Genomic DNA, 86759 nt, shown 5'->3' on the forward strand with positions numbered 1-86759 from the left:
AGACATTACCCTTTTGGAAACCGAAATGGACAGCATGAATGATGCCTTGTCAGAGATGACACATTTCATTTTGCCTGGTGGAAATACTACCGTGTCATATTGTCACATTGCCCGTACTGTCTGTCGCCGTGCAGAACGTCGCGCAACGTTATTAAATGAAAATGAACCAATTAACGAGCGGGTACTGATGTACTTAAACCGACTATCTGACTACCTGTTTGTGCTGGCACGAAAGTTGTCCAAAGACCTCAACGCGGAAGAGACGCAATGGATCCCAAAAAAACTGTAAAATCTCTTTTTAAAACAATAATAAAAAGCTCCTAATAATCAGGCGTTTACATAAGTTCTTTAAAATATAGCAGAAATAATTTGGATTTTACTTGACTTTTTGATCTAAAAAATTACTTTTGCAGAAAATTAAAACCTAAAGTGCTATGTACTGGACATTAGAATTAGCATCCTATTTAAGCGATGCACCCTGGCCCGCAACTAAAGATGAATTGATTGATTACGCGATCAGGACCGGTGCTCCACTAGAAGTAGTGGAAAACCTTCAGGCAATCGAAGATGAGGGAGACTCCTATGACTCTATTGAAGAGATCTGGGCAGACTACCCAACAGACGACGATTATCTCTGGAATGAGGATGAATATTAATCCCATTATTTTGGGAAACATTTAAAATAATATAAAAAGTCTCTTTTACGAGGCTTTTTTTTATTTAAAAAGTATTGAAAATAAAGTATTGTTCCCCTGTCTGGTCGAGCGCAGTTGAGACCCCATTGGCGAACGTAAAACAAAATTGACAAAACTGTGCTGCCCGGCAACACTTCAAAATAAGTAAAGACGCATAATTATGCGCCACAACAAAATAAATAATCATGGGAATATTAGATAATGTACTAAAAGTTTTTGTAGGCGATAAATCAAAAAAAGATATAGGCGAAATACAGCCACTAGTAAACGAAGTAAAAAAACACGAAGCAACAATTGAAAAACTCTCCAATGATGAGCTTCGAGCGAAGTCAGATTTCTTCCGAAAAGAAATAAAAGATGCCCAAAAGGATGTTCAGGATCAAATCGATGCCCTTGAAAAACAATCAGAGGAAGAGCAGGACATCAACAAAAAAGAAGATCACTACAACCAGATAGACAAACTGAAGGACGAGCGCTACGAAATTGAAAAAGCGACCCTTACCAAAATACTTCCCGAAGCTTTTGCCGTGATGAAAGAAACGGCAAAACGCTTTAAAAACAACGAAACACTTACGGTTACCGCAAGCCCGTTTGACCGTGAAATTTCCGCTAATAAAGACTACGTAACCCTAGAAGACGACAAAGCCATTTGGAAAAATTCATGGGATGCCGCTGGAAAACCCATTACTTGGGATATGGTGCACTACGACGTTCAGCTTATTGGTGGGGTTGCACTTCACGAAGGAAAAGTGGCCGAAATGCATACGGGGGAAGGAAAAACCTTGGTTGCAACGCTACCAATGTACCTCAACGCCCTAGCTGGAAACGGCGTTCACCTTGTAACTGTGAACGATTATCTTGCAAAACGTGATAGCGCATGGATGGCACCATTGTTCGAGTTCCACGGTATGACAGTGGACTGTATAGACAATCACCGCCCCAATTCTGCAGAGAGAAGAAAAGCTTATTTATCTGATATTACTTACGGAACCAACAACGAATTCGGTTTTGATTACTTGCGCGATAACATGGCCCACGCCCCAGACGATCTTGTGCAGCGTCCGCACCACTACGCTATTGTGGATGAAGTGGATTCGGTTTTAATTGATGATGCCCGTACACCGCTTATTATTTCTGGTCCCGTGCCCGAAGGCGATCGCCACGAATTCAACGAACTAAAACCAAAAATCAATAATATCGTTGAGGTTCAGAAAAAATATTTGACTGGCGTTTTAGCGGAAGCAAAAAAACTAATTAAAGAAGGCGATGCCAAAGAAGGTGGCTTCCAATTGCTACGTGTATACCGTGGGTTGCCAAAAAATAAAGCATTGATAAAATATCTCTCCGAAGAAGGAGTAAAACAAATTCTCCAAAAAACGGAAAACCATTACATGAGCGATAACAACCGCGAAATGCCAAAGGTTGATGCCGAGCTTTATTTTGTAATTGAAGAAAAGAACAACCAGATAGAACTTACTGATAAGGGTGTAGATTTCTTGTCTGGTGAAGGCGACCCTGATTTCTTCGTAATGCCAGAAATTGGAACCGAAATAGCAGATATTGAAAAAAAGGGGCTTCCAAAAGAAGAAGAAGTAGCGCAGAAAGAAGAACTTTTCCGTGAATTCTCTGTGAAAAGTGAACGTATTCATACCATGAACCAGCTTTTGAAAGCTTACACGCTTTTTGAAAAAGACGATCAGTATGTGGTGATGGAAAACAAAGTAATGATTGTTGATGAACAAACCGGCCGTATTATGGACGGGCGCCGTTACAGCGACGGACTTCACCAAGCAATTGAAGCAAAAGAGGACGTGAAAATCGAAGCCATGACCCAGACTTTTGCTACAATTACACTTCAGAATTACTTCCGTATGTACCGCAAACTTTCGGGAATGACGGGTACTGCGGTTACAGAGGCCGGCGAACTTTGGGAAATCTACAAATTGGATGTGGTTGAAATTCCAACTAACCGCCCCATTGCACGTTTTGACCGCGAAGATAAAATTTATAAGACAAAAAGAGAAAAATACAACGCTGTTGGCGAAGAGGTAGTTGCACTTTCACAAGCAGGACGACCTGTTTTGATTGGTACCACTTCCGTGGAAATTTCAGAATTATTAAGCAGGATGTTGAGCATCCGTAACATTCCCCACAACGTATTGAACGCGAAACTTCACAAACGTGAGGCAGATATTGTTGCCGAAGCAGGAAAGAGCGGAATCGTAACTATAGCAACCAACATGGCGGGTCGTGGTACGGATATTAAATTGAGTGAGGAGGTGAAAAAAGCTGGTGGTCTTGCAATTGTAGGTACCGAGCGTCACGATTCACGTCGCGTGGACAGACAGTTGCGCGGACGTAGTGGTCGTCAAGGAGATCCGGGAAGCTCACAGTTTTATGTTTCTTTGGAAGACAACTTGATGCGTCTTTTCGGAAGTGAGCGAATTGCAAAAATGATGGACCGTATGGGCTTGAAGGAAGGCGAAGTGATACAACACAGTATGATTTCAAAATCCATTGAGCGCGCGCAGAAAAAAGTGGAAGAAAACAACTTCGGAATCCGAAAAAGATTGTTGGAATATGATGACGTAATGAATGCCCAACGTGAGGTAGTTTACAAACGTAGATATCACGCTCTATTTGGCGACCGTCTTCGCGTGGATATAGCAAATATGATTTTTGACACTGCCGAAGTAATTGCCGAAAGCAACAAAATGGCGCAGGATTATAAGAACTTTGAATTTGAGCTCATCCGTTTCTTTTCCATGAGTTCTCCTATTTCTGAAAAGGAGTTTGAGAAAATGGACAGCAAGGAGATTTCTGGAAAAGTTTATAAAGCCGCTTTTCTTCACTATCAGGATAAAATGGTGAGCAATGCCGAAATGGCCTTTCCCGTAATCAAAAATGTTTACGAAACACAAAAAGATAAGTACAAGCGAATCCTAGTTCCTTTTACCGATGGTGTAAAAACATTAAACGTAGCTACTGATCTTGAAAAAGCTTACGAAACTGAAGGAAAACAACTGGTAAACGATTTTGAGAAAAACATCACTTTGGCCATTATTGACGATGCCTGGAAAACGCATTTAAGAAAAATGGACGAGTTAAAACAATCTGTACAGCTTGCAGTTCACGAGCAGAAAGATCCATTATTGATCTATAAGTTTGAAGCTTTTGAACTTTTTAAAGCAATGATTGAAAAAGTGAACAAAGAGGTAATCTCCTTCCTTTTCAAAGGGGAGCTTCCACAGGAAAATCAACAGCAAATCCAAGAAGCACGAGAGGTTAAACGAAAAGAAAACCTAAGCGAGCAAAAAGACGAAATACCCAATATGGATGAACGCGCCGCACAGTCGCGTGCCGCTGGTAATACGCAACCGCAAAACCAACAAGTAACGGAAACCATAGTTCGCGACCGTCCAAAAATTAACCGCAACGATAAAGTGACTATTAAACACGTGATGAGCGGAGAGAACAAAACGATGAAATTCAAACAAGCCATCCCGATGCTTGACAAAGGCGATTGGGTGCTTGTGGATGAATAAAAAAATCACAAACTATAATACTGAAACCCCTTCCTGTACTTGCAAGAGGGGGTTTTTATTTCTATAAACCCCTAATAATGAGGCGTATGTTTATTGCTTTGCTGTTTTTTTTATAAATTAGCTTTCTTAACTATCTTAAAATCAACAATCATGAAAAAATTAATTATTTTATTTTCAGCAGCTTCGCTTTGTTTTGTTTCCTGTAAAAATGAAAATAAAAAAACAACGGAAACTGAAGCGACAATTGTAGCGGATACTACTGTTACTGAAGAGGCAAAAATGATAGAGGAACCCATGGATTCCATTGCTATGCAAAAGACTTGGGAGGCATATATGACTCCAACTGAACCACACAAAATGATGGCGACCGAGGAAGGCAAATGGAAGGACGAAATGACTTTTTGGATGGGACCTGATGCTCCACCGGAAAAAGCAACTGCTACAGAAAACATCAAAATGATTATGGGTGGGCGCTATCAAGTGAGTAATATTACAGGAGAAATGATGGGGATGCCTTTTGAAGGCCAATCCACACTCGCTTACGACAATGCTACAAAAGAATATATCTCTCTTGGATAGACAATATGGGCACAGGATTAAGTGTAATGCGAGGCAAATATGATGAGGCCAGCAAATCTACAACCCTTACAGGCTCCATGGTAGATCCGATGACAGGTAAAGAAAAGCAAATGCGTCAAGTTTATACCATAATAGACGATAACACCCGAAAGATGGAAATGTTTGACACCCCTGCTGGAGGGAAAGAAACTAAGAATATGGAAATAATAATGAAGCGAATTTAAGTTCTCCAGTATCCATAAAAAATTTAAATCCCGAGGCAAAAATCTTCGGGATTTCTTTTATTCAAAAGAGCTATCTTTAATGAAAATTGCAAAAGAAAAAGATAAAATTTATTTTATGAAAAAAAAATTTATAGAATTTAAATGGGCCGTGATTTTTACCATCGCTATTCTTTCGTGGATGCTTCTTGAAAAAACCCTTGGCTGGCATGGAGAACAGATTGCAGACCATTGGTGGCTAACCTTGTTCTTTGTCCCCTTCGCTATTTTGATGTATTTATTGGAAATGCGCGAAAAAAGAAGAAGGGTCTATGGTAGGGAAATGTCTTGGTTGCAAGGTTTTCGTTCAGGAGTAATTCTCAGTGTTTTTATAGCCCTACTTTCACCTTTGGCGCAATACATAACGCACAATTACATTACACCAGAATACTTCAACAACGTGATAGAATACTCCGTTACCAACGACTTAATGGCGCGCACCAAAGCCAATGACTATTTCAACATAAATAATTATATATGGCAATCTGCTTTTGGGGCGCTGGGTTTTGGAATTGTAATGGCGGCAGTTGTAGCTATATTTGTTCGGAAAAAATAGAAATAAATTTATGTGATGAATTATAGGGGTAATTCAGCAATACCCCATCAAAAACCCTTATTTCAGCATGAAAATTAGCTTTGTTTTTTATTTAAAAATAGATTCCTAAATTCTGTCAAAAATTTAACTTTATGTATCTTGTGGCATTGATACTTTGTTAAAACATGCGCTCTATTTTTTATATATGTTCAATGGCTCTAGTGAGCTTGGTTGCTTCTGCTCAAGACGATGGCGATTATAAGGATATGTTAGCGAATGCCGAAACGGTTCTATATACCCAGCCCGATGAATCCATCAAAATAGCGAACCACGTTCTGCAAAATTCAAACAACGCAGATCAACTTATCCAAGCAAACCTGCTTAATACTAATGCTTATTATATAAAAGGCGAATTTGAAAACGCCGTAAATGCAGGAGTTGAAGCAAAAGTACTCGCAGAGTCAACTGAAAATATACCGATGCAATTAAAGGCAACCCTGGCTTCCATCCCCCTATTAAATCATTTGGGGTTGAATGCAGTTGCGGAGCGATATTATATAAACACCAATGCTCCTGTTCCCATTCAGAAAGCAGTGGAATCCTCTAATTTTTCCATAGGTGGAAAAGTACTTTTAAATGGCTATAAGGAAATGGAGCAAGACAACTGGCAACAAGCTTTGGAATATTTTGGCAAGGCAAATTCCATTTTCGAAAAAATTCCAGATAAAGCCTTGGTAAACGAGACCACCGCAATTATGGCAACCCTTTACGCAAAGGTTTACAGCATAGATACCGCCCAAAACCATCTTGAAGCCCTCCTTGAAAACACAGCTGGCGAACACCCCAATAACTATCTTAAAATGGTAGTGCTGAACCAAATGGGAGCGTTGTTTTTCCTGAAACAGGACTACTCCAAATCTATTGAATCGTACCTAACTGCTTTGCAAATTGCAGAACTGTTCCAAAACAAAAATTACCAATCCCATATTTCAGAAAACCTGTCTTCCGTTTATTTGGCCCTAAAAGACTCCCCGCAATTTTATTCCTATAAAAAAACAGCGCAACAACTAGACGATGAGGCGGAAACAGCGGAAGACCAAGCAATAAACGCCATTTACAATTATGTGAACAACAACCACACAGCAAAAAGGGACACCCTGAAAAAAACATACACCCGTAATTTATGGATATTTTCAGCTGTATTATTGGTTATTTTTCTAACCTGGTTGCTCCTTCGCTTTCGCTACCGAAACAGGGCCAGACAATACAACCGTTTTTTAACCTACATTGAAAACAGGCAAAGACCCATAGAAAACCTTCCTATAAAAGAAATTTCAAAAGGCCTAAACATTCCACAGGAAACGGAAAATGCAATAGTGAGCAAATTGGAACAGTTTGAAAAATCAAAACAGTTTACCAAGCAGGATATGTCCTTAGCGCTATTGGCAGCAAATTTTGAGACCAATACAAAATACCTTTCGGAAATTATAAACACTCATAAAGGGAAAAATTTCAACAGTTACATTAACGAGCTCCGCATCAATTACATTATAGACAAACTAAAGAGCAATAGAACCTATCTGCAATATAAAATAAGCTATTTGGCCGAAGAGAGCGGCTTTTCTTCCCATAGTAGTTTTGCCACTGTTTTCAAGGCGGTTACGGGAATTCCCCCAACCGTTTTTATCGACTTATTGAAAAGCACAAAGAAAACCTCCAAACATATCTATGAAAAAGTGGAATAAACATAGCGCCCTATTTTTCATGGCAGGATTCTTCTTCTTTGTGCAAATGGTCCATTCGCAAAAGGAGGTGGACAGCATCTTGAAATTAGCCAATAAACAGATTTATGAAAATCCGGATGAGGCCATTGTGCTTGCCCAAGAAGCATTGAACAACCCAAAGGTTACCATTCGGAACAAAATAAATGCCCTACTTGCCATTTCTACGGCATATTCTTCCAAAAGAGATTATGAAAAGGCTTCGGAATATATCGTTAAAATAAACGAACTCATTCCGAAAATAAACGATGATTTGCAAAAGATGAATATCCTAAACCGGATTGCAGCGCATTATCAAGAACTGCAGATTTACGATAAAGCTTTAGAATATCTTGATGAATCACTGGTTTTAATAGAGAAATACCCAAAACAAGATTCCGTGCAAACCTATCTGGGCTATAACTCCATATTGCGCGGATTCATCTACCGCGAACAAACCAACTGCGACATTGCCCTTAAATATTTTGACGGTGCCATCAAAGCTTATAACAAGACCATCGCTCGGCAACCCATTATGAATGCCAATCTGAGTATATGTTATTACAACAAAGGAAACTGTCTACTATCGCTCAATAAACCTGCACAGGCAAAGGAAAGCTTTCTACAATCCATCGAGCACGCCAAAACTATAGGTGCTAAAAGTTTAATAGCCTTTGGAAAAAAAGGGCTCGCTGAAACTGAAACTCTAAATGGAAACTATAAAGAAGCCTTATCGCTGCTAACCGATGCCCTTGCAATATCAAGCAATGTGGGCGACCTCATTCTAAACCGTGGAATTTATGAAGGTCTTGCCAATAATTACCTCGTCCTCGGCGATTGGGAAAATTACGCACTTTATCAAAAAAAATATATAGCGATAAAAAAGGCAAACAAAATTTCCGAAAGAAAAACCATCAACCAATCTTTGATAAATTTAACCGAAACCAAGGCGGAAGAAATTGAGCAACTCCGCAGTTATTTCAGACCCCTTCAAATCATCTTTATAATTGTTATTGGAATTGCACTTTTCTTACTCATCCGCATCGTAATAATTTGGGAAAAGAACTTAAAAAAGTTAGAAAACAAGCTGAAAAGTTAGTTTTCACACTATTTCTTCGGATGGAGAACAAAATCCTCAAAAACTACATAAATATCTGTTATACAGTTGATTAAACTGAATTTAGCCTTTTAAAATTCACGAAATTCAAAAGGTATCTCCTTTTATTATAGCGTTTACCCACCTACTTTAGCCTTCAGTTAAACCTATACAAATCAATAAAAATTTATTACGATGAAAAAAATTATTCTTCTATTAATGGTGTGCGCTTTTGGATTGTGCATCGAAAGTGCTTCCGCACAATTTGTGGTAAAGCCTACTTTTTTTGAAACCCAGGATGTTTCAAATGACGGTGTCGTTTCAGGATACGAAGCTCAAGCCGGACCATATTCATTATGGACTCCAGAGACCAATACTTTTGAAGAAATTGGCGGTACCGCACCTGGTTTAGGTGGAGGTGGGTCAGCAGAATTTTCTGATGACGGAAACCTACTTTCGGGAACAGATAATGTTACCACTACCGTTCCAGTAGAATGGGAAAAGTTGAATGTTGGTTTCGATTATATCATCAGAGATATTACATTTCCCGGTGGTAGTGATATTATTGCCTATGCCGCAGGCGAATCATTGACCTATAATGGCGATGGAATTGTATTGAGAACTGATGATGGTGGCGATTCCTGGACCGAACTTTGGACAGGAGAAGACCAAGGCATTGAAGCCATGAGCTTTCCTTCACAATGGACTGGCTACGTTGGTGGATGGAACCAATATTTTGCAAAAACAACTGATAGCGGTAATACTTGGACTATACAAACTCCGATTCCTGATGCGTATATTTATACAGGCATAGAATTTAAGGATGAATCGAATGGCGTTGTTACGGCCCAGACAGATACCGGAATGGCAGTTTATACTACTAATGATGGTGGTGCTACTTGGGTAGCAGGTTCAGGACTGGAAGCAATTCCTTATAAATTAACGTATGTTGAAGGTGACACCTACTTCTTAGTTACTAATGCAGGTCAGATTCAAAAATCTACCGACAATGGTGCAACTTGGACCACCGTATTCACTACTCCTGCAAATGATTTATTGGTTGGAATAGCTTTCAACGATTTAATGAACGGAATAGCTACAGCTGATAGTGATGTTTATAGAACTACTGATGGTGGTGTAACTTGGACAGGACAAGAAGTTATTGAAGGAGTAATCTGGCGCGATGCAGCTTGGTCTGACGCAGATAATGTAGTTCTTGTAGGAACTCCCGAAATTATCGCTGAATCTCAAGACGGCGGTGCAACATGGCCAATAAACAACCTAGGAACTACCACTTTTAGCGAAGCACTGTATGACGTTGTTTATACACCAAACGGTACAGGCTATATTGTTGGCGCACATGGGGTAATGTTTCGTAAAGCGAGAGCAACAAATACATATACAGAACAATCAATGTATAACCTAACTAATGATGAATGGACCTCAATGGGAAGTTTTGGAATTAATGTGGACAGTAGCAGAAGCTCAGGCTATGATATTTCAGGAGATGGCTCTACCATTGTAGGACTTGCTTATGTAGAAAAAATACCAGGAATATCTGGAACTCCTGCTCATGCCACTGCTTGGACAGCTGCAACTGGCCTGATAGATTTAGGAAGTCTTTATACAAGCATCAACCGAAGCACACGTGCAAATGCTGTTAACGGTGATGGAAGTGTTATTGTAGGCTGGCAAGATTTTAACGGCCCCTGGAAATCGGCTGTATGGAGAAAAGACGCCAATGGTGATTACCTACCAAACGAATATCTACTTTTAGATCCTAATGGCGATCCAAATGATGAATTTAACCAATTGGGTGAGTGCCAAGCAGTTTCTGCTGATGGTAACTGGATAGCTGGTAATGGAGACTTCGCCAACAACAACGATCCTTGGAGATGGAGCGAAGCTACAGGATATGAATCATTAGGTACTTTATATCCTGGAGCTTCAGGAATTGTAACTGGAATGAGTGCTGACGGAAGTAGAATAATTGGATTATTTATCATAGATCCTTGGACTCCAAATATTCCTTTCATCTGGACTGAATCAACTGGTATGGTTGAATTTAATTCTTTTGTTACAGATACATTAGGATATACAATGAGCGCTAGTCCAATATGGTCTGCAAATGGATTGTCCGCTAACGGAGAATATATTACAGGTTGGGGTTACGACCCTACTATTGGCCCTTGGGGAGATATATTTACCTATCGTGTTCAGCTTCCTAGCGTCCCTACAAATGACGACTGTGTTGAGTCAATCCCATTGGCTTGCGGTGATCTTGTTACTAACTCAACCGTATTTGCAACAGATTCAGGCGGAAACGCTTCTCCAGATGTTTTCTATTCCTATACTGGTGCAGGTGATCCAGAAACTATTACTTTGAATGCTTGTGGTCCTGCTACAAATTTTGCAACTACCGTTAGAGTTTATAGTGATTGTAACTTGACTAACCAAATCGCTTTCAACGACAGCTCATGTGTTAATCAACCAGAGTTGACATTTGAATCTGACGGAACAAGTACTTATATTATAATGGTAGAAGGTTATGATGATACCAAAGCTGGTAACTTCCAATTGGAACTAAGCTGTGAGACTATTCTTGGCACGCAAGATAACCAGTTACAGCAACTAGCGTTATACCCAAATCCCGTAACTGATGTTTTGCAAATAACTGCAAAAACGGAAATCACTTCCGTAGTCATTTTTAATATCAACGGACAGCAATTGTTGCACAAAGATCTCAACAGTATGAACGGTGAAATAGATATGGCTGCACTTTCAACAGGTATTTATTTTGCAAGGGTAACCGCAAACAATGCAACAGAGACTTTCAAAATCGTAAAAAACTAATAGTTAATAGTAATTTTTTTCATAGTTGATTTTTGGATTTTGAATAAACCGCCCTTTAACTAATAGGAGGGCGGTTTTCAAAACAAAATGGTTTTTTTAAGAACAATTTATAGTTAGACTCCCTTTTTCTATGCAATGTGCGAACCCCTTTTCATTTTTTGGAAAGGGGTTTTCTTTTGAAGTTTTTTTAAGGAATTATTAAAGTAGTTTTCAATTCATACAGAAAATATTATTGAAGTGAAACATTGCTGTAGTTAGAGCTAATAGTAATGGTTTTATTGGAACTGTTGCTTTGGTTAAACCCCTTCACCAAAACCCTGTCAGTGCTTTTAGATTCTTTTAGTTGAAGTGATTTTGGATATTTTAAAGTAGATTTCTTTCCGTTAAAATAAAAAGAAAACGCTCCCGCCGGTACTTTTACTAGAGCATCGGTATTTTCCAAACTGATATCTATAGTTTCGAAGCCATCGGAAACATTATCAATTCTTAAATCGCCAAAAGATCCTGAAAGGAAGGCTTGGTTAGTAATATTGCCAATACGCACGTCGCTGGAGTTGGCTTGCAAGTTTATGTTATGAGAAGTTTCAATAGTACAGTTGTCAACATACTTTAAGTTCAATGAACCTTGTTTCCATGTTTTAATATTCACAGGCGCATATGAAGCACTGATGAGGGTCTGTCCCCCATCAATGCTGTTTGCCTTAAAAGACGTATAGTTTAAATTGGCCTTCAAGTTGTTGGCATCTGCCATTTTTAGATCTCCATGGCGGATGTTTACACTAGTTTTGGCGTTTTTAGGTAGCCGAATGATAATGGTTTTTTTAGAGTTCCCACTACTTGCGTTACTACCCTGAATAATTACAGAAGTGCCGTGAGGGCTTTTGGTTACAGTCTTTGTGTAATTACCACCTTCTTTTTCATATGTTTTTTCCATCTGATCTGCCCAAGCTTCCATTCGTTTTCCATAGGCCTCGCCCCAATCTTCCATACGTTTTCCAAAAGCTTCCATTCTCTTGCCATAAGCTTCGCCAATGCTGTCTGCTCTTTTATCGTCCCAAGAATTTTCAAAGCTTTCACCCCAAGCTTCCATCTTTTTTTGAAACTCCTTTCCGAATTTCTTGTCCATCTGTGCTTCAAACTTTTTCATATACCCCTCTTCATCTTTTTGGTAAGCCTCATAGTCAAATTGAATGTTACCAAGATTCTCTAATAAATCCTCGGGAAGTGGTGGCACTTTTATATTTTGGATCATCGGCATAACCATATTTTCCATCAAGGGACCAATAAAATCCATTTCGGGCATATCGTTCATTGCAAAAACCTGACTTCCCGCATTGGAAGTTATACTGACTTTTTTACTGTTTCCGGTAACCTTCAAATCCCAGTTTTTCATCAGGTCCTGCTTCTCTTTTTCGGTGAGTTTTTCGCCTTCAATATAGGCTTCCACCTCCACTTTGTTTTTGTTCCAGGTTTCAAAAACGATGTTAGTATAGGAAGTATTCACTGAGACTTCCACATCATCGGCCACATTGAAGCTTTCCACATAATTTTTTTGTGAATAGCTTACTGTGCCAATTAACAGCAGCAAAAAAACTGCTATTTTAAGTTTGTATAGCTTTAAATTCTTCATTGTTTTGAGTTTTAAGTTCTTTTAATTTGTTTTTTAGTTTGAACAGCAAATCCAAACGCATTTTCAAATTATCAATCAAGGCGGTTACAGTAGTTTCAGAAGGCCCAACTTTGTTGAGCTCAATATTTAATGAGGTGTATTCTTTGTCTAACTCAGCCAGTCTTTGCATATAACCGTTTACCAAATCTCTGTTTTCCTCGTTTATTTTTAAGGATGCCAACTGAACATTGATCCCTGTCATATAATATTCCTCCACTTTTTTAAGGTCTGGAGAAATATCGGCCAAGGTGAGCTTAGGCTTGTTGACGTTTTCCACATTCTCGGTATTGTTTTCAACTACGGAATTGTTTGGATCGCTATTAATTTTCGAATCCACTTTTGAAAGTTGTTGGTATCCAAAAAAGCTCACCGTAACCAGTACCAGAGCCACCGCTGCTATTTTCAGCCAAGGCATTGAAGTGTTTTTTTCTTCAGAAATAGATTCTGAAAAAGCCTTGTCCAATTTCGATGCAAACCGCGATTCGTGGCCCTTTGAAAGTTGTACCGGTTCTGGCGTATAATTCTCAAACATTTTTTTAATATCCTGTGCCATAACGCAAGTGTTTTAGTTTCTCCTTCAATTTTGTCTTTCCTCGGTGCAGGTAGGTTCTAGAGGCATTTTCAGAAATCTGCAGTATTTCTGAAATTTCCTGATGGTCATACCCTTCAATCAAAAATAATTTTACCGTTGTTCTATAATTGTCTGGCAGTTCTTCAATGGCAGCCATAACTTCTGAAACTGCAGTTTCATCGGGAATAGACCAATCATCTTCTGCTTCAACAATTTTAAAAACCTCTTCATTTATTGATTCCGTTTCAAGTTTTCTTGCCTTAATTGTATCTAGGCAAGTGTTGACCACAATCCTTTTCAACCAAGCCCCAAAAGTGACGTCTCCTTTAAACTGGCCCAGTTTTTTAAAAGCCTTAATAAAGGCTTCCTGCATAGCATCTTCCGCAGCTGCGGTGTCCTTTAAATACCTAAGGGCTATGACAAACATGCCGTCACAATATTTTCCATAGAGCACCATTTGTGCTTTTTGGTTACACTGTTTGCATTGCTCGATAAGTAGTGAATCGGACAAACTTGAAAGTTTTTTGGTTGCTGTTCATCTAAAGGACGACAAAAGAAATAAGTTGTTGCAAATTTTTACATTTTTTATTAGAGATTTTATAAAAACCTGCCCATTGAAGTTGTTCTGCTTAAAAAATTGCTTTTATCTTTTTATGTTTTTTTTAAAACCTTGAGTTTCAAATTTTCGTATATTAGTTGGATAAACTTTAAAGTCGGCTATATGAAAGTGTTCGGCTGTTTATCTCCCCCTATTGGTTTTGGCATAAAAAATGCATAACTTATTACAGTTAGTTTTAACCCTTGTTAATTTTATTAAAAAATGAAATTAAAAAATGAAATAAAAAAATTAAACAAGTTTATTTTTAACTAATTTTGGTGAAATCAAACAATTATGAAAAAGAACTACGCAGATTTTGACAAATTAAACCGCTTACTTGTGGCTTGCTTTGAAGCAGAGAAGTTGTACTACAACGCTGCACAGGATGCCCAGACCACAGATTTGAAAAGGTTTTTGAACTACATGGCCGTTGAGCGCAACCGGATGAGTCACGATATTTCCAACGAACTTCATTCGCGGGATATTGAACCTTTAAAGGAAGATGCGGAAAAGGGAAACACCTTCCGTTCTTGGCAAGAAATAAAGGAAGCTTTAGAGTATTTTGATGCTGAAGCCATCGTGAACTCATGTATAAGCCGCGACCGGAACAACATTAAAAGGTATGATGAGCTATTGGAACGCAAGGAATTGCCTGACAGTATCCTTGAAATTCTTGAAAAACAAAAATACCAACTAGAATGGTATATAAAACAAGCTGCCTTACAGCCTAAGAAAAGTGCTTTTGTAGAAGAAAAGAAAGAAGAAAAGAAAGAAGAACCAAGCAAACAGGACGAACGAGGCAAAGTGATAAACTTGAAAGCAATGTAAAATAAAAAAGCCCCGAGTTCGGGGCTTTTTTTATACGTCCAATTGTTTTACTTTATTCATCCAAAAGTAAATTCAGCTCAACCGTAATATTATCGCGAGTAGCTCTGGAATATGGGCAAACCTCGTGGGCTTTGTTCACCAATTCTTCTCCAGTTTCTATATCAACTCCTGGCAAATAGCAGTCCAAGGTAGCGCGCAACTGCAAATCGCCATCTTTGGTTTTTCCTATTTCAATGTTAGCGGTAACACTCATATCATCACCAAGCTTTATTTTTTTCTTCTCGGCAACCAACTGTATCGCACTCCCAAAACAAGCCGCATAAGCACTTCCAAAAAGTTGTTCTGGATTTGTACCATTACCACCTTCGCCACCCAAACCTTTAGGAACTGAGAGTTCCAGTTCCAGTTTGCCATCGTTTGTAGAAACGTGACCTTTCCTTCCGCCAGATGCGGTAGATGAAGCTTCATATAAAGTTTTCATTTTTTTCTAAATTTTTAAATTATTAAATTTCAATATACTGCGTAAAACCCATTTTAAAAAGAACATATTCATAAAATTGTCCTAAATTCACACTGTGGCAGCAAAGAAAAAAAATACAAGTGCTTTAAATGAAAAACTGGGGGTTTCGCAACCAGAAACCTTAAACAAGGCGGTTGTGAATCAGTTAAAAACCGTTAAAAAGCAAGCCCCTACAATAGAAGGGTTAGTTTCTGGAATTTTAAATCAAAACCAAGCTGCACTTAGCCAAGCCATTACAATTATTGAGAGTACAGCTCAAAAACACCAATCACAAGCAAAGACAATCATTGAAAACTGTTTGCCACACGCCAATCGCTCCATCCGTATTGGAATTACGGGTGTACCGGGAGTGGGAAAAAGCACTTTTATTGAAAGCTTTGGAAGGCTGTTGATTTCTGAAGGAAAAAAAGTAGCAGTTTTAACTGTAGATCCAAGCAGTAGCATTAGCAAAGGGAGCATTTTGGGCGACAAAACCCGAATGGAAGAATTGGTTAAAGAAGAAAACGCTTTTATACGTCCTTCCGCTAGTGGCGATACTTTGGGAGGTGTGGCCCGAAAAACCCGTGAAACCATTATCCTTTGCGAAGCCGCAGGTTTTGATGTTATTTTGATTGAAACTGTGGGTGTGGGCCAAAGTGAAACTTCAGTGCACTCCATGACCGATTTCTTTCTATTACTGAAACTTGCTGGAGCCGGTGACGAACTTCAAGGAATAAAACGCGGCATTATGGAAATGGCTGATTCAATTGTGATAAACAAAGCCGACGGTGACAACCTGAAGGCCGCTAAGATGGCTAAAAATGAATTCAATCGTGCATTGCATCTATATCCGCCCAAGGAAAGCGAATGGGCGCCAAAAACGCTTCTCTGCAGCGCCCTTAAAAACGAAGGTATTCCTGAAATTTGGGAAGTAGTTTCAAATTATTTTGAAACCGTAAAAAACAACGGCTATTTTCAGCATAAAAGAAAAGAGCAGAACAAATTTTGGTTAATGCAGACCGTCGAAAGTAGATTGAAAAGTGAATTTTATGCAAATCCTTCCATCAAAAAAGAACTTGAAAAACAGTTGAAAGCTATAGATGAAAATAGGACGACGCCTTTTGAAGCCGCTGAGAGATTGCTTTCAATGAAAAACGAATAGGATACTATTCCTTTTTCAACTGTTTCATAATATCTTCCATCATTTCTACTTGCACTTGTTGGATATTAAGTAATTCTTGTTGCTGATGAATAATTAAATGATCTAATTTTTCGTGCAGCATTCGTATTTCCAACTCAGATTTCAGGTTTATCATATAGTCTTGCTTTGAGCGCTCCCGATCTTTTTCTTCTTGTCTGTTTTGGCTCATCATAATCACTGGAGCCTGCAGCGCCGCCAAACATGAAAGAATTAAATTTAGAAGAATAAAAGGATACGGATCAAAAGCTTTGCTTGCCAAAAAAATGATATTAATGCACATCCAAACAAATATGAATGCTCCAAAAATCATTATAAACTTCCAGCTTCCACCAAAACTTGCAATTTTATCAGCCAAACGCTGCCCATAAGTGAATTTAACAGAAGCTTCATCTATAATTATTTTAGAAGAAAGTGCTTCTTGGTTTTGGATGGTTTCCAAGACATCCTTTTCAAGTTCTCCCAATTCACCAACCTCATCTAGCAAATATTCTGAAATGTATTTCTGTCGGTATTGATTTAATTCTGAAACAGAAATATAGCTGTTATGATTAAAAGAAGGATGCTCCTTTTTTATCAAATCGAAAATAGATTTGCGAATGGTCTTGGCGTGCATTTTTTCAGTATCGGGAAATTCCTTGCCGGATATACTGCTTACAAATGGCTTCATAACTAAAAGATTTACTGTAAAAATAGACTATTATAAAACACAGACATTCAAGTTCTTTGGATGGATAAGAATTTCGATTTCAGGATTCTTCGGAAAAAATAACTCTCCATCTTTTTGCGCCTTTAAAATTGAACCATCCAAACTTTTAATTTCTAATGCAGTTACTTGTTTAAACCTAACTTCTTTTAACCAATGATGTTTTTTGAAAAAAAATAGTATCGCAAAAAGAAAGAGTTTGAAATTTGAAAGCTTTGGAACAACAACTACATCCAACAATCCGTCTTGCAAAGATGCCCTTGGGGTCAAACTCATTTTATAGCCCATTTCATTGGAATTTGAAATGAAAAGCAAAAAAGGTGAAATCAATTCTGTGGTTTCGTTGTATTTCAGTTCAACCAGATTTTTATAGTGATAATTCTTAAGTGTTCGCAGTGTGGATTTTACATAACTGAATAGTTGCCGTGTAGTACTTTCCTCAAAATCTGCGATAACATGCGCATCAAACCCAACACCTGTATTGCTGAAAAATGGTTTATCGTTTATGGTTCCCGTATCAATTGCAATCACTTTTTGGGTTTTGATGATGGCGAGTGCCTTTTTTACATTTTTGGGAATCTTCAGATTGGAGGCCAATCCGTTGCCTGAGCCCATTGGCAAAATGCCTAGTATTACAGCTGTATTTACCAAGCAGGAAGCTACTTCGTTTATGGTGCCATCGCCACCGCAGGCAACAATAATTTGTGCGCCTTCTTCTATGGAAGTTTTTGTGAGGGCTGAAGCGTGCTGCACAAATTTGGTTTTCTTTATTGAAACTGAAAACTCCGTTTTCGGAAAATAGGTTTCCAATAACGCTTCAGAAAGCTCATTTTTCCCTTTGCCCGCAATGGGGTTTACAATAAAATGAATGTTAGTCCTCAAGTCCCAAACTGTTTAGTTTCAATCCACCGTTTGAAAATAAATAGTCCGCGGTCTGATAGTTTGAAATGATTTCTTTTAAGAAAGTTTCATCTTCTTTTAACGGCAACAACTCGTTGGTTTCCCGATTCCACTGATAACTATTTGAAACCTCTTGGTCGCCCAACACCATAACTTTATCATCCCCTTTTAGCAAGCCAAGTTTTCGATACGTACCCACAAAAGCTCGTTCTTCTTCGGGTTTCATTTTTAATACATCGGTACCGTACAAATTGGAGTTGTAGTTCCAATTGAGCAATGAAAAAAGCGTTGGAAAAATATCGATCTGCGAAGCCATTTTATCAACTTTTTGCGGAGGCGTATTTGGCAAGTTAAGCATCAACCCAGGAATGTGATAGTTTTTCACGTCCAGTTCCTGCCTTCCTGCGCTGGAAGCGCAATGGTCTGCCATAATAATGATTATGGTGTTTTTGTACCACGCTTTCTTCTGGGCTTTTCTTAGAAATTCACCAATAGCGTAATCAGTATATTTTACTGCACCGCTCCTACCGCTTCCAGAGGGAATATCAATCTTTCCTTCGGGATAGGTGTATGGGCGGTGATTGGAAGTAGTCATTACAAAATCGAAAAACGGTTTACCTGCACTGTGGGCTTCATCGGCAACCTTGATTACTTTGTTGTATATATCTCCATCGGCAATGCCCCAAGCATTTTCAAAAGTTACTTCATCATCTTCTATATTGGTTCGGGTCGTGGTAATACTGGCATCCATTAAAAAGCCACGGCCGCGATCAACAATGTTGAAGCCGTTTCCACCAAAAAAACTGTTCATATTGTCAAAATAGCCATCGCCGCCATAAAAGAAATTACGCCCGTATCCTTTCTGCTTAAAAACTTCACCAATAGTGAAAAGATGCTGGTTGTTTTCACGCTTCACTATGCTTCGGCCCGGCGTGGGCGGAATGGACAGGGTAATAGCTTCCATACCACGAACGGTTCGCGTTCCATTGGCGAAAAGATTGGTGAAAAATAAACTGTGATTTGCCAAGGAATCTAATGTTGGAGTAATGTTTTCTGTACTTCCAAAGCTTTCCAAAAATTTTGCACTTAAACTTTCAACACAAATAAAAATCACATTCGGTTTTAGTTCGGGCAATGAATCTGTATTGCCTATATTTCTGTAAATCAAATTCTTTTCAGGAAAAAGCAAACTGTCGCCGCGTTTTCTGAACTCATTGTTTACTTCGGCAAAAACTTCGTTTACAGGAAGTGTTTTGTAGAAATCGGTAAACGAAAGTTCGTTGTTCTGAAATGCTGCAAAAAAGGAATAGATTCCAGTTTTTGCAATTTCGTTGTTATAACGGTTTTCAAATTGTTCAGCGTCTTTGTTTTTTACGAATAGCGCAAAGATTGCTGCAATGGTTATAAAAAATGCTGATGGCAGCAATTTCTGTCTAAAAGAGGTTTCGTTATTGAATGTTTTATGAAAAATGCCTTTCCTTTTCGTCATAAAAAGAAGAAACGCTGTTAAAAGTAGTATACCGCTTACCAATAAAGGGATTGGATAGGATTCGTTTATATTCTTTACAACTTCATAAGTGTAAATTAAATAATCAACCGCAATGAAGTTAAACCGATTTTTAAATTCTTCCCAGAAAGTAATTTCCGCGAAAAAAGAAAAAAGAAAAATAACGAGTCCAAGCGTATAGGCAAACCAGGTTACAATCCTATCGAACAGCGAACCGTACCATTTTTTTGGAAAGACTAACAAATACAAGGCGTACGGAATAGCAAAGAAGGAAACGGTACCTACATCAAACAGAAAACCTATTAGTAATGTATTACCTATTTTGAAAAAAGAAGTATCAACTTCGCCAAGCATCCAAAAAATAAAAACGAGACGAATTATTGTTGAAAGAACAATATAAGTCCCTACAAAATACCATAAAAGCCGAAATCTTTTTGGAAAAAAACTTGAGAATAGTGCCATAATTAAAGTTGGTTAGCTGAGTTAAAAACGAATATTTAATTCGCTGATTATAAACTTTTTAAAAATTATTTTTAAACCATTCTGTTTGAGCAATCAACCCCTCTTTCAAGGTAGTTTGTGGGTTGTAATTAAGCAGTTTTCTGGCTTTGTCAATATTTGCTTTGGTTCGTGACTGGTCGCCAGCGCGGGGTGGTTTGTTTTCTGTTACTATTTTTTTCTGAAGAATTTCTTCAACAGTTTTTATACCTTGGGTTGTAGTGCTTTCGGTTTCCGTTCCTAAGTTGAAAATCTCGCCGTCGCAAACAGTTTCATTTCCGATAGCGCTCACAATTCCGTCCACAATATCCTGCACATAGGTAAAGCTACGCAAATGTTTTTCACTTCCTTCAAACAATGGGAATGGTTTATTGTTCAAGCCACAATCTATCAGTCTGGTGTAGAGTTTATCTGGTCTTTCGCGCGGGCCGTAAACGGAGAACAGGCGAAATGAGGCTCCCTTCAATTTATTTTCACGGCTTTTTGCAAGCACCAATTGTTCTGCAGCGAGTTTGGTAACGCCATACCAAGAAGCAGGTTTTGGAGGAACACTCTCTGGGAAAGTAGCCTCCAATCCATAAATTGAAGAAGTAGCAATATTTACAAAAAACGGTTTCTTCGGCAGGTTTTCCGCAAACTCCACCAATCGCTGTGTTGCCAATATATTATTGCTGAAATAATCCTCAAACGTAGACATATTTGAAATTCCTGGATGTGCCGCGAAGTGGAAAATATAATCCAAATCGTTTGGAAGCTTTTCAGTTAAATCATCGCTTCTTAAATCAACTTTTAGTATTTTAATATTCTTTTCAGAAAGAGCTTTGGCATTTAAATTTTTAAGAGCAATATCATAATAGGGCGAAAAGTTATCGACCCCAATAACCTCGTGGCCTATTTCCTTTAGCCTTTCCGAAGTATGTGAACCAATGAATCCGGCTGCGCCCGTAACTAGTATTTTCATGCTTTTTATTTTGAAACAAGAATGAAGGGAATCAGAAATCAAGACAACACAGGAAAGAATATTCAAAATTCGTCCTGTTTCCCTTAAGTCCTGTTTCTTGTTTCCTTTTCAACTGCAAAATAACATCTTTTTTAACGTTCTGCTGTATTCTACAAAAAAGAAATACTTTTGCAGAAACCTTTTCAAAAATTTAGATGTACGAGTTTACCATAATTGTACCTGTTTACAACGAAGAAGAAAACCTGCAACGCGTAGAAAAGGAACTACTTGCATATACCAAAATTGCAACAAAAACAACGGCAATCCTTTTTGTAAACGATGGCTCCAAGGACAATAGCCAAGCGCTGATTGAGGAAATCTGCAACCGTAGCGAAGCTTTTCATTTTATTTCATTTAAAGAAAATCGTGGCCTCAGCGCTGCCATAAAAGCTGGTTTTGACTATGTTGAAAGCCCTTTGGTTGGTTATATAGACAGCGATTTGCAAACAGATCCAAAAGATTTCAATCTGCTGTTAGAACATATAGGTGAATACGATTTGGTGACGGGAGTTCGAGCCGATAGAAAAGACAAATTCGTAAAGAATATGTCTTCCAAAATCGCAAATGGCATCCGCCGCGCCTTTACCCACGATGGCATGGACGACACAGGCTGCCCGCTGAAAGTGATAAAAACCGACTACGCTAAAAGAATCCCGATGTTCAATGGACTTCATAGATTTTTGCCCGCAATGATTTTATTGCAAAACGGAAAAATAATACAGGTGCCTGTAAAACATTTTCCAAGAATGGCCGGAACCGCAAAATTTGGGCTTTGGAATAGGTTAATTGGCCCATTGATGGACTGTTTCGCCTACCTTTGGATGAAGAAAAAATACATCAACTACGAAATTAAAAACAAAGGATGAGCAATTGGATTGTGTATGGCATTGGCTTTTTGGCACAAATCCTTTTCAGCGGAAGGCTTATTGTACAATGGATTCTCTCTGAAAAAAGCAAACGCATCATTACTCCTTCGGCTTTTTGGAAATTTAGCCTTTTCGCCTCTTTTCTACTATTTGTGTATGGTTATTTGCGTGATGATTTTGCAATTATGCTAGGCCAAGCGTTGACGTATTATATCTACATTCGAAATTTACAATTGCAGGGCGAATGGAAGAAATTACCAAAATGGTTGCATATTTTTCTATTTATCTTTCCAATATTAGTGGTTATTTACGCCTATAACAATGGTAAATACGATATCCATAAATTGTTTCATAATGAAGACATCCCGCTGTGGTTGTTACTTTTGGGAATAGTTTCCCAGATAATCTTTACCCTGCGGTTTGTATATCAATGGATTGTTTCTGAAAAAACAAAGACCTCCCAACTGCCCGTTGGCTTTTGGCGAATGAGCGTTTTGGGTGCCTCCCTTATTTTAACCTACGGAATATTACGGCAAGATCCGGTGCTTTTAGTTGGCCACGGGGCGGGACTAATTATTTACGTCAGAAATATTTTTATTTGGAAAAAACAGCTGCGCTATGAAAATTGATAAAAACTATTTATTGCTTCTCTTGCTTAGCTGCGCTGCCATTTTCTTCGTGAATTTGGACTCCCTTCCTGTAAACATCATGGAAGCGAGAAATTTCATCACCGCTCGCGAAATGCTACACGATGGTAACTGGCTGTTAACGACCATCAACGGCGAACCACGCTACCAAAAACCACCACTTCCCACTTGGCTCACGGCTTTCTCGGCAGCTATTTTCGGAATAAAAACTGTTTGGGCGCTTCGGCTTCCAGCGGCAATAATGACGTTGGTTTTGGTTTTGTTCTCCTATAAATTTGCTAAAAAACTTACTTCTGAAAAATTATATGCCTTTATCAGTTCGCTGGTAATGGCAACCTCCTTTTATATTGTTGCCTCCGCCCGGGATGGGCAATGGGATATTTACACCCATGGCTTTATGGTGGTCTGCATCTACTTGCTTTATCTATTATTTACTGAAGAAAGCCATAAATATAGAAATGCACTTTTGGCCGGGCTTTTCTTTGGCTTTTCGTTTTTGAGCAAAGGACCCGTTTCGTTTTATGGCCTACTCCTACCCTTTTTAATAGCTTTCGGAATCGTTTACAAATACAGAAGCTTTAAGGCACGCTGGTTGCCATTGTTAGCTTTCTTGATAGTTGCCACAATAGTTTCTACTTGGTGGCATTGGTACACGCTTAAATTTGACCCAGCCGCCGCTGAAATCACTAAAAACGAAACAACCAACTGGATAAGCTACGAAACTAAACCGTTTTACTATTACTGGAGTTTCTTTACACAAAGCGGCGTTTGGACCATTCCCGCATTTATCGCTTTGTTGTATCCTTATTTAAAAAACAGGGTTTTTAATAAAAAAGCCTATTTCTTCACTTTCCTGTGGACCATGCTTTCCGTGATTTTACTTTCGTTAATTCCCGAGAAAAAATCCCGCTATTTGTTACCAGTGCTTATTCCTATGGCTCTGAACACTGGGTTTTATATTGAATATCTCTTCCGAAGATTTAAAGAGTTAAAAGATAAGAAAGAAACAATTCCAGTCTATTTCAATTTCGGATTGATTGCTTTTATAGGAATTGTTTTCCCTATTGGTGGTTATTTCTTTCTAAAGGACGGCCTTTCCGGAAACTGGGTTTGGTTTGTACTGCTTTCGGTTGCGCTGTTGAGCATTGGTATTTTTATGTTTCGAAATCTCTTTCGAAGAAAAATCTCAACTGTTTTTTATTTAACGATTGCCTTTATCGTGATGGTTATTTGGTTCGGACTTCCGCTGAGTGCTGCAATTACGAATAACCCCGAGTACAAACCTTTTTCAGAGCTACATGCTTTCGCGAAAGAGAAGCATCTGAAAATCTATGAATTTTCAGATATGACGCCCGAACTTATTTGGGATTACGGCGAAAAGATGGAAATTTTAAAAGCAGTCGAAAAGGTTACTATTCCTGAAGAAGAAAAATTTGGCGTGATGGTTTCTGAGAATAACCACGAAAATTTTGCCGAAGCCTTTTCAAATTTTAAAAGAGAACGAATGGCGCGCTACGATATGAATCCAAAAGGACCTGACAGTAGAACACATAAAGACAGATTGTATAGAGACTTGTATATTGTGTCGATTTCAAACCTAACAGGTCTTTAAGACCTGTTAGGTTTTCGAGAACTGTTAAGCTTTTTGCGTTTTAAATCGCTTCTGCCCCCACTTCTGAAGCAAATAAAATAACCAACCCGTCAACCCCCCAAAAGCCATTCCGCTAACCACATCCAGCGGATAGTGGACACCTAAATAGATACGGCTATACCCTGTAATTGCTGCCCAAACCAACAAAAGGAAAGGTAAATATTTATACCATCTTTGAAGACTTAATCCCAAAAATACCGCTGCAGCCATCGAGCTTGCTGCGTGTGCAGAAAAATATCCAAACCTTCCGCAACCATCAGCAACAAAACGCATGTGCTCTTTCAGTTCTTCCACTTGGCAAGGCCGCGGACGGCGAACGCCATATTTAAACAAACTGGCAATTTGATCGGTAGCAGTAATCATCAAAGCAACGCAAACAATAACTACAAGCGTTCCTTTCAGCCCATAATTTTTATAAATCAAATAGAGCAAAATGGCGTAGATGGGAATTGACGACCATTTTTCGGTTACAAATAGCCAAAATCCATCCCAAGAGGTGTTTCCTAAATTATTTAGGAACAGAAAAAATTCAGTATCGTATTTTAAAAGTTCGTCCAGCATTATTTTTAATTCTCAAGCAAAACAAATTCACCTATTCACTTATTCACTTATTCACTTATTCACCTATTCCAAAAAATCAATCCTCATCATACAAAGCAATCTCCCGATCATAAAATTCTGTGGCGCCTTGAATCAAATTTTCAGCTTCAGCTTCCAATTCTTTTTGGTCTTCTGCATCAAAATCTTCCAACCATTCCACCTCATCGTTTTCAAGGTTGATAATGAAACGGGGAAACTCTGTGTGTATTACGAAAATCGCCGTTGGATAATCGCTATTGTCGCCTAATAAATATTTTGGAAAGTCCATAATTAAATTTTTTTTTTAAAATCTATTCCCCCTTTAAAGGGGGCCAGGGGGATGTTTTTTAATCCCAACTCAATACTAAATACTAACTACTCAATACTAACAACTTCCTGCCTAATTAATTTCTTCGAAAGATAATTAAATCTGATGAATAACATGATTCCGCTTGCCGAAAGTCCTGCCAGTAAGCCGTACCAAATACCCTGGCTTGCCAGACTGGTGTGCATACTTAAGTAATATGAAATTGGAAAACCTATCAACCAATAAGCGATAAAGCAAATTAAAGTTGGAATTTTCACATCCTGCATACCACGTAATGCGCCCAATGCCACAACTTGCAGAGCGTCGGTAAATTGAAAGATGGCTGCAATAATCAATAATTGCGCAGCAAGGGCTACCACTTCGTGGTTGTCCGCAAAATCGGTAACACTGTTGTAATCGAGGAATATTTTTGGAAGTTCGCCATTGAATAATATAAACCCAATTGCAAAAATCAAGGATAAAATAGTAGTCAGTAAAACAATGGAAATAGCCACCCGTCGCAAATCCCTAAAATTCTTCAGTCCTTTTTGATTGCCCACCCGTATCATAGCTGCCACACTAAAACCCATCGCTACCATGAATGTCATGGAAGCAAGATTCAGCGCAATTTGATTCGCAGCTTGTGGATTTTTACCAAGAATTCCCGAAAGCCATATTGCGGCAGTGAAAATAGCCACTTCAAAAAACATCTGCATGGCCGAGGGGAAACCGAGATTCAACAGCTTTTTTAGCATGGCTTTGCTGAGGGTGAAAATTTTAATACTAGTAACAAAATACCGCGACTTCTCTTTTCGACTTAATAAATACCACAAATAGGCAACCATCACCACCCGCGACACCAAGGTTCCGATTGCCGCGCCAACTACGCCTAGCTCTGGCGCGCCAAATTTTCCGAAAATAAACATATAGTTCAATATCACATTCACCACATTCGCTACTATAGTAGCATACATTGGGAAACGCGTCATGGACATACCATCGCTAAACTGCTTAAACCCCTGAAAAATAATCAAAGGTACTAGCGAAGCCGCCACCAAGGTTAAATAAGGCATCGCCAGATCAACAACTTCAGGGGGTTGTTTCATCACGTACATTAAGGGTTTGGCAAACATAACTACAGCAAAAAGCGCTAAGCCAAGCACGATACACAAAAACAAGCCGTGCTTAAAGGAAGATTTCCCCTTTTCGCGATTGTTCTCACCATCAGCCTCGGCAACCAAAGGTGTTATAGCAGTAGAAAAACCAATTCCCAAAGACATTGCAATAAACATAAAGCTGTTCCCAAGCGACACAGCGGCAAGCTCAGCAGTTCCCAATTGCCCCACCATAATATTATCGACCAGCGCCACCACCTGATGCCCCAGCATGCCCAAAATTACGGGGGTTGCCAGTTTGGTGTTATATTTGAATTCGCGAGTGTAATCGGAAAGTGCCAACTATTAAAATTTTTGCGCAAAGATAGCTGTTGCATTTTTTTAAAGGGCTATTTCTAAAAAAACTGTTACTTTAATCTGACAAAAAAAAAGCGATGAAGAATAACCAACAATTGGCAAACCGATTTCGGGAAGTACTTCTCAACGGCACCTGGGTAGCCAATACCAATTACAAAGACCAATTAGAAAACCTGCCCCTACAAATAGCGCAAACAAAAATGGGGGATTTAAACACCATTGCCATTTTGGCGCAGCACATTCATTATTATATAAAAGGGGTCTCAGTTGTTTTTAAAGGCGGTGCATTAGAAATTAAGGACGCATATAGCTTCAATTTTCAGCCGATGACTTCCGAAACCGAATGGAAAGCCTTCTTAACCACCCTCTTTAAAGATGCCGAAGAATTTGCAACCCTCGTAGAGCAACTTCCAGAAAACAACTTAAACGATCCATTTACCGATAAAAAATACGGAACTTTCCAACGGAATATTGAAGGAATGATTGAACACTGTTACTACCACCTTGGCCAGATTGTTGTAATTAAAAAGCTGATACAACAACTCTAATCCATAAAATAAAACCAACGACTCACACAAAAGAGAAAAGAGAAAAGACAAAAGACTCACTACTCATTACTCATTACTAATTACTCATTACTAATTACTCATTACTAATTACTCACTACTCAACAAAATAAATGGCTCGTCCCCAACTAAAATCCATCTCCGAAAAAGAAAAGAAAACCAGCGTCAAGGATTCTTTTAAAGCCCTAAAAACCATCCCACGTTTTTTTAGGGAAATATATCGCAGCAGTCCAAAACTGTTTTTGCTGAATACCTTTGCCAGGCTTATAAACGCCTTCACCCCCGTAGTAATCCTTTGGGTGGGAAAAATGATTATTGACGAAATAATCCTGCAGGTTTCTTTACCGGACAAAGATTTCACCCAACTGTGGAACTATGTCATCATTGAATTCTCCGTTGCCGTACTTTCAGATTTATTGGGAAGATTGATAAACCTAACCGATGGTCTATTGGGCGATTTATATTCCAATATGTCTTCGGAAAAAATAATCCGCAAAACCGCCGAGCTCACCATTGCCCAACTGGAAGACCCAGAGTTTTACGACAAACTGGAACGCGCCCGAACCCAAACCAACAGTCGGGTAGATTTAATGACCAATGCGCTGGGACAGGCTGAAAGTCTGATTTCAATGGTTTCGCTGATTGCGGGGTTGGTTTATTTTGAACCTATTTTGATATTGATACTTATTCTCAGTATTATTCCATCGTTTATAAACGAAGCCAAGTTTAGCAGCACCCGCTATTCGTTGGCGCGAAGTTGGACCGCCGAACGCCGCGAACTGGATTACCTCCGTTTCATAGGCGCCAACAACCAAACCGCCAAGGAAATAAAACTCTTCGGCCTGACAGATTTTATCGCGGAGCGCTTTAAAGGCCTTTCAAATGACTATTACCTCATCAACAAAAAACTCTCGCTCAAGCAAAGTTTTTACGGTTCGCTCTTCAACATTTTGGGTGTACTAAGTTATTACGGCGCCTATGTGTATATTATTCTACGGGTGCTTACGGGCGTGATTACCATTGGGGAACTCACCTTCCTTTCCGGTTCCTTCAACCGTTTGCGCAACAACCTGCAAGGTTTCTTTTCGCGCTTTACCCGTATTTCCGAAAGTGCGCTGTATCTGCAGGATTATTTTGACTTTATCGATTTAACTGTGGAGCAAAATGCCGAAGCAAAAACGCCCATGCCCAAAACTATTAAAGAAGGTTTTCAAGTAAACAACCTTCACTTCGCCTACGCCGGCAGCGAAACCGAAGTGCTGAAAGGCGTAACCTTCACGCTAAAGGCAGGTGAAAAAATGGCTTTCGTGGGCCAAAATGGTGCAGGAAAGACCACATTAATAAAACTCTTCCTCCGCTTTTACGAACCCACCCAGGGCGAAATCCTTTTGGACGGCATCAACATCAATAAATTTGATGTGGACGCCTACCGAAAACGTTTTGGAGTAATCTTTCAGGACTTTTTTAAATATGAATTCACCCTGCGCGAAAACATAGCCGTGGGCAACATAGACCAAGTACAAAACGATGAAGTAATAAACTACGCCGCCAGTAAAAGCCTTGCGGAACAAGTGGTGACCGAAATGGCAGATGGCCTGGAACAACGCCTAGGCAGACGTTTTTATAAAGGCACCGAATTAAGCGGCGGACAGTGGCAAAAAGTGGCGCTCGCCCGCGCCTATATGAAGGACGCCGATGTTATGGTGCTGGACGAACCCACCAGCGCACTGGATGCCCAAGCAGAGTTTGATGTTTTTGAACGCTTTATAGCCCTCACTAAAGGCAAGACCAGCATTATTATTAGCCACCGCTTTAGCACCGTGCGGATGGCAGACCGTATTTTGGTATTGCAACACGGCCAAGTGCTGGAGCTGGGCACCCACGAAGAGTTAATGGCACACCCAAAATTGTACTCGGAGTTGTTTAAGTTGCAGGCGGCGGGGTATCAGTAATTAGTATGACTAAAAACTACTATTTAAAATGAACTATTGTTTTGTTATATTTGATAGTACTAACCAAAAAAGAAGAATAGAATCTAATGATTAGAACCAACAATGTATCGCCCTATCTTAAAAATAAGAATCGTCTTTCTGATGTCCTTGCTGCCATTCAGGTAATGGCTATCTATAGATTTTATAAATTAGATTTTAAAAGTTGGTCAATGAGAATCTCTGGCAATGAGGCAAACTACGATTATTGGAAAAAAATATTTGAAGATCATCCCGAATTTTTCAGATTTAATAATTTAGAAGGAAAAGTTTCATTAGTATGGAGAAGAAGCAAGCAAAGAAGATTTCATGTCGATTTAAATAAAGAAATAACTTTAGAAGAAATTAATAAGCTATCAGAAAAAGAAGCTAAGGAAAGAATTTCAAGATCTCCTCTCAATAGTTCAGAAATACAATCTCTAATAAGTATTGCCATTGATTTGCACGGTAGGGCTTTTGAAAGTAAGAAAGATAGAAGATGGTGGATTGTACCTTTGGTAGGTTCCGTTAGCACTTTAATTGGTGTTTTATTGGGTATTCTTATAAAATAAATCATTACCAAAACAGGTGTAAATTAATATGGGTGACATTGTTTTCAAAGTCATTTCGCTCCTTCACGACTTAAACTGAAACTTTACTCAAGTCAATAAAGATATGTTGAAAGAATTAAAATTTGATCAAATAGTTGAAAATATCATTGGAGAAATCAATGAAGCAAAGAGAAAAGCTAAGTCTATTCACTCTGCGGGTAACATAAAATCTTCAGGAGAAGAAGTTGAAGATCTTGTTAGGGAAAAAATAAGTATTTTTTTACCCGAAAGATATTTGGTAAAACAAGGACATATTATAAACTCAAAAGGTAAAGTAAGTAATCAATTTGATATCATAATATTTGACCGTTTAAGCACTCCTAAATTTTTTGAATCAAAGGATAACACCGTTTTTTATCCCATAGAATCAGTTTTAGCTGTGGGAGAAATAAAAAAGACACTTAGAAAAAATGATTTGATTGATTTTGGCAAAAAAATCAAGTTTTTGAAAAAAGATATGGAAAGAACCCTTGTTCCAAATACCGCGTTTGATGGAACAGTTACAGGGGATACACTTATTTCAGATATGATTAATATACCTAAACATCGGAAATACAATAACTCATTGTTTTCCTTCATTTTTGCAATAGACATAGAAAAACCAGATGAGCTGAATATAGATGATGAGTATAAATTTATGCCAAATGACGTTTACATCCTGAATTTTGGAATGTATTTAGCTGGGAAAATTGAGAATAAACGAATTGTTTCTCAACTCGAGGATGAAGTAGACGAAATTGAAGGCCTAATAGTTGCAAAAAAGCCCGGAGTGGTTTGCATGGCTACTATGCTGAATCAATTAATAGCACATTTAAATGAGAGTCATATAGATCCATTTAGTATTTCCAGATATATGACTGATAAAAATATTTTTGGAATTTTAGGTGCTGAAATAAAAGTATACGATGTACGAAACAAATAAATGCCCCGCTGCCGCGCGATTGCATCGCGTGTGCCCACAACAGTAAGAATATAATGATGCTACTAAACGCCACCCTAACGATCCATTTATAGCCCAAGATTATTAAGCACTATTGATGTTCCATTTATCCTGCTTGCAATCGTTCTTCTTGTAATAATGTATTTTAAAATCCAAAAAGAAAAGCAGAAGACACGCTAGCCCGAGCGTCCCGTTAATGTCTTCTAGAAAATAATTTATGGCAGAAATTAAATCTTTGTTTGAAAATTAATATCATTAATGAGTGTAAATAAAAAATATTTTTTCCATATCATATTATTCTCAATTCTAGGAATTGCTATTCTTATAGGAATGATTCAGAAATATAATATTGAGAAAGATATAGGTGAAAATAGCTATACAGTTATAGCTAAAATTGAAGAAATAGTTAATAAAAGGAGCTTGAGGCGTGTTTATTATTCCTATGAATATAATGGTGTTAATTTTAAATCAACTGAATTAATTGATTCTGGAGTAAATATTCATATTGATGAATATTATGAAGCTAAAATTTCAACCCTGAATCCATCGAATTCAAAAATTAATTTAAATGAAAAATTAGTTGATAAATAATTTCCCAGCTAGCGCGAGCGTCCCGCTCGTGCCCGCAACAGTAAGAAAATAATGATAATACTAAAATCCATACCCGACGGTCCATTTATAGACCCAAGATTTTTAAGCACTATTGATGTTCCATTTATCCTGCTTGCAATCGTTCTTCTTATTGTAATGTATTTTAAAGTTAAAAAAGCAAAGCAGAAGCCCCGCTAGCGTATATGTATATAAATCTATGAGACTAATAACAATCATCTCCATTTTACTTTTACTATTCTCCTGCAGCCAGCGTCAAGAGAGAATACAAGTTGTTGAAAATAACAATCTAAATCAAAAACAAATAGACTCTGTGCTCGATAAATATAATTTTGAGTATGAAAGTTTAATTTTTATCGATAGCACGCAGCAAGCAATTCTTCCCATTACAACCCAAAAGCCACGTGGTGGAAGCAGATTGAGCTCTAAATCTTATGAAGCTGAGAGTTATCCACAATATTGGAATATTATATTTTATAATATTGAAACTGGGCATACCAATCTATTGACGAAATCAAAAATGCGAATCTCTAATTATCATGCGAATCTTAGAAACTCTGGACCAATTATTTCGAAAAGTATAATTTATAAAATTTGTGATACTGATTACGATAATGATAACCAGCTGACTTATAAAGATCCAGAACAACTTTTTATCTCTGTCATCGACGGTTCTAATTTAACAAGATTATCTCCTTTAGGTGAGCAAATAATGGATTTTCAAATAGTTCCTGATTCAGATAAGATAATTTTTAGTACTCAAAGAGACACAAACGAAGATTTGGAATTTGACAAAAAAGATGAATTAATTTGGTACTTAATAGACCTCTCTAAAGAATCCAAGCCAATCGAAATCATAAATAAAACCGAAAGGAAAGAAATCGAGAATCTATATTTTAAACAATGGTTAGTAAAGAACAAAAAGTAACAGTTTTAGCCATATCCCCAGCTAAAACAAATAAATAATTCTTTATCTATCAATAATTACCTCAAACCAATATATTTGTTTAGATGTATAAATTAGCATTTAAATAAAATGAATCACTTTCAGACTGTTGCGGTTTTTACCTATCCCACTGATTTATTTGTTGCAAAATCATTTCTGGAATCCCACGAAATTGAATGTTTCGTTAGGGATGAAATGACAATACAAGTGCATAACTTTTATTCCAATGCAATTGGAGGTATTAAATTGGAGGTAAATACAGAAGATTATGAAAAGGCGAGATGCTTATTAATACAACATGGGTTTATTGAGGAAGAAGAAATAGCAGCCGAAAGTGAAAATAATTGGATTTTTAAATTGGATAAGATAACTTCAACGGTTCCAGTTATTAAATCGCTTAGCTTTTCAACTAGGGCGATCATATTATTCATTTTAGTATTACTATTAATAACTATTCCCGCCTATTTTCTTTCACTTCCCACAACAAAAGAACTTTTAACAAATGCTCCGTGGTGCTTAAGCCATGTAACCTATAACGGAAAAAATTATGTTCCCACTTCCTCCCATATCCGATTTATTTTAAATAGTCAATGTGAAGAGTCAATTAATTTTAAAGAAAATGGGCTTATAGAATTACCAGGTTTTCAGAGCCAACCCATAATGGGCCAATGGCAAATGGAAGAAGACAGCTTACGGATTTTTGGTAGTGATAATTTTGAATATATTTATAACGGAAATTATAAATTAGATTTTAATGGCAGGGAATTAACAATAACTTCAGGAAATACAATTTTATATTGCTATAGATAATTTATGGATGAGAAAAGACTTTAAAATAGCTTGCCCACACTGCAAAAGCTCGGAAGTATCAAAACCGAAGTACTCAATGAAAAGCTTTGCAATCTCAGTATTGCTTCTTGGTTTTCCATTACTCTTTATAAAAAAAATGTATCACTGTTTCGATTGTTTATCCGACTTTACGAAATCCGACATACAGAAATCCAGCTAACACCCCGCTAGCCCAAGCGTCCCGCTCGTGCCAACACTATTCTGAGCGTTGCATTTAAGCTAAGAATAAACTTACTAAACCCACCGCATAGGTATCATCTATATTCTTTACTTTTAACCCTAATAAAACAACTAAAACCAAAAACCCTGCGCTAGCTTAATGAAACTGTATAGCCTACCAAAAGTTACCTTCCTTTTTATTGCAATTAGTACCCTGTTATCGTGCAACAACGATGAAAAAAGCAACAATACAACCCCGGCCGCACAGCTTTTGGGCGTATGGCAAAGCAGCAACTTTAGCGAGATGTATGACTACAAGTTGTATTTTAATACTAAGGATGAAGGTTACAGTACCGAATACATAGCCCAGCCGGACGGCACCGCAATTTCAAACCTCAGACCCTTTAGCTGGAGCAGTAGCGAAACCACCTTGACCATAGATTATGAGGATGGCGCTAGCGATGCCACCCCCTTTGCCATAAACGCCGCCGGACAATTGCTGGCTTCGGGTTTAAGCAATTTACCCTTCAACAAGCTATAGTGTTTTCTGCTTTACTGGTTTATTGGTGTTAGCGCTGTTCCTCTGTTACAAAACTCTTAAATCATCTTCAAAAAAATCTAATTAATGTAACTTGCCGACCTATTAAAAAGTGAAGATTATGCAAGACACAAAAATGCTAGATTACATAAAAGAAGTTTTAGAAAATATACCAGCTACATGGTTAAAGCTAACCACACATCGGCTGGATATTTATGATGAAAGCCAAGCAAAAACACAGTTTCTAGACCAGTTTGAAACCCTATTCCACGCCAACAACGCCGAACCGGCAGCCCTAAAAAAACTACCCACGGCTTATGACTATATTCGCTTGGGCCATCCACTATCCTGTATATTGGAATGGGGAATTGCCAACTTAAATAATCTAGCAGCGGAGAATGTAATAACTTTTTCCTCAAAGACGGTTCCCATGCTGGCAATCCTTCGGAAGAATTTATTGGCTAATAAAAAAACCCAAATTCTTTATACCGATGAATTACCTTCCTTTTTTGATGCTGAAATCGTAAGAAACATCTATGGCTACAATTTTGAACTAAAGAAAGTAGAACAAGGTGCAGCCATTCCAGAATTTAATGGTAGCACGCTCTTCATTTCACAGAAAGAGAAAATTGGCGCTGTTGCCCTCACCCCAACCATTGACTTTTTCCTAAGCCTTCAAGGCCACCTGGGAAGTACTTTAATAGTAAATGGCGAAAAGAACGAAGATTACATTTCAGAAATTCAACACGTACGGAGAAGGGAAACCATCGCCATGACGCCTGCCAATTGCCTAATTGCTTTAAAGTGGTTAGGGAAACAACCCTCTATTGAGCAAAATAATGAAGATGAAAATAAACCAAGTGTATTAAATTCTATAAGGGAAATTACCGGTTCCCCAACAGAGGCACTCGTTGCTTCTAGTGGACTTTCCATTCAATACGCCATTATGATGGGGCTTATTCACGATGCGCTTGAAAACCACAAAGGAAAGGCTATCAAATTTATTGTTCCTCCAAATTGTTATGGCGGCACAAACGACCAAGCAAGACGCGTTGCTGCTTGCATTGATAATGTTGAAATTGTAGACTTGCTAGTAGATGGTGATAACGAGATGGTGCGTAGTATAGATAGCGTTTTAACTAAAATCGCTGATGAAGATGCTATCCCTTACATCATAGCAGAAATACCAACAAATCCTAGAGTTGAAGTTCCAGATTTACAACAATTAAAAGCTGTATTAAGTAAAGAACGTAAAACCGCAGCAGGTGAAATTGCTATCGACCCTGTTTTTATTCTGGATCAAACATTTTGTCCGAATTATCACTTCTTGGGCGATGGGGAAATACTTTCAACGGTTCGAGCCATTTCGTATGCTAGTGGATCAAAATTTCCGAGTGGCGGAAAATGCACGGCTGGTTACGTGGTAGGAAATACAAAAACGAAGGATTTGATGGAAAAAATAGAGCTGCATCTAACCCTTTGCGATAACGAGGCTACAGCCCTTCAATATGAAATCTTAGCAAAGCAATTGCCTTCCATGAACCAACGGATTATTGATGCTTATGACAATACCCGTGAGTTTGTAAACTTCATCCACGAAACCTTACCAGGAGCGAAAATCAATTTTGTTTCAGAAGATTTGGCAGACCAAGGATTTACCCCTTCTGTATTTTCATTAGATCTTCCCACTAAAGGGAATACGAATGAAGAAAGAGAAGCGTATAAAAGGGCACTAAATCTTAAATTAATCAATTTAATGATTAAAGAAATCCCTACAGAAAGTAAGTTCTGTGTGAGCTACGGGCAGTTAAAAGGATGTTATTGGACGATACCTGCAACCTCAACTCAGGGAACCACTAAAGAAGGCGATAAAGATTATATTGTACGCGTATCACTTTCACCTAATCTTGATCTTGATCTTCATAAAAAAGTGTTTTTAAAATTTGTGGAACAGATCTAGGTATCACTGAAGATTTATATAAAAATAGATTTCAGCAATCAGTATTCGCAATAATGGAGGACCTAAAGTACTATGCCAAATTAAAAAGCTCCAATAAAACGCTTGTAGATTTATTGGCTAGTGAATCCAGTTTTTCTGATGTTCCAAACACTTGGCAGGTGGTGGTGGTTGATATTCAAAATTCCAGTCAGGCTGTTGATGATGGAAAACACCATCAAATAAACTTAACGGCAACTGGTGCAATAATCTCAGTGTTAAACACCATCAGAAAAGAAAAATACAATATTGAAATACCTTATTTTTTTGGGGGTGATGGTGCTACTTTCCTGCTTCCAACCCTGCTTTTAAATAAAATGATAGTGGTCCTAGAAAACTATAGTTTTCATATTAAAAGAAACACCAATTTAATACTTAGAGTGGGACATATTTCTGTTAAAGATTTAAACGTTCAAGAGGCTAGTATAAGAATAGTTAAACACCGACTTACGGAACAACTTACGATTCCTATTGTATTGGGAAATGGTTTAAAAAAAGCTGAAGAAATCATTAAGAATACTTTTGTAGAAAACAACTTTACTAATTTTAAAGAAGATCTTTTAAATTTAGAAGGGATGGAGTGTAGATGGAAACAAATTAACCCTTCACAGACTAAAAATAAAGTTATTTGTTTGTTGTTGGACGCTACAAATGAAACTGATCAAGGAACTATTTATAGAGATGTGCTAACTAAAATGGATGCTATGTTTGGCACGTTTAAAAGCAGACAACCCATAAAATCGAACAAGCTAAACTTAAATTTAAGCATTTTTAATATATGGGAAGAAATGAAAATTACGCTCGTCAATAAAAATTGGATTTACTTATTTAAAAATTGGGTTGCCACACTTTTTGGAACATTATATTTAAACCTATCTAGAAACGGAAAACAATATTTAAAACAAATTGGGCAACTATCGCATACTTTTATGCTTGACGGGATGATAAATACAATTTTCACAGCCGAGCAAAATAAAATAGACCTTTTTATAGCGTATCTAGATCAACTGGAAAAAGATAAAAAAATTATTTATGGCATTCATATTACACACGCTTCTGTAATGTCTTGTTATGTCTTGGACAGAAAAACGAAACATTCACACTTTGTAGATGGCACCGAAGGCGGGTATACTTCTGCTGCTAGAATGTTGAAAATAAAAATTGAAAACATTACGTAAATTTAATACACCAATAGGCTTTAAACACCTGACCCTTTGTGTTTTGGGTAATATTTTTTTCGTATATTCGAAAGTGTTAACACTGCCATAAGTTTTCCCCCGCTTTGGCCATAAACATTTTGTATTATGAAAAACTGGCTTCAAAAGGGGATTAATTACTGGATTATAGGTTGGGTGGTTCTTTCCCTACTTTTGATTATCATCAATGCTGCTTTTCGCATTAATAGTTATATTGAAATGCCGCAGCATGGGCATTTTGATAATTTTGAAACTGTAAATGCGCTTATCTTCAGTCCCGAAAATTCCGATAAAATAATTTTCTACCATGCTTTCTTCATTCTTGATTTTATATGGGCTGCTCTGCTATTATTGATAATTTCCTATTTGATACGCGATTTGTTTGAGGATACCTTTTTCAGATGGAAGAAATACAAAATTTTGATCACTGTATGGCAGGCATTTTTCTTTTTTTCCTTATTAGCATTGCTCGCAGATGTTTTCGAGGGCTTTGGCTACGAATTTAAATGGGCCCGAGATTTTATCAACTTAAAATATATCAGTCCCGTAAAAGTTACCCTGTACGCAATTTGTTTTATGTTTTTGCTTTATTGGTTTCTCAAAACCATTTTTTTACCACAAATCAAAACCTTGATCCGGTTTATACAGACTGCTTTATTAAGCATTCTTTTTATCATTATTATTTATGTGATGGTAACGTTTATGGAACAGGGCGGCACACTCATAGTTGACCTTTTTTACCGGCCTTTAAATATTGTTATCCTGTTCTTTTTGCTCAGTTTTTTGGCACTGGTTCTTTCACACTTTCCTGTTTACAATGATATTTGGCTTTACGGGAATAGAGATTGTGTGAGCCTTGAAATGCCTAAAAATAAAAGAAGCTGGTTGGGTCTTAATATAATATATTTTGACACCAGTAAAGCAAAACCGGGCACCAGCATCACTTTTGATAATGAAGCCGTGAAAAATCTGCGCCGCAGCTTGGGGGTCCTCATTTACATTGCGATGTTCCAAATATTCCTAATGATGATTCCCCGTTACTTTGGTGTGTATTTTAATGCATCCTATATTTCGGCTTTCTTGCTCCTCATTACCTTAATCGCATATAATTTTTGGGGAAAGCGTTATAACCAGTGGAAAAAAGATTTGAAAGAGGGAGATGAAGCAACCAAAAAGGAAACTGTTGAATATATTATTAAATATGTGGGCAGGTTTCCACGCTATTACCTGGCTTGTGTAATCATGGTTTTTATAACTGCTATTCTTGTGGCCATCTTTAAATGGGACCGCATCCCTTTTATTGCATTTCTTATCACCTTGGGTTGCCAAATGTACCTCTATATATATTTCAAAATATGCCGCACCTATTTTAAGTATGCGTTTTATACAAAAGAACTATACGATGAAAAAACAGAAATGTTTAAAAAGGAAACCCTGGAACTATTTGACAAATACGGCGATATTAAAAACCAAAAAATTCCCAAGTATTTAGAATATTTCGGAAAACTGAGCGATAACGTTTTCTATTTGAATTTTATGCGCTACAGCGGAATATTTTCCTTAGTATGCCTCTTGCTTGCAAATAGTTTTTTTGTCGTTGCCAGTTGGTTCAGCCCCTTAGTTATTATTTGTCTTTATATTATTGTTATTTATTCAATCCTCATCATTTTATTCAAGCATTTATTATACTATCATAGGCTTGAAGAACCAAAGGAAGAAAAGGATGCAGAAGAATTAAAACAAGAAAAGAAAAAAAACGGGCCAAAGAATTTTTATAAATATTGGTTACCATTGCTGATTATTTTTTTCTTTTCTGGTGCCATTTATATGACTTCTTTTGAAAATGACCTGCACGAACTCACTGAAGTAAAAACCCATAAACCTTTGGATTTTGATGGATTTATGATAAGTGAAACCGCTAATTCCTATAAAAAAGATAATTATTTTTTTGTGGGCTCGTATGGCGGCGGATTAAAAGCCAATCTTTGGAATTTATTGTTGTTTAACCAATTGGATTCTTTAAGTAAAGGTGAATTTTTCGACCGTAGCATAGTGCTGTCGGGTGTTTCTGGTGGTGCGGTGGGCATAGGCAATTATGCTTCGCTACGCAATTATAACGACCAGAAGAAAAGTTTAAATCATGAAATATTTAAAATAGGCACTTCCAATGTACTATCCAATGAACTCACTTATCTATTGGGACGGGATTTGATTCGCGAATACCTCCCGTTCTTCAATTACCACGGCAAAGACCGTTCCTATAAAAGCATGAAGTTGCATGCCATAAACACGGGAATGCCTTTGGACGACTTCCACAACATAAGCTATCTAGATGTATGGCGCAATCTTTATGAAAAACGAGGCCGTAAATTCCCCGCACTTATTATGAATTCCACATCAGTAGCTGGAAGGCAGGGCGTGGTTTCAACGGTTCGTTTTCCTGACAGTACTTTTGCAGGAGCAGATAATCTTTCCATTTTTGAAAATGGTCGCGATTCGGTAGCGCTTACTTATTATGGAGCGGTATCAACTACCAATCGTTTTCCATTGTTCAGTCCTACGGCCAAAATCCGTCAAAAAGGTAATTATTTAGATGGTGGCTATTTTGAAAACAGTGGCATGCTTAGTGCAATGGAAGTGTATGACGCCATTGAACGCGAAGCGGAATTTAACCAAAAAGTGCAACCTATTTTTATTAATATTATCAATTCTGGTGATTTTTACATCAGACAAAAGCTGTTTCAGTGGAAATTTTCCTCAAAAACTGTCAAGGAGTCTGGAGAATTCGCCTCCATAATTGGAACCGTTGTTTCCATTGACAAGCTTCCGGGTTATATTTACGAAAAAATAAAAAATCGAGGATTTGCTATTGTTCCAGTAATGATGCCACATAAAATGACCTATGAAAAAGTGCGTGAAATTCTAAAAGCCGAGGTGGATAACCCTTTGGCACTTATGGACAGCATCCAAAAAAACAACGAAGCCATTGATAACGCACTTAGAGCATATAAACCCTATAAATTTGATAAGTGGGGTGTTGTGGAGCCTCCATTGGCACGCTTGCTAAGCGAGCCCGCAGTGCAATATCAAGAGGCTATGGTTCATAAACATCCCGAAGTGCAAGAAACCTTAATGCGCATTCTCGATTTCATAAAGACCGATACCGTGGTTACCAATAAAAACCAATACAAACTACACAGACCTATTTCAAAATATAAGAATGAAAATAATAATACAATAGACTCCCTAAAGCTTGATTAAATTTTAAACAGCTAAAAATTCTAATTTTCTCACCTTATCGCTCACAACCTTAGCGGGCTTTTAAAAAGCGCACTAGAAAAGCTAGAAAAAATGTAAATTTATACTCCTATTCAACTACAATGAAAAATGAAAACCTCTACAAACTACCTTTCGCAAATGTATATCCATATTATATAGCCAAAGCAGAAAAAAAGGGCCGCACCAAAGAAGAGCTAGACACAATTATCTGCTGGTTAACAGGCTATGACGAAAAAGGCTTACAACAACAACTAGACAGTAAAGCCAGCTTTGAAAACTTTTACACAGAAGCACCCCAACTAAACCCCAATATCTCAAAAATAACCGGCCTAGTCTGCGGCATCCGTGTAGAAGAAATTGAAGACCCACTAATGCAAAAGATTCGCTATTTAGATAAATTGGTAGACGAGTTGGCAAAGGGCAAGGCGATGGAAAAGATTTTAAAAAAATAGTAGTATGAAATCCAAAGACCCCTCTAATTTAAAAGACGGCTACAACTGCCAAGTCAATAACGGCACCCACAAAGGCAAATCTGGCACCGTGCGCGATATAAATACCAGTAAAACTGGACACATTACCATTACTGTAGAGCAAGAAAATGGCGTGCGGTTCAAGACCTTAGGCAGAAATGTGATAGTAACAGGCTAATATTCCTATTTGATTAGATAACCAAACAACTATCACCTAAAATCCAACTCAACACAGTACTCAAAATAAAGTATCTTTAATGTTTAGTTTTTAAACATTCTTCCTCCCGATGAAAAAAACGCTCCTTACATTAATACAAAGGCTAAAGGCATTTTTAATTCGCAACTTTCACCAGTACAATAGCAAACTTCCCTATATAATTACAGTTGTCGTGGCTTTAATTATAGTTATTGGCGGCATCAATTTGTTCATTGAACTTACGGAAGAATTAAAGGATAACCTACTGCCACAATATGACCAAGCTATAACCGATTATATTATTTCCTTTCGGAATCCCACGCTCACAAAATATTTTATATTCATAACCAATGTGGGCGATTTTTACGGCTACCTTATTGTTTTAGCTATTTCGAGTGTTATATCCTTTTTCGTTTTTAAAAAATGGAGAGGTGTAGTGCAAACCATACTGGTTTTATTATTGGCGTCTATATCCAATATGATGTTGAAACGTTTCATTGACCGGGCAAGACCTGGTATAGAACATTTGGTTTCGGTAGAGACCTTAAGTTATCCCAGCGGCCATGCCATGAGTGCTATGGCTTTTTATGGGTTTGTGATCTATCTTTTTTTTAGATTTAAAATCAATAGGTTTTTAAAAGTAGCTATAATAATATTCATGGCTTTCATTATTTTAAGCATTGGCCTCAGCAGAATATATTTGGGCGTTCACTATCCGTCAGATATTGCCGGCGGTTATATTGCCGGGTTTATTTGGGTGGTTTTTTGCATCCTTATTTTTAATTTGGTTGAAGTATTTCGAAGAGACCCCAATACATAAAAGAATACATTATGGTTTGGTTAGTTAGCATTTGAGTAATTTTACTACTTATAACCTCTAATGAAAAAAATATTCTATTTAATAACCATCCTTTTTACATTAAGTTGTTCCCAAGAACCAACAGCTTATTTATAATATCGTAGCAACTAGTATTGGGTTAATTATTACAATTTCCATTGCTGTTATTCGTAATTGACTCTCCTTTTATCACATTTATCTTCTAACAACTAACATCATTCATTACTAATTATTCATTACATATTATTCAAGTACCTTTACCAATCTAAAGAAAACCCCCGTGCATCCCAAAAACCCCTTCAATAAAGACTATAATTTCGAAAAACTTATAGCAGTGCACCCAGCATTAAAACCTTTTGTTTTTGAAAATGAACACGGCAACAAAACCGTGAAATTTGCAAACCACGAAGCCGTTAAAGCACTGAACACTGCCCTGCTGAAAACGCATTATGGTATAACCTATTGGAACATTCCCGAGGACAATCTTTGTCCGCCAATTCCCGGTAGGTTGGATTATTTGTTGCACATAGCAGAGCTTATTCCAAAAATAGAAATTCATTTGCTGGATATTGGCACTGGCGCCAACCTCATCTACCCTATTTTGGCGAGCCGCCATTTTAATTGGCAATGCACCGCAAGTGAAGTAAATCAAGATTCGTTGAGCAATGCACAGGAAATAATTGATAAAAATCCTGATTTAAAAGATATTGAATTGCGGCACCAACAGTTTAAAAGCCATATTTTGGAACACATCATCCAACCAACCGACGTTTTTGATGTGGTTGTCTGCAATCCGCCTTTCTTTAAAAACCGAACCGATGCCGAACAAAGCAACCGTCGTAAATTTAAAAACCTTGAATTAAGCGAAGAAAAAACCCAGAATTTCGGAGGCCTGAGCAATGAGTTATGGTACAAAGGTGGTGAAGCGGCATTCGTGCAAAAGATGGCTGAAGAAAGTCTTCAATTTAAAGATCAAGTGCAATGGTTTACGGCCGTTATTTCACAAAAAGAAAACCTGAAAAATATCAAAAGAGCCATAAATAAAACCAAGCCTTCCGAAGTAAAAATAGTAGAGATGGAACAAGGCAACAAACAAAGCCGTTTTATTGCTTGGACTTTTAAATAAAAACCATTCAACACTCACTACTAACTACTCAATACTAACTACTTTCTCTTCCTGAAAATATAACTCATCCAAACAGGATCGTTATCATCAGAAACCACAGATTGGCGGTCCAAAAACTCCCAGTCATGGGCATTCATATAATTCAGCAAGCTTGAAGTTTCTTCAATATCCTCAATTTCATCAATAGAGATATTTTGTCCAATCAAAGAAGTCTGTTCCTCTACTTTTATGCGCTTCACCTTCCCGCGGTTATTGGCTTTTTGTACCACAATTATTTCAAGAAAATTGTACTTGGTTATTTCTTGCGAATACCCTTCCGCAGCAAACAATAAGAAAAGGGCAACTACGGAAAATGCTATATATTTTTTCATATTTTTATATTTCTTAGAAAAGTACAATTATATTTTGGGTAACAAAAGCCTGATATAAATAATACTACTTCCCCTTTAGTTTTATAATAATGTTCATCAGGGTTTACCTAAGGGGAAGCATACTTCAACAAAAAACTTATAACTTTGAATTTTTAAACTTTTCAAAAAATGCAATCCAGAGCCGAAACCCCAGACCAATACATAGCCGAACTTCCCGAAGATCGAAAGGAAGTAATGCAAGAATTACGAGAAACGGTGAAAAAAAACCTTCCCAAAGGTTTTGAGGAAACCATGCAGTATGGAATGATAAGCTACGTGGTGCCGCACAGCATTTATCCAGATGGTTACCATTGTAAACCCACGGATCCGCTTCCATTTTTAAGTATAGCCTCACAGAAAAACCATATAGCATTTTATCATATGGCTATTTACATTGACCCAAAACTACACGAATGGTTTACGGAGGAATATCCAAAACATGCCAAGGGAAAACTGGATATGGGCAAAAGCTGTATCCGCTTCAAAAACCCTAAAAACATTCCTTTTGAATTGCTTGGAGAACTCACTACAAAGGTTTCGGTTGACCAATGGATTTCGAAATATGAAACCGTATTAAAACGATAGCCATCAAAAAAAACAGCATACTAGCGCATTTCATAAAAGCCCCTGATTTAAAAATAAATTCGGAAAACTATCCCTTTGAAAACTTTGAATTTTCAGATGAAAATGTTGACGAAAGCGACTTCAATTTTCCCAAAGATTACATCCTCGGTATGCAAGCCGAAGCCTGTTTTGAAGCATACTTTAAACGTTCAAAAAACTTCGGATTGTTGGTTGCAAATCTTCAAATTCACGGCGTGAAGGAAACTTTGGGCGAGTTGGATTATATAGTTGAAAATCTTAAAACCAAAAAGATTGTTCACATAGAATTGGCCTGCAAGTTTTATTTATATGATGAAAACGCAGGCGATTCAGAAGAACAAAAATGGGTCGGTCCCAACCGAAAAGACAGCCTTTTTGACAAGTTGGAAAAAGTAAAGTTGAAACAGTTTCCCTTACTTCACACTGCCGAAACCATTCAAAAATTAACAGAACTCGGAATTGCTAAACCTTCTTCACAGGAGCTGTGTTTAAAAGCATTTTTATTTATTCCGAAGAAAATGGATGCTGAAATATTTCCGAAACCTTTTCAGAATTGCATAATAGGCCATTTCATAAAACCAACTGATTTAAAAGAAGATGAAACCGCTCTTTACGCTATTCCCAACAAAAAAGAATGGCTTCTACCAGCAAAAACACTGACCAATTGGCATAACTTTTCAGAAATTAAACAATTGATTGATTTACAAATTAAAAAAAACAAGTCGCCATTAATCTATAAAAAAACGCCTCATACAATGGAGCGTTTCTTTATAGTTTGGTGGTAAAAATTATTTAGTTCCGTAGGTGTCAAAAAGATACACCAAGCTAGCCATTGTAGCGGCACCAAGTTCCAGCTCACGTTTGTTCACCGCATCAAAAGTATCATTGGCTGCATGGTGATAGTCAAAATACCGCTGGCTATCTGGTCGAAGCCCAGCTATGACTTCAATATTTCCTTCCAACGGTCCAATATCGGAACCGCCATGGCCTTTCTCAAAAGAGTGGATTAAATAAGGTTTAAATAAAGACCCCCAAGACTGTGCTTTCTTAAGATTGGTATCATTCGTTTGGAATGAAAACCCACGGGGTGTGAATCCACCGGCATCGCTTTCTAAAGCAAATAAATGTTTTTCACCTTTACGTTTTACTTCTTCGGCATATTTAGTTCCACCGCGTAGACCATTTTCTTCATTCATAAACAATACTACACGAATAGTATGCTTGGGTTTATAACCAACTTTCTTAAAAAGACGAAGCACCTCCATACTCTGCACACATCCGGCACCGTCATCGTGTGATCCATCAGCAAGGTCCCAACTGTCCAAATGGCCACCCACTACAAAATACTCGTTAGGGTTGATGCTGCCCGTAATTTCACCAATTACATTATAGGATTGCACATCGTCAAAAGTTTTACAATTCTGTTTGAAATAAAACAAAAGGTTGGGTTGCAACTTCAGCAAACTGCTTAAATAATCGGCTCCGTTAGTGCTTATGGCCGCTGCAGGAATTCGTTGACTAACAGGTGTATCGCCATAACTCATTGCGCCAGTATGTGGATAATCGTCTTGTTTGAGGTTCATAGAGCGAACAATAACGCCAAGTGCACCATATTTTGCAGCCTCTGCAGCACCAGCGTATCGTTGGTCCACGCAGCCACCGTAAGCTTCAAAGGTTAGTATTAAATCTGCTTGCATCGGTCTGTTGTAGAAAACAATTTTTCCTGATAGTTTTTCCTTTCCCAAAGCAGCTAACTCATCTAGGCCATTTACTTCTACCACTTCCGCCTTAATTCCGAGACTTGGTGTAGCAACCGACCCCCCCAGTGCACAGATATCGGTTACGCTTTTTTCTCCAGTTGGCGATTCTATGTATGCATATTCCTTAAAGCCACGCGTCCATTTTGGAACCATTACGGGTTGCAGCCAAACTTTGTCCAAGCCAAGTTGATTCATTTCTTCTTCAGTGTATTTCACAGCATTTTCAGCTTCAAAGGACCCTGAAAGCCTACCTCCTATTTGGTTGGAAAGATAATCCAGCCAATCGTAAGCCTTTCCATCAGTCAACGCGGCTGTGTAAAGCTTTTTTAGCATAGTAGAATCTTGAACGGTGTTCTGTGAAATGCTTACTGAAGAAAAAAGTAAAGTAAAAAGTAGCGTAGGTAGCAAATAGATTTTCATCGATAAAATTTTATTGAAATTAATTTCAGATTAAACTGGAAGGTGGCTAAATTAATCATTTTTAAGACGTTCACGATATTCGGAAATCTTGGCTTTAATATCATCATCCAATTCCGGTTCCTTGATGTCTTTATATTTTTTGAGTTCTTGCAACATAATTTCCGCAACAATCACACGAGCGGTTTCTTTATCGTCAGAAGGTATAATGTACCAAGGTGCATTTGGTTTTGAGGTTCTATTAATGGCATCTTCGTAATACTTTCTGTAATCTTCCCATAAAGCTCTTTCATCCAAATCACCAGGAGAAAACTTCCAGTTTTTTTCAGGTTTGTCCAATCTGCGGAGTTGGCGCTCCTTTTGTTCGTCTTTGGAAAGGTTCAAAAAGAATTTAAAAATAATAGTCCCATTCTGTTGAATTGTCTTTTCGAATTCATTGATCTGCTGAAATCGTTTCTCCCAAAATTCGGTGTCAATATCTTCCAAACTATCTATACCTGGCAAGTTTTCGCCAAGAATATATTCTGGATGCACTCTTGTTACCAAAACATTTTCGTAATGTGTTCTATTGAAAACCCCAAACTTTCCCCGCTCGGGCAAAGCTATATAATGACGCCAAAGATAGTCGTGTCTTTTCTCAAGCTCAGTAGGTGTTTTGAAACTGTGCACTACCACCCCACGCGCGTTAAAATCCTTAAAAACCTCTCGAATCAAGCTATCTTTTCCAGCCGTGTCCATTCCTTGAAGACAGACCAACACAGCATATTTTCCGTGGGCGTATAATGTATCTTGAAGTTTACCCAGTTTTTTCCGGGTGTCTTCCAAATGATCCTCCAATTCGTCTTCTGACGCATCCAAGTCCCAATCGTTTCGTGAACCATCAAGTTTTACAGTCCCAGTTACTTTAAAATCTTCAATTTTTACTTCTTTCATGGTTGCTATTGATTTTATTGAAAAATATAACTTTGGTGCACTTCAAATTTTGGGTGTTTACACTATTTACTTGCAAACAATTTTACATCCTCTTCACTGATTTCTTTTCCTCCAAGAATAATCAAACGTTCCACAACATTTCGAAGCTCCCTGATATTACCCGTCCAGTCATATTCCTGCAAAAGTTTAATAGCTTTGGTGGTGAATTTCTTTTTGGTAGTACCGTGTTCCGTTGATATTTTTTCTGAAAAATAATCTACCAATAATGGTATGTCATCTCTTCTATCATTCAAAGAAGGGACTTTTATAAGAATCACTGCCAATCTGTGGTACAAATCCTCGCGAAAACGACCTTCTTCTATTTCTTTCTTTAAATCTTTATTGGTGGCCGTGATAACACGCACATCAACCTTTATATCTCTATCGCTACCCACTCTCTGCACCTTGTTTTCCTGCAATGCCCGAAGTACTTTTGCCTGTGCGGAAAGGCTCATATCACCTACTTCATCCAAGAAAATGGTTCCACCATTGGCAGCTTCAAACTTACCTGCACGGTCTTTAATCGCGGAAGTAAAAGCACCTTTTACGTGGCCGAAAAGCTCACTTTCTATCAGTTCACTGGGTATTGCGGCACAGTTCACTTCTATCATTGGGCCGTTGCTGCGTTCACTTTTTTGATGGAGCCAATGTGCCACCAATTCTTTTCCAGTTCCATTGGGACCGGTAATCAGAACGCGGGCCTCTGTAGGTGCCACTTTTTCGATCATATCTTTTATCAGCCCAATTTCTTGCGACTCGCCAACCATTTCGTAGTTTTTGGAAACCTTCTTTTTGAGGCGTGTGTTTTCAACAACCAATTCCTTTCTGTCCAAAGCAATACGAACTGTGTTCAGCAATCGGTTTAAGTCTGGCGGTTTTGAAATATAGTCGAAAGCGCCCATTTTCATTGTATTTACCGCAGTTTCCAAATCGCCGTGACCAGAGATCATGACCATCGGTATTTCTGGTTTTATCTTTTTTACTGCTTCCAAAACCTCGACACCGTCCATTTTTGGCATTTTTATATCGCAAAGCACCAAATCAAAATCTTCTTTTTTGATGATTTCCATTCCCGCAAGACCATCTTCGGCTTCAAAAACTTCGTAACCTTGATTTTCTTCGGAAAGAATTTTCATCAAAACCCTTCTTATCGCTGCCTCGTCTTCTATTATAAGTATTCTGTACATTTAATATTTTAATTTTATTCATGCCCTAAAATAAGGCAAATTTTCGGCAATACTATTTCTTAATATTTAAGCCATTTGAAAATCTCTTTATAGGTAGGTTTCTTTCCGTACATTAAAATCCCTACGCGATAAATCTTGGCCGCAAACCAAACCATACCAATAAAAGTACCGAATAGAATGACTACCGAAATAATCTGTTGCCAAATGGGAACACCAAACGGAATGCGCATTAGCATTACTACCGGCGAGGTAAATGGAATGTATGAAAACACTTGCGAAACGGTTCCATGTGGATTGTCCATTACAGTAAAAAACCCAACGTATACTGCTAAAATAAGCGGCATTAAAATTGGCATCATAAATTGTTGAGTATCGGTTTCACTATCAACCGCAGCACCTACGGAAGCGTATAATGAAGCGTACAACAAATAACCGCCTACAAAGAAAAGGATAAACATCACAATTAAATTTGTAAGGGGCAAGTTATTAACCTCCAGCATTATATCGTGTAAAATTTGCTGCGTTCCACCGTCGACACTATTTTCTATAATCTGCTGTGAAGGAGAGCCTGCGGCGGGGTCAATTCCAAAAACGGAGGTTACAACGGTCATCAAAACCAATATTAAGACCACCCAAATCAAAAACTGGGTAATACCCGCCAAAGTAGTTCCGAATATTTTCCCCAAAAGCAACACGCGTGGTTTTACAGATGAAATGATAACCTCAATTACTCTGCTGGTTTTTTCTTCTATTACACTGCGCATAATCATATTGCCATAAATGATGATAAACATAAAAAGAAGGTAACCTGCAGCTCCCCCAAAAGCCAATTTTAAGCCAGAACCTAGTTTTGAGGTTTCCTTCCCTTTAAAAGTTTCCTGATTAGCGCGAATGTCTATATGAAGATTTTTAATAGTTTCGGAATCAATTCCGGCTTCTTTCAACTTTAGCGTATTCACTTTCCTTTCCAGCATATCGTTTATGTCACTCATCATCGATAGCGATGGTGAATCTTCGGAATAAAAAGTGATTTCTTTGGAAAGGTCTTCCAAATTTTCAGTTTTTGGAATGTACAGCAAGCCATTAATTTCTTCAGTTTCTGTTTCCTTTTTTGCTTCTTCCAAGGAAACTTTATGCAATATTTTATACTGTGTATGTGGCGAACTGTTAAATTCATTCGCAAACAATCCACTGTCGTCCAAAATTGAAATTTTACGAACAGTATCACTGTTTAAACTAGATAAATAGGCCACCAAGGCAAAAATCCCTATGAAAATAAAGGGAGTCAAAAACGTCATGATTATAAACGATTTATTGCGGACTTTAGTGAGGTATTCCCTTTTTATGATGAGTGGAAGATGGTTCATTGTATTTTAATTTTTTTGGATAGTTTCAATAAAAATATCGCTGGCGGAAGGAATTACTTCCACAAAATGGGTCAACTGTCCCTGTGAAGTCAAGTAATTCACAAAATCGTTCGTCGAAACAGAATCAGGCACCTTCACTTTGTATTGCAGTTCGTCATTAATGCTTTTAAATGTTGCCGGGAATACTTCAAATTTTTCCTTCAAGGAAGCCGTTATGGCCGCGTGGTTGGTTGTTATTAAACCAATTTCAAACATATTGCTTCGGTATTGACGTTTAATATCTATCAATTTTCCGTCCAGTATTTTATTGGATTTGTGAATTAATGCAATATGGTCGCACATTTCTTCAACAGATTCCATCCGGTGTGTCGAAAAAATAACGGTTGCGCCTTCATCGCGAAGTTTTAATATTTCATCTTTTATGAGATTAGCATTTATAGGGTCAAAACCGCTGAAGGGTTCGTCAAAAATGAGTAATTTAGGTTTGTGAAGCACTGTTACAACAAACTGAATTTTCTGTGCCATCCCTTTGGAAAGCTCCTGTATTTTTTTGTCCCACCAATCGCCAATTTGCAAACGGTCAAACCAATATTTTAGGCGCTCTTTTGCTTCTTGTTTAGAAAGCCCTTTTAGTTGTGCCAAATATAAAGCCTGCTCCCCCACTTTCATTGTTTTGTAGAGTCCGCGTTCTTCGGGCAAGTAACCAATGTATTTTATATGATGCGGTTGAAGCGGTTCGCCATCCAAAATAACGGAACCCGTATCTGGCATTGTTATTTGGTTTATAATTCTGATTAGGGTTGTTTTTCCAGCACCATTTGGCCCCAATAGCCCAAAGATGCTACCTTTTTCTACTTCTATTGAAACGTTGTTAAGCGCTTTATAATCACCATAGACTTTGGAAACATTGTTGACCACTAAAAGTTTTTCCATAAATTTTATTTGAAGAATGTAAATATATTGATTTGATAAGCGTCCAACCTTTAAAGGGGGCAAGATTTATGATTTCTTTTGCAAAAAAAACAAAAGAAAAGAGACGAAAGAAAAAAGACAGCGAAAAAAATACCTCGAAATTTTCCCCTTTAGCGACAGGGGTTTAATAACTCCCTAAAACAAAACCCACCCAAAAAAATAAATTCTTGGGTGGGAAAAAAAATTGCTATGAAAAAGAAAAATTATCGCCTCTAAGACGAAGCGACATTTCAAATATATGTAAAAAAATTAATTTAACGTTTAATTAAGAGAACATATCTTTCACTTTTTCAAAAAATGATTTGTCTTCTTTCTCAGGTTTTGGCTGAAAATGCTCATCATCGCTCATTTTTTCGAAAAAATCCTTTTGTTCTTTTGAAAGGGATTTTGGAGTCCAAACATTTACGTGGACCAGTAAATCTCCTGTTCCGTAGCCATTGATACTTGGAATTCCTTTATTGCGAAGTCTTAATATTTTTCCACTTTGTGCGCCGCTATCAATTTTGATGCGAACTTTTCCAGTAACTGTTTCTATTTCTTTTGAAGTACCTAAGGCAGCTTCGGAAAAGCTTATGTATAAATCATAATGCAGGTTATCTCCTTCGCGTTGCAAGGTGTCGTGAGGTTTTTCTTCAATAGCCACCAAGAGGTCTCCGGGTATTCCATTGCCCGGTGCATCATTTCCTTTTCCAGAAACTTTAAGTTGCATCCCGTCAACAACACCTGCAGGTATTTTGATAGATACCGTTTCTTCGCTAACCAACATTCCTTCGGCATCTGCGTTTGCCGGTTTTGAATCCACAATCTGACCTAAACCACCACAAGTACTACAAGTAGCAGAGGTTTGCATGCGACCCAAAATAGTATTTTGGATACGGGTTACTTGGCCGTGACCATTACAGGTTGAACAGGTTTTGTAAGTGGTACCCTGAGCAAGTTTTTTACGTTTAACTTTTATTTTTTTCTCAACACCGTTGGCTATTTCTTCCAAAGAAAGCTGCACGCGGATACGGAGGTTGCTTCCTTTCATGGTTCTGCCGCCACCGCCGAAGCCACCGCCGCCGCCAAAACCACCGCCGAAAGCACTTCCAAAAATATCTCCAAACTGGCTGAATATGTCATCCATATTCATGCCACCGCCACCGCCGCCAAAACCGCCACCACCTTCAAAGGCACGGTGACCGAACTGGTCATATCGGGAACGTTTGTTAGGGTCGCTGAGCACTTCATATGCTTCCGCAGCCTTTTTGAACATCGCCTCAGCTTCGTGGTCACCCGGGTTTTTATCGGGATGATATTGCAACGCTTTTTTTCGATAAGCTTTTTTTATTTCAGCTGCCGTTGCGCTTTTTGAAATACCTAAAATTTCGTAAAAATCTTCCTTCATATTTTATTGTCCTATAACCACTTTTGGATAGCGGATTATTTTGTCGCCCAAAGTATATCCTTTCTCAATCACATCAATGATTTTACCTTTCAGCTTTGCATTGGGGGCGGGAATTTGGGTTATGGCTTCGTGTGAATCGGCATCAAAAGCATCACCGGGTTTTACTTCAATTAATTCCAAGCCTTTAGACCGCAAGGTTTCGCGTAATTTATTGTTTATGAGTTCCACACCTTTAAAGTGTTTAACATCTTCTGTTTTCTCAATTTCCTTCAACGCACGCTCAAAGTCGTCCAATAATGGCAACATGGAAACAATCACATCTTCTCCAGCGGTTTTGAACATTTCGATACGTTCGCGGGAGGTGCGTTTTTTATAGTTTTCAAATTCGGCAAAAAGGCGAAGATAGCGGTCCTTTTCACGCTCAAACTCGTTTTGTAATTCGGAAAGGGCGTCAGTTACGTTCTCTTCAGCAATTTCCTGCTTGTTTATTTCTACATCGTCGAAACCTACCTCTTCTTCTCGGTCGTTTTCATTGAATTTATCGTTTTTGCTCATAATGGCGTTTTCTTTCAATTTTTTCAGAAGGGTGCAAAAGTACTGCCATTTGTTATAAAATGTCAAAATGTCACAGCATTTAATTTAATATTACTTTAAGAGAAAACCTCGGCATAAAGTATATTTTTGCCACTTGAAACAAAAAACCAATAACTATGAAATCAACATTTTTGAAAATTACTTTAATGGCTTTTATTACAGTAGGTGCATTTTCTTGCAAAAACGCTGAAAAAGAAGCTGAAGCTATGACAGAAGTAGCTGCAGAAGCTACAGACATGGCAACTGAATATACAGTAGATACAGCCGCATCACAAATTATGTGGGAAGGTGCAAAACCAACTGGCAAGCACCATGGAACAATAAAACTTTCTTCAGGAACCATCCACCTTAACGAAGGAAAGGCAGAAGCTGGAAACTTTGTGATCGATATGAACTCAATCAACGATGAGGATCTAGAAGGGGAAGACAAGGCTAACCTGGAAGCACACTTAAAAGGTACTGTTGAGGGTAAAGAAGGAGACTTTTTCAATGTAAAAGAATATCCAACAGCAAAATTTGAAATGACAGGTATTGAAAACAATGTGGTTAAAGGAAACTTGACCATTAAAGACAAAACAAATGCCATTGAATTTCCTGCAACCGTAACTATGGAAGGCGACAAAATGTTACTTAAAAGTGAAACTTTTGAAATTGACAGAACAAAGTGGGACGTTAACTACGGTTCAAAATCTATATTCCCAAGCTTAGGCGACAAGTTTATCAATGACACTATGAAAATTACAGTTTCTTTGGTTGCCACAAAAGCGTAATTGAATTATCTTGGGACAGTAAAATCTCAAAAAACAAAAAAGAGAGGCAAATTTGCCTCTCTTTTTTATTTATAGTAAATCCTGAAGCGCATTTTCAAGATTATAAAATTTAAACTTGTAACCCAACTGCTCAATTTTTTGGGAACTGACCAATTGTCCTTCCAAGACTAAAACGGACATTTCACCTAACAAAAGTTTTAGTGCAAAATCCGGAATATTAGGCAGCCAAAGCGGACTGTCCAGTTTTGAGGCAATCATTTTTATCATTTTTTTATTTTGAACAGGGTTTGGAGCTACGGCATTGTATTTTCCTTCCAATTGGTTTTTAAGAAGAAACAGGTAAATTCCGGCAATATCTTGAATATGAATCCAAGATTGCCACTGCTCCCCGCTCCCCAATGGTGCGCCAACGCCAAGTTTAATGGGTTTTACTAACTTTGGAAAAGCACCTTCGTTTTTGTCTAGAACCACTCCAGTGCGCACTTTACTTACTTCCATACCCGAATTTTTGAATTTTGCCGCCGCTGCTTCCCATGCGAGCACAACTTTGGCCAAAAATGTATCGTCCACTTCAGTATCTTCTTCGGTATATAATCTTGTTTTTGAATTTGGATAGATGCTTACACCACTAGCAGTGATAAAATGCACAATGTTGTAATCAATTTTTTGAAGCGTTTCGTACAGTAAGTTTATGGTTTCAACCCTACTCTCCAAAATGATCTTTTTATAATGTTTAGTCCAGCGTTTTGAAATGCTTGCACCAACCAAGTTGATTATTGTTGTAACATCCTCAAAAGCTTTTATATCTATCTCAGCTTTTTTCGGATTCCAATAAAATCCTTTATAATTTTCGGTATTCTCAATTTTCTCTTTGCTGGTTGTGAGGTAATTAACAGCAATTCCATCTCGATGACATTGCCGAACCAATTCACTCCCAATTAGACCTGTAGCCCCTGTTATCAACACTTTCTTCATCATAATATTAAATTTAGAAATTCAAAAGCGAATGGCAAAGGGTGTTAACGGAAGATTGTGAATTGGGCTTCGGTACAAATTTCTATATTGCTTCGCAAATAGAAATCCATTCAGTCATCGTTCATTCAGCATTAATTCATCAATTTTGGATTTGTTATCCTTAGCTTGTAGAAGGATTAAAAATTAAATTTTTGTGGCTCTCAACATTTCTTTTTTTCCAGGTGGGCCGGGAAGGCGTTCTACGAAAAACCCTACTGCTTGCATTGCACGACGAGCATTTCCGTTAGCAGCATAGGTTACCAAGACGCCGTTTGGTTTCAAGGAATTGTACATTCTTTGAAATATTTCTTCAGTCCAAAGTTCAGGTTGAACTCTAATTCCAAAGGCATCAAAATATATAAGATGAAAATTATTTTCAGAATTTATTTCTGAAAATAATTTCTTTTGCTTTGTAAGTCTAAATTTTTCGGAAATATTTTTTTTTTCTTCCCAAGTAACATCGTGAAGCTGTAAAAAAATTTCTTTGGAAGCATTCAAAAGTGAAGTGTAATTAAGTTTTTCAATTTCACTCAAACTTAATGGATAAGCTTCCACTCCGGTATAATCAATTTTGAAATTGCTTTTTTCAGCTTCCAAATAAGTAAGAAACGCGTTCAGACCAGTGCCAAAACCAATTTCCATAATGAAAATTTCAGTAGCAGTATTTTTGGCAGACCAATGATAAAGGCCTTCCTTTATAAAAACGTGAAGTGCTTCCGTTATTGCACCGTGCTTGGAGTGGTATTGTTCGTCCCACTCCGCAATATGCAAGGTATATGAGCCGTCGCCCGTTTTTAATAAAGTTCTTTTCAAAAATTATTGTTTTTCTACTTCGGGAATAAGTACACCGTCTGCTTCAAAAGCAAGCGTGCGTTTTGGTGCTGTGATAGCTGCAATTTCTTCAACAGATTTCCCTCCGTCTTCGGCATAGTGGCGTTGGTCTTCAACGCTCATTTCCTCAACGTATGCTTTTCCGTTTACGATTATTTCTTGTCCGGCAATGTCTTTCGGCATAAAGAAACCATAATCCTTAAACCTCACCATCGCTTCTTGTTCTCCCATTTCAAGGTTCATCCAACAGCCTTTTTTCTGGCAAACATCTTTTACGGTTGCTGTAAATTTCACATTTACGGTATCGCCAGGTTTTAAACTTTTGTATTTATCCATCATTTCGGATTTCGACAAAACGTTCTCATCGGAAATTTTGTCGCCAAAAGTTTGATAGTTTATTGCAATTTCTTCGGCTTCAACCAAAGGTGTTTCTTCAGATTTTTCGTTTTTACAACCTAAAATAGCAAATGATAATGCGAATAAGAACAGAATTTTTTTCATCACAAAAATGTTTAATAATTAATTGATTGATACAATGTTGCAATTTTAATGATTTTTTGAATTTTATATAGGGTAAATTTTGTCTATTTTTACGCAATAAACAATTCTTTTCATGAATACATCAGCCACACAAAAAATTAATGTACAAAAAGTTGAATCTTCCCGAATTGGACAGGTAGATTTTGACAATCTTACCTTTGGAAGCATTTTTAGCGATCACATGTTTGAATGTGATTATAAAGATGGTGCCTGGCAAAATCCAACCATCAAGCCTTATGGGCCACTTACCATTTCGCCTGCGGCAAAGGTATTTCATTATGGACAGGCCGTTTTTGAAGGAATGAAGGCCTATAAAGATGAAAATGGCAAAGTCTGGCTTTTTAGACCTGAACAGAATTTTTTGCGAATCAACAAATCTTCTGTAAGAATGGCGATGCCAGAATTTCCGCGTGATATTTTCTTTGAAGCGTTGATTGAACTTGTAAAACTGGACAAAGATTGGGTTAAACCCGGTCTTGGCAATTCCTTATACATTCGCCCTTTTGTGATGGCAACTCAAGTTGGAGTAGGTGCATCACCATCAACCGAATATAAATTTATGATTTTGTTGTCGCCCGCTCAGGCTTATTACCTAGGCGATGTTAAAGTGGTAATTGCAGACCATTACAGCCGTTCAGCAAACGGTGGCGTAGGTGCTGCAAAAGCTGCTGGAAATTATGGCGCACAATTTTTCCCTACAAATTTGGCACGTGAAAAAGGATTTCAACAAGTAATCTGGACCGATGCTAGTAAGCACGAATATTTGGAAGAAGCAGGAACGATGAATGTGTTTTTTAGAGTAAATGATACTTTACTCACCGCCCCTATTAGCGATAGAATATTGGATGGTGTTACACGTAAAAGTGTAATTGCTCTTGCAAAAAAAGATAACATTACGGTAGAAGAAAGACCTGTTTTGGTTTCAGAAATTGTGGAGGCTGCCGAAAAAGGGAGCCTAAAGGAAATATTTGGGGCTGGTACCGCTGCGGTAATAAGTCCTGTGAGTGCTTTTAGCTATAAAGAAAAAACATTCGAACTTGACAAGCAAGAGGATGGATTTGCCTCACGCTTTAAAAAAGAATTATTAGATATTCAGTATAATCGCAGTGAAGACCCGTTTGGGTGGAGATACGAGGTTAAATAAATTCCAAATAAACAATTAAATTCCAAATTCCAAAGGTTTTGACTTTTTGGAATTTGGAATTTTATTTTTCCAGTATTGATTGAATATTCGGCTTAAAATAATTTGGGCCTTTTAAAACTTTTCCGTCTTCACGGTAAATCGGTTTTCCGTCCTCGTCCAGTTTGCTCATGTTGCTTCGCTGGATTTCGTTGAAAACTTCTTCAATTTTATGCTGCATACCGTGCTCGATTATGGTTCCGCAAAGAATGTAAAGCATGTCGCCAAGAGCGTCGGCAACCTCAACCAAATCATTATCATTGGCGGCTTCAAGGTATTCTTCGTTTTCTTCGCGCATCAATTCATAACGCAACAGGTTTTTCTTTATTCCCAGATTGGCGGTGGGAGTTTCCTTCATTCCAAGACCAAAAGCTTTGTGAAATTCGGAAACTGCGGCTATTTTATTCTTCATATTATAAGTTTAAGGTTGTAAATTTGCTTCGTAAAACTACAAATTTATGTTTACTACTGGCCAATTGGTTTTTGCTATTTTATTTTTTATCGCTTTCATAATTATAATGATTTACAGCTATCGTGGCGATAAAAAACTTCACAAAAAATATTATAAAGGGAGTCTTTGGGTTTTGGTGGGGTTTATTGTTTTCGTCTTTTTTTTAATAGCTATAAAAACATATTTCAAAGATTGATTCTATAAATCTTTTATCAATTTTCTCCTAGATATTCAACATAGATTCATTTTAAAAAACAATCATCTTTTCTTCTTTAAGAAATACTCCTAAATGAGTATTGCTAGGTTTACTTTATAATATTAGTATTGTTCCTCCTAAAATTATTATCAATAAAAGCAGGTAACACAATAACTTTTATAGACACCTAAGTCTATTTTTAAACCTATGTTAATCAACCAAAAAATTAGAATTATGATCGTAAAATCAAAATTATTTCTTCCATTATTAGTTCTTATTGTATCAATCGCTGCCTCTTGTACCAAAGAAGAGGATGACGAAGTTTCGGGTTGTACAGACCCTTTAAGCTATAACTATAATTCCAACGCCGTTTCAGACAATGGTAGCTGTGAATATTATTACGGTGGCCGTGATATGGGCCAAATTGATGTTGGTTCCGTTATAGATTTGAACAATGAATACAACATATACATTGACAATACATATATTGGCAGATTGACATACTTCTTTCCTAATGGTTTAAGCTGTGGAAATCCCAATGCAGTTGGACGTATTTTTAACTCAGGCTCACATTTAATTAGGGCTGAAGGAAATGGTGGAACTGAAATAAGGGAAGGATATGTTGTTTTGGATCCACAAGAATGTTTGGTGGTTTTACTAGAAAACTTACCTATTGTAGCCAACCAGAAAGGAAATGTTAAATTTTGGGTAAACCAAGATTATGGTTGCGGCCCTATAACTGTAAATATGAATGGTGTTGGTTCTAGCACAATTAGCGGTTATTATTTTAGTGGCAATCCAGATTGTATTATAGATGGCGTTGGGGGGAACTTTAATGATCTTACACCAGGAAATTATAATTATTCCGCAAGTTGCCAAGGATATAATTGGAACGGGTCAGTAACAATAACTCAAAATAGTTGCTTTAAACTCCAGTTAACACTTTAAATGTTTTTTAAATAGTTCTTTATAGAAAAAAGCTCTTTGGATATCCAAAGAGCTTTTTTATTTGAATTAAATATATTTTAATTTGTTGCTGGTAAATTGCTGTAATTTTTAGAATAAAACATCATTTGTTCTGCGAACGTTTTTGGTTGTTCTATTGTAAAACTTTCAATCTCATCATTGGCACCCATTTTAGGCACAAGCACTGGATTTACAAATCCACTGTAAGGCGCAGAAGTAAACTGCTTATTGCGCTCCAAAATTTCTTTGTGAAGATTTTGATCCACTTTTACTCCGTAGGTTTCCACTAATTTCTCAACTGCCGCGTAATCGCCTTCGCTTTTAATTCGTTGTGTTTCGCGAAGCAATTGACCGAAAAGCTCGTGCAATTTTTCATAATCGTTTATGTTGTAATAGGTTTTTCCATCGCGGGTAATTTTTTCAATTACATTATCTGCTTTTCCTTTTTCAAAAACCCATGCGGAAACCCATTGGCGGTTACGCATGTGTGCTTCTTCAACATTATCTCCAAGGTTTAGACGAATCAATTGCGTCATCAAACCATTGCGGATATAACCATCATAAGCTGCCATTCCAACTTTTTTCCAATCATCAACCAAGCCAAGTTCCTGTAGTTTTGGGTTGTACAAATAGTAAAGACCCACCAAATCTGCACGACCTTCTTCCAAAGTAGAAGCATAAGTTTTAAGTGTTTCTTTGGTTTCGCCCACACCTGGATTTAATTGCCCTGAAGCGTGACCAATTACTTCGTGAAGTGCGGTGTGAAGTTTATCGGCAAGCTGGCCGTATTTTTCTTCCAATTCTAGTTCTGTAGAATCGTTTACAAATTCTTTCAACCTTCCTGTACTTCCTGCGTTGTTGTATGCTTCAATAATGTTTCCGAGTGAAACAGATTTACTGCCCACTGCCGCACGTATCCAGTTTGCATTTGGAAGGTTTACTCCAATTGGCGTACTTGGAGAAGAATCGCCTGCTTCGCCTGCAACATTCACAACCTTATAGGTTACCCCTACTACACTGTCTTTTTTGTGTTCCTCCATCAAAGGTGAATTATCCTCAAACCATTGGGCGTTTTCAGTAAGGACCGCCATTTTCTCTGACATATCAAAATCATTTATTTGAATTACAGTTTCGTAAGAACCTCTGTAACCTAATGGGTCATTATAAACTTCAATAAAGCTGTTTATATAATCAATATTGCCTTCAGTTGCCCCAGTCCAAGCTACGTTATAGTCATCCCAAGTTTGAAGATCTCCTGTTTTGTAATATTGAATCAAAAGACCAAGTGCATCTCCCTGTGCTTTGTTTTCGGCAACACCTTGTGCTTTTTCAAGCCACTCCACTATCTTGTCAATAGCTGAACCGTATAAACCACCCGATTTATATACAAGTTCCTTAAGCTGGCCGTTCTCTTTTACCAATTTTGAGTTTAAACCGAATGAAAGTGGCTTTTTAGGGTCTGGAGATTTCTTTTTTGAATAGAAGTTTTCCACATCTTTATTTGTAACGTCAGGACCATAAAAGTTTACTGCGCTTTCCAAAACATTATCAACCCCTTTAGCTTGGTTTACTTTTTTAGAATCCTTATCGTTGAAAATTACATCAAAAGCTTCGCCTTCCAAAGTAGTATTGGTATCGGTCAAAAGTTGTTTTAAATAGTCAGAAGAAAAATCCGGCTTCAACTTTTCATTAGAATAATGATGGTGAATACCGTTGCTGAACCAAACTCTTTTCAAGTAAGTTTCAAAATTTTTCCAATCGTCTGTAGTCTTATCACCTTTATAGTTGGTATAAACGTTTTCCAAAGCCTTTCTAATGGTAAGGTTGTAGCGGTAGTTTTGGTCCCACATAATATCTCTTCCAGCCAATCCAGCTTGAGTAAGGTAGTACACCAGTTTTTGTTCCTTTAGGGTAAGTTTTTCCCAACCTGGAATTTGATAACGCAAAACTTTTATGTCGCCAAACGACTCCAAATTATAATCAAAGTCTGCGGATTGTACTGTTTCCACTTGGGCTAAAGGCTTTTCATCTTTGTTTTCTTTGCAGGAAAAAAACAACAAACCGCACATTGCCATTGCAATAAAAAAGGTGTTCTTCATTTTAAAATAATTTTTGATTTCCGCAAATGTACTAAAATATTATTCGCAATATTTAAATCACAAATGCTTGTGAATTCTGAAGAAATTGGTTTTAAGCACTGTCACTGAAATTTCAGTATCTTAGCAGCACCAATCAACACCTCGCTAAAAAATGAAAATAATAAAATACTTACTTTTCCTTATTCTTCTAATAATTATTGGCAGCGCCATTTATTTTGGGACGAAAGAAGGAACTTATGACCTTCATGATTCCATGGTAATTAAAGCGCCGCCAGAAGTTGTTTTCAACAAAGTGAATGATTTTAAAAGCTGGGAAAATTGGGGGCCTTGGAAAAAAGAAGACTCCACAATGACTTTTACGTATGCCGAAAAAACTTCAGGCGAGGGTGCTTCCTATTCATGGGATGGCCAAATGAGTGGGTCCATGACTACGACAAAAGTAATTCCCAATAAAGAAATTGAGCAAGATTTAACGCTAAATACGCCTGCAGGAAAACGAAATCCAAAAGTATATTGGAATTTTGAAGAAGTGGACGGCGGAACCAAAGTAACTTGGGGAATGAAAGGTGAACACACCTTAATTGACAAAGCTTATTACTCATTTAGTGGTTTCGATTTTGATGCATCCATGCACAAAATGAACAAAGAAGGATTGGAAGGAATTGCTCTAGAAGTGGCAGAAGACATGAAACAGTATTCCATAAATGTGGATGGTATTACCCAATACGGCGGTGGATATTATATGTACACCACTTCCGTTGCAAAACAAAGTGAGCTTGATGAAAAAACAGAACCGATGATGAACCTGGTTATGGAATTCATTACAAAGAACAATCTAAATATGGCAGGTAAGCCTTTTACAATTTACAATGAAATAGACAATGCAAACAATACAGTTATCTTTTCCACAGGGATTCCTGTGAAAGAAAAAGTGATCACGCCTGAAGGAAGTCCCGTTGTTTGCGGATTTATGGAGCCTGTTTCTGCAGTGAAAGTTTCACTTAAAGGAAATTACAAACATCTATCCGAAGCATATACCAAGGGAAGACAATACATAGAAAAGAACAGCCTTCAAATAGATCCGGCAGGCAAAATGTTTGAAGTTTATATGACCAATCCTAAAGAAACTCCCAATCCGGCCAATTGGTTGACAGAGGTTTACATTCCAATAATTACCACCCCCGAACCTTTAGAAGAAGGATTATAAATGAAACAGTTGGCATTGGTTTTTATTGGCGGTGGTTTGGGAAGCACGTTGCGTTATGGACTTTCCAAATATTTGGACAGTTTTGAAACGGGAATACCCTACGGTACTTTTGCAGCCAACATTATAGGTAGTTTGTTAATTGGAATAATTCTAGGACTTGCTTTAAAAAACGAAACACTTTCCCAAAATACGGTCTTGTTTTTGGCCACGGGATTTTGTGGTGGGTTTACTACTTTTTCCACCTTTGCTTATGAGAACCACGTCTTTCTGAAAAGTGGTGATTTCATGTCGTTCGCGCTTTATACCATTGCAAGTTTTGTAGTTGGTTTTGCAATGGTTTTTCTAGGAATGTGGTTAGTGAAGTTATTTTAATGCTTTCCAAAAGCCTTTACCCCTGCTTCAATTCTAATTAAAAGGTCGTTTTCCTTTGGTGGAATAGGGCAAGAATACCTTGCACTATATGCACAGTATGGATTATAAGCTTTGTTAAAATCTATAACTATTGTATCTCCTTCTGGAATTCGTTGGTCCAAAAATCTTCCACCACCATAAGAGCCATCGCCACTGGTTAAATCTGTAAAAGGTAGAAAGAGATAATCTTCATAGCCTGGCTTATCGTAAGGTTGGGTGCTTTTAAAAATATTCAAGACAAAATCTTTTCCGTCTATTGAGAAATGTGCCTCACCATACTTTACATATTCTGGAGTGCGCGAAGTGGTTGTTGGCATCAAAAACGGTTTTTCATCTGGGGTGCGAACAAGCTTAGCATTAACAATAAATTTTTCATCGATTGGATAGAATTCCAAACCGTGAAAATTTTTAAAATCCTCTGGATCTAAAATAGTCGTTTCGGGGTTGCTGAACTCTTCATTCAGTTCTATTTGAGCTGCTTCGGTTTTAGAAATAATAGCTTCATCCTGTGCAGAAATCACATTGCAGAGCATAAAAAAGGAAAGTAGTAATAAATACTTCATATAAAGTTTTCAGTAAAAATAGAAAAGAATTTCAAACTTCATATTTATTTCTATTTTTGGTTAAAATAAAATTCTATGAAATTCAAATACCTACTATTGATTGTTTTTATTGCCTTAGGAACACAACTTCTATCTGCCCAGCATATTAAGTTGGATAAAAAAGAAATGGCATTTTTAGCATCTCAGAAAAAAATAAATGTAGTTTTCACTTATGAAAGTGTTCTTTTTAATGCTGATAGTCTTACTGAAACAGGATTTGTAAATTACATAAAAGGAAAAATAGAAAGCAAACTTAATGCGGAAGAAGCTTTGGATTGGGAAAAGAGGTATTTCAATGCCAAAGATTCCATTTATCCTAAAATTTTTGCCACAGCTTTAAATAACCGTATTAAAGATTATGATTATCCCATAGAATTTGTTGTAGATGACAATTCAACATATTACACGATGAAAGTACAAACTGATTGGATGTATTTTGGCTATGACGTGGGAATAGCAAAACAACCTGCAAAAGCCAACTTAAAAGTTACATTTTATGAAACTTCAAACCCTGAAAATATTGTTTCTAAAATTGATATAGACAGAGCTGAAGGTTTCAATGTTATAGGAAACTTATCTTTTAACACAGAGGTCCCATTAGGAACTAGTGGTATATCGTCAACAAATTGGCTTCAAGAATTTTTAAAAGCAAATGAAGATTATCCAAAACCAAGCCTTATTAGAATGGGAAATATGTATGACAAAGCAGCGGTTAGATTTGGCATGACATTAAAAAGAGTTTTGGATTAGTATTGAAAAAATAATTTAGGACAATAAATATTTTCACTACATTTGATTTTTAAAATAAACAAAAAATGAAAAATAGAACATACAACTGTCAACCAACCCAGGTCATTTCTGGAAAGAAATGTCGGCGATGTATGTATTGATTATATAGCAATAAGTTAATTCAATAATAAAACGTCCCGGCATCAACCGGGACGTTTTAATTTTATATCGCCAACCAATAATGAAAAAAATATACACCAACTACTTAGCAAATTTTCGGGGACTTTCCCGAGAGATTTGGCTATTGTCCTTGGTGACCTTTATAAACCGGGCTGGGGCAATGGTAATTCCATTTTTATCATTATACCTTATAAATGTTGAAGGATTCACGTTGCCACAAGTAGGCTGGATAATGTCCTGTTTTGGTCTCGGCTCTTTGGTTGGAACATTTATTGGCGGAAAGTTGACTGATAGTATTGGCTTTTATAAGGTTATACTTGCAAGTTTATTTTTGGGGGGAGTTGGTTTTATTTTGCTTCAGTTTATAGACTCCTTTTATGGTTTTTGCATTGGTATTTTTGTTTTAACAATGATGGCAGACGCTGGTCGTCCTGCAATATTTGTTGCTGCAGACACTTACAGCCGACCTGGAAATACAACTCGAAGCATCACACTGATTCGGCTCGCCATTAATTTAGGTTTTTCAATAGGACCTTTAATTGGAGGGTTGATTATTGCGCATATAAATTACACTTCGCTTTTTTGGATTGATGGTTTAACCTGTATGCTTGCATCTTTAAGTGTTTTTATTCTTTTAAAACCGAAAAAACAAAGAGAAACTACTACTGAAAAAATCGTTGCTGTTAAAGAAGGAGTTCCGCCATACGTGAACAAACTTTTTATATTGTTTTTCATCATCATGGTAGCAAACAGTTTGGCTTTTGTTCAATACTTTTCAGTGATGCCCGTATATTATGAAAAAGCGCATTTCCTTTCTGAAGATATTATTGGCTGGCTTTTATTTATAAATGGTGCTACCATAGTAATTTTTGAAATGCCATTGATAGCATGGTTGGACCGAAAGAAAATTTCAAAGACTATGGCCACATTTTGGGGGATTTTCTTTTTGGGACTCAGCTTCTTGGTGTTGAATTTTACAAGTTGGAGTGGGGTTCTGGTTATTGGAATGCTTTTAATGACTTTGGGAGAAATGATTGGCTTCCCTTTTTCAAACGCGCTTGCTCTAGAAATGGCTCCCAAGGGAAGAAAAGGAAGCTATATGGCATTATATAGTATGAGTTTCAGCTTTGCCCATTTAATTGGGCACAACGGCGGTATGAATATGGTGAGCAGTTATGGCTACTTCAACACATGGATTGTTTACGCTATATTTCTGCTTCTTATTGCTGCTTTGACTATTTGGCTATATTTCTTATTGAAAAAATCAGAAACCAAAAATATTTGATCTAACGCTTCAGTTCTGATTTTTTTTTGGCATTTCGTTGTTTGCGACTAATAATAACGGCATCTAAACATGAAATCATAAGTCCAATTCCTGCAAAAAGACAGATGAGCCTTACTACGGTTGCTCCGGGATATTCCAAGCCCGTAAAACCCAATAATGCTGAAAGAATCGTTACAATTAAAAAGTGGATTGTGTAATTTTTCATGGCTGGTTAATTTTAGATAAAATTTCTTTTTAAAAATACTTCTAAAGAACAATGGTTTATCTTAAAAAGAAACCAATTACCACATTTTTAACACTGATAAAGTTATGTCAAGGGTTTCAAAGTATTGTTTTTCACCACGTGTGAAAGAACAATCTGTGTTTTTGTTTCGCCATAAACAATAAGCTGGTCGATGAAGGCTTCCAAATGTTTCTGATTTTTTAACACCACTTCCATCACTATGTTTTCGTTGCCGGTAATACGGTAGCAGTTTAAGACCTCATCATACGTTTTTACAATTTCAAGAAAAGGTTTCAACTTGCCCATAAAAGCACGAAGTGTAATTATAGCCTTAAATTGATACCCAGCTTCAAAAGGCGAAACAACCGTAAAGTAACCGTTGATAACCCCAGAATCTTCCATTTTTTTTATCCGTTCCGAAACTGCAGGTGAGCTGATCCCCACTTGCCTCCCTATTTCTGTATTAGGCTGACGGGCATTTTTTTGAAGACAATTCAGAATTTTCCAATTTAAGGAATCTATACTCATATTAAAGTTTTAATTAAAATTAAGGCATTATTTAAAGCAAATATATCAATTTACTTTAAAATCGATTGTGAAAAGCCATTGCTTCTGATTAAATTTGGTATGCTAAAAAAAAGAAAAATGTCGTCCCATTCATTTGGAAAAAATCCACATTCCGCTATTTATATAAAATCCTTGGAAATATTCTCTTTGACCAGAAATATTGCAAGCTATCTGAGCCATGATCTTTCTTACCTTCAAAGAAATGGAAAGGAAGACCCAAATATTTATTTCACTGGTGATATAGTGCAACAATCGGTTTCATTGGGTCCGCAAATACTCAAAGCAGAAAACCAGCTTTTTTCTGAGGAGAAGCATAAATATGTTGCTTCAGTAATGCGTCTTTCAAATTTGCTCTATAAAAATTGTGAACGTTTGGAAAGAGTCAATAGCAATGGGAAGGATTTTTTACCCTTGCTTCGCAAGGAGCTAAAAAAATTCAGAAAACTTCAGCATACATGGGGGCTGACTCTTTAATTTTGAATCCATTATCTTCTTTTATAAAATTCAATTGCACATTTGTAAAGCAACATAGCAATAAAAATGCTCGAAGAAAACAATTATAGCTTTCAAAAATTAGCGCAATAAACGCGGATCAAAATCCATTTTACCAATCTTAATAATTTTTAACTTCTCAAAGTCCATATGTGAAGGGTTTATTAAGATATTATTTTCTTGATACATTACGGCTGAAGGCACGCTCATTGCCAAACTGTCTTTCTTTTTAAGCCAATTAGAACCCAGCATTTGCAATTGGTTCACCGCTGCTTCAGTACTCCATTTAGGCTCAATAAAATCTATTGATTGAATTTTTTTAATGGTTGAATCGGGAATCTCAACTTCCAAAAAGGAATAATCTAAGGGAAGCGCTGCATAGTCCACATGCACGATAATTTCCAACAAACTTAGAGAAAGATTTTGCGAAAAATACAACATACCATCACCAACTTTGTTCCACCTTCCGCCAAATAGCCTGGCTCCTTCACCAGACAAATCATTAATAAACTGTGTTTTTGTAATTCGGTAAATACGCACAACTAAGAAGGGATTCCGTGAGCAATACGGCCAATTATATTTTTAACATACTGAATGCCAAATCTTGTGTCTAAAAAATCTAATGGCTTTTGACCATTAAAAATATACGGTGTAGAATGTAGCCAATTTCTAAAATTATCAAGCGTATCAAAAACCTCAATCCCTTTTGAAACGACATCTGCAATCTCAAAAATCTGCTCTGTGTTTGAAACTGTTAAAAGATCATCATCTGCCTTACGCTGTAATGTACGATGCGAAACATGTAAAAGATCACTCAATCTATCCATTGATATAGCCAACACTTCACAAATAGAATAAACTACACTTTTAGGCAAACCTCTTCTGGTTATAGTAATAAGGTCTATATCACTATTTACTACTTGACCAACTTGGCTTATACCCCCAAGCACCCCAACAATTCTATCAAAAGGATTATCAATCAAATAAAAAACCTCTGGTTCTTTAGTTAAATTTACATCGGTATGGGTTTTATCTTTTTTCATGGTCACGACATTTGACGCAAATATATGTATTTTTGTCGCGTAAAAGATAATTTTAACGTTCTTTTTACATATTTCTTCTATATTGCCCCCCTACTTCAAATAGGGCCTCGGTTATCTGCCCTAAAGAGCAAACTTTAGTGACCTCCATAAGCTCCTCAAATAAGTTTTCATTATGAATGGCCGCGGCTTTTATTTTTTCAATTGAAGAAACTGCCCTATCACTAAACATCTTATGCAGATTTTGAAGCGTTTGGATCTGAACCTGCTTTTCTTCTTCAGTAGCACGAATTACTTCTGCGGGAAGAACTGTTGGCGACCCCTTGCTGCTTAAAAAAGTATTTACCCCAATAATTGGAAAATCCCCATTGTGTTTTAAGGTTTCATAATAAAGACTCTCTTCTTGTATTTTGCTGCGTTGATACATTGTTTCCATCGCTCCCAAAACTCCTCCGCGTTCCGTAATACTATCGAACTCCTTTAGAACCGCTTCTTCCACAAGATCAGTCAATTCCTCAATAATAAACGAACCTTGAATTGGATTTTCATTTTTCGCGAGTCCCAGCTCTTTATTTATAATTAATTGAATTGCCATCGCGCGGCGCACGCTTTCTTCCGTTGGAGTAGTAATTGCTTCATCGTAAGCATTGGTATGTAAAGAATTACAATTGTCATAAATAGCATACAATGCCTGAAGCGTAGTACGAATATCATTGAAATCAATCTCCTGTGCATGCAAGGAACGTCCAGAAGTTTGAATATGATATTTCAACATTTGCGCTCTAGGGTTGGCACCATATTTTTCCTTCAAAGCCTTCGCCCAGATTTTTCTGGCCACACGACCAATAACAGCATATTCTGGATCTATACCATTGCTGAAGAAAAAAGAAAGATTGGGACCAAACTCATTGATGTCCATTCCACGGCTCAAGTAATATTCCACATACGTGAAGCCGTTTGCAAGTGTAAACGCTAATTGGGTAATCGGGTTTGCCCCAGCCTCTGCAATGTGGTACCCGCTGATTGAAACCGAATAAAAGTTTCTAACTTTTTTTTCGATAAAATATTCCTGCACATCGCCCATCAATCGCAGAGCAAATTCTGTTGAAAATATGCAAGTATTCTGCGCTTGGTCTTCTTTTAAGATATCTGCTTGAACCGTGCCGCGAACCTGCTGTAGTGTTTCGTATTTAATTTTATTATAAACATCAGCACCCAAAACTTGATCGCCGGTAACCCCAAGCAGCATCAATCCCAATCCGTTGTTGCTCTCGGGCAATTCTCCGTGATATTTTGGGCGTTCAATTCCTTTTTCCTTGTAAATTTTGTTGATTTTCTTTTCAACCTCACTTCCAAGCCCGTTTTCGTTTATATATTTTTCGCAATTTTGGTCGATGGCCGCGTTCATAAAGAAACCTAGCAACATAGGCGCAGGACCATTGATTGTCATACTTACAGAGGTCATTGGATGGCTCAACTCAAAACCGGAATAAAGCTTTTTGGCATCGTCCAAACAACAAATGGAAACTCCTGCATTTCCAATTTTTCCATAAATATCGGGCCGAAGGTCTGGATCGTTTCCATACAATGTAACACTGTCAAAAGCAGTGGAAAGTCGTTTAGCGGGCAAGCCCATGCTCACATAATGAAAACGACGGTTGGTACGCTCAGGACCACCCTCGCCAGCAAACATACGGGCTGGATCTTCTCCGGTTCTTTTGAAAGGATAAAGACCAGAAGTATATGGAAATTCCCCTGGAACATTTTCCTGCAATATCCAATTCAAAATATCGCCCCAAGCTTGATATTTTGGCAATGAAACTTTTGGTATTTGGGTATGCGAAAGAGATTCAGTATGTGTATCAATATTTATTTCTTTCCCTCGAACTTTAAAACTATATATTGGGTTTTTGTACTTATTCACTTTGGTATTCCAACTTGTAATTACTTCCCAGTTGTAAGGATCCAAGTTTAACTTTTCGCGATCAAATTCAGCAAGTAACAATTTCAATAAATCTTTGTTTTTTTCTATACCGACAATCGATTCTGAAACAATTCCAATTTTATCAATTTCAGGTTTTTTCCCTGAAATGGATTCCATTGTTTTAAAAATTCCGTAAAGTTTTTGGGCAACCTCGGCCTGTTCGGAAGCTTTTTTATCATAAGCTCTATTGTTTTCCGAAATTTCTGAAAGATACCGTATGCGTGAAGGTGGAATTACAAAAACCTTTTCCTCCATTTCTTCGGGAAAGTGTAGGTCGCTCTTAAGATCTGCATTGGTTTTTTCAACAATTTTTTCTATCACAGCTTTGTAGAGTGTATTCATTCCTGGATCGTTGAATTGAGAAGCAATAGTACCATACACAGGCAATTCGTCTTGCGGCGCGTCCCAAAGAAGGTGATTGCGCACATATTGTTTTTTCACATCGCGCAGTGCATCCAATGATCCGCGTTTATCAAATTTGTTGATTGCCACCAGATCGGCAAAATCAAGCATGTCAATTTTTTCAAGTTGGGTTGCAGCACCAAATTCAGGAGTCATTACGTAAAGCGAAACATCACTGTGCTCTATAATTTCGGTATCGCTTTGTCCAATACCAGAAGTTTCAAGAATAATTAAATCATATTCCGCAGCTTTCAAAACCTGAATTGCTTCCGACACATATTTAGAAAGTGCAAGATTGCTCTGGCGTGTTGCCAAACTGCGCATATAAACTCTTGGCGAATTGATAGCGTTCATTCTAATACGGTCGCCCAGCAAAGCCCCTCCCGTTTTTCTTTTGGAAGGATCAACGGAAACAATACCAATAGTTTTATCTGGAAAATCAACTAAAAATCTACGAACCAATTCATCTACAAGTGAAGATTTTCCCGCCCCACCCGTTCCGGTAATTCCCAAAACAGGCGTCGTATTTTTTTTATTTTTAATGTGAATTTTATCAAGGGTTTCCTTTGCAACCTCAGGGAAGTTTTCAGCGGAAGAAATAATTCGCGCAATAGCTCCAATTTCCTTTTTTGGAAGCTTTTCAAGTTCCCCATTTAATATATCGCCAATGGCAAAATCAGATTGTTCCACCAAATCGTTTATCATTCCTTGAAGTCCAAGCTCTCTTCCGTCATCTGGTGTATAAATACGTGTAATGCCATAATCCATCAAATCTTTTATTTCTGAAGGAAGAATTACGCCGCCGCCGCCGCCAAATATTTTAATGTGGCCAGCATTTTTTTCCTGCAACAAATCATACATATATTTAAAATACTCATTGTGTCCTCCTTGATAAGAAGTCATGGCAATAGCATTAGCATCTTCTTGAATTGCGGTGTTTACAACTTCTTCCACACTGCGGTCGTGACCCAAGTGAATCACCTCAACCCCTGTGGATTGTATAATACGCCGCATTATATTGATGGCCGCGTCATGACCATCAAAAAGTGAGGCAGCGGTAACAATGCGAACTTTATGTTTTGGTTTATAAGGATTTATCTGATGCATAGTTTGTTCTACTTATATTTATGAAATGCAAATTTAGTTAAAACGTAACGAACATAACGCTTTAGGCCAATAATGATATGATAAATATTTTTAAAAAGTGTTGTGGTAATTCAATATTTTTGTATCTTGCAGCATCAATATTAAACAATTAAAACTTTAACATTATGAAAAAAATTTACATTTTAGCACTTCTTTTAGGTGCATTTAGTTTTTCATCTAACGCTCAACAAGAGCTATTTGATGATTTTGAGTCTTACAACTTGGGTCCTATTTCAGCACAAGCTGCACATTGGAGAAACTGGTCTGGTGTTGACGGTGGTTCTGATGATGCTAACGTTGTTGATGATGAGGCTTTTGGCGGTTTACAGTCTGTATATATACCAGACAATGAGCTTACAGATTTAATTCTTTTGGTGCCTTCCGCTCCTATTAGTGGAGTTTACACAATTCAATTTAACGCTTTAATTCCTGCGGGACAAAGCGGTTATTTTAACATGCAAGCCGCACTTACTCCTGAAGGAACTGCTTGGGTTCAAGCTTTGATGGGTGGTAACGTTTACTTTAACTGCGATGGTGCCTCTGGAGGTATTGGTGGAGTTACTGGTGTAATTGACTGTTCAGTTTTTGACCAAACTTTCACTTATCCAGAAGACCAATGGTTTAAAGTTGATTGTGTTTATGACATCGACAACCAAGCTTGGGATATGTATATAGATGATGTACAATTTGTATTTGCTTATCCATTCGCATTTGGTCCACAGGTATTTATTGAATTGGCAGGTCTTGATTTCTATTCTGCTGCTCCACACAACCAAATGTTCCTTGATAATATCGTACTTTACAATGGTGTTATTGGAACTGAAGATTTCTCAGCAGATAAATTTTCTGTATATCCAAACCCAGTAAAAGATATGTTAAACATTAAGTCTAGTACTGCTGTTGACAATGTTACTGTATATGATCTTTTAGGAAAAGTAGTTCTTCAGGAAAATCCTGGGACAATTTCTCCAGCTATCAATATGAGTAATCTTGCTTCTGGATCTTACTTAGTTAAAGTAACTATTGGAAACTCTTCCAAAACAGTTAAGGTTCTTAAATAAGACTTTTAAAAAGCTTTTTTACCCAAAAGGCTCTTCATAATGAAGAGCCTTTTAATTTTAATCAATTAAAAAAATACATTATGAAAAAAATTTACGTTTTAGCACTTGTTTTAGGTGCATTTAGTTTTTCAGCGAACGCTCAAGTAGAGCTAACTGATGATTTTGATTCTTACAACTTAGGTCCTATTTCAGCACAAGCTCCACAATGGAGAACTTGGGGTGGTATTGATGGTGGTTCAGATGAGGCTAACGTTGTTGACGATGAGGCTCAATCTGGTTTACAATCTGTTTTTATTCCAGGCAATTTAGCTACAGACTTAATGCTTTTGGTGCCATCGGCTCCAACTAGCGGAGTTTACACCATTGAATTTTACGCGTTGATTCCAGCAGGAAAAGGTGGGTATTTTAATATGCAAGCTGCCTTAACACCAGAAGGAACTCCATGGGTACAAGCTTTAATGGGTGGAAATGTCTTTTTTAACTGTGACGGCGCTTCAGGTGGTATAGGTGCAATTGATGCCAGTCCCGCAGGAGCAGAATGTACAGTTACTCAGGCCTCTTTTACCTACCCAGAAGACCAATGGTTTAAAGTAGATTGCGTTTATGACCTTGACAATGAAACTTGGGATATGTACATAGATGAGGTTCAATTTTTCTTTGCAGAACCTTTCGCATTTAACACACAAGTATTTATTGAATTGGCAGGTCTTGATTTTTATTCAGCCACTGCTCATAACGAAATGTATATAGATGATGTTACACTTTACAATGGTAACATCCTTGGAACTAATGATTTCGCTGAAAACAAATTCTCTGTATATCCAAACCCAGTAAAAGACATGTTAAACATCAAGTCTAGCGCTGCTGTTGACAATGTTACTGTATATGATATTTTAGGAAAAGTTGTTCTTCAGGAAAACCCTGGAACTATTTCTCCAGCTATCAACATGAGCAATCTTGCTTCTGGATCTTACTTAGTTAAGGTAACTATTGGAGATTCTTCTAAAACAGTTAAGGTTCTTAAATAAGACTTTACAAAACTTTTTTACCAAAAGGCCCTTCAACATTGAAGGGCCTTTTTTTATTTATTTCCTGTAATGAATCACAAAATCAGATAAAAAGTAGCTGAAATAACACTCTAACAAATTATATTATATTAAAAATGTTGAGTCAAAATAATATTATTGTATCTTAATACTTAGATATCAAATGATTAAAAATTTAACGCGATGAGAAAGAAATACATTTTAGCACTTCTTTTAGGTGCATTCAGCTTTTCATCTTACGCTCAATTTGAGTTATTTGATGATTTTGAATCTTATACCTCGGGTTCCTCCATATGTTCGCAATCTACTCATTGGAGAGCTTCGTCTGGTATCGATGAAGACTGCGCAAGTATTGTAGATGATGAAGCATTTTCTGGCTTACAGAGCTTATATATATCAGGAAATGGATTTGACGAAATATTGTTATTGGTTCCATCTGCCCCAACATTCGGTGTTTACTCAATTGCATTTTATGCTTTGATCCCTGGAGGGAAATCTGGATATTTTAATATGCAGGCCGACCTTACTCCAGATGGCATGTCTTGGAACCAAGCTTTAATGGGTGGTCATGTTTTCTTTAACTGTGATGGTGCTTCTCCAGGTCTTGGTATTGTTTCAGAAATGTATGACTGCTCAGCTTTTAATCAGTCTTTTACGTTTCCAGAAGATCAATGGTTTAAAGTTACCTGTGTTTATGACCTCGATAACCAAACTTGGGATATGTACATAGATGAAGTTCAATTCGTATTTGCTCAGCCTTTTGCTTTCGGTTCTAAGGTTTTTACTGAATTAGCTGCGCTTGAATTCTACTCAGCAAGTGCCAACAATGATATGTATATTGATGATGTAGTTATGGGACAGCCAACCATAGGCACAAATGATTTCTCAGCTAATAAATTTTCTGTTTATCCTAACCCAGTTGAAGATATGTTGAATATTAAATCTACTGAGTCTGTAGATAATGTTACTGTATACGATCTCTTAGGAAAAGTAGTTCTTCAGGAAAACCCTGGAAAAATCTCTCCAGCTATCAACATGAGTAATCTTGCTTCAGGATCTTACTTGGTTAAAGTAACTATTGGAGATTCTTCCAAAACAGTTAAGGTTCTTAAATAAGACATTTAAAAAATCTTTTTTACCAAAAGGCTCTTCAATATTGAAGTGCCTTATTTATATTTGAAAAAACAAAAATATCAAACCTATGTGGGCTAAAAAAATATTCCTTTTCTGTTCAATATTTATTTTTATTTCCTGTGCTGAACTACAACAAGTAGTAGATGCACTTCCCAATCAAACAGGGATTGGTATGGATCCTACTATGATCGCAAACGGTCTGCGACAAGCTTTAGACTTAGGAATAGACAAACAGGTTACCAAGCTTACCCAAAAAGATGGTTTTTACAAAAATCAACTGGTTAAAATTATGTTGCCACAAGAATTGCAGAAAGTAGACCAGACCTTACGCGATATTGGTCTGGGTAGTTTGGCCGATGAAGGCATAAAAGCGCTTAACCGTGCAGCTGAAGACGCTGTGAAACAAGCTACACCAATATTTATAAATGCAGTTAAGGATATTACCTTCTCAGACGCAAAAACCATACTTCTTGGACCAGATAATGCAGCTACAAATTATCTAGAACAACGTACCAACAATGCGCTTTACTCAAAATTCAATCCTGTTATTAAAAGCTCTTTTTCAAAAGTGGGTGCCGACCAAATTTGGAGCAATATTATTACAAAATATAATTCCGTGCCTTTTGTGACCAGAGTGAACCCAGACCTTACAGATTACGTTACCAATGAAGCGCTAAAAGGTGTTTATAAAATGATTAGTGTTGAAGAAAAAGATATTCGTAACAATATTTCTGCGCGGACTACAACATTGTTAAAACAAGTTTTCGCACTACAAGATTAAGTAATTTTAAGATTTTTAACATAAGTCTCTTAAAAGACAACAGATTTATGACTCCATTAACCTTGCGTTAATACTAACTTATCTTTTTCAAAAGTATCTTTGTTCCAACAATATAGCATTAGAAATGATAAGTTGGTTCAGAAAAAAATCCAGAGTTGAAATACTAAAAGAAAGATATACTTTTTTAATGAAACGATCTTTCGAAACGGCTTTAAAGGATACCGAAAAAAGTGAAAAGATGCATCGCCAAGCCGATAAGATTTTTCAAGAAATACAATACCTTTCACTTCAGCGAAGTGATAAGTAACATTTAGTGAAGCGTTTTAAAATAACCAAACGCTTGTATAAGTCGACTGCCATACCAACTAAAATATTCCCCGTCTACCAATTTTATTTTAGCATCAATTTTATTTTGCAATTCCACAACATGCTCATCCTTGAATGGATATGGCTCTGTTGAAAGAAGCACCAAGTCTGCACTTTTTAATAAATCCCATTCCACTTCTGGATAGCGAGAAATTTCTTCAATAATGCAGTTCTCAAAATTATTCAAACGCAAAAGAGCATTTATAAAAGTATCCTTTCCAGCAGCCATATAAGGATCTTTCCATATTAAATAAAGCACTTTTTTTGAAGGGAAGTCTTTCAAATACAACTTAAATCCATCCCATTCCAATTCAATTTTTAAAATTATTGCAGAAGCTTTTTCAGTAACATCAAATACTTCTCCAAGTCGTTTAATCATTTCGATACTTTCTGTAATCGTGGAAATATCACTGACCCACACAGGGGCAATACTTTCCAACTGAAGCACCATTTCTTCGGTGTTTTCCTCTTTGTTGCAAATAATAATATCTGGCTTGAGTAATTTTATTTTGGTAAAGTTGACTGTTTTGGTTCCTCCCACAATCGTTTTTTCCTTTCGTAAATTAGCTGGATGAACGCAGAATTTAGTAATACCAACAATATTTTTACGTAAGCCAAGGTCAACCAACAATTCTGTTTGAGATGGAACCAGCGAAACAATTCGCGAAGGAATATTGGCAAGTGTTATGGTTCTATTTAATTGGTCAATGAATTCCATTGAGAATGGCTTTCATTTCAAGCTGCATGTTTTTGGCTTCCCGCGCTGCAGCTTCTGCAAAATCATTATTTTTTGAAGCATAAATAATCCCACGTGAAGAATTCACAAGCAACCCAATATTTGAAGATAGTCCATATTTACAGACTTCTTTTAAGCTTCCGCCCTGCGCCCCAACGCCAGGAACCAATAAAAAACTATCGGGAACAATTTTACGAATTTCTGCAAAGTATTCAGCTTTGGTAGCGCCAACAACATACATTAAGTTTTCACTATTGTTCCAGTCTTTTGAAGTTTTCAAAACTTGCTTATACAATTCTTCTTCACCAATTTTTTTAGTTTGAAAATCGAAAGCACCTTCATTGGAGGTCAACGCAAGCAAAATAGTATGCTTATTTTCAAAAGCAAGAAAAGGCTCAACAGAATCCTTCCCCATATAAGGCGCAACGGTTATAGAATCAAAACCCAAATCTTCATAAAAAGCTTTTGCATAGCGGCTAGAAGTATTGCCTATATCACCGCGTTTTGCATCAGCGATGGTGAAGATTTCCGGATGGTTTTCGTTTAAATAATTTATGGTTTTTTCTAGTGCTTTCCAGCCTTTTAAACCATAAGCTTCATAAAAAGCCGTGTTTGGTTTATAGGCAACTGTATATTGGTGCGTAGCATCAATAATAGCCTTATTGAAAGAAAATATAGGGTCTTCTTCTTTTAAGAGAAATTCAGGGATTTTATCAAGATCTACGTCTAGGCCAACGCAAAGAAAGGATTGCTTCTTTTTTATTTCTGAAATTAAATTCGCTGTAGTCATAGTCTAATATTTCAGAAGATTGGATGTTTAAAAAGTTTCGCCCGTTTCTTTCAATTTCTCTGTATTACTAACCAATTGTAGCTCATCAATTATTTCCTGAATGTCACCATTCATAATATTTCCAAGATTATACAAAGTAAAATTTATACGGTGGTCAGTAACGCGGCCTTGAGAATAGTTGTAGGTCCTAATTTTTGCGCTACGGTCTCCACTGGTTACCATCGAGCCACGTTTTAATGCATCTTCCGCCTGCTTTTTGGCAAGTTCCATATCATACAAACGTGAACGAAGCACTTTAAAAGCCTTCTCTTTGTTCTTGTGTTGCGACTTTTGATCTTGACACTGAGCCACCAATCCTGTTGGAACGTGTGTAAGACGCACCGCAGAATATGTCGTGTTAACAGATTGCCCACCGGGTCCTGAAGAACAAAAGAAATCTACGCGAACATCTTTGGGGTTAATCTCAATATCAAACTCTTCCGCTTCCGGAAAAACCATCACCGTTGCAGCGCTGGTATGTACTCTTCCTTGTGTCTCGGTTTGCGGCACCCTTTGTACACGGTGAACGCCTGCTTCAAATTTAAGGGTTCCGTAAACGTCTTCACCTTCTATTTCAAACTGTATTTCTTTAAAACCGCCGCTGGTTCCTTCGTTAAAATCGATCACATTTGTTTTCCAGCCTTTATTCTCGCAATATTTGGTGTACATCCTGAAAAGATCTCCTGCAAAAATACTCGCTTCATCTCCACCCGTTCCCGCTCTTATTTCCATCACGGCATTTTTACCATCTTCGGGATCTTTCGGAACTAAAAGAAATTTAATTTCCTCTTCCAATTGTGGTACACGAGTCTTTGCCTCTTCAAGTTGTAGCTTTGCCATTTCAACCATTTCTGCATCGCTGCCATCTGATATAATAGCTTCAGCTTCGGAAATATTATCGGTGAGTTCCAAAAATTCTGATCGTTTGTCCATCAAAATCCTTAAATCTTTATATTCCTTGTTCAACTGAATATAGCGCTTTTGGTCGCTCATTATATCTGGTTGAATAATGAGGTCGCTCACCTCGTCAAAACGTTGTTTTATTATTTGAAGCCTGTCTAACATATACATTTTATAATGGTTGCAAATTTACAATTTTTTAGGGGAATGGAAACGATTGCCAAAGGTTTCAATTTTGAAAAAAGTCCAATTGAATATTGGTTTTCTTAAGTGTGCTTTTATGTAATATCAGTTATCAAACTTTTTGGGTTCTTTAAATCCAGAAACGAAAAATGCACGAGTGTGTAAAGACTAAGCACCAATAGCACTCTTGCCAAGAGCACGAAAGCAATACTATCTGTGAGTTTGTAGTAGCCTATTCCTCTAAATATTTCTGCAAAAATTATCAGAAATATCAGAAGTGTGAAAGCCATGGATTGGGCCGTATTGTAGAAATGGTTATAAAAAAGAGCCAAGAAAGCCAGTAATATTCCGCAAAAAGCACTCAAAATCATGAAGACGTATTGCGTATAATTTAAGGTCATTTCTTTCATCAATTCAACCAACTGAATGAACAAATAACCATTCACAAGTATCATTAAAATAAAAAGGATGGTAAACGTTTTTGTCAGTTTTCTTAAATTGAATTTTGGAACAATATACCAAAGAAGCATTAAAAAAGAAATGAAATTCAATATCATGGAGATACTGGCCATAATGCTGTTTTCATACCAGACGGTTGTAATACTTGATGCGCCATAGAAGAAAAGGAAACCAATCAACCACTTTTGGATATTTTTTCCGTGTGCAATCAATAAGTAAAGCAATGTGGTATAACAAATAATGCCACGCAATAAACGAAACAAAAAAACATTCTGATATGCGTAAACAACAATACTTAAAATGATAAAAAAAACCGCTAGAATGCCTAGCCCCATTTTGTAATTTTTGAAGAAAAGTTTCTCTGACATTCGGTAGTAATGATATGAGAATAAAATGTATTTAACTCAAAATCATTTGCGAATATAGTTGAAAATATCAATATACAAATTCGCCCATTGCTGTTTTAATAGTCAATTTTTTTGAAGGAGCCGCCTCTACCCTACCTACTATTTGGGCATCAACCTTAAAGGATTTTGAGATTTTAATTATGCTTTCTGCAATTTCAGCGGAAACGTAAAGTTCCATTCTGTGACCCATATTAAAAACTTGGTACATTTCTTTCCAATCGGTTCCACTTTCAGACTGAATAAGTTTGAATAGTGGCGGAATTTCAAACATATTGTCTTTTATAACATGAAGGTTTTCAACAAAGTGAAGGATTTTGGTCTGTGCGCCACCACTGCAATGTACCATCCCGTGAATTTCTTTATTGCTGAATTGTGATAAAATTTCCTTTATTATAGGGGCATAAGTACGTGTTGGTGAAAGCACAAGCTTACCTGCGTTTAAAGGACTATCCACTACTGAATCCTGCATTTTTTTCGAACCCGAAAAAACAAGTTCTTCCGGAACAGAAACATCAAAACTTTCTGGATATTTTTTAGCTATGTATTTTTCAAAAACATCATGTCTTGCCGAAGTGAGCCCATTACTGCCCATTCCACCATTGTATTCCTTTTCATAAGTAGCTTGACCAAAGGACGCCAACCCTACAATTACATCTCCAGGTTTAATATTGGCATTATCTATAATGTCACTTCGTTTCATTCGCGCTGTAACTGTGGAATCTACGATAATAGTCCGAACAAGGTCGCCAACATCTGCAGTTTCCCCACCCGTGGAATGAATGGTAACGCCGTATTGTTTCATTTCGGCTATCAATTGTTCAGTGCCATTTATAATTGCTGAAATAACCTCACCCGAAATTAGATTCTTGTTTCGCCCGATGGTTGAGGAAAGCATAATGTTGTCAACGGCACCCACACAAAGTAAATCGTCGATGTTCATTATAAGAGCATCTTGAGCAATTCCTTTCCAAACAGATAGATCGCCTGTTTCCTTCCAATAAACATAAGCTAGTGAAGATTTTGTTCCGGCTCCGTCTGCATGCATAATCAAGCAATAGTTTTCATCGCCTGTGAGATAATCAGGGACAATCTTACAGAATGCTTTTGGGAAAAGGCCTTTGTCTACATTTTTGATGGCATTGTGCACATCTTCCTTACCGGCAGAAACGCCTCGTTGTGCGTAACGTTTTGAAATCTCTTTACTCATTTGATGTTGTTAAGTTGCAAAAGTACGGATTAAAAAAAAGCCCACAAAGGTGGGCTTTTAAGGTTTTGAAATTTATTTTGGTTATTCCCAATCGGGCATAAATGAATTTGTAAATAAAAGGAGATCATTCTGGTTATCATCAAAAAGAATAGAATAAATATCAGGAATGGCATTGGTATTATTCTTTACCCTAGTAAATATCACTCCACCTTCTGAAGGTGAAAACCTAGTGTCTAATTCATTCTCACCAGTTATTGCATCAGTTTCCAACTGCACTGGCGGATCCGGACTCCCGATTGTTTTTAGGAATATTCGGCTTTCAAATATTTTATATGCCGAATTTTGGGCTTCCTCGGTATCCCAAAAGTATAATACTCTATCAGCATTTGCGGATAAATCAATTCCACCTGCTGCTCCTTGAACATTTTCAAGAATTACATTTTCTTCCAAATCTGTGGAAAGTCTTACTGTATAAATACGAACTTCATACCCACTAGAATTATTTGTTTTTAGTAAAACTAGATCATCATCGAACTCGGGAACTGCTACTTCTGATATGAATGAACCATCGCTGGTGGTATATTCCAATTTATTTCCTGTTCCATCTGGATTTATGGAATATAATTTATCAAAATGAGGGTAATATAGTTTACTATCGCCTAGTGCCCAAGTATAGCTCAATTGTTCAACTCGGAAACCAGCTAAAGGTCTTTGGCCAGTAACTTGACGCACATCTGTTCCATCAAAATTCATGGTATATATTTGAGTGGCTCCTCCTGAATTTCGTAAAAATGCAATTCTATTAAGTACGTTACTTTTCCGAGGTTTAAAACTATTCACATTTTCACTAGTAAGCTGTAAAACATTAAAATCCGGTTCTTGTCCATTGCCTGCTAGGGGGTCTTCTCCCCCTGAATAAATAACCAAATTATCATTCATTTTCTTTACAAAAATGAAAGGGTTGTCAGGGAAGGTAAGTGTTTTGAATTCACTTATAATAGACCTTACAGGATCATTTGTATCATCTGTAACTGTTACTTGCCAAAAATATTTAGTCGCCAATTGAAGATTATTGACCGTATATGAGGTGTCCTGACCAACTTCAAAAATTTGCATCTCATCAGTCGATCCATTTCTTAAATCTAAAGTGTAGGTAAGTTCATCTCCATCGGGATCAGAAGATTCCCATATAAATGTAACCTCTAGAGGCAACTCCTCAGCCCCATCTTCTGGTGAAACTAATGTTGGTGCTAAAGGCGGTAGGTTTTCAGTATCTGCAACAGTTAGTTCGAACGACACCTGCGACAATACACCGTCAAGAACAGTAGTAGATTCAAAAGCAGATGAATATCCCGCTAGTTCAGCTTGCACTGAATAGTCGTCAACTATTATATTATCCATATTAAAATTACCCAAACTATCAGTAAATACGGTTGTAGATGCAGGATTTGTTGTGATTTTTGCACCGCTAAGACGCTCACCAGTCACTTTATCCACAACTTTTCCAGAGATACGGCCAGTGCGCACAACGTCTAAAGTATCTTCGCTGCAACTGAATATTAAAATCAGGAAAATAGCGGATATGAAAATATTATACTTGTTCATCATCAGTTTTTCAATTAAAAAAAATTATAACTTAAAATAATAATTTAAACCCAAACCTATATTGTAATAATAATCATTTCTTTTTCCGTTGACAGCTTTCTCGAGCTTATCAGTAAAAACAAGGTTATGTTCCCCATATAATTTAACTCCAATTTTATTCGAAATAAAATATTCAACACCTAAACCGTATTGAACTTTGAAAAAAGGTTCTCCAAAATCAAGGGAATTATCAACAGGATCAAGGACACTCATTATTACTCCCGAACCAGCATAGATAAAAGGTGTTAACTTATCGTTCGGTAAAAGGGCAAATTGACCATTTAAATCTAAGCTCCCAAAGATATTGTCATATTGAACTCCATTATCAATTTTAAAAACAGAAGTATTGAGGTTTACATTAAAAAAGCGCCCAAAATGCCTTTGATACTCGAGTCGCCCTAAAAATCCTAAGTTTTGCGTGGAGTAATCATTATCCGGTAGATTACCTCCTCCGGAAATTCCCAAGGAATTTAGACCTTCTCTCCCCACTTGCAATCTATCAAGCAACAATGTTGACTCATCCTTTTCCTTTTCAGCAAGATAATCTGCTACTAATTGGTCATTTACTTCTTTCCCTCCTTGCGAGCTCCAAAACTGTTTTTGAATACCTTCGATTATAAGATCATGAACCGCTTTTTCTATAGCATCTTTCATAGCTAATTGAACGGGTTCATTTTGTGTAACCCCTGTCTCAGCTTCCAATAACCTTTGAAATTTTACAAAACGAAAAAAACTGGCATCAATGGCCTGTGAAAGGATTGTTTTCGAAACATAAACAGTTTTTAGTATTTCACCATTACTAGTAGAAACTGCTCGCAAATAAATAGTTATTCTGTCCTGTCTATACTTTGCCGAGCCACCCAATCCAAAATAACGGGCTCCCATCCCTCCTGTGATAATATTTGTATCATAAGAAACTACGCCCCCTTCCAACAAAAGACCAGCATATAAAAGTGGTGGTAAAGGAGGTTCATTGGGATTTAAATTTTTAATATATTCTTGCTTGGTATTGCGAATTATATTACGTTCTGTAGAAAGATTGTTGAAATTCTCTCTTTCCAATGGTATAAACCATCCCGAATCCTCCAAAGCTTTTATAAGCATGGTTGTTCCCCCTTGGGAAACCGCTGTGCTAAATGTACTTCCGTTTTCTACAGCCTTATATTGACCCGTTTGATCGCTAAAATTATAAACCCCCACCTCAACTGGTTCTGCTGCAGGCGGTAAATCTAATAATAATCGGGTTGATTTAGAAAATTCTCCAGTTCTTGACGGCTCTTGAAACATTGGTTGATTAAAATAAGCCGCACAAGAGGAAAATAAAAAAATTCCCAACAACAAAATTGCTTTGTAAAATATTCTCATCTATTTTTATTAATTTGGGACAATAACTTGGGTTTCTTCCCCATTGGAAGTATCAAGGATATTAATGACCAATCCTTCATCAGATTGGTAAATTTCTACATTCAAAGTACCATAGGTAAAACTTCCTTCCTGATCAAAATTTCCCAATCCACCTATTTGCTGTTGCAAAAGTATTCGTGAAATCTGGCTCAATAATTGACGATTGAGGTTTGATCCAAATTTTTTTAATTCAGATTCTTGATCGCGTGCGTTGGTTGGAGCTGTAAGCTTATTTTGGGAAGTTGCGGAGCTTAGCAACCAGTTATAATTAAAGGTATCACCACCGAATGCAGGATTTAAAGGCTTATATGAAAATTGCTGCGCAAAACCAGCTGTTGCAAAAAACAACATAACAATTATAGGGAAAAATAGCTTAGATTTTTTCATTTTAATAGCGCGTTAGGGTTTCGTCTTTTTGTTTTTCCAATTTTTGAAGATATGCAATACAGCGATCTAGTGCGGACTTTGCCATAGTTTGCAAGAAAGACTTCTTTGGTTGTGAGAAAAACTGCCATAATAACTGATCATCAATCTTCACAGAAATCCTTGTATTTCTGAATTTGCCAGGCACCTCCTCAATAAAAATATTTTTTTTAGTATTTACTTGTCGATTATAATAGTCTGAATAAAAATACTTATAAAAATCTCGCCCTGCCTTAGTTAAGGTTTTTTCTAACACCAGTCCTCCAACAATTACACCGTCCTGGGGAGCAGCTTCATCTCGATTCTCCTGTTTTTCATGGACAGAAAGTTCGTCCTTAACAACCTTTTGATACCCATTATCCGAGTTCAATTCTATACGGTCTTGTCCTACAGGCCTATCGTCAATATCATATAATACCAATAATAATATAATTTTTCCTTCTTCACTATAATTTATGGCGACAGAAGAAAGTATTTTTTTTTCATTTCCCTTTAAAAAGAGAAGATTGGATTGGTTATTTTTTGAGGTATTGTTATTATTGTCTTTTTTAAAAACTGAAAAATCGTATCTCAAATTAACATCTGTAGGAGTTAAATTTTCGGCAGTTGCAGTAAATGTAAAAAATTCACTATCCTGCTTCACATAAATCTTAGCCACAAATTCCTTATTGTAAATTTGTGCACTCACACTAACACTTAAAAAAAGAATTAATAGGAGTGTAAAATTTTTCAGATTTTTAAATATATATTTCTGAAATTGAATCATTTAAAAAGAACTTCTAATTATTAAATCAGGGGAACCTTCAGTTTGTCTAAATTTTAATGATTTCGTAATCTCATTTACACCATCGCGCTCAAAATAATTATTCCCGTTTTGTTCCAAATCTAAAGAAATGTCAGCGTTCGGGTTATTCACAAAATCCACTATACGATTGTTGTTTCCATTTTGAACTAAATCTGCAACAGCAGTATTTGCTGTATACTCTAATTTTGTATCGTTTGAGTTTCCGTTTTGTAGAAGATTAATTTCACTAGCGTTTGTATTAGTACGAATATCGGTAGTATTATATTCACCTATTTGCTGAACAGACACTGAGTTTCCTTGAATCAAAGCATTTTTTGGGTTGGGACTACTTATAATACCCAAGTTGGCCAACATTAGGGGCGTTATATTTTCACCTTCTAAAACGATGGGGTTTTTATCATCTGCTCCATACGTCTGTGACAAAGCCACATTAGTGAAGAGAAAAAATGCCAAAACAAAAACTGTTTGTTTAAATATTGTTTTCATAATTATAAAGATATTAAAATTATGTGAAAAGGAGGACTTGTATTCGCCCTCCTTTGAATTTATCTAAAAAAATAGCAAAAAAGGCTTAACACCCTGAACAAATATCAGATAGATTAAAATCTAAATCTGGGTAGTTCATTGTAGGGTTGTTTGGGTCTAAGAAACTACAGTCTATACCGTCAGTATTAAAGTTGCCATTTGGACCCAATTGCAAAATATTAGCTTGGTTTCCAGTACCATCTTGTTCAATTGTATAACTATGGCCTCCTCGTTGAACCAAAAGGGCTGCATTGTCAGTACCATATTGTGAAGTTATACCTCTGTTACCGTTTCCATCCTGAAAAGTGTTTAACAAATTGCCATTACCTACCTGCGTTGACATTACAATATTATTGTCATCCGCTTGGCGCTGCCATGCTTTGTTACCACTACCAACCTGAGCCAAACCAGCAGTGCTCTCAGTTCCTATTTGGTCTTGTCTTCCATAGTTTCCAGTTCCATAAGAGTTCTGTAAAATATATGCATCGTTTCCATAACCAGACTGATATTGTTCTGAATGATTAGCATTACCGTATTGGTGAGATTCAGCATCCAAATCGCCTCCATCTTGGTTTTGAAGCGCTACAGAATTTGTGGTTGTTCCATTTAGAGCATCATCATTAATCCTAGAATCAACGGCATCTAAAGATGTTTTAATTCCTGATATTAGACCATCCTGGTTAGCACCTTGATCTACTAAAGCATAATTTACAAAACCAGAATCAACCATATCAGATTGATCTTGTACTTGTTTTGATAAATTATTGTCGCCAGTTTGGTAAGCAAAAGCCCAATTAGATTGACCATCACCACTCTGCATAATTGCATTTTGGTTGTCATTACCTAATTGCTCAGTATAAGCGTAATGACCTGCAGTTCCGTTTGGCCCTGCATTCTGATTTACCATAGATTGGTTTGCATTTCCATTTTGAATGGTCCAAGCTTCACTATTGTCATAAGTCTGTTGTATTGAACCTTCGTTATTTTCACCGTCTTGATCAACCACGGCAACATTATTTTCAGCTTGCTGCCCAGTTCCTTGACGGATCCCTGCCTTGTTTCCAGAACTCGATAGATTGTTTTGACCTTGCCGCGTTATAGCACTGTTATAATCTCCTTCCTGTTTGGTTTGCGATCTATTATCGGACCCAGATTGTAATACTTCAGCAGCATTTTCTACACCGCTTATTGCCTGTACTGCTCCGGTTTGCATCACCTTGGCTTGGTTACCGCCAGTGCCAGTTCCGTCATCTTGAAATGTATATACTGACTGTGATGTTCCTGCTTGTTGCACACGCACTTTATTGGCATTTCCATTTTGTACTGAGAGACCTGTATTTGCTCCTGCTGCAGCTCCTGGAAGCGCAGGCTGTAAAGTAGCCGTAGGCGCAGGACCCACATATTGTGGTCCATAAGGAGCTGGGTTTAATTGTGCAAATGCAAAAGTTCCAGCCAAAAGGGCAAAAGCACTGAATATTAATTTCTTCATAATATAAGTTGTGAGTTTTAAATTAAAAGCGAACTATAAATCATACTTAAAAACTCACCCATCCCCTAGGAATGGGCAAGTCTATTAATTATTGAATTTTAGCAGCCTCCGCAGATATCATCTAAACTTACACCTGGGAAATTGTAATTCATATCCAAATCAACCGGCTCATCAAAATCACAATCAACTGCACCAGCTCCAAAGTCTCCATCAGGACCCATTTGAAGGATGTTAGCTTGGTTTCCACCAGCAGAACGATCTAGCACACCTA

At 37.2% G+C, this 86759-nt stretch carries 84 protein-coding genes and 1 pseudogene (1 of these 85 only partly in view); 44 read left to right on the top strand and 41 right to left on the bottom strand.

The window, feature by feature from the left end; all coding sequences use genetic code 11:
- From ESU54_RS12000 to ESU54_RS12035, 8 genes and pseudogenes are all read left to right on the top strand, one after another.
- Window positions 1-289, top strand: partial view of a cob(I)yrinic acid a,c-diamide adenosyltransferase gene (locus ESU54_RS12000; protein ID WP_111844973.1) — the 3' portion only. Its footprint begins 284 nt before the window's first position; the window shows 289 of its 573 coding nt (coding positions 285-573); its start codon lies beyond the left edge, outside the window; the stop codon is at window positions 287-289.
- A gap of 145 nt (window positions 290-434) precedes the next feature.
- Window positions 435-656: a DUF2795 domain-containing protein gene (locus ESU54_RS12005; protein WP_014782927.1), complete on the top strand. Its 222-nt coding sequence runs from the start codon at window positions 435-437 to the stop codon at window positions 654-656.
- A 224-nt stretch (window positions 657-880) separates the two neighbouring features.
- The gene (gene secA, locus ESU54_RS12010; RefSeq protein WP_111844972.1) at window positions 881-4240 is read left to right on the top strand and encodes a preprotein translocase subunit SecA; all 3360 of its coding nucleotides are present in this window, start codon (window positions 881-883) and stop codon (window positions 4238-4240) included.
- A gap of 393 nt (window positions 4241-4633) precedes the next feature.
- A pseudogene (locus ESU54_RS18110) lies at window positions 4634-5043 on the top strand (DUF1579 domain-containing protein).
- A gap of 115 nt (window positions 5044-5158) precedes the next feature.
- A complete protein-coding gene (locus tag ESU54_RS12020) occupies window positions 5159-5635 on the top strand; it encodes a DUF4199 domain-containing protein (protein ID WP_111845003.1) in 477 nt (158 codons plus the stop codon).
- Between the two features lie 164 nt (window positions 5636-5799).
- On the top strand, window positions 5800-7359 hold the full coding sequence (locus ESU54_RS12025) for a helix-turn-helix domain-containing protein (protein WP_111844971.1): 1560 nt from the start codon (window positions 5800-5802) through the stop codon (window positions 7357-7359).
- The gene (locus ESU54_RS12030; protein ID WP_111844970.1) at window positions 7343-8473 is read left to right on the top strand and encodes a tetratricopeptide repeat protein; all 1131 of its coding nucleotides are present in this window, start codon (window positions 7343-7345) and stop codon (window positions 8471-8473) included. The genes ESU54_RS12025 and ESU54_RS12030 overlap by 17 nt, the downstream gene beginning before the upstream one ends.
- A 192-nt stretch (window positions 8474-8665) precedes the next feature.
- A complete protein-coding gene (locus ESU54_RS12035) occupies window positions 8666-11323 on the top strand; it encodes a YCF48-related protein (protein ID WP_111844969.1) in 2658 nt (885 codons plus the stop codon).
- Between the two features lie 229 nt (window positions 11324-11552).
- Here ESU54_RS12035 and ESU54_RS12040 read toward each other — a convergent pair whose 3' ends face one another.
- Genes ESU54_RS12040 through ESU54_RS12050 form a run of 3 tightly spaced genes read right to left on the bottom strand, consistent with a single transcriptional unit; the run spans window position 11553 to window position 14074 of the window.
- The gene (locus tag ESU54_RS12040) at window positions 11553-12953 is read right to left on the bottom strand and encodes a YggN family protein (protein ID WP_111844968.1); all 1401 of its coding nucleotides are present in this window, start codon (window positions 12951-12953) and stop codon (window positions 11553-11555) included.
- Window positions 12925-13545: a hypothetical protein gene (locus tag ESU54_RS12045; protein WP_111844967.1), complete on the bottom strand. Its 621-nt coding sequence runs from the start codon at window positions 13543-13545 to the stop codon at window positions 12925-12927. Before ESU54_RS12045 ends, ESU54_RS12040 begins: the two co-directional genes overlap by 29 nt.
- Window positions 13529-14074, bottom strand: coding sequence for an RNA polymerase sigma factor (locus ESU54_RS12050; RefSeq protein WP_111844966.1), 546 nt, complete (start codon window positions 14072-14074; stop codon window positions 13529-13531). The genes ESU54_RS12045 and ESU54_RS12050 overlap by 17 nt, the downstream gene beginning before the upstream one ends.
- Before the next feature lie 381 nt (window positions 14075-14455).
- Here ESU54_RS12050 and ESU54_RS12055 point away from each other — a divergent pair, with 381 nt between their 5' ends.
- Window positions 14456-14989, top strand: coding sequence for a DUF2383 domain-containing protein (locus tag ESU54_RS12055; RefSeq protein ID WP_111844965.1), 534 nt, complete (start codon window positions 14456-14458; stop codon window positions 14987-14989).
- A 52-nt stretch (window positions 14990-15041) separates the two neighbouring features.
- Here ESU54_RS12055 and ESU54_RS12060 read toward each other — a convergent pair whose 3' ends face one another.
- A complete protein-coding gene (locus ESU54_RS12060) occupies window positions 15042-15470 on the bottom strand; it encodes an organic hydroperoxide resistance protein (protein ID WP_111844964.1) in 429 nt (142 codons plus the stop codon).
- 94 nt (window positions 15471-15564) lie between these two features.
- Here ESU54_RS12060 and meaB point away from each other — a divergent pair, with 94 nt between their 5' ends.
- A complete protein-coding gene (gene meaB / locus ESU54_RS12065) occupies window positions 15565-16650 on the top strand; it encodes a methylmalonyl Co-A mutase-associated GTPase MeaB (RefSeq protein WP_111844963.1) in 1086 nt (361 codons plus the stop codon).
- Between the two features lie 4 nt (window positions 16651-16654).
- Here meaB and ESU54_RS12070 read toward each other — a convergent pair whose 3' ends face one another.
- The 4 genes from ESU54_RS12070 to ESU54_RS12085 are packed head-to-tail and all read right to left on the bottom strand — an operon-like array spanning window position 16655 to window position 21258.
- A complete protein-coding gene (locus ESU54_RS12070; protein ID WP_111844962.1) occupies window positions 16655-17356 on the bottom strand; it encodes a DUF1003 domain-containing protein in 702 nt (233 codons plus the stop codon).
- Between the two features lie 30 nt (window positions 17357-17386).
- Window positions 17387-18274 (bottom strand): diacylglycerol/lipid kinase family protein, encoded by an 888-nt coding sequence (locus ESU54_RS12075; protein ID WP_111844961.1) that lies wholly within the window; start codon window positions 18272-18274, stop codon window positions 17387-17389.
- Entirely contained in the window at window positions 18264-20261 is a 1998-nt protein-coding gene (locus ESU54_RS12080; RefSeq protein WP_111844960.1) for an LTA synthase family protein, read from the bottom strand. The genes ESU54_RS12075 and ESU54_RS12080 overlap by 11 nt, the downstream gene beginning before the upstream one ends.
- A gap of 58 nt (window positions 20262-20319) precedes the next feature.
- A complete protein-coding gene (locus tag ESU54_RS12085; RefSeq protein WP_111844959.1) occupies window positions 20320-21258 on the bottom strand; it encodes an NAD-dependent epimerase/dehydratase family protein in 939 nt (312 codons plus the stop codon).
- A gap of 194 nt (window positions 21259-21452) precedes the next feature.
- Here ESU54_RS12085 and ESU54_RS12090 point away from each other — a divergent pair, with 194 nt between their 5' ends.
- From ESU54_RS12090 to ESU54_RS12100, 3 genes are read left to right on the top strand one after another with little or no spacing between them, the layout of a single operon-like run.
- Window positions 21453-22163, top strand: coding sequence for a glycosyltransferase family 2 protein (locus tag ESU54_RS12090; RefSeq protein WP_111844958.1), 711 nt, complete (start codon window positions 21453-21455; stop codon window positions 22161-22163).
- Complete coding sequence (locus ESU54_RS12095; RefSeq protein ID WP_111844957.1) at window positions 22160-22792, top strand: lipid-A-disaccharide synthase N-terminal domain-containing protein; 633 nt, start codon at window positions 22160-22162, stop codon at window positions 22790-22792. Before ESU54_RS12090 ends, ESU54_RS12095 begins: the two co-directional genes overlap by 4 nt.
- Window positions 22782-24422: an ArnT family glycosyltransferase gene (locus ESU54_RS12100; RefSeq protein WP_111844956.1), complete on the top strand. Its 1641-nt coding sequence runs from the start codon at window positions 22782-22784 to the stop codon at window positions 24420-24422. Before ESU54_RS12095 ends, ESU54_RS12100 begins: the two co-directional genes overlap by 11 nt.
- Before the next feature lie 24 nt (window positions 24423-24446).
- Here the strand turns inward: ESU54_RS12100 and ESU54_RS12105 are convergent, their stop codons facing one another.
- From ESU54_RS12105 to ESU54_RS12115, 3 genes are all read right to left on the bottom strand, one after another.
- Entirely contained in the window at window positions 24447-25022 is a 576-nt protein-coding gene (locus ESU54_RS12105) for a phosphatase PAP2 family protein (protein WP_111844955.1), read from the bottom strand.
- A 76-nt stretch (window positions 25023-25098) separates the two neighbouring features.
- Complete coding sequence (locus ESU54_RS12110) at window positions 25099-25329, bottom strand: hypothetical protein (RefSeq protein ID WP_111844954.1); 231 nt, start codon at window positions 25327-25329, stop codon at window positions 25099-25101.
- 86 nt (window positions 25330-25415) lie between these two features.
- Entirely contained in the window at window positions 25416-26804 is a 1389-nt protein-coding gene (locus tag ESU54_RS12115) for an MATE family efflux transporter (RefSeq protein ID WP_146848132.1), read from the bottom strand.
- A gap of 92 nt (window positions 26805-26896) precedes the next feature.
- Between ESU54_RS12115 and ESU54_RS12120 the strand changes: the two genes are divergently transcribed.
- The 16 genes from ESU54_RS12120 (at window position 26897) to rlmF (ending at window position 43105) form a co-directional block, all read left to right on the top strand.
- Window positions 26897-27367 carry a DinB family protein gene (locus tag ESU54_RS12120; protein WP_111844952.1) on the top strand — a complete coding sequence of 157 codons (471 nt, stop codon included), beginning with the start codon at window positions 26897-26899 and terminating at the stop codon, window positions 27365-27367.
- 131 nt (window positions 27368-27498) lie between these two features.
- Window positions 27499-29337, top strand: a complete 1839-nt coding sequence (locus ESU54_RS12125; RefSeq protein WP_111844951.1) for an ABC transporter ATP-binding protein — start codon at window positions 27499-27501, stop codon at window positions 29335-29337.
- A gap of 86 nt (window positions 29338-29423) precedes the next feature.
- Window positions 29424-29924 (top strand): N-carbamoyl-L-amino acid amidohydrolase, encoded by a 501-nt coding sequence (locus ESU54_RS12130; RefSeq protein WP_111844950.1) that lies wholly within the window; start codon window positions 29424-29426, stop codon window positions 29922-29924.
- Between the two features lie 103 nt (window positions 29925-30027).
- Window positions 30028-30885, top strand: coding sequence for a DUF6602 domain-containing protein (locus ESU54_RS12135; protein WP_111844949.1), 858 nt, complete (start codon window positions 30028-30030; stop codon window positions 30883-30885).
- A gap of 276 nt (window positions 30886-31161) precedes the next feature.
- Window positions 31162-31494 carry a hypothetical protein gene (locus tag ESU54_RS12140; RefSeq protein ID WP_111844948.1) on the top strand — a complete coding sequence of 111 codons (333 nt, stop codon included), beginning with the start codon at window positions 31162-31164 and terminating at the stop codon, window positions 31492-31494.
- A gap of 51 nt (window positions 31495-31545) precedes the next feature.
- A complete protein-coding gene (locus ESU54_RS17855; RefSeq protein WP_160113287.1) occupies window positions 31546-31692 on the top strand; it encodes a hypothetical protein in 147 nt (48 codons plus the stop codon).
- A 19-nt stretch (window positions 31693-31711) separates the two neighbouring features.
- Window positions 31712-32440: a TolB-like translocation protein gene (locus tag ESU54_RS12145; protein ID WP_111844947.1), complete on the top strand. Its 729-nt coding sequence runs from the start codon at window positions 31712-31714 to the stop codon at window positions 32438-32440.
- Window positions 32441-32548: 108 nt separating this feature from the next.
- The gene (locus ESU54_RS12150; protein ID WP_111844946.1) at window positions 32549-33268 is read left to right on the top strand and encodes a putative signal transducing protein; all 720 of its coding nucleotides are present in this window, start codon (window positions 32549-32551) and stop codon (window positions 33266-33268) included.
- Between the two features lie 358 nt (window positions 33269-33626).
- A complete protein-coding gene (locus ESU54_RS12155; protein WP_111844945.1) occupies window positions 33627-34007 on the top strand; it encodes a lipocalin family protein in 381 nt (126 codons plus the stop codon).
- Window positions 34008-34125: 118 nt separating this feature from the next.
- Window positions 34126-35964 (top strand): PLP-dependent aminotransferase family protein, encoded by a 1839-nt coding sequence (locus ESU54_RS12160; RefSeq protein WP_111844944.1) that lies wholly within the window; start codon window positions 34126-34128, stop codon window positions 35962-35964.
- Between the two features lie 53 nt (window positions 35965-36017).
- Window positions 36018-37178: a DUF3095 family protein gene (locus ESU54_RS12165; RefSeq protein ID WP_146848133.1), complete on the top strand. Its 1161-nt coding sequence runs from the start codon at window positions 36018-36020 to the stop codon at window positions 37176-37178.
- 126 nt (window positions 37179-37304) lie between these two features.
- On the top strand, window positions 37305-40457 hold the full coding sequence (locus ESU54_RS12170) for a hypothetical protein (RefSeq protein WP_111844942.1): 3153 nt from the start codon (window positions 37305-37307) through the stop codon (window positions 40455-40457).
- Window positions 40458-40576: 119 nt separating this feature from the next.
- A complete protein-coding gene (locus tag ESU54_RS12175; RefSeq protein WP_111844941.1) occupies window positions 40577-40927 on the top strand; it encodes a DUF2200 domain-containing protein in 351 nt (116 codons plus the stop codon).
- A gap of 4 nt (window positions 40928-40931) precedes the next feature.
- Window positions 40932-41123: an RNA-binding protein gene (locus ESU54_RS12180; protein WP_111844940.1), complete on the top strand. Its 192-nt coding sequence runs from the start codon at window positions 40932-40934 to the stop codon at window positions 41121-41123.
- 109 nt (window positions 41124-41232) lie between these two features.
- Window positions 41233-41961: a phosphatase PAP2 family protein gene (locus ESU54_RS12185; RefSeq protein WP_111844939.1), complete on the top strand. Its 729-nt coding sequence runs from the start codon at window positions 41233-41235 to the stop codon at window positions 41959-41961.
- 298 nt (window positions 41962-42259) lie between these two features.
- A complete protein-coding gene (gene rlmF, locus ESU54_RS12190) occupies window positions 42260-43105 on the top strand; it encodes a 23S rRNA (adenine(1618)-N(6))-methyltransferase RlmF (protein ID WP_170253281.1) in 846 nt (281 codons plus the stop codon).
- A 38-nt stretch (window positions 43106-43143) separates the two neighbouring features.
- On the opposite strand, the gene ESU54_RS12195 is transcribed toward rlmF, so the two are convergent.
- Window positions 43144-43476 (bottom strand): hypothetical protein, encoded by a 333-nt coding sequence (locus ESU54_RS12195; RefSeq protein WP_111844937.1) that lies wholly within the window; start codon window positions 43474-43476, stop codon window positions 43144-43146.
- A gap of 168 nt (window positions 43477-43644) precedes the next feature.
- Between ESU54_RS12195 and ESU54_RS12200 the strand changes: the two genes are divergently transcribed.
- Together ESU54_RS12200 and ESU54_RS12205 are read left to right on the top strand one after the other, a co-directional pair.
- On the top strand, window positions 43645-44100 hold the full coding sequence (locus ESU54_RS12200; RefSeq protein ID WP_111844936.1) for a DUF1801 domain-containing protein: 456 nt from the start codon (window positions 43645-43647) through the stop codon (window positions 44098-44100).
- A gap of 53 nt (window positions 44101-44153) precedes the next feature.
- Entirely contained in the window at window positions 44154-44903 is a 750-nt protein-coding gene (locus ESU54_RS12205; RefSeq protein WP_262510808.1) for a DUF1853 family protein, read from the top strand.
- Window positions 44904-44906: 3 nt separating this feature from the next.
- Here the strand turns inward: ESU54_RS12205 and ESU54_RS12210 are convergent, their stop codons facing one another.
- The 7 genes from ESU54_RS12210 to ESU54_RS12240 form a co-directional block, all read right to left on the bottom strand.
- Window positions 44907-46298 (bottom strand): M20/M25/M40 family metallo-hydrolase, encoded by a 1392-nt coding sequence (locus ESU54_RS12210; RefSeq protein ID WP_111844934.1) that lies wholly within the window; start codon window positions 46296-46298, stop codon window positions 44907-44909.
- A gap of 51 nt (window positions 46299-46349) precedes the next feature.
- Entirely contained in the window at window positions 46350-47228 is an 879-nt protein-coding gene (locus tag ESU54_RS12215; protein ID WP_111844933.1) for a PPK2 family polyphosphate kinase, read from the bottom strand.
- A 62-nt stretch (window positions 47229-47290) separates the two neighbouring features.
- Window positions 47291-48454, bottom strand: a complete 1164-nt coding sequence (locus ESU54_RS12220; RefSeq protein WP_111844932.1) for a sigma-54-dependent transcriptional regulator — start codon at window positions 48452-48454, stop codon at window positions 47291-47293.
- Between the two features lie 59 nt (window positions 48455-48513).
- A complete protein-coding gene (locus ESU54_RS12225) occupies window positions 48514-49821 on the bottom strand; it encodes an ABC transporter permease (RefSeq protein ID WP_111844931.1) in 1308 nt (435 codons plus the stop codon).
- Between the two features lie 6 nt (window positions 49822-49827).
- Window positions 49828-50754, bottom strand: a complete 927-nt coding sequence (locus ESU54_RS12230) for an ABC transporter ATP-binding protein (protein ID WP_111845002.1) — start codon at window positions 50752-50754, stop codon at window positions 49828-49830.
- 304 nt (window positions 50755-51058) lie between these two features.
- Window positions 51059-52180: a molecular chaperone DnaJ gene (dnaJ, locus tag ESU54_RS12235; RefSeq protein WP_111844930.1), complete on the bottom strand. Its 1122-nt coding sequence runs from the start codon at window positions 52178-52180 to the stop codon at window positions 51059-51061.
- Window positions 52181-52183: 3 nt separating this feature from the next.
- Complete coding sequence (locus ESU54_RS12240; RefSeq protein ID WP_111845001.1) at window positions 52184-52735, bottom strand: nucleotide exchange factor GrpE; 552 nt, start codon at window positions 52733-52735, stop codon at window positions 52184-52186.
- A gap of 155 nt (window positions 52736-52890) precedes the next feature.
- Here ESU54_RS12240 and ESU54_RS12245 point away from each other — a divergent pair, with 155 nt between their 5' ends.
- On the top strand, window positions 52891-53544 hold the full coding sequence (locus ESU54_RS12245) for a YceI family protein (RefSeq protein WP_235004594.1): 654 nt from the start codon (window positions 52891-52893) through the stop codon (window positions 53542-53544).
- Between the two features lie 69 nt (window positions 53545-53613).
- Here ESU54_RS12245 and ESU54_RS12250 read toward each other — a convergent pair whose 3' ends face one another.
- The 3 genes from ESU54_RS12250 to ESU54_RS12260 all read right to left on the bottom strand — a co-directional run bounded on the left by ESU54_RS12250 (window position 53614) and on the right by ESU54_RS12260 (window position 55890).
- Window positions 53614-54522, bottom strand: coding sequence for a TIGR01777 family oxidoreductase (locus ESU54_RS12250; protein ID WP_111844929.1), 909 nt, complete (start codon window positions 54520-54522; stop codon window positions 53614-53616).
- Window positions 54523-54702: 180 nt separating this feature from the next.
- Window positions 54703-55371, bottom strand: coding sequence for a tRNA (5-methylaminomethyl-2-thiouridine)(34)-methyltransferase MnmD (gene mnmD / locus ESU54_RS12255; protein ID WP_111844928.1), 669 nt, complete (start codon window positions 55369-55371; stop codon window positions 54703-54705).
- 3 nt (window positions 55372-55374) lie between these two features.
- A complete protein-coding gene (locus ESU54_RS12260) occupies window positions 55375-55890 on the bottom strand; it encodes a DUF4920 domain-containing protein (protein WP_111844927.1) in 516 nt (171 codons plus the stop codon).
- A 112-nt stretch (window positions 55891-56002) separates the two neighbouring features.
- Between ESU54_RS12260 and ESU54_RS12265 the strand changes: the two genes are divergently transcribed.
- The gene (locus ESU54_RS12265; protein WP_111844926.1) at window positions 56003-57073 is read left to right on the top strand and encodes a branched-chain amino acid aminotransferase; all 1071 of its coding nucleotides are present in this window, start codon (window positions 56003-56005) and stop codon (window positions 57071-57073) included.
- 61 nt (window positions 57074-57134) lie between these two features.
- Here the strand turns inward: ESU54_RS12265 and ESU54_RS12270 are convergent, their stop codons facing one another.
- The gene (locus tag ESU54_RS12270; protein WP_111844925.1) at window positions 57135-57521 is read right to left on the bottom strand and encodes a pyrophosphohydrolase domain-containing protein; all 387 of its coding nucleotides are present in this window, start codon (window positions 57519-57521) and stop codon (window positions 57135-57137) included.
- 469 nt (window positions 57522-57990) lie between these two features.
- On the opposite strand from ESU54_RS12270, the gene ESU54_RS12280 reads away from it, so the two are divergent.
- Window positions 57991-58704: a hypothetical protein gene (locus tag ESU54_RS12280; RefSeq protein ID WP_146744047.1), complete on the top strand. Its 714-nt coding sequence runs from the start codon at window positions 57991-57993 to the stop codon at window positions 58702-58704.
- A gap of 77 nt (window positions 58705-58781) precedes the next feature.
- Here ESU54_RS12280 and ESU54_RS12285 read toward each other — a convergent pair whose 3' ends face one another.
- Window positions 58782-60821 carry a dipeptidyl-peptidase 3 family protein gene (locus ESU54_RS12285; RefSeq protein WP_111845715.1) on the bottom strand — a complete coding sequence of 680 codons (2040 nt, stop codon included), beginning with the start codon at window positions 60819-60821 and terminating at the stop codon, window positions 58782-58784.
- A 151-nt stretch (window positions 60822-60972) separates the two neighbouring features.
- Between ESU54_RS12285 and ESU54_RS12290 the strand changes: the two genes are divergently transcribed.
- On the top strand, window positions 60973-62028 hold the full coding sequence (locus tag ESU54_RS12290; RefSeq protein WP_111845716.1) for an SRPBCC family protein: 1056 nt from the start codon (window positions 60973-60975) through the stop codon (window positions 62026-62028).
- On the top strand, window positions 62029-62400 hold the full coding sequence (gene crcB, locus ESU54_RS12295; protein ID WP_111845717.1) for a fluoride efflux transporter CrcB: 372 nt from the start codon (window positions 62029-62031) through the stop codon (window positions 62398-62400).
- Here the strand turns inward: crcB and ESU54_RS12300 are convergent.
- Window positions 62397-63002, bottom strand: coding sequence for a DUF1684 domain-containing protein (locus ESU54_RS12300; protein WP_111845718.1), 606 nt, complete (start codon window positions 63000-63002; stop codon window positions 62397-62399). The two genes, crcB and ESU54_RS12300, sit on opposite strands and share 4 nt — an antisense overlap.
- A gap of 75 nt (window positions 63003-63077) precedes the next feature.
- On the opposite strand from ESU54_RS12300, the gene ESU54_RS12305 reads away from it, so the two are divergent.
- Both ESU54_RS12305 and ESU54_RS12310 read left to right on the top strand, forming a co-directional pair.
- Window positions 63078-63791 (top strand): hypothetical protein, encoded by a 714-nt coding sequence (locus ESU54_RS12305; protein WP_111845719.1) that lies wholly within the window; start codon window positions 63078-63080, stop codon window positions 63789-63791.
- A gap of 220 nt (window positions 63792-64011) precedes the next feature.
- Complete coding sequence (locus ESU54_RS12310) at window positions 64012-65235, top strand: MDR family MFS transporter (protein ID WP_111845720.1); 1224 nt, start codon at window positions 64012-64014, stop codon at window positions 65233-65235.
- A gap of 1 nt (window position 65236) precedes the next feature.
- On the opposite strand, the gene ESU54_RS12315 is transcribed toward ESU54_RS12310, so the two are convergent.
- Together ESU54_RS12315 and ESU54_RS12320 are read right to left on the bottom strand one after the other, a co-directional pair.
- Window positions 65237-65440, bottom strand: a complete 204-nt coding sequence (locus ESU54_RS12315) for a DUF1328 domain-containing protein (protein ID WP_111845721.1) — start codon at window positions 65438-65440, stop codon at window positions 65237-65239.
- A 102-nt stretch (window positions 65441-65542) separates the two neighbouring features.
- Window positions 65543-65986, bottom strand: coding sequence for an Lrp/AsnC family transcriptional regulator (locus ESU54_RS12320; protein ID WP_111845722.1), 444 nt, complete (start codon window positions 65984-65986; stop codon window positions 65543-65545).
- Window positions 65987-66103: 117 nt separating this feature from the next.
- Here ESU54_RS12320 and ESU54_RS12325 point away from each other — a divergent pair, with 117 nt between their 5' ends.
- Window positions 66104-66499: a hypothetical protein gene (locus ESU54_RS12325; protein ID WP_111845757.1), complete on the top strand. Its 396-nt coding sequence runs from the start codon at window positions 66104-66106 to the stop codon at window positions 66497-66499.
- A 99-nt stretch (window positions 66500-66598) separates the two neighbouring features.
- On the opposite strand, the gene ESU54_RS12330 is transcribed toward ESU54_RS12325, so the two are convergent.
- The 3 genes from ESU54_RS12330 to ESU54_RS12340 form a co-directional block, all read right to left on the bottom strand.
- Window positions 66599-67057, bottom strand: a complete 459-nt coding sequence (locus ESU54_RS12330) for an RES family NAD+ phosphorylase (RefSeq protein ID WP_111845723.1) — start codon at window positions 67055-67057, stop codon at window positions 66599-66601.
- Window positions 67058-67059: 2 nt separating this feature from the next.
- Window positions 67060-67560, bottom strand: coding sequence for a type II RES/Xre toxin-antitoxin system antitoxin (gene parS, locus ESU54_RS12335; RefSeq protein ID WP_111845724.1), 501 nt, complete (start codon window positions 67558-67560; stop codon window positions 67060-67062).
- Between the two features lie 64 nt (window positions 67561-67624).
- Window positions 67625-71050 (bottom strand): methylmalonyl-CoA mutase family protein, encoded by a 3426-nt coding sequence (locus tag ESU54_RS12340; protein ID WP_111845725.1) that lies wholly within the window; start codon window positions 71048-71050, stop codon window positions 67625-67627.
- Window positions 71051-71214: 164 nt separating this feature from the next.
- Between ESU54_RS12340 and ESU54_RS12345 the strand changes: the two genes are divergently transcribed.
- The 5 genes from ESU54_RS12345 (at window position 71215) to ESU54_RS12365 (ending at window position 75418) form a co-directional block, all read left to right on the top strand.
- Window positions 71215-72150, top strand: a complete 936-nt coding sequence (locus ESU54_RS12345; RefSeq protein ID WP_111845726.1) for a T9SS type A sorting domain-containing protein — start codon at window positions 71215-71217, stop codon at window positions 72148-72150.
- 80 nt (window positions 72151-72230) lie between these two features.
- Window positions 72231-73178 carry a T9SS type A sorting domain-containing protein gene (locus tag ESU54_RS12350; RefSeq protein ID WP_111845727.1) on the top strand — a complete coding sequence of 316 codons (948 nt, stop codon included), beginning with the start codon at window positions 72231-72233 and terminating at the stop codon, window positions 73176-73178.
- A 201-nt stretch (window positions 73179-73379) separates the two neighbouring features.
- Complete coding sequence (locus ESU54_RS12355) at window positions 73380-74312, top strand: T9SS type A sorting domain-containing protein (protein ID WP_111845728.1); 933 nt, start codon at window positions 73380-73382, stop codon at window positions 74310-74312.
- A gap of 85 nt (window positions 74313-74397) precedes the next feature.
- The gene (locus ESU54_RS12360; protein ID WP_111845729.1) at window positions 74398-75111 is read left to right on the top strand and encodes a DUF4197 domain-containing protein; all 714 of its coding nucleotides are present in this window, start codon (window positions 74398-74400) and stop codon (window positions 75109-75111) included.
- Window positions 75112-75235: 124 nt separating this feature from the next.
- A complete protein-coding gene (locus ESU54_RS12365; RefSeq protein WP_111845730.1) occupies window positions 75236-75418 on the top strand; it encodes a Lacal_2735 family protein in 183 nt (60 codons plus the stop codon).
- 3 nt (window positions 75419-75421) lie between these two features.
- Here the strand turns inward: ESU54_RS12365 and ESU54_RS12370 are convergent, their stop codons facing one another.
- The 11 genes from ESU54_RS12370 to ESU54_RS12420 form a co-directional block, all read right to left on the bottom strand.
- Window positions 75422-76195, bottom strand: coding sequence for an ABC transporter substrate-binding protein (locus tag ESU54_RS12370; protein WP_111845731.1), 774 nt, complete (start codon window positions 76193-76195; stop codon window positions 75422-75424).
- Window positions 76182-77003, bottom strand: a complete 822-nt coding sequence (pyrF, locus tag ESU54_RS12375) for an orotidine-5'-phosphate decarboxylase (protein WP_111845732.1) — start codon at window positions 77001-77003, stop codon at window positions 76182-76184. The genes ESU54_RS12370 and pyrF overlap by 14 nt, the downstream gene beginning before the upstream one ends.
- A 27-nt stretch (window positions 77004-77030) precedes the next feature.
- Window positions 77031-78107 carry a peptide chain release factor 1 gene (gene prfA / locus ESU54_RS12380; RefSeq protein WP_111845733.1) on the bottom strand — a complete coding sequence of 359 codons (1077 nt, stop codon included), beginning with the start codon at window positions 78105-78107 and terminating at the stop codon, window positions 77031-77033.
- Between the two features lie 113 nt (window positions 78108-78220).
- A complete protein-coding gene (locus ESU54_RS12385; protein WP_111845734.1) occupies window positions 78221-78952 on the bottom strand; it encodes a hypothetical protein in 732 nt (243 codons plus the stop codon).
- A 67-nt stretch (window positions 78953-79019) separates the two neighbouring features.
- Window positions 79020-80198, bottom strand: a complete 1179-nt coding sequence (locus ESU54_RS12390) for an AIR synthase related protein (protein ID WP_111845735.1) — start codon at window positions 80196-80198, stop codon at window positions 79020-79022.
- Between the two features lie 81 nt (window positions 80199-80279).
- Window positions 80280-81806 carry a carboxypeptidase regulatory-like domain-containing protein gene (locus ESU54_RS12395; RefSeq protein ID WP_235004633.1) on the bottom strand — a complete coding sequence of 509 codons (1527 nt, stop codon included), beginning with the start codon at window positions 81804-81806 and terminating at the stop codon, window positions 80280-80282.
- A gap of 21 nt (window positions 81807-81827) precedes the next feature.
- Window positions 81828-83207, bottom strand: coding sequence for a CsgG/HfaB family protein (locus ESU54_RS12400; RefSeq protein ID WP_111845736.1), 1380 nt, complete (start codon window positions 83205-83207; stop codon window positions 81828-81830).
- Between the two features lie 9 nt (window positions 83208-83216).
- The gene (locus ESU54_RS12405; protein WP_200830118.1) at window positions 83217-83633 is read right to left on the bottom strand and encodes a curli production assembly/transport component CsgF; all 417 of its coding nucleotides are present in this window, start codon (window positions 83631-83633) and stop codon (window positions 83217-83219) included.
- A 1-nt stretch (window position 83634) separates the two neighbouring features.
- Complete coding sequence (locus ESU54_RS12410; RefSeq protein WP_170253282.1) at window positions 83635-84327, bottom strand: CsgE family curli-type amyloid fiber assembly protein; 693 nt, start codon at window positions 84325-84327, stop codon at window positions 83635-83637.
- A gap of 108 nt (window positions 84328-84435) precedes the next feature.
- Window positions 84436-84960 carry a hypothetical protein gene (locus tag ESU54_RS12415; protein WP_111845739.1) on the bottom strand — a complete coding sequence of 175 codons (525 nt, stop codon included), beginning with the start codon at window positions 84958-84960 and terminating at the stop codon, window positions 84436-84438.
- Between the two features lie 85 nt (window positions 84961-85045).
- Window positions 85046-86488, bottom strand: a complete 1443-nt coding sequence (locus tag ESU54_RS12420) for a curlin (RefSeq protein WP_111845740.1) — start codon at window positions 86486-86488, stop codon at window positions 85046-85048.
- Window positions 86489-86759 lie beyond the last annotated feature (271 nt).

The sequence above is a fragment of the Aequorivita antarctica genome (assembly GCF_007997155.1).
Classification (GTDB): Bacteria; Bacteroidota; Bacteroidia; order Flavobacteriales; family Flavobacteriaceae; genus Aequorivita; species Aequorivita antarctica.

What these genes read in the sequence shown, in the direction of transcription:
- ESU54_RS12005 (WP_014782927.1), top strand. Translation starts at nt 435, where the DNA reads ATGTACTGGACATTAGAATTAGCATCCTATTTAAGCGATGCACCCTGG.
- secA (WP_111844972.1), top strand. Translation starts at nt 881, where the DNA reads ATGGGAATATTAGATAATGTACTAAAAGTTTTTGTAGGCGATAAATCA.
- ESU54_RS12020 (WP_111845003.1), top strand. Translation starts at nt 5,159, where the DNA reads ATGAAAAAAAAATTTATAGAATTTAAATGGGCCGTGATTTTTACCATC.
- ESU54_RS12025 (WP_111844971.1), top strand. Translation starts at nt 5,800, where the DNA reads ATGCGCTCTATTTTTTATATATGTTCAATGGCTCTAGTGAGCTTGGTT.
- ESU54_RS12030 (WP_111844970.1), top strand. Translation starts at nt 7,343, where the DNA reads ATGAAAAAGTGGAATAAACATAGCGCCCTATTTTTCATGGCAGGATTC.
- ESU54_RS12035 (WP_111844969.1), top strand. Translation starts at nt 8,666, where the DNA reads ATGAAAAAAATTATTCTTCTATTAATGGTGTGCGCTTTTGGATTGTGC.
- ESU54_RS12040 (WP_111844968.1), bottom strand. Translation starts at nt 12,953, where the DNA reads ATGAAGAATTTAAAGCTATACAAACTTAAAATAGCAGTTTTTTTGCTG.
- ESU54_RS12045 (WP_111844967.1), bottom strand. Translation starts at nt 13,545, where the DNA reads ATGGCACAGGATATTAAAAAAATGTTTGAGAATTATACGCCAGAACCG.
- ESU54_RS12055 (WP_111844965.1), top strand. Translation starts at nt 14,456, where the DNA reads ATGAAAAAGAACTACGCAGATTTTGACAAATTAAACCGCTTACTTGTG.
- ESU54_RS12060 (WP_111844964.1), bottom strand. Translation starts at nt 15,470, where the DNA reads ATGAAAACTTTATATGAAGCTTCATCTACCGCATCTGGCGGAAGGAAA.
- ESU54_RS12070 (WP_111844962.1), bottom strand. Translation starts at nt 17,356, where the DNA reads ATGAAGCCATTTGTAAGCAGTATATCCGGCAAGGAATTTCCCGATACT.
- ESU54_RS12080 (WP_111844960.1), bottom strand. Translation starts at nt 20,261, where the DNA reads ATGGCACTATTCTCAAGTTTTTTTCCAAAAAGATTTCGGCTTTTATGG.
- ESU54_RS12085 (WP_111844959.1), bottom strand. Translation starts at nt 21,258, where the DNA reads ATGAAAATACTAGTTACGGGCGCAGCCGGATTCATTGGTTCACATACT.
- ESU54_RS12090 (WP_111844958.1), top strand. Translation starts at nt 21,453, where the DNA reads ATGTACGAGTTTACCATAATTGTACCTGTTTACAACGAAGAAGAAAAC.
- ESU54_RS12095 (WP_111844957.1), top strand. Translation starts at nt 22,160, where the DNA reads ATGAGCAATTGGATTGTGTATGGCATTGGCTTTTTGGCACAAATCCTT.
- ESU54_RS12100 (WP_111844956.1), top strand. Translation starts at nt 22,782, where the DNA reads ATGAAAATTGATAAAAACTATTTATTGCTTCTCTTGCTTAGCTGCGCT.
- ESU54_RS12105 (WP_111844955.1), bottom strand. Translation starts at nt 25,022, where the DNA reads ATGCTGGACGAACTTTTAAAATACGATACTGAATTTTTTCTGTTCCTA.
- ESU54_RS12110 (WP_111844954.1), bottom strand. Translation starts at nt 25,329, where the DNA reads ATGGACTTTCCAAAATATTTATTAGGCGACAATAGCGATTATCCAACG.
- ESU54_RS12120 (WP_111844952.1), top strand. Translation starts at nt 26,897, where the DNA reads ATGAAGAATAACCAACAATTGGCAAACCGATTTCGGGAAGTACTTCTC.
- ESU54_RS12125 (WP_111844951.1), top strand. Translation starts at nt 27,499, where the DNA reads ATGGCTCGTCCCCAACTAAAATCCATCTCCGAAAAAGAAAAGAAAACC.
- ESU54_RS12130 (WP_111844950.1), top strand. Translation starts at nt 29,424, where the DNA reads ATGATTAGAACCAACAATGTATCGCCCTATCTTAAAAATAAGAATCGT.
- ESU54_RS12135 (WP_111844949.1), top strand. Translation starts at nt 30,028, where the DNA reads ATGTTGAAAGAATTAAAATTTGATCAAATAGTTGAAAATATCATTGGA.
- ESU54_RS12140 (WP_111844948.1), top strand. Translation starts at nt 31,162, where the DNA reads ATGAGTGTAAATAAAAAATATTTTTTCCATATCATATTATTCTCAATT.
- ESU54_RS17855 (WP_160113287.1), top strand. Translation starts at nt 31,546, where the DNA reads ATGATAATACTAAAATCCATACCCGACGGTCCATTTATAGACCCAAGA.
- ESU54_RS12145 (WP_111844947.1), top strand. Translation starts at nt 31,712, where the DNA reads ATGAGACTAATAACAATCATCTCCATTTTACTTTTACTATTCTCCTGC.
- ESU54_RS12150 (WP_111844946.1), top strand. Translation starts at nt 32,549, where the DNA reads ATGAATCACTTTCAGACTGTTGCGGTTTTTACCTATCCCACTGATTTA.
- ESU54_RS12155 (WP_111844945.1), top strand. Translation starts at nt 33,627, where the DNA reads ATGAAACTGTATAGCCTACCAAAAGTTACCTTCCTTTTTATTGCAATT.
- ESU54_RS12160 (WP_111844944.1), top strand. Translation starts at nt 34,126, where the DNA reads ATGCAAGACACAAAAATGCTAGATTACATAAAAGAAGTTTTAGAAAAT.
- ESU54_RS12165 (WP_146848133.1), top strand. Translation starts at nt 36,018, where the DNA reads ATGGAGGACCTAAAGTACTATGCCAAATTAAAAAGCTCCAATAAAACG.
- ESU54_RS12170 (WP_111844942.1), top strand. Translation starts at nt 37,305, where the DNA reads ATGAAAAACTGGCTTCAAAAGGGGATTAATTACTGGATTATAGGTTGG.
- ESU54_RS12175 (WP_111844941.1), top strand. Translation starts at nt 40,577, where the DNA reads ATGAAAAATGAAAACCTCTACAAACTACCTTTCGCAAATGTATATCCA.
- ESU54_RS12180 (WP_111844940.1), top strand. Translation starts at nt 40,932, where the DNA reads ATGAAATCCAAAGACCCCTCTAATTTAAAAGACGGCTACAACTGCCAA.
- ESU54_RS12185 (WP_111844939.1), top strand. Translation starts at nt 41,233, where the DNA reads ATGAAAAAAACGCTCCTTACATTAATACAAAGGCTAAAGGCATTTTTA.
- ESU54_RS12195 (WP_111844937.1), bottom strand. Translation starts at nt 43,476, where the DNA reads ATGAAAAAATATATAGCATTTTCCGTAGTTGCCCTTTTCTTATTGTTT.
- ESU54_RS12200 (WP_111844936.1), top strand. Translation starts at nt 43,645, where the DNA reads ATGCAATCCAGAGCCGAAACCCCAGACCAATACATAGCCGAACTTCCC.
- ESU54_RS12210 (WP_111844934.1), bottom strand. Translation starts at nt 46,298, where the DNA reads ATGAAAATCTATTTGCTACCTACGCTACTTTTTACTTTACTTTTTTCT.
- ESU54_RS12215 (WP_111844933.1), bottom strand. Translation starts at nt 47,228, where the DNA reads ATGAAAGAAGTAAAAATTGAAGATTTTAAAGTAACTGGGACTGTAAAA.
- ESU54_RS12220 (WP_111844932.1), bottom strand. Translation starts at nt 48,454, where the DNA reads ATGTACAGAATACTTATAATAGAAGACGAGGCAGCGATAAGAAGGGTT.
- ESU54_RS12225 (WP_111844931.1), bottom strand. Translation starts at nt 49,821, where the DNA reads ATGAACCATCTTCCACTCATCATAAAAAGGGAATACCTCACTAAAGTC.
- ESU54_RS12230 (WP_111845002.1), bottom strand. Translation starts at nt 50,754, where the DNA reads ATGGAAAAACTTTTAGTGGTCAACAATGTTTCCAAAGTCTATGGTGAT.
- dnaJ (WP_111844930.1), bottom strand. Translation starts at nt 52,180, where the DNA reads ATGAAGGAAGATTTTTACGAAATTTTAGGTATTTCAAAAAGCGCAACG.
- ESU54_RS12240 (WP_111845001.1), bottom strand. Translation starts at nt 52,735, where the DNA reads ATGAGCAAAAACGATAAATTCAATGAAAACGACCGAGAAGAAGAGGTA.
- ESU54_RS12245 (WP_235004594.1), top strand. Translation starts at nt 52,891, where the DNA reads ATGAAATCAACATTTTTGAAAATTACTTTAATGGCTTTTATTACAGTA.
- ESU54_RS12250 (WP_111844929.1), bottom strand. Translation starts at nt 54,522, where the DNA reads ATGATGAAGAAAGTGTTGATAACAGGGGCTACAGGTCTAATTGGGAGT.
- ESU54_RS12260 (WP_111844927.1), bottom strand. Translation starts at nt 55,890, where the DNA reads ATGAAAAAAATTCTGTTCTTATTCGCATTATCATTTGCTATTTTAGGT.
- ESU54_RS12265 (WP_111844926.1), top strand. Translation starts at nt 56,003, where the DNA reads ATGAATACATCAGCCACACAAAAAATTAATGTACAAAAAGTTGAATCT.
- ESU54_RS12270 (WP_111844925.1), bottom strand. Translation starts at nt 57,521, where the DNA reads ATGAAGAATAAAATAGCCGCAGTTTCCGAATTTCACAAAGCTTTTGGT.
- ESU54_RS12280 (WP_146744047.1), top strand. Translation starts at nt 57,991, where the DNA reads ATGATCGTAAAATCAAAATTATTTCTTCCATTATTAGTTCTTATTGTA.
- ESU54_RS12285 (WP_111845715.1), bottom strand. Translation starts at nt 60,821, where the DNA reads ATGAAGAACACCTTTTTTATTGCAATGGCAATGTGCGGTTTGTTGTTT.
- ESU54_RS12290 (WP_111845716.1), top strand. Translation starts at nt 60,973, where the DNA reads ATGAAAATAATAAAATACTTACTTTTCCTTATTCTTCTAATAATTATT.
- crcB (WP_111845717.1), top strand. Translation starts at nt 62,029, where the DNA reads ATGAAACAGTTGGCATTGGTTTTTATTGGCGGTGGTTTGGGAAGCACG.
- ESU54_RS12300 (WP_111845718.1), bottom strand. Translation starts at nt 63,002, where the DNA reads ATGAAGTATTTATTACTACTTTCCTTTTTTATGCTCTGCAATGTGATT.
- ESU54_RS12305 (WP_111845719.1), top strand. Translation starts at nt 63,078, where the DNA reads ATGAAATTCAAATACCTACTATTGATTGTTTTTATTGCCTTAGGAACA.
- ESU54_RS12310 (WP_111845720.1), top strand. Translation starts at nt 64,012, where the DNA reads ATGAAAAAAATATACACCAACTACTTAGCAAATTTTCGGGGACTTTCC.
- ESU54_RS12315 (WP_111845721.1), bottom strand. Translation starts at nt 65,440, where the DNA reads ATGAAAAATTACACAATCCACTTTTTAATTGTAACGATTCTTTCAGCA.
- ESU54_RS12320 (WP_111845722.1), bottom strand. Translation starts at nt 65,986, where the DNA reads ATGAGTATAGATTCCTTAAATTGGAAAATTCTGAATTGTCTTCAAAAA.
- ESU54_RS12325 (WP_111845757.1), top strand. Translation starts at nt 66,104, where the DNA reads ATGTCGTCCCATTCATTTGGAAAAAATCCACATTCCGCTATTTATATA.
- parS (WP_111845724.1), bottom strand. Translation starts at nt 67,560, where the DNA reads ATGAAAAAAGATAAAACCCATACCGATGTAAATTTAACTAAAGAACCA.
- ESU54_RS12340 (WP_111845725.1), bottom strand. Translation starts at nt 71,050, where the DNA reads ATGCATCAGATAAATCCTTATAAACCAAAACATAAAGTTCGCATTGTT.
- ESU54_RS12345 (WP_111845726.1), top strand. Translation starts at nt 71,215, where the DNA reads ATGAAAAAAATTTACATTTTAGCACTTCTTTTAGGTGCATTTAGTTTT.
- ESU54_RS12350 (WP_111845727.1), top strand. Translation starts at nt 72,231, where the DNA reads ATGAAAAAAATTTACGTTTTAGCACTTGTTTTAGGTGCATTTAGTTTT.
- ESU54_RS12355 (WP_111845728.1), top strand. Translation starts at nt 73,380, where the DNA reads ATGAGAAAGAAATACATTTTAGCACTTCTTTTAGGTGCATTCAGCTTT.
- ESU54_RS12360 (WP_111845729.1), top strand. Translation starts at nt 74,398, where the DNA reads ATGTGGGCTAAAAAAATATTCCTTTTCTGTTCAATATTTATTTTTATT.
- ESU54_RS12365 (WP_111845730.1), top strand. Translation starts at nt 75,236, where the DNA reads ATGATAAGTTGGTTCAGAAAAAAATCCAGAGTTGAAATACTAAAAGAA.
- ESU54_RS12370 (WP_111845731.1), bottom strand. Translation starts at nt 76,195, where the DNA reads ATGGAATTCATTGACCAATTAAATAGAACCATAACACTTGCCAATATT.
- pyrF (WP_111845732.1), bottom strand. Translation starts at nt 77,003, where the DNA reads ATGACTACAGCGAATTTAATTTCAGAAATAAAAAAGAAGCAATCCTTT.
- prfA (WP_111845733.1), bottom strand. Translation starts at nt 78,107, where the DNA reads ATGTTAGACAGGCTTCAAATAATAAAACAACGTTTTGACGAGGTGAGC.
- ESU54_RS12385 (WP_111845734.1), bottom strand. Translation starts at nt 78,952, where the DNA reads ATGTCAGAGAAACTTTTCTTCAAAAATTACAAAATGGGGCTAGGCATT.
- ESU54_RS12390 (WP_111845735.1), bottom strand. Translation starts at nt 80,198, where the DNA reads ATGAGTAAAGAGATTTCAAAACGTTACGCACAACGAGGCGTTTCTGCC.
- ESU54_RS12395 (WP_235004633.1), bottom strand. Translation starts at nt 81,806, where the DNA reads ATGATGAACAAGTATAATATTTTCATATCCGCTATTTTCCTGATTTTA.
- ESU54_RS12400 (WP_111845736.1), bottom strand. Translation starts at nt 83,207, where the DNA reads ATGAGAATATTTTACAAAGCAATTTTGTTGTTGGGAATTTTTTTATTT.
- ESU54_RS12405 (WP_200830118.1), bottom strand. Translation starts at nt 83,633, where the DNA reads ATGAAAAAATCTAAGCTATTTTTCCCTATAATTGTTATGTTGTTTTTT.
- ESU54_RS12415 (WP_111845739.1), bottom strand. Translation starts at nt 84,960, where the DNA reads ATGAAAACAATATTTAAACAAACAGTTTTTGTTTTGGCATTTTTTCTC.
- ESU54_RS12420 (WP_111845740.1), bottom strand. Translation starts at nt 86,488, where the DNA reads ATGAAGAAATTAATATTCAGTGCTTTTGCCCTTTTGGCTGGAACTTTT.